The organism is Fischerella major NIES-592 (assembly GCF_001904645.1).
GTDB lineage: Bacteria > Cyanobacteriota > Cyanobacteriia > Cyanobacteriales > Nostocaceae > Fischerella > Fischerella thermalis.
Map to the genome: position 1 here is coordinate 57672 of NZ_MRCA01000002.1, position 115343 is coordinate 173014.

The following is a 115343-nucleotide window of genomic DNA, read 5'->3' on the forward strand; positions in this document are numbered from 1 at the left end:
CCTCACAGGCTTTTTCACCCTGGTTAGTGGTGAAGGTTTGAAATACCTAGAAAACGGTCGTGCCCAATTCTACGCTTTGATTGTTTTCGCTGCCGTATTGGGTTTAGTGATTTTCTTTGGTGTCACTTAATACAGTGGTCAGTTATAAGTTATCAGTTATCGGTTTCTAGTGTTGAGTTTTGATAACTGTTTACTCGTAACCGATAACAAATTCACCAACAAGTTTGTGTAACTTAGATGAAGGCAGGGCAATCAGTTCACCTGCCTTCATATTTTTTGACTTTTGTTAAATCAACCTAACAAATAACAACCAGATCACGAAAAAACTGCTAGTTAATAGCTAGTAGCAGATAGCCGAACCTTGAGAGCGACTTCAATGAATACAGCTAATTTTCCCTGGCTGACTACAATTATCCTGTTACCGATAGCAGCATCGCTGCTCATTCCCGTCTTGCCAGATAAAGACGGCAAAACGGTACGTTGGTATGCCCTCATCGTTGGGCTGATAGATTTTGCACTAATTGTTACTGCTTTTTACCTTGGGTATGACTTCTCTAATCCCAATTTGCAATTGTTTGAGAGTTATCCTTGGGTTCCACAACTGGATTTGAATTGGTCAGTAGGGGCGGATGGTTTGTCTATGCCCCTAATTATTTTGACTGGATTCATTACTACACTGGCGATTTTGGCAGCTTGGCCTGTAACACTGAAGCCGAAGTTGTTTTACTTTTTAATGTTGGCGATGTACGGCGGACAAATTGCTGTGTTCGCCGTTCAGGATATGCTGTTGTTTTTCCTGGTGTGGGAACTGGAATTGATTCCGGTTTACTTGCTGCTGGCAATTTGGGGAGGTAAAAAACGCCAATACGCAGCGACCAAATTTATTTTGTACACTGCGGGTGGTTCACTGTTTATTTTGATAGCTGCCCTAGCAATGGCATTTTACGGCGATACAGTCACCTTTGATATGCGATCGCTCGCGGCGAAAAACTTCGCTTTGAACTTACAACTATGGCTGTATGCTGCTTTCTTGATTGCTTACGCCGTCAAGTTACCCATCTTCCCACTACATACCTGGCTACCAGATGCCCATGGTGAAGCTACAGCCCCTGTGCATATGTTGCTAGCTGGTATTCTGCTGAAAATGGGTGGTTACGCTTTAATTCGTATGAATGCCCAGATGCTCCCTGATGCCCATGCTTATTTCGCGCCTGTATTGGTCATTTTGGGGGTAGTTAACATCATCTACGCTGCTTTGACATCTTTTGCCCAGCGTAACCTCAAGCGGAAAATTGCCTACTCTTCGATTTCCCACATGGGCTTTGTCACCATTGGTATTGCTTCCTTCACAGATTTGGGTTTGAATGGGGCGATGCTGCAAATGGTTTCCCACGGGTTGATTGGGGCGAGTTTATTCTTTTTAGTGGGAGCAACTTACGACCGCACACACACTCTAATGTTGGATGAGATGGGCGGTGTCGGTAAGAAAATGGGTAAGATTTTCGCTATGTGGACGACTTGTTCCTTGGCGTCTTTGGCATTACCGGGAATGAGTGGTTTTGTGGCAGAATTGATGGTCTTTGTGGGTTTTGCCACTAGCGACGCCTATAGTTCCACTTTCAAAATAATCGTGGTCTTCTTGATGGCAATTGGTGTGATTTTAACGCCGATTTATCTGCTGTCCATGCTGCGGGAAATTTTCTATGGTGAAGAAAACAAGGAATTAGTTTCTCATCAAAAACTTATCGATGCCGAACCCCGCGAAATCTTTATTATTGCTTGCTTGTTAGTACCAATTGTTGGCATTGGTTTATATCCCAAAATTTTGACTCAGGTTTACGATGCTACAACAGTACAGCTCACAGAAAGATTGCGTGATGCAGTACCTTCATTAGCACAGCAAAATACGCCGGAAGTATCGTTAAGTGCGCCGGAGATTGAATGAGGTAAAACAAATAAAGTTTATACCTTTAGTGATGATTTAGGGGCGGGTTCTATGCCTGCCCTTTTTTGTGTGCTAGTTCAGGAATAAAAACTATTTGGAAAATAATTTTAAACGCAAAGGCTCGCAAAGGTAAGCGCAGAGGAACGGAGAGTTTAAGGATGAACGTGCAGAAAACTTTCGTGCTTTATTTTCTGTTGGTGATAGTGCGATCACTACTCATATCAAATCATCTAGAATCTTTCTCTACAATCTATAGTAGAATCTTAATTCTGCAAATCTCCCATGTTAGAGTACAACCCCCTAAACTGCTTACCCTCTTCTGAGGAATTGCCCGATTCTGACGACACACCTGTGGATAACGAACTACAAGATTTAATTCCTAGCTTATTAAAAGCAATACTGGCTTTGCTGTGGTCAGATCGTTGGGATTGGTTCTTTGGGGTTGATATGGGTATTTATTATGACCCGAATCAACCTGCTATTGTCCCTGATGGGTTTCTCAGCTTGGGAGTTCAGCGCTTCATTGATGAAGATTTGCGTTTAAGTTATGTGCTGTGGGAAGAGAAAAAACTACCCATTTTAGTGTTGGAAGTTGTTTCTCACAAGTATCGGGGCGAGTACACTACTAAAAAAGAACTCTACGCAGAATTTGAGATTTTATACTACGTGGTATACAATCCCCGTCGTCGTAAGAAACCACCTCTAGAGGTGTATCGCTTAGAGAATGGTGAATATATTTTGCAGCCAGGAAACCCAGTTTGGCTAAGCGAAATTGGTTTAGGAATTGGCAGAGAACGGGGAACTTATCAAGGTATTACACGGGAGTGGTTGTACTGGTATGATGAGCAAGGCCAAAGATTGCTCACACCAGAAGAACATATTCAAGAAGCAGAACAACGCCGCCTAGAAGCAGAACAACGAGCGCAAATGCTGGCGGAACGGCTAAAAGCATTGGGTATAGATCCAGAAAGTTTAACTTAAGCTTTGCTAAGACTCTTGGTTGCAGAAGCTTTTCTGTTTATTTATATCTACCTAAATTATTTTGTTCCTTTTTGGTCTTGCGATTTTAATAATTTTATAGTAAAAGATCAAATCACAAGTTTACAGAAACACCCTCTTGTCTACATAACTTACACCTAAGGGCGATCCCCGTATCTTAAACAAACTTATGAATAGTTGATAAAAAAGCATAGAATACAGCATCATATCAAGCAAACTGAATTTAATTATAAAAAAATGTAATCAAAAATTGTGCTGGCAAGTATTTAAGTTCTAAAATTGGAACCATTTTTGTAGTTCAGCTATCTAGGAATAGGATTCATCACCAGTAGACAAACCCAAATCGAAATAATTATTTATCACCAGTAATGGTTTGCCAGCTTTCAAAACAAATCATACAAACTAATTATGAACTAAATGTTTGATGAGCGCTTATACAGTCTTTACCTGTTTTTGATCCCCATTTCGATAAAATGACTTGGCAGAACCTTATAACTGAAAACCGCTTTTGACAGCGACGCCCATGAATAAACTTAACAATGGTTTTACTCTATTTCTGAGTCTGCTAGTCGAGGCGATGCCTTTTTTGCTGTTGGGAGTATTATTCTCCAGCTTGCTGCTATTTTTTGTCGATGAGCGCAAATTGGTAGACAAAATGCCTAAAAATCCCCTACTAGGGGCTTTAGTCGGTAGTATGGTAGGGTTTTTGTTTCCTGTCTGTGAGTGTGGTAACGTGCCAGTAGCACGGCGCTTATTGATGCAGGGAGTGCCCACATCAGTAGCCATCGGCTTTTTGCTTGCAGCACCAACAATTAATCCGATTGTGATTTGGGCAACTTGGACAGCATTTCGCGATCAGCCAGAAATAGTAGTATTACGAGTAGTGTTTTCCCTATCAATTGCAACTATTATTGGCTTCGTCTTTAGTTTTCAAAAAGACCTGACTCCCATAGTTCAACCGGCGCTTGCTCGTTACTTGAAATTTAACCCACCCCCCACTGCACAAACAAAACGCCGTGCGAAACTTTCCCCAGCACAGCAGCAAGCAAGTGTACCGACTTTATTACAGTCTGGAACGTTTTTGTTAGGAGCAGGGCAAATTACACGGTTGGAAACTGCTGCGGAAGCCACATCTGCAAATTCTCCTCAGAGTAAACCCTTAGGAGCGAAACTCCGATTAGTGTTAGAAAATACCGTGCAAGAACTGCGAGAATTGGGAGCAGTACTGGTAATTGGTAGTGCGATCGCAGCTGCGATTCAAGTTCTCGCACCTCGCGAATTAATTCTTAGTTTGGGTTCCGGCCCCATTAGTTCAATTACTGCCATGTTAGTATTGGCGGCTGTAGTCTCAATTTGTTCTACTGTTGATTCTTTTTTTGCTCTGTCTTTTGCCTCTGTTTTTACAAGTGGTTCTTTATTGGCATTTTTGGTATTTGGACCAATGGTTGATCTTAAAGGTGTGGGATTGATGTTAACAATATTTCAACCCAGAGCTATTTTTTACCTGTTTGGTTTAGCAGCACTATTAACTTTTTTGTTCACTTTGATACTAAATTTACACTTTATTTAAAAAACTTGCCTAAAGATCAATTGTGAATGAATAAACTCTTGGCTCTAGAGTAATGACAAGAATCGCGAATTCCAAATCTAAACTTAAAAATTTGTTACTTTCGTGGCTTGATATCCTAGCAATTACTGCTTGGGGTATTTTGCTATTAAAATACTGGCTCACTAACAAACTGAATTTGTTAATTCATCCTAATTATTTTGGATTAGTAGTTACAGCCGCATTCGGCTTACTAATTATCAGTTTTTTCAAAATTAAAGAAACTTGGCAGCGACGTCGCTATGAAGTAACTGCTAACTTTCAACACATCAATTTATTTCCTCCTGGATGGGGTAGCACTTTGCTGTTAGTGGCAGCGGTGTTGGGATTTATCATTACACCACAAGTATTTGCCAGTGATAAAGCATTGCAACGAGATTTCAGTGAATTATTAGGTTCTACACGCGTCAAACCGCAAGCGTTCCGTGCCTCTGTTGCTCCTGAGCAGCGATCGCTCGTAGACTGGGTACGTATGCTCAACGTCTATCCAGAACCCGATAGATATCAAGGTAATAAAGTCAAGGTACAGGGATTTGTCATCCATCCACCAGATTTAGGAAAAGAATATCTCTTTTTGGCGCGATTTGTTCTGACTTGCTGCGCCGCTGATGCTTATCCTGTAGGATTACCAGTCAAACTAAAAGAAACCCGCGATCAGTATCCACCTGATACCTGGCTAGAAGTAGAGGGAGAAATGACCACAGAAAAAATCGCAGACAAACGTCAACTTACCATTGCTGCCAGTTCCCTGAAAAAAATTCCCCAACCAAAAAATCCCTATAGTTATTAGTTGTTAGTTATTAGTTGTTTGTAATCACAACCAACAACCAAAAATCAACAATCAACAAATTACAAATGACTACTAAAAAATCTTTTTTGCAACCCTTAGATCGCGTTGCGATCGCATTAATGTTACTGCTGATTTTGGTAATTGGGCTAATCATATCCCAAGGTGATGTAGTCAGAGTTCGTGTCCGCGAATTCACTTGGAAGCACTTACAAAGTGAAGAAAAAGATATATCTGTGACTAATTTCACCACCCAAAACCAAAAAATTGGCTCAGAGTACAAAGCCTTTGTCCTTACTTTTAGTCGTCCTATGGATACGAAAAGCGTAGAGGAAAATTTGAAAATAGAGCCTCCCTTAGCAGGTACATTCAGTTGGGCGGGGCGACGCATGGGTTATAGCTTCATCACACCAGCACCCTATGGGACAACTTATAAAGTGAGCTTAGAAGGGGCAAAAGACAAATTTGCTACCCAAGAAAAAACTAATAAAACCATACAACCATTTCAAACAACATTTAGCACACGCGATCGCGTGATTCTTTATATCGGGGCTAGCAATGAAGATCAAGGAAGGTTAGTTCTTTACAACTTAACCCAAGAACAAAAAAAGATACTTACCCCCAAGGATTTAATCGTTACCGACTTTAAGCCATTTCCAGATGGGCAGAAAATATTATTCTCGGCTCGCCCCGCCGATAGTCAAGATTTACTATCAGCGCAGTTGTACACAGTCACAACTGGCTTTAGTACGCCCCATCAAACCAAAACAGAACCAGCAGCTAAAGTAGACTTGCTTTTAGACAATAAAGAATATCAAAACTTGAAATTTGATGTATCGCCTGATGGGCAAACGATTGTTGTTCAGAGGGGGAAAAAAGACAATCCTGGTGACTTTGGGTTGTGGTTCATGCCAGTTACCAGTGATGGTTCTGATAAAAAACCGACTCCTCAACGCTTGCAAAGTCAACCCGGGGGAGACTTTATGATTACACCGGACAGTAAAGCTGTAGCCATCGCCCAAGGTCAGGGAACAGCTATCTTACCTCTACAAAAAGATGGCACTAAGCCCTTAGATTTTTTCCCACAATTTGGCTTGGTACAAGCCTTTTCCGGGGATGGTTCTCAAGCGGCAATGGTTAAGTTTAATACGGATTATACACGGGATTTGTTTTTAGTCACTAACCAGGGGGTTCAGAAAAAACTGTTATCCACCACAGGTTCTATAGTTAATTGTCAATTTGATGCTGCCTCCCCCACACTCTATTGTTTGCTAACACAGCTACTGCCTGGAGAGTATTATCAAGAACAACCATATTTAATTGCAATTGATATCAAAACGGGGGAACAGAAACCATTATTTGTGCTACGTCCCGACCAAAGAAACGTCCAGATGAGTTTATCTCCTGATGGCTTAGGTTTATTATTTGACCAGATTCAGACCCAAACCAACCCAACCACAACACCAAACGCACCTTTTTTGACAACTGATGATGGAGAGACAATTGCCACTAGCAACCTGTGGTTAATGCCATTATTACCAATAGCCGACGCTCAGGCCAGCGCAGACCTTAAACCAGAACAACTCCCTTTAACAGGGTTTTATCCTCGTTGGTTGCCATGATGAGGAGATGGTGAAGTAGAGGGGGTGGAGGAGTGTCAGGGGTGTGAGGAGAAAAATTTTTTCTCGTTGATGTTTGGCAATCTTCCTATTCTTGGGTAGCGAAAAGTTATAACAAAATAATCATAAATGACTTTCCTTGGGGAGGTGACAAACTTGCCTTATGGAGTAGATTTTTGATAAGACAGCATTTATATGTAATACTACCGCAGTCACCAATCAATAAGTTTAAGCTGGTGGGTGAAAAGTCATGAATGAAGCAGACACCCCAAATAACGGGGCTTTTATTGAACCCGTAGATCCTGCTAATGCGTCGCAACCGCAACAAGCAAGTTGTCCTTTTTATTCTGTTTTGCCTGTTGAAAACAGAACAATTTCGCAATTGCCGTTGTTTGCACCAGCAGAAGATAAGCAGTGTCAGGAAAATGCATCTTGTCAAGACTCAATGACCAAAACGAATCAACAAATAGAGGTAATTAGTAATTCTCAATGCGTATTAGAGTTAAATCAGCAGCAGCTAGAGGAGTTAGAGCCTGAACTAGATTGGGTTGCGGAGCCTGAAAAAGAAAAGGAACTACAGATTGATTCTGAATTTAAACAACTTTTGGCATTAAATGAAGAATTGCGTTCTGCCAACAATAATTTATATGAACAAGTAGAAGGTTTAACAACTGCTCTGTCTGAGTCAGAAGCAGCTTTGCAATGGCAGAAAAAGCGTTCTGCTGTCGCAGAGGCTATGCTTAACCAACAAACTCAAGAACTCACTGCTGCTCAAGAACAAATACAATCCCTATTTCAACAATTGGAAACTGCACTCCAAACAGTTCAAAATCAAGAAACTGCCATAGAGAACTATAAAGCACAGCTAGAAATTACCCAACAACGTCTTGCTCTGCTGGAACGAGAATGTACCTTAATTCAAACTAAATATAATGAACAATCCCACCAGCTATTACAATCAGAAAATTCTTGTCGAGAATTGCGTACTCGATTAATGCGGCAACAACGCCAGACATTACAATTCAAAGCAGCTCTAGAAAAATGTCTAGAAACACCACCAGTTCATAGTTATGATTCTATAAATAATCATGCTGATGCCAACGATGTAAGTGACAGACAAGTTAGAAATTATCGACGGACTCATTCTTTAGTTACCAACCAACAACCAATTCAACCTTGGTCAGCAGAACTAGATTCTCCTTGTGAGGATATAAGTAGTTTCTGGCTAGAATCTTCTTCATCAACCTCAAATACTTGGGATAACTCCAGTTCTGATCAATTATCGACTGCTGACACTCCATCTCCAGAAAGTATATTGACATCAGAGCAATCAACTACCAAGCCAGAAATTGATGATGCAACTGAACCAAAGGTAGTTTCATCTTCTGATTCCTTAAGTTTGGACGAGCAAGTAGAAAACTTAATTCAGCTATTTTTTGCAGCCCAAAATACATCTGCATCACTAACCTCTGTTGAAAAAAATGTAGAAGATATGGAAGATGCAAAAAGTGATGATGAACTTGTCACACCCATTTGGGAAACAGTTGCTACACCCGTTGAAGATAAAAAAGAACCAATAATTGTCATTTCACCGAGTGCTGATACAGATTCTGAAGAAAATGAGGATTTCTGGTTAGACGTGTCACCATTACGCCCGTCATTGTCACAGTCTACTGAGACTTCTAAATCGCCCTCACCACTGCTTTATCCAGAACGACCACCTAAAGGGCGAAAGTCTCTAGCATCTGTAGAATTGCCAAATTTTCGCCCTAATACTCAATGAATAAGGCTGAAGGATGAAGGATGAAAATAAGAAGAATTTAGATTTTATAGTTCATACTACCCTTCGGGAAGCCGCCCAAAGGGCGTCTACACACTTGATAACTATGGACTCTTGACAATTGACTCTTGACTATGGACTCTTGACTCTTGAGTCTGAACTTTTTTCATTTCTGGTTTTCCTTTACCTGTAGTCAAGGCATAGCTGATTGCTAATAGATGCAACCACAATGCTGGAGAGCGATTTTCCAACCACTGACTATTGCGGTGTAGAAAATGCGGTAGCCATCCACTGAGTAAAGCACTAATGAGGCTATGACGAATAAAGTCAAAATAGTTCCCTAACCAACGCAATAAATCTTTAGCACCAGCTAGTTCCCAAATCCACATTAGCAATGCTGGGTTCTTCTTGGCTGCTTTTAGTGCTAAGCGATTAAAAGTAAGCAAGTTGAATCTATCTTTGATAAAATCTTCTGCTACTTCGAGGGGTTCATCCGCCAACAAACCAAAGAAGTTATTCAGCATAGTGTTTATGCGTTCTGGTGGTAAGAATTTACCAGTAGGAACCATCATGCCTTTGGAAAACATCCAAGTCACAGCAATATTATTTTGAAAGGCACGAATTCGGTTCAAGTGTTGGCAAGAAAGTAAGTCGTGTTTGAGGGCAATATCTAAGAGAGTAGTGAGACGTTCTAGGTTCCGAACCAAGGAACCGAATCCTGTGAAAACTAAGGGTGACTGAAGGGATGCAGCATCACCAATGGCTATTAATCGATCAAATGCTACTGTGCGATCGCTACTCCCCACACTAAAGTGACCCGGTATATACCCAAAGGTCGGCTTTTTCCAGACTAGTTTGTCCATGTCGCAGCGCCGATACTCTGGCAGTATTGTGAAAAAGTCCTCATACATTTCCAGCAAGGAACCGGGATTTTGAGAATTGACTTCGTGGTAATGAAATAAATAAATTGTTAATTCTTCGTCTGCACCGGGAAATAATTCCCAAATTAATTGTCTTCCGCGCGAAATATCGCCGTGACTATTTAGCACATCCCCATATTGAGAATCCCAGACTCCTGGTTCAAATCCCCGTTCTATTACTGCTCCTACTGTTGGACAAACACTGTCAAAAGCACGACCACCATTTAACTGCCAAGCGATTGGTGATGCTGTTCCCATCGCATCTACTAGCACTCGTCCGCTTGCTTGCTTGTCTATTTGATTACTTAAATCTTTAACTGTAATAACAACTCCTGATGTGTAAATATCAGCTTTAATAAACTCTGATTCATCCCAGATTTCCCCACCTGCCAACCGCAGCTTTTGTCCACATAGTTGGAGCAATTTCTCGGAATCTAGCCCCAAATTTAGGACTGTGGGAGTGTGTAAAATGGGCGCTTTTAGTTGCTTGGGAATATAAGCATCAAAAAATTTATTAAATCCGTCTTTATACTCTCGGGCAATAATAGATTCAACTTCGCTGGGTGTGAGCAAACCTAAATTAATCAAGCTTTGAATTTCATCACGAGAAATATTCCATTCTCGGTTCATGCGCCCAAAAGGCAAGCGTTCCACTAACAGCACTTTGTAGCCTAATTTTGCCATCACAGCCGCATGAATCACACCAAGCGCACCGCCAATGTAGATTAAATCGTAGGTGGGGTGGTGGGGTGGTGGGGTGGTGGGGAGACTATTTTCTCTTATCCCCTTATTGCCCCTAATCCCCACTCCCTTAGGAAAGTGGGGGCCCCGAGTTCCCCATCTCCCCATCTCCCAATCTCCTTTATGGGAGAAAACTACCTGACGCGGTTTCTTTGGATTCCGCACTCCTTGACGCCAGCGTTGCTCCCACCAGTACACCCGCTGGAGGTCATATTCGCCGTTGGGCATTTTTTGAAAATATTTGACGGTGAGGGGATAATAGGGAGCTAATGCTTCAAAAATCGATTCCTGGGATAAATCAATTGTTGGTGGTTCTGGATATTGATGGGGAAAGCGGCTTCTAATCGCAGTTGTAAGCCTTTTAAGAATTTGTTTTTCCTGGGGAAAAGCTTGCTCTGACCAGCGAAAAACTTTCAAGTAAGTAGTCCGTTGTACCGACCAAACAAAGATAGAGAGTTCAACTGGTAAGTTTTCCGGAATATTTCTGTTATCATCTGTATTTTCAATCATTCTCAGGCGAAAACCATCCGGTGTCAGCATTTTTTTCCCATTTCCTGGTTCAAACTCAGTTTGTAACCATTTACAGACTGCTGTTGTGTCCGGAGAGGGGATTTCTATGTAAAGTATCTCTTTCATTCGTTTTTCAAATCTCCAACTAATAATATGCACTAAGACAGATTCAAAACTAGGGTTATTTACGGTAAAATCCGCCCTATCTTGTTGAATAAAAATTCAATAAAGAAATTTTAAAAGTTTGTCAAAGTTTTTGTTCATTCTCTGTTTCATTAAACTTACGTCATGAATTATCCCATTCCAGATAACCCTCAAGAAATCATTGCCCTAAGGCAAAAGCCAGTTGATGAAGAAATCGTTGCTGCTGCGATCGCAGGTGTAATTAAAGTTGTCCGCGCTCAAGGTCAATCCCTAGAAGAATTAACAGCGCAATTGCTAGCTGAAGACACTCTACTAGATAAACAGCAGCGACGTTGGCTGAGTCAAGTAGTTGCCCAAGCCTGGGAAAGTTTCTCTTAGATTTTGTTGGTAGTTTTTGGTTGGTAGTTGTTCGGAATAATCAACAAACAACAAACAATAAGCAACAAACAAAAAAAATTCATTGCCAATCATTTTGTGTGGTGTGGGAGTATAAATTATGTAGTGTGAGATTGGCAACTGGCATGTCAAAAGTGATAGGCAAATTAAAAGTAAGAAATAAACTGGTGAGTAACAAGTTACTAACTTTCAAGGTGATATCTTGATTTAAGTTTTGGCGCGGACAAATTGAGGATTACGCTTCAATAATTCCTTAAACAGTGAAATGATCCGCAATTGCAGCTAAATAGTTAGTTATAAAAAGCATCAGGTGACTAGAAGTACCAGAACTAGGTGCAACAGATCCGATGAAAAATTAACGTAGACGCGCCTTCTTCGGCTTCCGTAAGGTACACGGATGCAAACGCGCTTTGCGCGGCTTCGGTGGAGAGTACACTGATGAACACTGATGGATTATGGGTTTGCTGTTAAGTTAGTCCCTGATCGCTATTTTCAAGCCAATTACAGTAATAGGTCAATTACCTATTACCTACGACTGCCGCTTCTGCTTGGGAGTGTAACAATAAGCCATATTCTAATCCTTCTACTACTGCTTGATAGGAAGCTTCCAAAATATTTGTAGAAACTCCTACCGTTGTCCAGCGTTGATGACCACTTCCCGACTCTACCATGACGCGTGTTTTGGCTGCTGTACCTGTATGTCCGTTGAGAATTCGTACTTTGTAGTCTGTCAACTCAAAAGCTGCTATGTGGGGATAAAAATTCACTAAAGCCTTACGTAATGCTGCATCCAAAGCCGCAACAGGGCCGTTTCCTTCTGCTGCTTCCAAAATATCTTTACCATTGACGGCAACTTTGACTGTGGCTAAGGCGCTAGTATTGGCTTCTCCCTGTCCCAAGTCACAATGAACCTGGAAACCCCTGATTTCAAAAAATTGTTGGCGACTTCCTAAAGCTTGGCGCATCAACAATTCAAAACTTGCTTCTGCTGCTTCAAATTGATATCCATCACTCTCCAAATCTTTCAAGCGTTCGAGAATTTTTCGGGTTGTGGGGTCATGTTTATCTAATTCAATCCCAAATGAACGGGCTTTTGCTAGAACATTACTGACTCCTGATTGTTCGGAAATGACGATTCGACGACGGTTGCCAATTTGTTCTGGTTGAATGTGTTCGTAAGTCAGGGGATTACGTTCTACTGCTGATACATGAATCCCGCCTTTGTGAGCAAATGCTGACCTACCTACAAATGGTGCATGTTCATCTGGAGCAAGATTAACTACTTCGCTGACAAAGCGACTGGTGTCCGTCAATTGCGAGAGTTGGTTCTCTTCTATACATTTAAATCCTAGCTTGAGTTGTAAATTAGGAATTAACGAACAAAGATTGGCATTACCACAACGTTCGCCGTAACCATTGATTGTGCCTTGTACCATCCTGACGCCCGTCATGACGGCAGCGAGAGCATTGGCAACTGCTGTATCTGAATCGTTATGAGTGTGAATGCCTAATTTAGTGTCGCTGGGAATAACTTTGACTATTTCAGTAATAATTTGCGTAATTTCATGGGGTAACGTGCCGCCATTAGTATCACAAAACACTAACCATTCAGCACCAGCAGCGATCGCAGTCTCTAATGTTTGTAAAGCATAATCCCGATTGTGCTTATAGCCATCAAACCAATGTTCAGCATCGTAGATAACGCGACGCCCTTGAGTGCGTAAGTACTCAATCGTATCGCGGATCATCGCCAAATTTTCAGGCAAAGTGGTCTTGAGTCCTTCAGTCACATGCAAATCCCAAGACTTACCAAAAATAGTCACCCAACGGGTTCCAGCAGCAAGAATAGCTTGTAGTATTGGCTCAGAGGCCACATTTGTATTTGGGCGTCGAGTTGAACAAAAAGCCACAACTTCAGCTTGTTTGAGGGGTTCTTCCTGCAACTGCCAGAAAAACTGCACATCTTTGGGATTAGCTCCAGGCCAACCACCTTCAATGAAGGGAATACCCAGTTGATCCAGCCTTTTGGCAATGCGTAACTTATCTTCTATGGAAACAGATAACCCTTCGCGCTGAGTACCATCTCGAAGTGTAGTGTCATATATCCAAAGTTGAGGTGAACAGTTAACAGTCATAAGATGAGCAATGAGTCAGAACTATAGAGAATAAAAAAGATCTGTCAGGATATAAAATTGTAATGGGAGTCAAGAGTTTATACGCTTAGTTCTCCTTGGAGTTCATAACAACTACATTTCAAGGTGGTTTGTGACAACACTACACTGATGAAAATCTGCTGATAAATAGTGAATTTATACCATTTTCAAATTCTAGAAAATATAGATATTAATAGGGTCTGCATTGCCAGCATTAACACCGCTGCATTATTTTTCAAGACCATAATAATATGACAAGATTAAATGATTTATGAACTAATCCTCAAGGATGTTCTTGTGATTGTTTCATAACTTAAATCCAATTATGAAATAGTTTTTATACCAAAAATAAATTGTTACAATACAACCTAAAACTTGTGTAGTGATCTGCAATGCCCAAGGTGTTAGCTCAAGATAAAACAAGTGAGTGTATGCGTAGAGCAAATCGGCAGAAAATTTTGCTGCAAAATGGTATTGACCTCTACAATAGCGGTGCTAAGGTAATAAACTGTCGCTTAATCGGCAGCTGTTCTGTGCAATTGCAAGCAGAAGGTAAAGCTTCAAAGGCTAATTGGCGTGAAGGGCAGCTCTCACTACCTCCTCATTCTCCGAGAAAAAATCTGGGTTTCGGCTTGTCAAACTCAGCTTATGGGAGATGTAAAAGTCACCAATTTTGATGGATTTTGGGGAGAAGGTTCTCAAGTAGTCTGGACACCAAAAGGTTAAAAAGGAGAAAAAACATGGGTAGATGGACACCACTCATTTTGATGGCTGGAGGTTTGGCTATTTTACTAGGTACGTTGCTGGGGATTAGCTTTCCGATGGGCCGACAAAATACTGCTCAAGCCCCAGGAGGCAAAACATCAAAAGTTCTCCCTGCCAATATTAATGTCAATAGCACTGCGGCTGGCACAAATAACACCAGAGCCAACAGAACTAATGTTGCCCAGAATAACGCTGCTGATGACACTTTGACTGAAACCATGACTGACACAACAACAACTGCTCAGGATACAGGCACCACAGACGATACTCAATCAAGTGATACTAATCAGGATAACGAACCAATTCGAGCTTTGTGGTAGTGCTTGCCTATCAGCGGTTAACAGTTATGAGTTACTTAATTATGAGTTAGGAGTTATATAGTCGATTGTCAATTGTCAATTGTTGATAGTCATTACTCTTGACTATGAACTCTTGACTAAGGACTCTTGACTAAGGACTCTTGACTATGAATTTTGGACTCTTGACTAATGACTAACGATGTTTTAATTATCGGTGGCGGTGTCATCGGTTTGGCGATCGCTGTTGAACTGAAACTGCGTGGTGCGAAAGTTATTGTAACTAGTCGTGATTTCCACGCCGCCGCTACACATGCTGCTGCTGGGATGTTGGCTCCGGATGCGGAAAACATCTCAAATCAAGCAATGCAAGATTTGTGTTGGCGATCGCGTTCTATTTATGCTGACTGGACACACAAATTAGAACAACTCACTGGCTGCAACACTGGTTACTGGCCTTGTGGAATTTTAGCGCCAGTCTTTTCTGAAGAAGAGAGGGAAATAGGGAGAAATATTTCTCCCCACAAGCCCATCACTCCATCCTCTTCTACTACCTACTGGTTAGACAAAGAAACTATTCACCAATATCAACCAAGTTTAGGACAAGAGGTAACTGGCGGTTGGTGGTACCCTGAAGACGCCCAAGTAGACAATCGAGCTTTAGCAAAAGCGCTACTGAGTGCGGCGCAATCATTGGGCGTAGAACTAAAAGAAGGAATCGCAGTAGAAGGCATTTTGCAGCAGCAAAGGCAAGTTGTAGGTGTACAAACCAATGCTGGAATTTTACGCGCCGAACACTATGTTTTAGCCACAGGTGCTTGGACAAATCAATTGTTTCCCTTACCCGTACGTCCCGCCAAAGGACAAATGTTGAGCGTGCGTGTACCAGAAGCGATCGCAGAATTGCCCTTAACACGAGTTTTATTTGGGCAGGATGTTTACATTGTGCCAAAACGCAATCGGCGAATTATCATTGGCGCTACAATCGAAGATGTCGGCTTTACTCCGCAAAACACCCCAGCAGGCATTCAAACTTTACTACAAGCAGCCATCCGTCTATATCCTCAAATCCAAGATTATCCCATAGAAGAATTATGGTGGGGATTCCGTCCTGCTACCCCCGATGAGTTACCAATTCTGGGGAATAGTCCCTGTCAAAATCTCACCTTGGCTACTGGACACTACCGTAATGGGATTCTGCTTGCACCCGTAACAGCAGCACTAATTGCTGATTTGATTTGGGAGCAAAAATCTGACCCCCTCCTGTCGCATTTTCATTACTCGCGCTTCCAGAACAAATCATCTACCTCCTCTGTTATGCTGACTCATCCTCTCCCCGCTTTTCCAGATCAGGGGCAAGTCAATTCCCTTACCCTTAAAAGTGAAGTATTTCCGGAAAAAAGCTTTGCACCCACTCCAGACACACCACTTGTGATTGCTGGCAAAACTTTTACCTCCCGCTTGATGACGGGAACTGGTAAATATCGCAGCATCGAGGAAATGCAGCAAAGTGTGGTGGAGAGTGGTTGTCAAATTGTGACTGTGGCTGTGCGACGAGTACAAACTAAAACCCCCGGACACGAAGGTTTAGCCGAAGCGCTAGACTGGACAAAAATTTGGATGCTACCGAATACTGCTGGCTGTCAAACCGCCGAAGAAGCGATTCGGGTTGCCCGTTTGGGAAGGGAAATGGCAAAACTCTTGGGACAGGAAGATAATAATTTTGTTAAGTTAGAAGTAATTCCTGATCCGAAATATTTACTTCCAGATCCGATTGGCACTCTCCAAGCAGCAGAACAATTGGTCAAAGAAGGCTTTGCTGTTTTACCCTATATTAATGCTGATCCGATGCTAGCTAAGCGTTTGGAAGAAGTAGGCTGTGCCACAGTCATGCCTTTAGCTTCACCGATTGGCTCTGGCCAGGGTTTGAAAACAACTGCTAACATTCAAATTATCATCGAAAATGCCAATGTACCTGTAGTAGTAGATGCTGGCATTGGTTCACCATCCGAAGCAGCACAGGCGATGGAAATGGGTGCTGATGCTTTGTTGATTAACAGCGCGATCGCTTTAGCAAAAAACCCACCCCTGATGGCACGTGCCATGAATATGGCTGCTGTTGCTGGTCGCATAGCCTATCTGGCTGGTAGAATGCCCATTAAAGACTATGCCAGCGCCTCTTCACCAGTGACTGGAACAATTACAAGTTAGATGCTTGTTGGTTGTTAATGGTTGTTTGCAACAATCAACTATCAACACTATGTCATTTGTAACGAATTATCTCTAATTACAAAAGTAGTCTATTGCATTTATGTAACATGAAATCAAAAAGCAGAGTAAGGAATTAGTCCATGCCCTACACGACAGAAGAAGGCGGTCGCCTCAATAATTTTGCCCGTGAACCCAAAGTTTATCAAGCAGAACCTCCGACAGCCCAGCAAAAGCGCAATTATGTGATTTTGGGAGTTGTGGCAATAATTTTGGTCAGTGGTTTGATTTTTGTCGCCTTCTCTGTTTCTAATGTCAGTTAATCAAAATTACTTTAATAAATCAATTTTATTTTATATTTCTTCAGGTTTCTACACTTTATGGGAACCTGGTTTTTTTGTCTAATCTGAAAATAAGACAGAAGACCTCTATTGTGCAAGAAAATAAGTGCAAAATATAAGTATAATAATATACGCTTCCTCTATTCTTATTTGAAACCTTGATTTATCCTGAGCAGAGCAATCAGTACTTGAAAATCGAAGTCATAATCATAATTTACAGATTGCTTGCATATGCCCTTAAAAGGGATGTACACTGCGTTTTGGCTCCTTAGCCACCATGAGCGTGAATGATACTGCACATTCGGATAAATTTGCGTGGAATCGTCAAGTATACCACCGTCTAAAACTTGCACTTAGTCTTGGTTTGCGGCGACAAATTTTTGTAGCGGTATGTGATGATTTAAACTTGAGAAATCAGGTAGCAGCACGTTTGCATTCAACTTTGGCTTATCCAGTTGGTCAAGTGCTGTATCAACCATCAAATACACAGGAAGCTAGTACACCAGCCTATCCACGGCTAGTTACCTTGAGGTTGAATTTAAGTGACCCTAACCCCATTGCACAGATAAATCAATGGTTGGTGAATTATCCACCACCAGTTGTTGGCGTATCTAAAGATAATCCTGGACGGTCATTGCCAATACCAGCTTTTCAGATTGTAGGTGTTGAGCAGTTGACTAAACAACCAGTGGCGATACAGCGTTTATTTTTACACTATCTCCGTTTAACTGAACAGCATTTATCAAGTCCAGAATCCAGTCGTTTTCTGGAATCAAGTTTATTACTGTGGACGCCACGTCCTTGGTTATACGCCATACAGCAGTCAGCACCACAGTTTTGGCGTTGTCGTACTGGTGTGTTTGTGTTTGCTGGAGAACCGACACCGACAACTCGTACTAAAAACTCACCAGAACGCTTTTCTGGTTCTAGAAGCTTAGATTTAGGAAATATTGAACAGGTAATCTGGGAAGAAACTGTCTCTGGTGACGATTTTCCTGTAGAAGATGTTGATTTTGCGATCAATACACCTGTCAATCGTGGACACAAACCGCAAGAACCTTCACCAATCAAGTCAGAATTATTTGTTCCAGAAACATTTCAGCAAGAAACTAACGAAAAAGTCCGTATCAGCGAGACTTCATCGCCACCGCGTTTATCGCACATTAGTAAAGAGTTAACAGAATTAGTACTAGCAACCATTAACACTGCGATCGCTCACGATCAAGATGAGAGTATACAAGTACAACAACTTCTAGAAGAAATTGACTCTCTACATGCTACAAAAGCTTCACCAGAAACACTAGCAGCAGCTTATCATCGCCTGGGTAACTTATATCGCCTCCGCATTGAACAAGGACAAGCTAACTTAGAAAACTTGATGGTGGCTATTTTGGCATACCAAGAGGCTATTACCTACGATGAAACTTCGCCGCAAGTGCCAGATATTTTGAATGACTTAGGTACACTTTATTGGATGCTATACCGCACACCGCCCAATTCGGAAGAAGGACAATCTTATATAGAACAGGGAATAGAGTTTTATCAGTTAGCTTTAAAACTAATTTCACTTGAAACCCATCCAGAAACTTATGCACGGGTACAGAATAATCTGGGGACTGCTTATGGGGACTTAGCACGTTTTTCTAATCCAGCCGAAAACTGGCAAAAAGCGGTTGCAGCTTATCGAGAAGCACTCTGCTTCCGTACCGCCGAGATGGAACCATTGAAGTATGCTGCAACTCAGAATAACTTGGGTACTGCTTACTGGCATTTAGCCCAGTACAGTCAACCGATGGAGCATTTAAAGAATGCGATTGTAGCTTACAGTCTTGCCTTAGCCTACTACAACCCCGAGCAGGAACCACTGAAATATGGCATGATTCAAAACAATATTGGTACTGCTCATTGGAATCTAGCACAGTACGAAAATCCAGCAGAGAATCTGCGACTTGCTGTGGAAGCCTATGGGGAAGCTTTAAAATATCGTACACCAGCACATGTTCCGGCCGCTTGTGCTGCCACACAAAATAATCTTGGTACTGCTTATTGGCACTTAGCCAACCAATCACAAATCAACAAAGAAGAACAACAGAATTTTCTAAAAATGTGCATCAATGCTTATCAAGAATCTCTAAATCTTGCTCACTCACTGAAGAATACTAATTTAAGTTTTGATATTTTTGCCACTCACAACAACTTAGGATTAGCGCACTATCAACTAGCAACAGATCAGTATTTAAATGGCGATAAAACCACACGTTCTCAACATTTAGAATTAGCATTGGATAACCATCTGCAAGCATTAAATGGATTAAGCAATAAACCTGAAGCTTACCAAACTACATTTAATTATTTAGTAAAAACAATTCGCGCTTTTCACAATGAATTAGGAATACAAGGACAAAATTTAGCTCTATCTAAAGTGCCTGGACAATTACTACCAGAAATTCTGCCGAAGTTGTAATTAGCAGTTATAAATTGTCTTTTTAGTAATTACTCAGTTATGTTTTGTGATTCCAGAAGAAAATTTCAACATCAAAAAATATGATTCACAAAAACCTCAAGCTTTTTATTGCCATCCTCATGGAGAATTATGGATTGGTGATTCAATTCAATGGCTCAAAAATCTGGCTTCTGAATCTGTAGATTTAGTATTTGCAGATCCTCCTTATAATATAAAAAAAGCTACTTGGGACAATTTTGAATCTCAAGCAGCTTATGTGAATTGGTCTTTAACATGGATTGAAGAAGTTTCTCGGATATTAAAATCAACAGGTTCACTATATATTTGTGGTTTTTCAGAAATTATTGCTGATATAAAACTGCCTGCATTAAAATTTTTTAGTGGGTGTAGGTGGTTGATTTGGCACTATAAAAATAAAGCCAATCTCTCAAATGATTGGGGACGTTCTCATGAGAGTATATTACATTTTAGAAAGACCAACAATTTTTATTTTAATCCAGATAATATACGCATACCTTATGGGGAACACACTTTAAAATATCCACAACATCCCCAAGCAAAAACAAGTCAATATGGCAACAATGGTAAAAATGATAGGAGAATTTGGCGTCCCCATCCCCAGGGTGCAAAACCCAGAGATGTGATAGAAATACCAACTATATGTAATGGGATGGATGAAAAAACTAAACATCCAACTCAAAAGCCAGAGGAGTTGGTGAGAAAGTTTATACTTTCTTCATCTTCAAGAGGAGATATTGTGCTTGATCCATTTTTTGGTTCAGGAACAACGCTGGTTGTTGCTGAACAACTTGGTAGAAGATGGCTAGGCTGTGAGATTATTCCTGAATATGCAGTATGGGCGGTGGAACGTATCAAATCTGTAAAGCATATGTCAGATGAGGAATGGTTTTGGTGCGATCGCAAGAATGAAGAACGTAGGAAGAAATTTAGGTAATATCATATCCCCTTGAACACTTGTATGATTCGTTGAGGTCAGTAATGGCTAATCGGTAATTGGAAAAAGCCAATAACCAAGCTTTATATCGTAAGCAATTAGTCAAATTTAATATTATTTAAACGCAGAGGAACGCAAAGGAGAACGCAGAGGGACGCAGAGTTTTGTGAGAGGAGTTTCGCTATGAGTTTATTTAATTTTGTACTAAGTGGTGAGATGAATTTTGAATAGTTATCTTAATTTTCTCCTGATTTAATTACAGAAAATATAGATGAATAGTCTTCGTGAGCAAATGACATCTTCATTGCCATTTCCAAGATTTTCCTTACACCTTCAATACTGCTAACATTTAAACTTGCGGCTTTTGCTTCTTCAATAAAGAAATCAGTATCTTTCATTAAGTGTTTGGTGGGGAAGTTGGGATTAGCATAATTACTATCCAACATTCTTGGCAATTTTTTATCGAAAGTTGGGGCGTAAAGGGCGCTTTGGCGTAAAATGTACATAAACAAGTCTTCGTCAATGCCATAACGCTGGACAAAACTAAGACTCAGGGCAAAGCTTGCTGTTAGGGAAGCAATTAATTGATTTAAAGCGAGTTTAAGTGCCGCAGCTGTTCCCACTGATCCAACTAAGATAGGTTCTGGGCCAAAGTGTTTTAATAACTCTAGGTGACGTTTGTATTGTTCTTGATGCGCGCCCACCATCACAATTAAATTACCAGCTTGTGCTTCTGGGATGCTACCTAGTACGGGTGCTTCTAAATACTCTCCACCTGCGGCAACTACTGCATCTCTAATTTCTCTGCTTTCGGTAGGGGTAATAGTTCCCATTTGGATGACGCTTTTTCCTGCTACTGCTTGTGAGGATCGATCTGAAAGTAGGACACTATAGATTGCTGCTGCATTCGTCAGCATGAGAATTACACAGTCAGCTGCATTAATTGCTTGGTAAGGTTTTTCTGCTATTTCCGCACCAATTTCTTTTAACGGTTCTAACTTTTCTGGGGTGCGGTTATATGCTATTAGCTGGACTCTTGCTTCTAACAATTTTTGCGCCATTGGCAGTCCCATTAATCCAGTCCCCAGAAATGCTACTTTCATTTTTACGTTCCTCTGGTAGAGCGTTAAGTTAGTAGTTAGTAGTTAGTGGTTAGTAGTTAGTGGTTAGTAGTTAGTGGTTAGTGGTTAGTTGTTTTAATACTCCTCACACTTCTCATCTCACCTCCCCACCTCTCCTAGCAACTACCATCTACCAACCACTAACTTGTTTTTTTTAGCCACCTGCGGCAAAAGTAACCATAATCATTACTGACAGTAAAATGCCAGGAACGAGTAGTACGATTAGCATTAATAAGTCATGGGTGGTCATAATTATTACCTTTTGACTAAAGAAGAATAAAGGTTAAAAATATTTACTTTAGCCTTTATACTTCTATACTTCAGCCTTTGATCATAAATTACCTATCACCCAAGTGAGATTAATATAGTTTTAACTTTTTAAATGGACGTTGGTGCTAGTTCTGGTACAGTAAATCCTTTCAGTAGTTGAAATGTTTCTGTTTCCTTGAGTCCTTTACTTTGTGCCAAGATACTAAATCCACCTAATCCAAAGGGATCTAAAAGCTGACGTAATGCATCCCGGCGACGCAGTAAATCAGAGATGGGTTGATTTGTATAAGATAGCGCAGCAATGCGATCGCCTAATCCCAATGCCATCAAAAATAATTCTTGCTGCGTCAAACCAACTTTAGCTAATCCGCAGCGTTCACCCCATCGTTCTAAAGCAGTAAAGTCAACATGGGCTGTGATGTCTTGTCGCCCGATATTGATGTAGGGGTTATTATGGCGCTGATGACGCCAGTAACACTGTAGCGTGCCTTGCGATCGCCTGGGATTATAGTAACGACTTGCTGGATAGCCATAATCTATAGTTAACACATACCCCCGTTGCAAACGGTCTGCTACTACACTTAACCAATCCAGCGCTGCTAAATTTACCTCACTGCGATACCCTTGTGGATAAACATTTTCTGGGAACTGAATGCCAACTAAATCAAAATATTCAGCTAGTTTTGGTGTGGAAGGTTCGGCTGTGATTTCTGTAAAGGAAGTAGGGGGGATGGGGGGACGCGGGGACGTCAACAGAGGGGGAGTGGATAACTCTTGACTATTGACAATTGACTCTTGCTGTAGAGTTACATAAATTTCTCGCAGTTGTCCTTGTTCTAAAATAAATTGATGCACTGGTAGAGCATCCACCAATTCGTTTGAAAAAAAGCAGCCGACAATAGAATTACTAAGTATTTCTTCTAAACTGCTCTGGATTTGAACTGTAAATTCTTGTAGGCGTTGCTGTTGTTCTTGCCTAAGAATTGGAGACTTTTCTACAATGATATATTGTAGGGCAGCAAAAAAATTTGGATAGCGCAATTTTAAGTAATTTAAAATATCCAGTGCTAAATGCCCTTGTCCTGCACCCATTTCTACTAGGGAAAAAGGCACTGGTTGTCCTAAAATTTCCCACATCTGGACAAATTGTTCTGCTAGCAACTCACCAAAATCAGGGCCAAGATGGACAGAGGTAAAAAAGTCACCCCGCTTACCGATATTTACAGCTTGGGTAGAGTAGTAACCGTAGTCAGGGTGATACAATGCCATATCCATGTAGGTGGCAAAAGTAATTCGCTGATTAGGACTATTAGCAATGCGATCGGCTATGGCAGCACATAACGCTGAATGAGAATCCATAAAGTTGGAAATTTTAAATTAAAACCTCAGCCTTAATTGTATTACCTTGGATTGCATTATATCCTGCTGTAATTGCTATATTGGCGTTTTTACTTCTTCAAAAAATGATAATTTTTTGCTCATGAATTGGGATTTTGCTAGCTGAATTAGCTGTTATATTTTTTGTTTTTATTAATAGTAATTCTCAATTTAGTACATATAGATTTTAATATTAATATGCATGTAAATAGTTATGAAAAAAATAAAGGTTCATTGCCCCCTATGTCAGCTATATCTACTCCTAACCTTCCTCCTTTAGAAAGTGGCGATCGCCTGACTCGTTACGAATTTGAACGCCGCTATCAAGCAATGCCGCAGAATATAAAAGCAGAATTAATCGAAGGAGTTGTATATTTGGCTTCACCTGTACGTGCAAGAGGTCATGGCAGACCTCATGCTCAAATAATCGGTTGGTTGCTAGTTTACACTGCTGCAACACCCGGAGTTGATTTACAAGATAACACCACAGTCCGCCTAGATGCTGACAATGAACCTCAACCCGACGCCCTATTACGAATTGAACCAGAAGTAGGTGGCAATTCCCGTATTAGTGATGATGATTATATTGAAGGTACACCAGAATTAATCGTAGAAATTGCTGCTAGTAGTGCTGCTTATGATCTGAATGACAAGCTTAATGCCTATCGTCGCAATGGAGTACAAGAGTATATTGTCTGGCAAAGTTATGAGAATCGCCTAGATTGGTTCAACTTACAACAAGGACGATATGTTTTGCGAGAACCAGATACAGATGGAATAATTCGCAGTCAGATTTTTCCTGGATTATGGTTGGCGGTTAATGCTTTGCGAGAAGGTAATATGGCTGAGGTTTTAGCAGTTCTTCAACAGGGGTTGCAAACAGCCGAACATCAAGCATTCGTGGAGAGACTAAGGAGTTAGTGTTGTGCAGGACAAGAAGCCAAACAACGAAAAAATCAAAAAGCAAGGTAAGTCACTGCCTTCTGGTATTATCATCCGGTTAGGAAAGTTTGTCTGGACAACTATGTGGCATTTGATGATGTCGAATTTGGCTCCTCGTAACCAGTCAGGAGAATACATCCGTCCAGCTAGTCAATTCCGCAATTTTATTGGTACACAAGCAGACAATCTTTATCAACCCCAAGCTGGACGCTATCGCCTTTTTGTGGGTTTAGGATGTCCTTGGGCCCATAGAACTTTAGTTGTGCGATCGCTCAAAGGTTTAGAAGATGCCATACTAGTTTCGATTGTATCTCCCTCACCAAACGAAGGTATCTGGGTTCTTAACCAACAACAAGAAGGTTGTCGCACTCTTCCTCAACTCTACAATTTAGCTGTACCTGGTTATCAAGGACGTTGTACTGTTCCCGTACTCTGGGATACGCAAACCAAGACGATAGTTAATAATGAAAGTGCAGAGATTATCGTGATGTTAAATTCCCAGTTTAACGAGTTTGCCAAAAATCCCCAACTTGATCTTTATCCAGAAGAACTGCGTGAGCAAATTGACCGTTGGAACGAGAAAATTTATCATGCGGTAAACAACGGTGTCTATCGCTGTGGTTTTGCCCAAACTCAACAAGCCTACGACAAAGCCTGTCACGAGTTGTTCACCACTCTCGACGAAATTGACGTCGCATTGGCAAACAGTCGCTACCTGTGTGGAGATAAAGTAACGCTGGCAGATGTACGTTTGTTTACTACCTTGTTCCGTTTTGATGTAGTCTACTACGGATTATTTAAGTGCGATCGCCACAGAATTCAAGACTATGAAAATTTAGGACCTTATCTACGCGATTTATATCAGCTACCGGGAGTTTCTGACACTTGTGATTTAGATAGCGTCAAGCAAGACTACTATGGCAACCTCTTTCCACTCAATCCTGGTGGTATCATCCCCTGTGGACCCGATGTAAGTTATCTGTTAAAACCACATAATCGTCAAAGAGTTGGTTGTTGATTGTTGATTGTTATTCTATACTTCTCACACTTCTCACACCACCCCACCACCCTAAATATTTCCTTATTTGTTAATTAGGAAATACTAATCAATTTGACCTTTTTCTTGCTTGATAATCTAATAAAGCTCCTGCGCTGACCGTAGTCCTTCCGTTGCTTCTAAACATAGGAATTTCTCCTCTTTGTAGAGCCATATAAAGGTTGGCTTGGTTTACATTTAAAAATTTTGCTGCTTGTACAAGAGAGATACCTCGCTTCAGAAAACCGGGTCTTTGTCTTTTGTAATTAGATAAGCGGCTAAGCATGGCGAAATATAAAAAACTACTTAAGAAAATTAACTTTTCTTACAAAAACGTTACAAAATCACATAAAGAGAAAACTCACCTACACAGTATATCGGCTGTGTCGGAGGGATGTTGTACAACTCAGTTTGGACAGAACACTAATTAGATTTTCATCTAATTAGATTATAACAGCTTATGAAAACGGAACAATTTCAGATCGTGCTACGTTTTTTCAAAGCTTTAGCGGACGAAAGTCGGCTAAAGATTTTGAGTTTTCTAGCTAACCAAGAATGTAGTGTAGAAGAATTAGCTGTATTGTTACAACTCAAGGAACCAACGGTATCTCATCATTTGGCTAAATTAAGAGAAGTAAATTTAGTTACTATGCGCCCTGAGGGTAATACCCACCTTTATCAATTAGAGAGTGGAACTTTAGAGAGTGTCAGCAAAGAAATCTTGACACCAGGGAAGATAGCTTCTTGGGTTGAAGACGTAGATACAGAAGCATGGGAAATAAAGATAATTCAAACCTACACAGAAGGAGAACGCCTCAAAGAAATTCCTTCTAGTCGGAAAAAACGCTTAGTAATCCTCAGATGGTTAGCAAATAAATTTGAAGTGGGTGTTCAGTATTCAGAAAGTACTATTGATGAAATTTTGAAGGGCTACCATGCTGATTTTGCTAATCTTAGACGTGAGTTGATTAGTTACAATCTGATTCAAAAAAAAGATGGAGTTTATTGGCGTTATGTAGATTAGTAGAAAGAAATTGTTAACGAAAAAATACCCTTGGTTCTCAACTAAAAATTAAGATTTTTAAGCTTCTCTCCCACATAGGGAGAGGTTTTAGAGAGTTTTTAAATCTATCGAACTCAGGTTATTTTATTAAAGTGGTAAAGTCGAAAGATATATGGAATAGCTGTAATATTTATGAACGAGGTAACTTTTCATAGTACAATAGTACTAAAAATTTGTTACTTAATGATTTTTTAGGTCAAAAAATGGTCTTAGTAAATAAGCTAGTAAAACCGTTTCTGAAGTGGGCAGGAGGGAAAAGACAACTGGTTCCATTAATTGTAGAAAATTATCTTCCTAAAAATTATAATTCCCAAACCTACTATGAACCTTTTCTTGGCGGAGGAGCGCTCTTATTTACTTTGCAACCTAAAAAGGCTGTAATTAATGATATTAATACTGAATTAATCAATTGTTATCAAGTTGTTAAAGACTCAGTTGATGAACTGATTGATGATTTGAAATGTCATAAAAATAATGAGGATTACTATTATGCTATTAGAGATTGGGACAGGGAAGAAAGTTTTCAAAATAGAACACCTGTACAACGAGCATCAAGAATTATTTTTCTGAACAAGACTTGTTACAATGGCTTATTTAGAGTTAATTCTCAAGGACAGTTTAATGTGCCTTTTGGGAAATACAAAAATCCAAATATTTTAGATGCAGATGTTTTAAAAGCCGTAAGTAAGTATTTGAATCACAATCAAATTCAAATATTAAATTTAGATTTTCAAGACGCTCTTAAAGATGCAAAAAGAGGAGATTTTGTTTATCTTGATCCTCCTTACGATCCAGTTTCGGATACTGCTTCTTTTACTGGCTATGATGTAAATGGATTTAATAAAGATGAACAAATTAGGTTAAAAGAGACATTTGATAATTTAGACAGGAAAGGTTGTAAAGTTCTGTTGAGTAATGCTTATACAAACTTCATCAAAGACTTGTATAAAGATTATAAACAGATAAAAATATCAGCAATTAGAGCTATCAATTCAAATGCTGAAAAAAGAGGTAAAGTAGACGAGATTTTAGTAAAAAACTATGAGTGATCTATACTATTCAAAGACAAAAATCTAAAAACGATATTGCTTGGCAGAAGTTGTTTCAAAAATATCATATTCAGGGAAATATATCTAAAATAGGGTTTTTTGAAATAGATTCTGCAAGTATTAGCCAATAATTCTTTCACCTTCATAATTCACGTCTAATGTGAATTAACAAAGGCGCTAATAGATCATGGGAAATACTCAACAAACCAATGACCACCCAACCACCCATGAAAGATCCATCTGTGTTATCTGTGTTTATCGGTGTGTATCGGTGGTCGATTTCTAAAAAAACGTTTTTTACCAGGCGTAAGGAATATTGCGTCTCCATATTCAATTCACATCAGGCGTAATTCATAATTCATAATTCAATCATTTTCCCAAATAAGCTTCTAAAACCCTGGGGTTGCGCTGAATTTCTTCGGGAACACCGTCTGCTAAGTTTCTACCTTCAGCGAGTACCCAGACACGATCGCACAACGACATAATCACATCCATGTTGTGTTCAATAATCAAAAAAGTCATACCTTTGCGATTCCATTGGACAATGCGATCGCAAATCTCATCAATTAGTCTCGGATTCACCCCTGCTGCTGGTTCATCTAACAAAATCAACTTGGGATTAGTCATCAACGCCCGTCCCATTTCTAACAACTTGCGTTGTCCACCAGATAAACCACCAGCGTAATCATCAGCTTTATGAGCTAAACCCACCGATTCTAGTATGGCTAGCGCCTGTTGTTCCAGCTGCTTTTCTTCTTTAGCAACCACATGGGGTTGAAATTGCAACTGCCAAAAATTTTCGCCAGTTTGCTTTTGCGCCGCCAATAGCATATTTTCTAGTACCGACAACTTCGAGAGGGCGCGCGCCACCTGAAATGTCCGTACTAAACCTTGTTGGGCAATTTGATAGGATGGCAAGTGGTGAATCGCTTCGCCGTCAAAAACCACTTTTCCTTTGTCGGGGCGGATAAAGTTAGAGAGTAAGTTAAATAAAGTTGTTTTACCAGCACCATTGGGGCCAATTAAACCTGTGATACTCCCCGTTGTCACCTGAATTTCGGCATTATCAACAGCCTTAATCCCGCCAAAGCTTTTAGACAACCCACTGGCAGCTAATAAGGGAACCTGGGAAGAAGAATGATTATTTACCAAGGGTAAGTTCCTCCTTTTTACCTAAGATACCTTGAGGACGCCAAATCATCAGTACCATCAAAATCAGTCCGATGATCATGATGCGAAATGCGCCCAATTGATCAGAGGTAAGGTTAGTAAAAATTCTGGGTAGGAATTCACGAGTCAGGGTATCGTAAGCAAAGTAAATTACTGCCCCTAAAATCGTGCCGACATTATTACCAGAACCTCCTAATATCACCATAATCCAAGCGTCGAAAGTTAGCTGTGGTTGGAAATTATCAGTATAAATAGCACTGAGTTGCCAAGCAAAGAAAGCACCAGCAATCCCAGCGATCGCACCTCCCAACATCAGAGATTGTAACTTGTACCAAAAAACGTTTTTTCCTAACGCTTTCGGGACTTCTTCATCTTCACGGATAGCTTTGAGGACTCGTCCCCAAGGTGATCGCACCAAAACTTCTAACCGCCAAAAAACAAACGCTAGTGTCACCAAGGACAACAGCATTAAACCTGCTTTCGGGTTGTAATTATATAAGCCAATAACCCCAGAAATATAAATCGCTGCTGACAGCAGTCCTAGCAAACTTGCTACCACTAAACGCGATACAAATTCTTGCTTTTTAACTACCCGTTTAGCCGTATATGTCGGGCGAGTCCAGCGCCACAACCAATAAAAAGTTATACCAGCGACTAAAGTCAGTACCGCAATCATCACCAGTCTGACAAACAAATTCGGTTGCAAATTCACTAACGGAATAGGGTAACTTTGTACACCAAACGCTCCAGAAATCCAGGTGTCACCCACAGGTAAATCCTGGTTATTGAGTATCAGCCGAACTAGTTCCCCCACACCGATAGTCACGATCGCTAAGTAATCTTCCCGCAAACGCAGAGTCGAAAAACCGATTAACAAACCCAACAAAGCTGCAACAACAGCCCCAATCACCGCCGCCAGCAGCACAGGAACACCCTTAAGGCTCAATAATACAGTTGTATAGGCTCCCAGGGTCATGAATGCCACATGACCAAAGTTAATTAAACCTGTAAAACCCCACTGCAAATTTAGCCCTAAAGCGAACAAAGCAAAAATAGAAGTAGAAATTGCTAAAAAAATTAGATATTCAGCCATATTTAGTTATTTGTCATTTGTCATTTGTCAATAGTCAAGGCTCAAAGGTTAGTAGTTACTATCTATTCTCCTCACACCCCTCACACTCCACCCTTACGGGAAGCCGCGCAAAGCGCGTCTACACACTCCTCACACTCCTCACACTCCTCACACTCCATCACACTTTTCCCTCATTTTATGGGAACACTAGATGTTGGTTATTTTTGATTGATAGTACATGAACTTGCTGCGAATCAGAATCCATCATTTAATTGAACAGTTAGCCGACGAAGAACTAGAAAAAGTTTGGAACGCCGTCTACGACTTGCACTGTGATTTTTATATGCACAAAGCCATACAAGAAGTCAAGCGATCGCAGCAACCTTGGGATACCTTAACCCATGAAGAAGCTGTGCAATTGTTAACTTTTTCATAATATTTTGGTTGTTGGTTAGTAGTTAGTAGTTGTTTACTCCCCACTGCCCCTAATCCCCAGTGCGCGCCCCGAGTTCCCCACCACCCCACCTCCCCATCCCCACTATGGAAGTACGCTATGCACGGTCTTTTTTAGTAGACCTGAAAAATTTAGAACCTGCTGCCTATCAGTTGGTGTATGATTTTGTGTTTATTGAGTTTGCAGATAAAAGACAACTGCATTACTTACCAGATTTACGACAACTAGATAGAGAGGGCATTTTTTACCGCTTGACTCTGGAGAATTACTTAATTGGTATTGAATTAAGAGGTGAAATTGTGAAATTTCTGCGAGTCATACCAATGCCGGATGTGTAGAGTCTGGGTCACGTAAAGACTTAAAACTGTATAAGAGGGACAAAGCTTGGCTCTATCCTTGGCTTAAACTTGTTGAATGAAAATCACTTTACTTGAGATTTCCCTATGGACGCTACGGCACTTTGGCAACGATACCAGAAATGGCTATATTTCCATGAAGGATTAGGATTTTACCTAGACGTGAGCCGAATGCGCTTTGATGATGCCTTTGTGGAGAGGTTGCAGCCAAAGTTTGAGCAGGCTTTTGCGGATATGGCGGAACTTGAGAAGGGAGCGATCGCCAACCCGGACGAAAACCGCATGGTTGGACATTATTGGCTGCGAAATCCTGATTTGGCTCCTACTCCGGAACTGACACAAGAAATCGTCAGCACCATAGAGCAAATTGAAGTATTCGCCGAAAAAGTCCACACAGGTGCAATTCATCCCCCGAAAGCACCCCGTTTCACCGATATTATCTCGATTGGCATTGGTGGTTCTGCCCTTGGGCCACAATTTGTTGCAGCAGCATTAGCCCCAGATTTTCCACCACTGGCGATTCATTTTATCGACAACACCGACCCCGCAGGTATTGATCGGGTTTTGACTCAGGTGCGAAATCGTCTGAGCAGCACTTTGGTTTTAGTGATTTCCAAATCTGGAGGTACACCAGAACCCCGTAATGGCATGGCGGAAGTCAAAAAAGCTTACGCCGGACATAATTTAGATTTTGCCAATTATGCGATCGCTATTACTATGCCTGGTAGTAAGCTCGATGAACAAGCAAAATCTGAAGGCTGGTTGGCTAGGTTTCCCATGTTTGATTGGGTAGGCGGACGCACTTCGGAATTATCTGCTGTGGGACTAGTACCAGCAGCTTTGCAGGGTATTGATATTCGCGCCATGCTTGAAGGTGCAAAAGAAATGGATGACGCTACCCGCGTTCCCGATATCAAAAATAACCCCGCTGCTTTGTTAGCCCTGTCTTGGTATTATGCTGGCAACGGCAAAGGCGAAAAAGACATGGTTGTCCTACCATACAAAGATAGCCTACTTTTATTTAGCCGTTACCTACAACAGCTGGTGATGGAATCCTTGGGTAAAGAAAAAGATAAGACAGGCAATATAGTTCATCAGGGTATTGCCGTCTACGGTAACAAAGGCTCTACCGACCAACACGCATACGTCCAGCAGTTACGCGAAGGTGTACCAAATTTCTTTGCTACTTTTATCGAAGTTCTAGAAGATCGTCACAGCCCATCTCCAGAAATAGAACCAGGAATCACATCAGGCGATTATCTTTCCGGTTTTCTGCAAGGAACCAGACAAGCACTGTACGAAAATCACCGCGATTCAGTGACAGTTACCATCCCCCAAGTTAATTCCCGGACTGTCGGAGCATTAATTGCCTTATACGATCGCGCTGTTGGTTTATATGCTAGCTTAATCAACATCAACGCCTACCATCAACCAGGGGTAGAAGCTGGTAAAAAAGCTGCTGCTGAAATTCTGGAATTGCAAAAACAAGTAGTAGAAGTTTTGCAACAAGAAAAAACACCGCTCACTTTAGAGGAAGTTGCTCAAAAAATAGGTGCTACAGACAAAATCGAGTCAATTTATCTAATTCTGCGGCATCTTCATGCCAATGGACGCGGTGTAACATTGCAAGGTAATCTTGGTCAACCCAGCAGTTTAAAGTTTTCTATCGGCGGATAGATTTAGTAATTTCCATATCATAATTTGTGTAATATTGTTCAATTGTAACAATATTTCATAATCAAGCATCTTAAATTGAAGCTTATTACTTCAATTTTTAGGATGCTTTTTTAGGATATTTTTATGAGTGCCAGAGGAATCAAAATTCGGCAGTTGCAATCAATCAAAGGGGGAATGGCTGAGTTTTTCACCCCCCAAGCTAGTCACGAAACAATGCTCGTGCAGATTCCACCTCATACAATCGATGATTTATTTGTTCACAAATCACAAACCGACCAACTACTGGTAGTCAAGGGCGAGTTCGTCATTGTAACTTTAATTGATAAACAATATCAATACATTCCTTTAAGTGAAAATTACCCCGTAGTATTGACAATCCCACCAGGAGTCATGCACGGAGCGATAAATTTGAGTTCCGAAACCTGTGTTGTCGTCAATGCTGTATTGCGTCATCGACCAATGCAAGAGCGCGATTATGTGACTCGTGGACGACCATTTCCTTACGATTTAGAAGCAGCAAATCAGGCATTGAAGAACATGCAAAATAAAATTCAACACTCCCCCGCCACCAAACTAAAATCAATGAACAGTTATCAACCCACAGCGAGCAATAACTGATAACTTCATAGACTATCTGTATTCATCTGTGTGCATCTGTGTTCGTTATTCCTATAAATATTTAACAACTATAAAAAATACTTGCTTGTAATCTCATTTACAAGCAAGTTTGTTGTTTGGACATTGCTTGCACACTGTCAGAGGAAAATCAGCCTACGGCTAACCTTTGCCACCCATAACTTTGTTCGTGAATAAAGTTGCACCCCGAATCACTTGAATTTGATAGTTTGTAAAAACATGTCCAGTTTATTGAGAAAATATTCTAATAATCAAATAATTTTACAAAACGTAATATTCTCCTCTTTTATTTATAATAAATGAGAGAAAATTGCATTAATTTTAATTTTAGTGTAAGCTCAATTTAAAATTGTTGAATAAGATTCTCAACAAACTCTGTAGGTGAAACATGGCAACTTCTACAAGTCCGCTGTTGGTGGAGCAAGACCTCACCGACTCGCCTTGGTGGGCTGGAAACGCAAGGCTCACGAACTTATCAGGGAAATTATTAGGCGCTCACGTTGCTCATGCTGGTTTGATAGTTTTTTGGGCAGGAGTGATGACTTTATTTGAGCTAGCCCATTTCAATTCGGCACAACCAATGTACGAGCAAGGCTTGATTTTGCTACCTCACCTAGCTGCTCTTGGTTGGGGTGTGGGTGCAGAAGGTGCAGTTGTGGATACTTATCCCTATTTCGTCATTGGTGCTTTGCATTTAATTTCCTCAGCCTTTCTGGGTTTTGGAGGAATCTTTCACTCCCTGCGTGGTCCAGAAATCCTGGAAGGTAGGTTTCCTTCGTTTGGCTACGACTGGAAGGATAGCGACAAAATGACCACAATCCTTGGTATTCACTTGGTGTTACTCGGTTGTGGTGCATTTTTGTTAGTTGCTAAAGCAATGTACTTTGGTGGTTTGTACGATCCAAACATTGAGAATGTCAGGGTAATTACAAATCCGACACTGAATCCAGGTGCTATCTTTGGCTATCTATTTGGTGCGATCGCTAAATTCTGGATCGCTGGCGTTGACAATCTAGAAGACGTAGTTGGTGGTCACATTTGGGTTGGTGGAATGTTACTTTTCGGTGGAATTTTCCACATTGTGACTAAACCCTTTAGTTGGACGCATCCATTATTTGTTTGGTCTGGAGAAGCTTACCTCTGTTACAGTCTGGGTGCTTTGGCACTGATGGGCTTTATTGCCACTCTCTTCGTATCAGTGAACACGACTGTTTATCCTGAAGTTTTTTACGGCCCGGCGCTCGTCGTGAAACAGAATGTCGTGCCGTACTTTTCATCAGTTGATCCTGACGTTGTTAGCTCCCGAACCTGGTTAGCCAATGCTCACTTTTGGTTAGCTTTCTTCTTTCTCCAAGGCCATATCTGGCACGCCTTACGGGCACGTGGATTCGATTTTCGTAAAGGTAGGGTGAGTCAAGAGGCAGTGATTGCACAACCAATTAGCTGAAGCAATTTAGTGCAAAATATTTGCAAAAATTTTCCACGACTGCTTCCAAAAAATTGCAAAAAATTCTCAAGGATGATCAGAAATGACAGCAGTAATTGCAGATAGCCCATACAAGCAACAAATACCTGAAGTCGGCTGGTGGGCTGGTAACTTTCGTCTTACCAATCTATCAGGTAAATTATTGGGCGCTCATATTGCTCACGCTGCATTGATTTTGTTATGGGCTGGCGGGATGACGCTGTTTGAGTTGTCGCGCTTCAATCCGAATGTGCCAATGTATGAGCAAGGGTTAATCTTGCTGCCTCATCTAGCAACTCTGGGTTTTGGTGTTGGTGCTGGTGGGCAAGTTATTAGCACCTATCCCTACTTCGTCATCAGTGTCTTGCATCTGATACCTTCAGTGATTTTAGCAGCCGGTGGTATTTACCATTCCCTACTAGGGCCAGAGGTGTTAGAAGACAATCCTACATTAGCTGGCTTTTTTGGTTATGACTGGAAAGACAAAGATAAGATGACCACAATCTTGGGCATTCACCTAGTGATTTTAGGCGTGGGTGCTTGGCTTTTGGTTGCGAAGGCAATGTTTTGGGGTGGACTGTTTGATCCTTGGGTAGCTGGCGGTGGAAACGTCAGGGTAATCAATCATCCAACACTCAATCCACTTCGGATTTTTGGCTATCTGTTTGGAGTTTGGGGCCCAGAAGGAATGGCAGCTGTTGATAACTTGGAAGATGTTGTTGGCGGTCACATCTGGGTTGGATTGATGTTAATTGGTGGTGGTATTTTCCACATTTTGACTAAACCATTTGCCTGGGCGCGCCGAGTTTTGATTTACTCAGGAGAAGCATATCTTGCTTACAGCATTGGTGGTGTCGCATACATGGGCTTTTTGGCGGCATACTTTGCATCAGTCAATAACACTGTCTATCCGGAAGTTTTCTATGGCCCGGTGAAAGCTATAGAAACTTCTGCTGGTATAGTTTCTGCCCGTGGTTGGTTGGTCACTTTCCATTTTGTCTTGGCAGTCATATTCCTTTTAGGTCACATTTGGCACGCACTGCGCGCCCGTGCCATTGCAGCTGGATTTGATTTTAAAAATGGTGACATGGTTCAACCGCCCCAGATAAACCCCCAAACAGCTAATCAAGCCACTGCGATCGCCTCTTCCGATATGACACTGAAGTTTCTGAAATATCTGCCAATTTACCGCCCTGGCGTATCTCCTCTGGGGCGGGGGTTGGAAATTGGTATGGCTCATGGTTACTGGTTAGTCGGCCCGTTTGTCACCTTAGCTTCATTCGGTTCATTGGGTAATTCTAATCTGGGAAACTTGGTTGGTTTAATAGCCACAGGTAGTTTGATTGTCATCTTGACGATTGGTTTTTCGATTTACGGCACTACCAACTTTGAAAGACAACTAGAAACCGTACCACCAGCAATGGTTGCAACAGTTCCCAGTGTGCCACAGACTGTCAATACTACCGAAGGATGGAGCCAATTTACTGAGGGCTTTCTGATCGGTGGAATTGGTGGAGCAATCTTCGCCTATCTACTTTTGAGTAGTGCTACTGTGTTTGCTGCGTTTGTATAGCGTGTTTTACGTCCCAGCCTTCCTTTTAGGAAGGCTGAATTGTGAAAGTTCGTAGCCGCCAGCGGTCATTGGCTACAAACCTCTGAGACAAATAAGCATGAAGTGAAAAAGAGCGCAAAATATGTCAAAAATAGGTCTATTTTTCGGTTCTACAACAGGTAAAACTGAGTTGGTAACAGAGATAATTCAGAAAGAATTTGGTGGTGACGATGTAGTGACATTGCACAACATCATGGATGCGGACGAGGATGATTTCGCAGATTATCAATATCTGATTATTGGCTGTCCTACCTGGAATATTGGTGAGCTACAAAGTGACTGGGAGGGTTTTTTCCCACAGTTAGATAATATTGATTTCAAGGGAAAAAAGGTCGCCTATTTTGGTACTGGAGACCAGATTGGTTATGCCGATAACTTTCAAGATGCAATGGGCATTTTAGAAGAGAAAATTACCGAACTCGGCGGTACTACAGTGGGTTACTGGCCCACGGATGGCTATGATTTTAATGAATCTAAAGCTGTGAAAAATGGGAAATTTGTCGGTTTGGCTCTTGATGATGATAACCAATCTGACTTAACTGACGAGCGTATTAAAGCCTGGGTAGCTCAACTTAAAAAAGAGTTTGGTGTGTAGCTTAAATCATCGCTAATAGTTAATAGCTAATTGCCTTGATTGCTGTTAGCTATTAACAGTTTTAACTAGAATTTTAAAATTTTAATTCATAGTAGGATAAATTTATGTCTCCTGAGCCAGATGCTATTTGGTTGAATACAAGCCCTAGTTTGTTATGTTTTGCTCAACCACTTTTGCGTGAACTGTCACGTGATGTAACTATTGCTCGGTGGGAATATAGCCAAACTCAGGATGAAGCAAGTTCCTTAGATGTTGCGATACTGCTGCTAGATAATTATCTCCAATCCATTAATCAACCTGTACATCTGATTGGTCACAGCACAGGAGGCTTACTAGGGTTACTATATACGCGTCGATATCCAGAAAAAGTTAAATCTTTGACTCTACTAGCTGTGGGTGCTGATGCTGCGCTTGACTGGCAAGCTCATTATTATGCTCATCTGCCTTACTTGAGTAGGCAAAAGATTCTCAATGCTATGGTATACAATCTATTTGGCTATCAGAATGAAAAAACTGTCAAGCGTCTAGAGAGGATTTTGGAGCAAGATAAAAATTGTTCGCTTTCACCTCACTCCTTAATGAAACGACTAAGTGTACCTCCTGCTCCGGTTCCTGTACCCTTTATGGTTTGTGGTAGTACCGATGACATGATTGTAGAACCTGAGTCTTTGCAAGGATGGCGACCTTTTTTGATGGAGGGGGATCGCTATTGGGAATGTCAAAAAGGACGGCACTTTTTTCACTTCTTCTACCCGAATTTGGTAGCAGAACAGATTCTTGACTTTTGGCAATCTCTGCATCACTCGAAATTAGTTTTTTCTAGCCTCGTGAACTAATATCATGTTCGCTTGAACACTTATATTATAGGTTGGGTCGGTAATGGGTAATTAAGATACTAATGGTTTTGCTATGCCCGATGCCCAAGCTTAATATCATAGAAATCGAGTTATGGCGCACTAAGAAAAGCGATCGCTTTGTGTACGCAATCATAAATACAAAACTTTATTGGCACTCTTGAATTGATGACAACATAACGAGTGCCAATTTAAAAACTAATTTAACAACATTTATGCAACAGTCCAAATAAAATCAATCAACTTTTGATGTAGGGATACCTTCGCTTGATTGGGGAACACTGGGCAACTCTAGACAGTATCCAGCACCATATACTGTTTTGATATAACGGGGGTGACGAGGGTCTGGTTCTAGCTTGGTTCGTAGGTGACGAATGTGGACTCGAATGGTTTCAATATCATCATCTGGATCGTACCCCCACACTTCCCGGAGAATTTCACTAGGGGAAACGGTCTGACCGTGTCGCTGCAGTAAGCAGTGAAGTAACTCAAACTCAAGATGAGTCAGTTTGACTGTTTGATTGAACCATATTGCCTCAAACCGTTCAGGAACCAAAGTCAAAGGCCCATAGTTGAGAATTTCACTGTGTTTAGCGGCTTGGGGAATACGATCGGTACGCCGCAATAAAGCACGCACCCGCGCCAGCATTTCTTCAACTTCAAATGGTTTAGTTAGGTAGTCGTCTGCACCTGCATTAAAGCCTTCTACTTTATCTTGAGTTTGCGAGAGCGCTGTTAACATCAATACGGGAATTTCAGCTGTACGTTCATCTCGGCGCAAGCGCTGACAAACAGTGAACCCGTCTACCCTGGGCAACATCAGATCGAGCATAATTAAGTCTGGCTGAAGCTGTAGAGCCAGGGCTTGTCCCTTGATCCCATCTTCTGCTTGGCTGACGTCGTAGCCAGCCATCTCTAAGTTGACGGCAACTAACTCTGAAATTGCTGGGTCATCGTCTATGACTAGAATCCTCGGCATTATTAAAAAATTATTACTACTTATTAAGGATAAATAAGAACCTTTGGGAAATACAAAGATTGCTTCATTAGATTATAAAAAATATTTTAAATCTAACATAAAGATTAAAATTCAAAGATTGAAAAAATAAGTTCAAGGTATACTAAATCCTATATCTAATGTGTTACTGGTCATACAATCCGCCACATTTTTTGCGAAACGGTGTAGCAATGACCCTCTACACCGCAATTTGGGCCAGTCGCAATTGGGAACGAACAACGAAATGCCCAGAACCTCCCTATCAAGAACATATTTTTATCGGTGGGCAAAGTGTACCGATTTTTGGTTGGGTAGCTATTCCTGAAAACGCTTGCGGTACGATTGTAGGAACCTATGGTATTACAGGTGAGTTGGATAATCAATGGTTTCTCAAACTGCTAGGACGTAAAGCCTACGCCCAAGGGTTTGCAGTCGTATTATTTGATTGGCGTGGTCATGGTAGGACAGCCCAATTATCGCGGACATTGACCAGCGATGGCTTGTACGAAGGTGAAGATTTTATTCGTATCGCAGCGGCGGCTAAGGCTATGGGATGTCCAGGAAAATTTTGGTTTACGGGATATTCTTTAGGGGGACAGTTGGCGTTGTGGGCGGTGAGTTTAAGGTCGGGAGATTGGGAGGTGGGGAGATGGGAAGACACTATCATTCCGTCATTAGAGGTTCTGGGTTTAGAGGAGGAAGATATTGGTGGTGCGGCGGTAATTTGTCCAAGTCTGGATTCTAAGCGATCGCTTAGCTATTTAGTTAAGCAACCCTTTGGTCGCTATATGGAAAAGGCGATCACACGTAATCTCAAAAAACTGGCGTGGCGAATTTATGCAGCTCATCCTCACAGTATGGACCCAGAAGCGATCGCACGAGTAAATAGTATCTGGAGCTTTGATGAAGAATTAGTCATTAAACGCTTGGGTTTTTCTTCTGTAGAAGCTTATTACGATGCCAGCAGCGCTTTGCAGCTATTACCAAATCTGCAAAAACCGACTTTGATTATTTATGCCGAAGATGATCCTCTTTTTGATCCGGCGATCATACCAGATTTACAATTGGCTTGTGCGGCTAATCCAATGATAGATTTGTTACTTACTCGTTTTGGTGGTCATGTGGGTTACATCAGCAGCAAAGGGTGTCAACGCCAAGCACAAGACCCTGATCCTTGGTGGGCATGGAATCGAATATTAGAATGGCTGAGTGGTAATGTGGGTTAGGGTACTGTCCCTATTTTGTCACCTTCAGCAAAGAATTATCTGAAACCTCAATTTTTACATCTCTCTTTAACCAGGGGATTTAAATGACAAAGTTGGGATGCGATCGCACTTCAATTAAATGTCAACACAATCCATCATAGTTAAAGGTTTTATAGCATTCCTAAATAATTCCTGAGAGACAAGATCCCCGACTTTTTAGAAAAGTTGGGGTCTGGGCTTTGCAATTTTTACAAATCAGATAGGATTGCTGTACTAACTATTAACAATTGAACAATGACAAGTTCACAAAAATAAGTGCTATGATAATAGTACGCACGCTAAGTATTTGTTCTAATGGTTCCTACATCTAAAAATTCTGTGGCTTTGGAGTCATGGCAGCAAACTAGAGCGCCATACAATCTTGGCTATCGGATTAAATTGCTATCTCAACTCCTCTACCGCAAGTTTACAGAACGTCTGGAACCCTACGGTTTGACTCCCTTTCACTGGGTAATTTTATGTTGTTTATGGGAGGAAGACGGTTTACCTACTTCCACTATTGGGGAAAGGCTCAAACAAGTCGGAGGTACGTTGACAGGGGTACTGGATCGGATGGAAGAACGGGGTTTAGTTCGTCGAGAACGAGATTCTCGCGATCGCCGCATCTGGCGGATTTGGTTGACTGATGCTGGTAAAGAACTAGAAACGATTCTGCCCGATCTGGCTGTGGAAGTGCGTGAACAAGCTATGCAAGGTATTTCCCACGCTGAACGCGAACAGTTTGCCCGCATTATTAATCAGGCGATCGCCAATTTGTCATGAGTCGGGAATCAGGGACAAGGGTGATGGGGAAATAACCACCAACCACTAACCAATGTATAGACATGCCATGGCACGTCTCCACAATCACTAACCACTAACTACTGTACGGGCGAAGCATTTGTATGGATATCCTTGTCTAAGATGAAATATCTTCGTACAAATGCTTCGCCCCTACTAACCTTAATCTTTCTTTATGAGTAGACATATATCACCCGATTAGGTGTAGTGACATTAGTTTTTTTCAAAAAATTACGAGTACGAACTATTTAGCACCTAATCAATTCAGCAAACAAACAATAACTTCTTCCTGAAGAATCCTGTTGTCTCCATCAATGGAGAGGGGTGAGGATGAAATCTTTTCATTATCGTCAATTAGGTACAACTATTGATTAAATTGCATGAAAACACAAGCCCAAAAACAGGTGCTATTACCAGCATTAAGGTCAAGAAATTACCGTCTGTTTTTTGCTGGACAAGGTATCTCTTTGATTGGAACATGGATGACACAAACTGCCACAATTTGGTTAGTTTATAGCTTAACCCAATCGCCTCTAATGCTAGGGCTTGTAGGATTTAGCAGTCAAATTCCTAGCTTCATTCTTGCTCCTTTTGGTGGCGTATTTGTGGATCGTTTTTCCCGTCATCGTACCTTAATTGGCACCCAAATATTGTCAATAATCCAGTCATTGGCGTTAGCGATCTTGGCGCTCACTGGTGTAATTCATATTTGGCACATCATTGTTTTGAGTTTGTTCCAAGGAATTATTAGTGCTTTTGATGCACCCGCACGACAGGCGTTTGTGGTGGATTTGGTAGAACGTCAAGAAGACTTAGCCAATGCGATCGCCATTAACTCTACAATGTTTAATGGAGCGCGGTTAGTAGGACCTGCGATCGGTGGTTTGTTAGTGGCTGGTGTTGGTGCTGCTTATTGTTTTTTAATTGATGGTCTTAGTTATATTGCCGTCATCATTGCTTTATTAGCAATGAGAATTAAGCCTCAAAAAACTATAGCAAGCATGAGTAATCCCTTACAACAAATTAAAGAGGGATTTTTATACGCTTTTGGCTTTGCTCCCATTCGGGCGCTCTTGTTACTATCAGCTTTAGTTAGCTTTTTTGGATTGCAATATACTGTTCTTGTTCCAGTTTTTGCTGAAAAGATATTACAAGGAAGTGCAGAAACATTGGGATTTTTAATGGCAGCTTCTGGTGTTGGAGCCTTAGCAGGTGGAATTTATTTGGCATCACGTAAAAGTATCTTAGGGCTTGGGAGATTAATTGTTGTAGGACCGGCAATTTTAGGAATTGGGTTAATAGCTTTCTCCTTGTCGCGTTATTTACCACTTTCTTTATTCACAATGTTATTTGTTGGCTTGGGAACAATTTTCCAAGTTGCTGCTGGCAATACAGTTTTACAAACAATTGTTGAAGATGAAAAGCGTGGACGAGTAATGAGTTTATTGACAATGTCGTTTTTGGGAACTATCCCTCTTGGTAATTTATTAGGAGGAGCCTTAGCTGGTCTTATTGGTGCGACCAATACGTTAATTATTGATGGAGTAGTTTGTATTTTAGGTTCTATATATTTTATGAAAAAATTGCCTGGTTTAAGGCAATTGATACGTCCAATTTATGTAGAAAGAGGAATTATATCTAGTAAGGTACATTAAAATTTTGGAATGTAATAATTTTTTGAGACAGTTTTTGTAGATACTGAAATAACCTAATTCAAGTTAAATCTCTATTCAAGAGATAACTTAATATTTTTCTACTCTATCTTCATTCGATTATTTAATATTTTCTCACTCCTACAATTTTCTCATCGGAGTACTACTGTGGCTAAACAAATTTTCTGGATTGAATTAACTCGTAGACAGCCATTTATTAATTTGCAGCTATTGAGAGGACTTAACTTTGGTTTAGCCAGTATTGTTAATGCCGACATTAAAGACAACAGTTACTCAAAACGCCTAACTTCAAACCTGTTCAATCCCTCCGGTTTTTCATATTCCACTACAACATCTTTTACCGTCGCTGCTGGTGGTCCTTGATGACACCAGCGAATCATTTCTTCTACAACTTCCTGCACACCTTCAAAAACAGCTTCCACGCGACCATCGGGGAGATTTCGCACCCAACCACTTAATCCAAGCTGACTAGCTGTATCGACGGTGGCAAAACGATAACCTACGCCTTGAACTCTGCCAGAAATAAATAAATGGGCACGGATTGACTGCGACATCTGTGTAGGATTCTGCATTGACCGGCATAATTCTTTACGATTTCCAGTCTACATGCTTTGTGGATAAACAATGCAGCTTTTAACAATTATCAGTTATCTATGAGCAGTTATCAGTTTATCTTTATTGATAACTGCTCACAGATTTAATCGCGATCGTCATCGTCATCGTCGTCGCGATCGCGGTATTCTCGCTCATCATCACGACGTCTTTGCTTGCCGCCCATTATATTACCGAACAAATCACCGAGTGCCATAATCGTTCTCCTAGCTTAAACTTAGTTGAGACTGAGTTTCAAAAATGGTTTTGTTAGATAAATCTTCCGGTAGGGATAAATAGAGATAAAATCATCCCTATCTCTGGGTATTGATCTAACTAACCTAGACAGTGGACTGCTTGTAAAAGTCCAAATCCTTTTATTTTGCTTGAATTTTGAATTGCTTATGTCTAATTTGCCACCACTGAACACAGATACCATTTGGGCAATTCTCAATGAAGAAATTGATGACGCTACAGTTAATCAATTGGTATGGCATTGCTTGGGTTATCGCTATGATCCAGTAACAGCAAAGTGGGATAATCAGGAAGTATCTGCCGAGTGGCGAGATGAATATCCACAACCGCCCGATTTTATAGAGAGTCGTCCCGCAACAGTCAAATTGACTCGTTCTATAGCAACAGAATACAAACAAATACTTAAAGAAAAGCTGGGTTTTAAAGGTTATAAAATTGGGGAATTTGGCCCTCGACAAACTCGCAGAGCAACAGCAGCTAATTGGTTATTGAGTTACATGGAACAAAAAAGCTAGTACAACAAGGCGATCGCAACTTATCGGCGCCGATTAATGCCTTCCCTGCAACACTTAAACCTGAAGCAAAATAGGCGTTGGGATGGCAAAACTAACAAGCGATCGCCCTCATCCTAACGGGTGTGCGACAATCTTGAAAGTGACAGCACGACACTGTTGTTTTCGATCACTTCAAGCCATTCACCCAATTTAACCAGCTTAGAAACTACTGATTGCCGAAGTGCTTAATTTAACGGAGAGAGAGGGATTCGAACCCTCGTTGAAGTTGCCCCCAAACAGCATTTCCAGTGCTGCGCCTTCAACCACTCGGCCATCTCTCCAGGCATCACGATCTACAATTATACAATATACTTCTATAAACTGCAATTAAATTACTCAAAAAATCTTAAATCAAAAATCAACATGTCCCAGACATATACAATCACAGTTCATGATCGCGCCAAAGGCATAAAACACACTTTAGAAGTACCTGATGACCGCTACATCCTGCACAGTTGTGAAAAACAAGGGAAAGAACTGCCCTTTTCTTGTCGCAATGGAGCTTGTACCACCTGTGCTGTACGAGTACTCAAAGGAGAAATTTACCAACCGGAAGCAGTAGGGCTATCTCTAGAATTACGTCAGCAAGGCTATGCACTATTGTGCGTCAGTTATGCCCGTTCCGACTTGGAAGTAGAGACACAAGACGAAGATGAAGTCTATGAACTCCAATTCGGGCGCTATTTTGGTAAGGGGAGGGTACAGGCAGGTTTGCCGTTAGATGAGGAGTAGGGATTGGGGTTGCCTGGTGGGGATTAGGGAATTAGGGGTAATAGGGAGTGTGAGGGGTAGAGGAATTACCACTAACTACTAATGTACAGAAACGAAGAACATCGTATCTCTACCCACCAACCACTAAATCAAACAAATGAAAAAAATTGTAATTTTATTTTGCATATTACTCTTAGTAGCTGCTTGTCAACCCCGAAGCAAATCTTCCGAAAATGCACAGGTACAGGTCAAGGTTGCACAGGTTGTTAGTGGGCAAACCATAGAAGTGTTTGGGATGGGCGATCAACCTAACTTAATTTCCCAAGTGCGTCTGCTGGGTATTGACGCACCGGATTTGCAACAACGTCCTTGGGGAAATGCAGCAAAAGAACACTTGCAAGCACTAATTCAAGGAGATTCCGTGACACTGGAGTTTGATGTGGAAAGACAAGATAAATTTGGACGGACTTTGGCTTATGTGTGGAAAGATAAAGTTTTGTTGAATGAACAATTGGTAAAAGAAGGTCAGGCTTTGTTTGTGGGGCGATCGCCTAACCACAAATATGATCAACGTTTAGAACGCGCCCAACAGTGGGCGAGAATCATGGGACTGGGCATTTGGAACCCAGAAAAACCCATGCGTTTCACACCTGCTGAATTTCGCCGTCAGAATCGATGAGTAGGAATCCCACAATAGCACACAAAACACTATGAAATTCTTTGTGTCTTAGTGTCTTAGTGGTGAAAAAGATAATCTTTGAACCACTAAGACACCAAGACACCAAGAAAAATTCATTTTAAGACTAATACTTTAACAGGGGTAGCGTATACATTTATGCATGGGGTGAGACCGAATTCTTTTGACGAGGTTCAAGCACTAGTACCGCTAATTGATAGTCGCAAAATTGACAATCCTAGAATGATCAAAAACAGTACCAGCCCGATTGTACAGGCATAGCTAATTTCTAAATTATTAAATGCTTGTTCATAGAGGTAATAGACTATTGTTTTGGAGCTATTACGTGGCCCGCCTTGAGTCATAATGTATACTTCTTCAAATACTTTGGTAGCGGATATTGCTGAAATTACGCCGACTAAAGCTAGGTAAGGTTTCATCAAGGGTAAAGTAATATCCCAGTGTTTGTAGATGCCATCAGAGCCATCAATTGCTGCTGCTTCGTATACATCATTCGGTATCGATTGTAACCCAGCTAGATAAATCACCATGTAGTAGCCTAATCCTTTCCAGACAGTCACAGCCATAACACTCAAAAGGGCAAAGCGGGGACTGGTTAGCCAAGGAATTCCCTCTGGGAAAATGCCTTTGAGTAATTGGTTGAGTAAGCCGTTTTCCGCATACAACCATCGCCAAGCAATTCCTGCCACTACCATCGAAATTACCACGGGGGTATAGTAAGCAGCTCGAAACCAATGCATTCCTTGCAGTTTTTGATTGACTAAAATTGCCAGTGCTAAGGGGGCGATTACTAAAATCGGTACAACAACTACTAGATACAGCATAGTGTTGACTAGGGTTTGCCAAAAAACAGGATCAACCCATAGGCGACGGAAATTAGCAAAACCAATCCATGTGGGTGTTTGGGTTAAATCGTATTCGTAACGGGTAAAGCTGAGGTAAAACGCTTGTAGTGCGGGCCAAAAGACGGTGAGTATCAGAATTACTAAAGCAGGTAGCAAGAATAGGTAAGGTGTCAGTTGCTGATTGATAAAAATCCAATTTTTCGATGTCAACTTTAGAGTGGACTTTTGTGAAGTCATAGGTTTTTACGCTTGACTTGTACTATTTCACGTTAATCACGATACATTTAAATCTTGTACCAGACATGCCATGGCACTTCTGGTACAACACAAATATGTTTGACATTAAAGGGAGTTAGTATCAGTTGTTGGGTTCAGCCAAAATATTTTTGATCGGGAACCGATATTTTATTTTTTAGATATCCCTAAGTGCCATATTATGTCTAACAAATCGTCTCAAAAGCCTAATACAAGCAATATACATCACTCAGATAAATGGCAGATGAGGGTTGCACAAGTAGCATATCGCTTTAACCGACAATATGAAAATCAATCCTTTGAAGTACCAGCAGAAGTACAGGCAATGCCAATATATCGGGAGTGGATGAGTGGGATATTGTCAGCAAAAATAGTTTCTAGTTTTTGGGAAATAGCCCAACCACAAAAGAACCAGCACTGTTTGGATATAGGCTGCGGTGTCAGCTTTTTGATTTATCCTTGGCGAGATTGGCAAGCGTATTTTTACGGCCAAGAAATCAGTACTGTAGCACGAAATACTCTCAATTCCCGTGGTTCGCAGTTGAACTCGAAGCTGTTCAAAGGTGTCGAGTTAGGTGGCGCTCATCAGTTAAACTACTCTAGTAATCAGTTTGACTTGGTAATAGCCACAGGATTTAGTTGCTATTTTCCACTTGAGTATTGGAATGCTGTGTTAGTGGAAGTCAAACGGGTGTTGAAACCAGGTGGACAATTCGTCTTTGACATTCTCAATCCAGAAAAACCGTTAGCTGTAGATTGGGCAGTTATGGAAACTTATTTGGGTGCTGAGGTGTTTTTAGAGCCGATAGCAGAGTGGGAAAAAATTATCAAAGCTGCTGGTGGTAAAGTGATTGCACGGCAATCCGGAGAACTATTCGATTTGTACAAAGTGCGTTAGACAAAATTATTAATTACACATCTTAGATGTTTCATAGCGATCGCTCTCATTCATATTTTTGTTAGCCATCGGTCACATCAAACTAGAATGATTGAGAAGGAATGATTGTGCTTCGATGAAACGGAGAGTGGCGAAGCTGTTGGAGTTACCTCACAATTTCCTCAACATTGTCACTTAAACTGACTGGTTGCAGGAGATTGCTTGGGGTTAAGTCACAATGAAAACGCAAAAAAGACTTGGCATTCTTACCAGTGGTGGCGACTGTCCCGGATTGAACGCTGTCATTCGAGCAGTTGTTAGTCACGCAAGACTTACTTACAACTGGCAAGTATTAGGCATTCCCTATGCAACGAAGGGACTACTAGAGAGAAAAACGGTTCCTCTATCGTTGCATAGTTTAGACTTGCGCGGTATTGATCCATTACTGAATATGGGTGGAACGATTCTTGGCAGTATTAACAAAGGGGATACTTTAGCCCATATTGATGAAATTGTGGCAAGCTATCATGCGTTGGAGTTAGACGCTCTCATTGGTATTGGTGGAGATGGCAGTCTCTCAATTCTCAATCAATTGCAAGCAAGAGGCAACTGGCAATTTATCGGTATTCCTAAGACAATTGATAATGATGTCGCGCAAACAGAACGTGTTGTTGGATTTGATACTGCTGTGAATACAATTGTGGATGCCTTGAATCGGCTAACTTTCACAGCAGCTAGTCACGATCGCGTGATGATTGTGGAGGTGATGGGACGCACAGCCGGACATTTGGCATTGCAAGCGGGAATTGCAGGGGGAGCGGATGTGATTTTAATTCCGGAAATTCCCTATTCAATACAAGGTATTTGCTCGCACCTGAAAGAATTACGAGATGTGTGGGGACGTCAGTTTGCTATTGTCGTGGTTGCTGAAGGCGCACAAGTCGCCAACGATTCTTGCTGCGACACATCATCTCCAACACCCTCATGGGGAATGGGACAATACATAGCCAATGAAATTCGCAGTTGCAGCCACGATCAACTTGATATTCGAGTTTCTGTGTTGGGACACATCCAACGCGGTGGAATTCCTACAGCATTAGACCGATTGGTCGCAACTGCATTCGGTAAAGCAGCAGTAGATTTGCTAGCAGCCGGAGAAACAGCAAAGATGGTTACATGGCGAAACGGACAAGTCGAAGCAGTAGCGTTGGAAGTAGTTGTTGCTCAAAGTCCTTTATGTGTAGCTCCCAATCATTACTTAGTACAAACAGCGCGTGCATTAGGTATTTATGTTGGGGAGGAAATTGGCGATCGCAATTGTATTTACCCCAATACGGTTCATATAAGACCATAATCCCTTGTAGAGAAGCGCTGTTTGAAGCGTCTCTACAGGTTAATTTTTGTACTAAAAATCCTGAACTGAACCGTATTGTGATTTACAGCACACAATTTAATTCGCCGGCTTTTTGAGTAAAGCGAATGTTTTCCCGATAGTCTACAGGGCAATCTATCACTGCTGGGACATCTTGAGCAAGGGCTTCTTTAAGAATGGGAACTAATTCGGTAGCGTCTTCTACGCGATAACCTTTTAATCCCATACTTTCTGCTAATTTGACAAAATCGGGGTTGCCAAAATGCACAAAGGATGACCTACCTTTACCAAATTGATTTTCTTGTTTCCACTCAATTAAGCCGTAGCCACCATCATTAAAAATTAAGGTGACAAATGCTGTACCAACACGCAAAGCAGTTTCTAATTCTTGGCAATTCATCATAAAACCACCATCGCCTGTTGCAGCCACAACTTTACGATTAGGATGAACAAGTTTAGCTGCAACTGCACCGGGGATGGCAATCCCCATTGCTGCAAATCCATTAGAAATAATGCAAGTATTGGGACTATAACAATGGTAATGACGAGCAATCCACATTTTATGTGCGCCGACATCAGAAATGACAATATCTTCTGGCCCCATAACCTGACGCAAGTCATAAATGATTTTTTGGGGCTTAATTGGAAACCCGTCATCCTTGGCATATAGTTCATAATCAGCACGAATGTTGGATCGTAAACTGATGGCGTAAGGATTGGGTTTACCCTGGCGGTCTGCTACTTTTAAAATTTCATAGAGAGAATCGGAAATATCACCAACAACTTCCACGCTGGGAATATAACTACTATCTATTTCTGCTGGAGTTGCTGCAATATGAACTATGGGAATTTGACCATCGGGATTCCATTTTTTCGGGGAAAATTCGATTAAATCATAGCCAATTGCTATGACCAAATCTGTATTATCAAAGCCACAGGTAATAAAATCTCGTTGTTGCAATCCTACAGCCCACAAAGCCAAAGGATGGGTGTAGGGAATTACTCCTTTACCCATAAATGTGTTGGCAACAGGGATATTTAATTGGGTGGCAAATTGAGTAACAGCGTCACTGGCTTGGTCCCGAATTGCACCGTTTCCAACTAAGATGATGGGATTAACTGCCTGAGAAATTATGGCTGCGGCTGACCGAATACTAGCAAAAGAAGCAAAAGTTTTTTCAATATTATCCTTATGTAAGGGTTTGCCTTCTACTGGCATAGCAGCAATATTTTCTGGTAGATCAATATGAACTGCACCTGGTTTTTCACTTTGCGCTAGTTTGAATGCTTTGCGCACTACTTCTGGTGTAATACTAGGTCGCACAATCTGTTTATTCCATTTTGTTACTGGAGCAAACATCGCCACCAAATCTAAATATTGATGGGATTCGATGTGCATTCTATCTGTTCCGACTTGTCCGGTAATTGCCACTAGTGGCGCACCATCGAGGTTGGCATCTGCAACCCCTGTCATTAAGTTTGTTGCCCCTGGTCCTAAAGTTGAAAGACACACTCCTGCTTTTCCTGTCAGACGTCCGTAGACATCCGCCATGAATGCTGCACCTTGTTCATGACGAGTGGTAATAAATTGAATGGAGGAGTGTTTGATCGCTTCCAAAACGTGCAGGTTTTCTTCGCCAGGGAGTCCGAAAACATATTGCACCCCTTCATTTTCTAAGCACCTTACTAATAACTCTGCTGTATTCATTGAACTTCCTCACTAGCGAAAAGATTTAGGAGTAGATAGTGGTTAGTGGTTAGTGGATAGTTAGTAAAGAAAAAACTACTAACTACTAACTACTAACCACTAACAATTCCCAATTATTTAACCCACACAGTTTTAATGTTGACGAACTCATGTATACCTTGGATACCTAATTCCCTACCATACCCAGAACGTTTAATACCGCCAAATGGTATACGGGGATCAGATTTCACCATGCCATTGATAAATACTGCGCCTGCTTCGATTTCATCAATAAAACGCTGTTGTTCTTGGGAGTTGGTTGTCCAAGCACTTGCACCCAATCCAAAGGGTGTAGCGTTTGCTAGTTTAATTGCTTCATCAATATCGGGTACGCGGAACAATAAAGCTACTGGCCCAAAAAATTCTTCTTTGGCGATCGCACTATCCGGTGAAAGATCGGTGATCATCGTTGGTGGAAAGAAGTTACCAGGACGATCAGCCAAAGGCTGTCCCCCAATCAGAACTTTTGCCCCTGCTTTGACACAAGTTTGCACTTGTAGCTCCAGGTCTTGGAGAATATCAGGTGTGGCTAGTGGCCCGATATCGGTGTCTGGTTGCATAGGATCGCCTACTTTCAGCGCTTGGTATTTTTCTAGCAGTAGCTTTTCAAATTGATCTGCGATCGCTTCTTGGAGAATAAAACGTTTTGCAGCAATACAAGATTGCCCGTTATTGAGCATTCTCGCTGTAGTCGCAACTGCAACTGCTGCTTGCAAATCAGCACTTTCTAACACAATAAATGGATCGCTGCCACCCAATTCTAGAACTGTTTTTTTAATTTGTTTAGCAGATGCAACAGCAAGTGATATGCCAGCTGGTTCACTGCCTGTTAAGGTAGCAGCTTTGATGCGGTCATCACTCATTAAATCGCCTACTTTTGCACCAGGGATTAACAAAGTTTGAAATACACCTGTGGGAAAGCCAGCTTTCTGAATAATTTCCTCAATTGCTAAAGCACATTGCGGCACATTGGAAGCATGTTTGAGTAAGCCAACATTTCCTGCCATCAGTGCAGGTGCTGCAAACCGGAATACTTGCCAAAAGGGAAAATTCCACGGCATGACTGCCAGGATAATACCTAATGGCTGGTATTTGACAAAACTTTTCGTAGCATCGGTTTCCACGTAGGTATCAGCGAGAAATTGGGCGGCGTGTTCGGCGTAGTAGCGACAAACCCAAGCACATTTTTCGACTTCAGCGATCGCACTTTTGTAGGTTTTGCCCATTTCTAGGGTCATCAACTTTGCCAAGTCTGCTTTTTTTTGCTCAAGGATGTCAGCAGCTTTGTCAAGCCAACGCGATCTTTCCGAGAAGCTTGTCTGACGGTAATGCTCAAAAGCTTGTTGAGCCAAATCCAGTTTGGCGGCGATTTCAGCATCACTATGGGGTTCAAAGTTTTTGAGTAATTCCCCTGTGGCAGGGTTAATGGTGGCGATAGGCATAGCCAACCTCCCGTAAAAAATAATTTAAGAAAGTGCAAAAGTCACTTTTGCAAAGGGTCTATTCTAAATGCTTACCCGTGTTCATACTGTTAGCTTCCATAAAGATTTTAGACTTTTCGGCAAGACTTGGTTGGCAAATGTTAATCTTTCGCAATCTAAATGCATAAAAAAATACAAGTACTTAAGTAATTATATGTATTGGTGATTGGTTAGTGGTTAGTAGTTACTTACGCCTGATGTGAATTAGAAACGCCTCTTATCCCATAAGGATTTTTAAATTCGCCCAAAATCATTGTTTTAGGATTACCGACGAAATTACAAGGATTTTCAAACTTCATTCAGATTAAACGTAAGTTATTAACCACTAACCACTAACTACTAACCACTAACTATTAACTATTAATGCAATTTCGTCTGATACACCTTAACTAAGCGATTAATGCCTTTAAACCGATAATCTCCCATTTCATGGAAGTATGCAGGTTGGGAAAGCATTTTGTAAGTGGCTTCACTGACGACACACTCACTAGGGGGACAAATTGCCTCCATACGCGCCGCTAAATTTATCGTCGCACCCAGAGCAGTGTAATCTACTCTTTGAGAACTGCCGACATCGCCAACCACAGCCTTACCACTGTTAATGGCAATGCGTAATTGCAGTGGTTCTTGCCAAAAGTTACTAGTGTTGAGATGTTCCAGACGCGTGAGCATTTTCAAGGCTGCGGACACAGCGCGATCGGCGTGATCTGATTGTGGTTCAGGAGCGCCAAAAAATGCCATGATGCAATCGCCAATATATTTATCTAAAGTGCCGCCGTAGGCAAAGACTTCTTTTAACATCTCCTCAAATAATTTATTGAGCAATTCTGCAATTTCTCTAGCAGTGAACCGTTCGGAGATGGCAGTAAAACCTACAATGTCCGCAAACAAAATACTAATTTCACTTTCTCGGGGGGCTAAGCGTCCATCTGGTAATGCTCCCACTGCGATCAACTGCTGTACAACTGCCGGGGAGTGATAGCGTTCAAGTCTATGACGAATGACTTCTTCACTTTTGAGTTTATCTGCTAATAACCAACGCTGGACACTGGAAGCAACAAGGTTCGCCAAAGCGGAAAAAAAGCTGAGTTCTTCTTCACCTTCTTTTGCCCAATGGTAGGAAGAAAGATGAGCATCGGCATAAAGCACACCCACCACCTTATTTTCATCCCACAAAGGCACAGCCATAGCGCTGCGAATGTCTTTAACCAAAATACTGTGTTCGCCTGCAAAACGTTCGTCAAGTTGAGCATCAGCAGTTTGAATCGCAACTTTTTGTTCAAAGACTTTTTGACAGATACTACGACTAATCCAACTGCCATCGTTAGGTAGATGTTCGTGTTGACAGGTGCTTCTAGTCGCAGAACTTAATATTTCTAATTTGCCACCACCACTGACATCAATTAATAATGCCAAACGATCAATACTACCTAAGTAACGAAAAACAACTTCTTGAACTTGAGAGAAAATTTCTTCTATAGAAGCCGCAGCCGAGAGATTTTTGGCTATATCAACTAAATCTTTCAGGCGAGCAATACTTTTATCTTTATTACTGATATCACCATTGTCACTATCAGCTTGTATCCATTGCTCTTGTAATTGTTTAACGTTGTGAAAAATAGTTCTGTGTTCGGCTGTGTCAACCTGCTTAGGTATAACTGTTTCCACAGGTGGCGTCAACAGTACCAACATACTCACATCTCCTAGCCAAATAATGTCACCATGACGCACCTGTTGGGGAGAACTGACAAGGCGATCGTTCAATTGTGTGCCATTTTTGCTGCCCATGTCCTCAATTGTCCACACGCCAGCAGCTGTTTTGAGCAAACGAGCGTGCCAACGGGAAACCCCCCCAAAGGGCAAGTACAAATCACACTCCGGTAATCGCCCAATGGTGAACACATCTTGATTGACTGTTACTGTTCTTTCTGTATTTCCCTGTTGTAAACGCAGTTTGAGTTCAGTCATAGTTGTGATTGAAGAAGAAAGGCAGACAGAGGAGCCACTGCGCCCTTGGAGGTTCCCGAAAGCGGTCGCCATGCAAGTTCCGGCGAACATTTGCCCGTTTGGCAGAAGGAACCAATTACAAATGGATTCAGATCCCCAGTAATTGTAGACCACCAACTTGAAAACATGCGCAGGAGATATGCCAGAGTTAAACCCTTATTCTTTATGGCACTCTCTAAGCCATTCCGACAACTAAGGATTGGGGATTAAAGTAAGGTGTAATTTATTTTAGATATTCACCTCACCCCCCGTCTACGGCAGGCTCTCGGCGGTTTCGCAGAGGGGGGATTAATTGGACTTTTGCAACAAGTCTATTCTTTGGTTGATAGGAATTACGCAAAACTTAACAATGCGTAGCGGTAATTCATGAATTACACTACGCAAGAACAAGATTTTCGGTCACATCTTGCGTAAGTCTTGATTGAGTTATCTTTAGAGGAGTTGTGCTACCAGCCTTTGGATTTTCATCAAAAACGATGGACAATGTTATCATTAACACTTACCCAGCCATCCTATTGATTGGCTACGGCAACGAACTGCGTAGTGATGATGGTATAGGACAACGGGTAAGTAATTTGATAGCAAGTTGGAAACTTGCGAATTTGTATACATTGTGTGTTCATCAACTCACTCCGGAACTGGCTGAAATTCTGGTCAATTTTGATGTTGCTATCTTTGTGGATGCGTATCCTGCCACAGTGGAACAGGATGTGCAAGTATCTCCTATAGAACTTGTCGATACCAGTGTAACGATGGGACACAGCAGTAACCCTTGTTATCTACTTGCACTTACACAAGCTCTTTATGGTCGCTCACCGCAAGCATGGTGGGTAACAGTGCCAGGAGTAAACTTTGAATTGGGCGAAACTCTATCACCTGTTGCGGAACAGAAAATAGAAGTAGCACTGCAACAAATCAATCATTTGCTTAAAACTGTAGATAGCAGGTAATTGGTTTTTCCCATTGCACGGTGATTACTGATTGCGAACTTCCGTTAATCATCATAGCGACGGGGAGTATAAACCCAAATATCACCATCTCGCTTTTGGATCATCCGGGTTTTGCTCGAACCAACAAGAATAACTGTCCGCATATCAGCATGTTCTGGTACTAAATTTTCCAGAGTACACACCACAACAGATTCAGCCTCTCTACCGAGGTTGCGTGCTAGTACAACTGGGGTTTCCGGGGAACGGTGACGCCGCAGTATCTTTTGTGCCTCTGCTAATTGCCAGGTGCGTTGCTTGGACACTGGGTTATAAAAAGCAATGACAAAATCTGCTTGGGCGGCAGCAGTAATGCGTTGTTCGATAATTGACCAAGGCTTTAAAATATCTGAGAGGGAAATTGCACAGAAATCATGACCAAGAGGCGCACCTATCTTCGCTGCAGCTGCCTGCATGGCGGAAATACCTGGTGCTACTTGAATTTGGATACCTTGCCATTCTGGCTTTGCTTGTTTATCTAGTACTTCAAATACTGCTGCTGCCATTGCATAGATTCCAGGATCTCCAGAGGATACCACTGCGACAAACCGTCCCTCTGCTGCTAAATCCAGGGCTGCCTTTGCCCGGGCAATTTCTTCCCGATTGTCTGATTCATGCAGGCGTTTGCCTTTGGTGAAGGCACTAACTAAATCCAGGTAAGTAGAATAACCAACAAAATCAGTGGCATTACGTAAAATTTCTTTGACTTCTGGTGACATCCAATCACTTCTGCCTGGACCTGTACCAACAATTACCAGCCGTCCCCGTGGTGTACCTGTGGTGTTGATGTCGATGGGTAAAGGTGCGATCGCAATGGCACAGGAAAAATTTGCTGTTTGCTGCTGTCCAATCAATTCACCACCAGAAGCTGCTAAAGCCGCTGCTACAGCTACATCTGCGGTAGTATTTTGAGACATAACTTGAGCGATCGCATCGGCAGTAAAAAAACGAATTGGCACATTAAGAGAATTAGCGATCGCTTGCAAACCAGGTTCAGCAGCATCTGAGATACTGGCAAAAACTCCCGCAACAGAGGCTGGAGCTAACTCTGCATCTGCTAGCATTTGCTGTACTAAGGCGACTAACTCTGAACCTTCCCCTCTTTGTAACGGGGGATTGAGGGGAGTAATTCCAATTGCCACCGTTGCAGGATGATAGACCAGGTGGGTTGCTGTGGAAAATCCTGCCTTTTCAGTAACTTCTATAATTCTTTCTGCATTCTGAGCAATAGGTAAAGAACTGTTCCTCAGCCAAGCTGCTTTACCTTTTAACTGCACCGCATGTCCTGCCAAGAGGTCAGACATAAAGACCTTCGCATATTCTGGGTTAGACAAACGATAACCTACTGGCGGGTCTTCCAATGTGACGCCAAAGCGAATATCACCAGTCGTTGTGATGGCAGGTTTAACACCTAATACACTGGCGATTTGTCGCGCCAAATTATTAACACCATTGAGTCCTCCCAAGAGGGGTACTACTGCACTACCATCCTCTGCAACTGCTAAAACTGGAGGTTCCTGTCGCTTGTTGGCAAGCAGTGGTGCTAAGGTTCTGATCAAAATACCTGTAGCACAAAAGCCAATAATGGGTATACCGTTTGCAAACAACTCCCGCAGTGTGACTCCAAACTCTCTAAAACTCACATCTACCTCGGAAGTGCGTCCGGCTAGTCCATATAACTGTGCTTCTGGTAAGATACTGATGATTTTACGGGCGACGGGGATGCTTTTGTTACCCAGCACAATAATGGCAGGTGCAATTTTAGTCATATGAATTAGCTGAAATTGAAAGAAATTGGTGTCTTTGTGTTTTGGTGGGTTAAAAAATCTTGAACCACCAAGACACAAAGACACGAAGACCAAAACATTTATATTGGTTGAATTCTGATTCAGAAGCCCAGAAATACTATAGCAAGCCTATTATGATTGGTCAGAATCGCAAAGCCCTGCTCCCCGACTTTTGCTGAGAAGTCGGGGAGCTTGTCTCTCACTAATGATTTAGTCATGCTATACAGACATTGTTGAGAGTGTAACACAAGATTTGTTGCGAGAAGCATGCTGTATCATAACCGACTTTGACTGGGAACCAAAATCATTGAAAAATAAGGTACTTGATCAGGATATACTTCATCCAAAGAAATTATCTTTTGATTGACCATCGTTCCTCGTTCAATGTAACGTGCCCTTGATGCTAATCCTAAGTGATGCAACACATCCCGGACTTTCGCAAAATGTCGCCGCAGTTTAATAATTGCTGCTGCATCAGCGTTTAACAATTGTGCTTTCAGAGTTTCGGCTGGTAGGGTGGCTGGTAAAACGCTAAAAACATCGTCACGATAACTCAGGGGAACTGACAATGCAGAAGCACAGCCCATCGGTGAGGAAACTCCTGGTACAACTTCTGTTTCAAACTGGTCGGATAATCGTGTAAACACATACATAAAGGAACCGTAAAATAACGGATCGCCTTCACACAAGACTACTACGTCCCGTCCGGCTGCGAGATGTTCAGCAATAGGTGTAACAACTTGGTCGTAAATTGGTTGTGCTGCGTAAGGATCGAGGGCACGGGGGAGATGATACTTAACTTCGATTTGGTTGCCAGGGAGATATTCAGCTACGATACCCCTGGCGACACTTTCTTTGTCTTCTGCTGATTGATAGGCAACTACCGGACAAGTCCTTAACAAGCGTAATGCCTTGAGAGTCAATAGTTCTGGGTCTCCAGGCCCAACACCAACACCATAAAGACGACCTTTCATTCTTCCTTCTCCGTTGCTAGGGCGTTAACTGCGGCAGCTGCGATCGCACTTCCTCCTCGCCGTCCCTTTAATGTCATAAATGGCACACCACGACTATCTGCTGCTAGTGCTGCTTTTGACTCTGCGGCTCCTACAAACCCAACCGGAAAACCAAGAATCAATGCAGGTTTAGGTGCGCCTTCATCCAGCATTTCCAAGAGTCGAAATAGAGCAGTAGGTGCGTTACCAATGGCTACGACAGATCCTTTTAGGTGGGATCTCCACAATTCTAAAGCCGCAGCCGAACGAGTATTTTGCAGTTTTTGAGCGAGTTCCGGCACTTCAGGGTGATTGAGAGTACAAATCACCGCATTGTCTGCTGGTAGGCGCTTACGGGTAATTCCTTCTGCCACCATGCGACAATCACACAAAATTGGTGCGCCTACTGCGATCGCAGCACGTCCAGATACGACAGCAGTAGGTGAGGCGACTAAATCATCAACAATATCAGTCATACCACAGGCATGAATCAAACGCACTGCCACTTTCGCCACATCCGGAGCAAGGACAGATAAATTTGCCTCAGCCCGAATCATGGCAAAGGATTGACGATATATTTCATTTCCATCTCGAATGTAGTCAATGGTCATTATCTAAGAGTTGGTTGTTGGTTGTTGGTTAGTGGTTAGTGGGTAGAGACGCGATGTTCCTCGCGTCTGTACAATAGTGGTTAGTGGTTAATTGTTTACTACCCCTCACACCCCTCACACCCCACCCTTACGGGAAGCCGCTACGCGTCTACACACTCCTCACACCCCTCACACCTCCCCACCTCTCTCAACGATCTGTTGCAACTGTGCAATACCATGTCGGTTGGCAAATTCTCCTAGTGATTCGTGGCGAGTTCGGCGTTTTGCAATATAAAGTTGGAGAATTTTTTCTATCAATGGAGGCAATTCTGCAAAAGGTACAGCCTGGTAAAGTACTCGCCCAAATTTGCTTTCATCATCACTGTCTCCAACGTAGATCTGATACTTGTCTTCACTGACGCCCAAGAGAGTAATATCACTATTGTTGTGTTGGGCGCAGGATTTTGGACACCCTGTAAAGTGAATATTCACAGGTTGATTGAGAGTAACGCGTTGATCCAGATACTCAGCTAACATGAGGGCGTGATTTTTTGTATCCGTAGCTGAGGATGCACATCCTGTACTACCAGCACAAGCAATTAAGGCGCTATATAGATTGGTTGCAGACCAATGCAAATTCAAGTTCTCAATTTTACTTTGAACTTCGTGAATATACTGTTTGGGAATATCTGTCAACAGTAGATTCTGCCAGGGTGTGAGCCTGAGTGTACCACTACCATAACCCTGGGCAATATCCGCTAATCCTTGTATTTGCCATGTTTCCAATTTACCTAGTGGTAGCACAACACCAATGTAGGAAAGTTCTTGTTGTCTTTGGGGGTGGACACCAAGGTGGAGATAGCGAGTTAGGCGTGGATGAGGAGGTAAGATGGTGGGGAGATGGGAAAGTCGCCGCAAAGGGTAAGAAAGGTGATTTTCTACTTCTTGGAGAAATCTTTCTATACTCAAGTTATGCAGAACTTCAAATAAACGAACTTTGGGTGATTTGCGATAAGGCGTGAAATTCTCTTTCTCGAGTGCAGAATACTGCAAATAAACTTTGGCGATCGCACTCACTACGTCTACACATTCTTGGGGTTGCAATAATATGCCTGTATTTGTAGATGATTCACCTAAATTCAGCTTGAGGTGAAAGTATATCTGTGTACTGAGTTCCACAGCAGTCAAAATGATATCGTTAGGGCGATCGCACACCTTTAGCGCGCCTCCACCATCAACTGCAATGCTGAATTTAGGTGACAGGGGCGTAAGTTCAACATGGCTGCTGATATAGTTATCCAGTTTGCGAATGAGCGATCGCGTATCAATCAATTCTTCGGAATCAATACCTGCTGTCGGACTACCCATGATGTTACGCAGATGATCAACACCCGGATTTGGTGAGGCTAAACCAATGTCTTGGAGTAGGCGCAGAACTTCAGAAGTTATTTGTGTATGAACTTCACGAATTTGTAAATTGGCACGATTAGTAATGTTAACGTAGCCTGCACCGAATTTCTCAGCTAAATCAGCTACAATCCGAAACTGCCCAGTAGTGACGATTCCTCCAGGAATCCGGATACGAAATAGTGTTCCGTCTCGCGCGGACGTACTGTAAAAAAGACCAGGACAAGGGACAGAACTTGACGACAAATACACCTCTAAAGCTCCTTCCCTGTGCAGCGCAGGGAGCAGAGAAACTATGTGTCTTGGCAACACCCCTAGAAGTTGGCATTCTGACTCACCGAATTGGTTAGTTGTTGGTTGTTGGTTGTTGGTTGTTGATTTTTCCACCAACTACTAACCACTAACTACTAACCAATTTTTTATCGGATTACAGCTGCGGCACAGTACCGGGATCTCACCGGACTTTCCCAACTCTAGGTTTGAGTAGTTTAGCATGAGTTTGTGTCTCAAAAGATAAAATCAAAGCTTGGATTAATCTTTGTCCAAAAAACTCATTGCTTTGTCACATTGAGTCATTTAATGTTTGAAACGCAAAGGGACGCTGAGGAAGGTGCGGAGGTTTGCAGAGTATTTTGCTATGCTTCTAGTCTTTTTCAGTTAAAATCATAAGCTGGCTCCTGCTAACTCTTGACTACGATGCAAAAATGGTTATCTGTGATCGGTATTGGTGAGGATGGGCTATCAGGACTGAGTGCGATCGCTCGTTCTATACTGCAACATGCACAAGTGATAGTTGGGGGAAGCCGCCACCTCGCCATGTTATCACCTGATGATCAGCGCGAAAAAATCACTTGGTCTTCACCGATCAACGCATCTGTAGAGGAAATTCTCCGCCGTCGGGGTCAGCCTGTGTGTGTTTTGGCGAGTGGTGATCCCATGTGCTTTGGTATCGGTGTTACTCTCAGACGCAGCATACCGATTGCGGAGATGACTATTATTCCTGCGCCTTCGTCTTTTAGTCTCGCCTGTGCCAGACTGGGATGGTCGCTGACGGAAGTGGAGACGTTAAGCCTCAATGCTCGTCCCCTGGCTTTGCTCCATACTGTTATTTATCCTGGGGCGCGATTGTTGATTTTGAGCGAAGGGAAGGAAACCCCGGCGATTGTAGCTGATCTCTTGACAAAACGGGGATTTAGTGGTAGCAGAATTACTGTCCTAGAACGCATGGGTGGTTCTCAAGAACGGATGATTGATGGTATAGCCGCCTCCTGGACAACTACAGAAGTAGCTGATTTAAATACTGTGGCTGTAGAGTGTATTGCTGATCCTGGAGTGGTGGGGTTATCTCGTTTAGCAGGATTACCAGACGACGCCTATCATCATGACGGACAACTCACTAAGCGCGAAGTACGGGCGATTACCCTTGCTGCTTTGGCTCCTATACCAGGACAATTATTGTGGGATGTCGGTGCAGGCTGTGGTTCGATTGGTATTGAATGGATGCGGAGTCATTCTCGATGTCGAGCGATCGCCATTGAACAAAACCCTACTCGACTACAATACATCGCTGACAATGCTAATGCCCTCGGTACGCCTCATTTACAAATCATTCATGGCAAAGCGCCGATTGCACTGAAAGATTTACCCCAACCCGATGCTATTTTTATCGGTGGTGGTGCGACAGCAGCAGGTTTGTTTGAAGTATGTTGGCAAGCTTTGCGTCCGGGTGGGCGTTTGGTTGCTAATGCTGTGACTATTGAAAGTGAACAAAAATTACTGCAATGGCACAATCAAGTAGGTGGAGAATTGATGCGTGTTGCTGTACAGAGGGTTGCTCCCATTGGTAGTTTTTTGGGATGGAAGCCGATGGCACCTGTGACCCAGTGGGTGGTGGTGAAGTGGTGAACTACCCCGCAATTTGAGTTAGTTGAAATTACGTGAGTGTACTCAAGCAGTCCTCTTTGCTAGTGCTTTTTTACTCAAATTGCACACATAATAGAACCAGATATGAGCAAAAATGAAGAACTCATATATATATAAGGAGCTTGAATGACTCGACGTATTACCAATGCTGTAAATTCACTGGTGACAAAATTCTCGCGACGAAATGCACTTTTGTGGCTTGGGGGTAGCGGGCTAGGTACTGCCTTTGTGGTGGGAACACAAAAGCAAGTCAGCGCTAAACAGAACAAAGATGTAACATTGGTGAACCCACCAACTTTATATGATGCAACCCGAAATGGCTATAGTCATATAGCTGTTACACCACCAAGGACAAAAACCGTTTATATTTCTGGTCAATTTGGTTCAGATTTACAAGGTAATCTTGTCTCCAATGACTTTGAACAACAGTTAGTGAAGGCTTTCGAGAATCTCCGCTTTGCCTTAGAAGCGGTTGGTGCGAAACCAAAAGATGTAGCAAAAACTACTATTCTTATTGTGGATTACAACCAAGATAAATTGATCCCGTTAGGACGGGAAATTAGCAATTTGTGGGGGGATAAACCACCAGCAAACACCCTCATTCCTGTTCCTAGACTTGCACTTGACGGTATGTTGTTTGAAATTGATGCTTATGCGGTGATTCCAGAAAAAGGTGATGGCAAACTAGTTTCTGATTAATTTACATTTTACCACCTGCAATAGCCAGGAGGCTCAGCCTCCAAACGCTTGTTACAAGGTTCAACCTGTTCCCCTACTGTGCTGCCAAGCATGGTAGTGTTAGATTTATTACAAAAAACTCGCCTTCCTTAGTAGATTCGCTACTGCTGCTGATAGGGTTTGCACAGGGTACGAATGAACCCAAGTCAGAGGATGCGCCAAACAATATTTTTGTACCAGTTGCAGGCTACGATCGCGTGGAGGGAGATTTTAATAAACTAGCAATACCCTCTTTCCTAGATTGGTTTGATATGAATCCACCACTGAAGTGGGGAGCAGTAGCATTGGCTGTCTTAGGTGTGGTAGCGTTTCTAGGTGGATAGCATCCAGGAAATGATATTTAATTTTGGCGTTGCTGAATTTGGTCATGAATTGTGTTTGTCTACATTTTGTAGAGATGTAGCAATGCTACGTCTTTTAATTCAGCAACGCCTTAATTTTTAACGATTACTGGTAATGGGTAATGGGGAAAATCAGTAATTACCAATTACCAATTACCAATTCATCTATATAAATTTATTGCTTCTATCTTTTGGCAGAATTTTTGAAAAAGTGTATTTAGATTCTGAAAATAAAGTGGTGCGATCGCCATTCAAAGTACGGATAACCCTGCTTCCCTACCAGAAATATATTGTTACATTAGAAAAGCATTCACTAGAAAAACTTTAATCCTTAGAACCTGACAATCAAATAGCTTGAAAGCCTAAACAAGTATCAAATCCTTGTCAAGCAATGATTCATAATTTCTAACTTTTATGAACCAGTATTAGCCTTCTTGATCAAAACAGAAGAGGATTTTTGCTTAAAAAGCGGTCTGGTTCTCATTTAAAGCGAATAGAAGCGTGAAAAAACAGATTTTAGTAGTGCTTGCTTTCTTATCCTTCATTATGGTTGCACTGAAAACTTCAATCACAAATTCCCATACTAGCATCAATGAACTTTATGTCTTTGGTGACAGTCTTTCCGATATTGGTAATGCATTTAATGCGACTGAAGGATTCCATCCTTCTAGTCCTCCCTACTTTCAAGGGCGTTTTTCTAATGGTTTAGTTTGGGTGGAATATCTTGCTTCTGGGCTAGCATTAACCCCCAAACAAAATACTAACTTTGCCTATGGCGGTGCAACTACAGGCAGTGGCAATCTGAATGGAATTCCAGATTTATTGACACAAGTTGATAGCTTTATCAAAGTTTATCAGCAGGTTGATAAAAATGCACTCTATATTCTATGGGCTGGTGCTAATGATTATCTTCACGGCATGAGCAATCCTTCACTATCAATCAATAATATATCCCAGGCAATCCAATCTCTTGCAAAAGCTGGAGCAAAAAAAATCTTGGTTGCTAATTTACCAGATTTAGGGAATATTCCAGCCACACGCAATAGCCCTTATTCTGGTATTCTTAGTTCTGCAACAATCGCGCATAATTTGGGCTTAGCTAACTCCCTTGATCTTCTCAAACAGAAGTTAGGACATGATACCCAGATGATTATGTTTGATGTTCATTCACTATATAAGGAAGCGATCACTAACCCAACTAAGTTTGGCTTTACAGATGTAAATACAGCTTGTCTAAATAATCTTGCTAGCTGTGATAATCCAGACAAGTTTTTATTCTGGGATGGCATTCATCCAACCACTGTTGCTCATAGAATTTTGGCAAAAGCAGCTCTAAAAGAGTTGAAAATAACATTTTAATTTCTACCTCTTCCAGAGCTTTACTTGATATAAGTCTAAAATGATACCTACACTACCAACAAAAGACACAACCTGATTTTGTTAAATTTGAGGCATTCTTTACTGATAACTGATAAAAATACCCCTAGAGGAGCGATTTTTCCCTCAAGGGGTAAAGTGAGGTATGACTTAAATGTTTCTCTTCTTCCAGGAAAAATATTAACTTGATTACGAAACCCTTTTATCTATCTAAAGATCAGTATATTAATAGGTTAGTATAAATTTATCTTGTTATAATAAATACAAAACTGTAGGTTTTGATGCATATAACTTGACAAATTTGCAGATACTCCTTATCTATCATTTCTTCAATCAGTGCCGAGTTTGTATCAGCCTTATCTTGGAAACTAGTATATTTTCATTCATGACGGTGAATTTTTTGATTGGGACTGCCTTCTGGTCAATTCGACTTGCCATCACTGCCAAAATACTCCCGGTAGCTGCAAATTTTGTTACCACGCACATCAAAGGAAACCGCTACCCGATTTTTATATGGTTCTCCAAATAACATTCCTTCATCTCGGAATTCAAACACAACCGTTGTTTCATTGCTGGTAACATGGTCTAGTGAATTCAGTTTTAGTCCAGGACTAAAAGCCTGTGTAACGTATTGAAAAAACTCTTGGGCTCGTTGTTTACCCACATTCAATCCGTGGAATTTCCCCATCGGAAACCAAAAAGTAAAGTCTTCTGTGAGCATATCCAAAAACTGTTTCCAATCACCAGTTTCTAAACCATATTGAAAGTATGCAAATGCTTCACGACCAACTGTTAAAGTATTTTCTGACTCTTGGGTCATAATGATTATCAATCAAATTTAATTAATTATTTGCGATCATCAAGCAAAACCTGAAAGTGTTTGACATTAGGCTCTAGTTCCAGAAGATACTCTTTATCTCTGGGAAGATGCCTAGTCTTTTCAATATCATTACCTGCAAACTTCCGAATAGCGTCTAGCGACTCCCAATAAGATATCACAGTAAACTCCGTAATATTGCCATGAGTACGGCGAAAAACTTGCGCTCCTAAATTCCCAGGAATCGACTCAATTTTTTTGATACCAGCTTCCAGAAGATAAGCATAGTAATCATCTGCCTTAGAAGTCAGCGTTCTACCGTGCCAGAACCGCGCGATCGCTGTTTTAGTTCGGGAAGGAGTATTATTTGTTTGGGCAATCACGGGTAAATGCCTAACTTGTGCTAGAAAGGTGAAGGATAAACCACCTAGCAATACCCCCAGTGCAAAAAATATACCAAGATATTTATCCTGTTTCATAGCCGTAAGAAAGTGCTTGTGAAACCAGAATATCTTGGTATCCTGCAAATACTGACTTAAAATTTCAAAAATTTAAAATATTAATCATAAAAAACTCTGCTTCCCTTGATTCGGCTTTCTCAAAGTAAAAAAATGCGCCTCTTTTAGTTGATTGAGATTTTATGAGTTTTCCAGGCTTGTCAAATGCATTGCTGGCTCAATTTTGAGGGATCTGGATATTCATAATTGGGCAATATATGATGTATCTGGTACTATGGCTTCTGCTAATATGAGTGATGTTGATCGGACTACACAGAGGTATCAGGGAACGACTACAACTACTACTGACCAGGGGGTAGTGGAAGTTGTTGATAAGCGCAATGATCAACCCCTCTAGTATCATTAGGCGATCGCATTCCAAATAAATTATCCTGCTGATATTTGGTGCGATCGCATGTCTATTGTGGACAATCTATCGCCTCAAGCAGTTTTAGGAAGCTATCCGATTTTTCGCCGATATTTGCCCCTTATTTCCACAACCAATTGTTAGACTCCACAGAATATTACTCCTTAACACCGTACCATTATTTCTCCAAACCGATAATTATTTGGATTGGAGAATTTTAATTTTGATATCATACCAAATTGGGATAGTTAGTATTGTTTGAAATTACAAAAACAGCTTTGCAATCAAGACTTTCAATCCAAAATCCAAAATCTAAAATCCAAAATTGGTATAATGCTCTAAAGCTTTAATCACCCTGTAATACCGTTCCTGTACATCCTTACGGTCTAGTTCTTCTGATAACCCCTCTTGGCTACCCCGCAAAATCATCTCAGCATGACGCCTCAGAACTGTCTTATGCTTTGGATTAGTGGTGTAAGTTGCAATTGTGGTGATCGCTTCCAATAACCGAATAGTCACTGCTGCATCAGACTGTGCATACTGCCGAATCTGGTTAAAAGCCCCGTCAACCAATTGTTCAAACGTAAATTGCTCCGCAATTACACGTAGTTTATGGTTATCATCATAGCGGTAAGCTGAGGGAAAATCCCTTTGCACCAAACCCGAAAGTCCCGCACTCAGTCGGTCAATACATCGAATCGCGGTAAATGGATCGTTCACAGCAGGAGAGATGGCGCGTAGAGCAATTTCTACCAACTGATTGATCGGAAATTCCACATCCTGTTGTTCAGTACGTTCTTTACCCAGAATAAAGGCATCGTTGATTTGTTTGCTAAGTTTTTGATTTACCCGTTCTCCAGGAAAAACCATAACCAAATCACTGCCCTTAATCACAAACTTTCCTGGCCGAAACTTGACACGCAACAGTAGATTGTGCTTACGGGCAATCTTCATTAATTCTTCATTATCAATTGCTTGCAAATAACCTGTAGCATTAGCTCGAATCGGGTAAGCTTCCTCCTCAAAAGAAATGGGAATTTCAGTAACTCGCCGCTCCTGTTCTGGTTCACTATGTCCAATTTTTTCTGGAAACAGCAGTTCAATGGCTTTGTCTAAGTCTTCAGTGACGTTCTGGATGACCTGCGATGCTTGAATGATTGTTGAGGCATGATGTATAAAATAAATCAATACACCAACGCTAAAAATTGCTAGCAGGATACCAACAGTAACAGAGAGTTGCGGCACAAATTGCTCGTATTCATCTGCTTCTCCATGAACTGTCCGAAGTACGAGCAAGCAGTAGATGAACGTACCAATAAATGTACCAAGCACAAATTGATTACCTGAATCCTGCATAAAATTACGCAGGATTCGAGGTCCGAAGTTAGAAGCAGCCAGCTGAAGCGCCACGATTGTAATTGAAAAGGCTGTAGCGGTAACGCTAACCATCGAGCCTGCAACAGCTTCTAGCAGCGATCGCGCGCCATCAGGACCACCAGTGTAGATCCACCACAATTTCTCAATTGCTAACATACTTGCCCGGTCAAGTGCTAGCATCGCGAAGGCCAAAGCAACTGCAGCAATTACCATGATTGTTGGCAAAAACCAATAGCTAGAATGGAGTGTGTCCCAAAGCTTACCTAATTTGACATTATTCATCTTTAACTTTTGGATGCAATAGGTGCGTATTGGCAAGTAGTTTACTTTTCGTCGTTAGCTGTTGGAAAATCTGCCTTACCGTTGTGAGCGTCTGCGGTTTGCATTTGGGCAAGTAGTCGGAGTGAATCACTGATGCGGCGAGGTTTTGGTAGTTTACCATTTCCTGCTGGCCAACCTTCACGCTGATGTGAGCGATCGCCATCTGTTTCCTCTGTTTGGTCATGGAACAAAATTTGCTGTGTTGGAAAGGGTAAATCTATGCCGTTTTCGACCAGCTTTTTCTTAATTGCAGACAGCACCTGATCCCGTGAGGTGAGATCATCTGCACGTCGTGGCGGTTTAATCCACCACCTAGCCCGAATATTAACGGTACTTTCGGCAAGTTCCATCACTAGTACATCGGGTGCAGGATCTTTGAGTACTTCTGGCACACTATACATTGCTTCGAGCATCAGCTGCTTTGCTTGGTCAATGTCGTCACCGTAGCCAATACCAACATCATATTCCAATCGACGATTTTCAAAGGCAGTGTTCACTGTTACCGAATTTGTAAATAACTCGGAGTTGGGAATTACAATCCGGCGACCATCGTAAGTTCTGATTGTAGTTGCCCGTGTCTCAATATTTTCTACCGTTCCTTCAAAGTTTTTAAAGACAATTTGGTCATCGATTTGAAATGGTTCTGTCAATAGGATGAGGATGCCAGCTAAGAAATTTTGTAGGATATCGCGAAAGGCAAAGCCGATAGCCACACCACTAATTCCTAGTAACTGCACTAAATCACCTGCTCGAAATGTCGGAATCACAATCGACAGAGCAACAAATAGACCTACCAGGAGTGTTGTGCCCTGTGCCAAGCGTCCCAGTACCAGTCCAAGATTTCGAGCTTGACGGCGGTTACGAGTTAAGCGCTTGACTAGTCGCTTAATTCCCCTGGCAACGAAGAAAAAGATGGCAAAGACAATCAATGCCAGTACGATATTGGGCAGTAGGACAATGAATCCGTTGATCATTGCCTGGATTTTGTCCCAAACTGCGGATATGTCTGCATTCATGATACTGATTAAATTATCAATATTGCTGATATTAGTGAAAGGTTCTGATATTTCACTCCACCTGTAGTTAGTTTTAGCAGTGTATAAATGGTAGGAAAAAATTAGAAATAACGGCACACGGGAAACAATCGCGCTGTCTAATCCTCAATAGAATTGCAACCACAGAGACACAGAGGACGCAGAGAAAGAGAAAGTAGAGAATTTTGCTGTTGTTTGATTTTTAATTTGAACCTGCACCTGAACCTATGACTCCAATAAGTTGTAAAAGATAGATCACTGCAAATACTGCGAAAAATATTCCTGCGATCGCAGTACCAGCAAAAATTGTCTTTGATGGTCGTAGTTCTTTTGGCAACATCCGGTGGCTGAGGAAGAGGGTAAGCCCAGTGACAATGGGAATATGGGCAGCTTCAATTGCACCTGCAGTTTGCAGCAAGCCGACAGGTTGACCGAAGAACAGATAAACGGCGATTGGTAAAATTGCCAGTAGCACAACAATATAAACACTCTGCAAGAACTTCTCGTTCGTCCAGCGTCCTCGCACACCAAAGCCTTGCACAATAATCTGCGTACCATCAGCAAACATCCGTCCAAAACCATCTTCGACTGACAGTACGGTACTACAAAAGGTAATAAAAACTATCGCCACCATAAACCAAAAGCCAAACGGTCCCCAAAGGTCGCCCAGCAAGGTTCCTAGAGTTTCTGCTACCTGATTTTCTTGTGGTACAAGTCCCCGCGGACGCAGCAACTCGCCACCGAGAATTAAGAAAGACAATGCTGCCAATAGCGCACCAACCACAGCTAAGGTATTGGATATAGTCATCAAATTTATCCAATTACGCAGTTTCTTTTTTTCCTGTTGGTTGAGTTGCTTGGGATCTATTCTCTCTTTCCCCTTAGTTAGAAACTGCTTGTAAATAAGCATGAAGCAAGAATACTGTGAGACAACGAGGAATGATATCCAAAAGGAATCCCTAATTGTGAAGCTCTGACCATGACTGAACCGCTCTATGACAGCGACTTAACCGATGACTATGAACGATTACCAGAAAATTACGAAGGCATGATTTATGTGGTGATGATTCGATTAATGCTGCGAAGACTCACCCACAACAGACGAACTTGGAACCTTGAAAATGCTTAACTATCCTTTACAAACAGTTTCTTAGCATTCACTACTCGATGCCAAGGAATATTAGATGAGACGGTATCTACACGGTAAAGTGCATATCCTGCTAAACGTGCTTTACCATACAACTGAGCCAAATCAGCAACTTGACCATAAGTAGCTACCCGACCTTGGGGTATTTGACAGACAATTTTATAGATTTCATCGTAGGTAGACATTTGCTCTTATGCTTCTACTTTTGCTGAGATAAATCCATCAAATTTGCCAACTTATAAACAATTCGCGCCCCAACGTTACCATCCCATTCAGCATCACCAACTTCGCACACATCAAAACCAATTATTTTTCTACCACTTTTTACTAATTCACGGAACAAACAAAAAGTTTCTTCTAATTCCATTCCACCAGGAACAGGAGTACCTGTACTTGGACAAAGTTTTGGATCAAGACCATCGACATCAAAGCTAATATAAACGTATTTCGGTAAATGATTGATAATTTGTCGGCATAACTCAATCCAAGTCTTGCCAGAGTAAAGCATTTGTTTCATTACTGGGTCGTAATAAGCAATAATTCGACCATTGGATTGGTTAATTATTTCTACTTCATCATGACAAATATCACGCAAACCTACCTGCACTAACTTGGAAATTTGCGGTAGTTTCATAGCATTAAACATGATGGAAGCGTGAGAAAATTTAAATCCTTCATAGGCATCCCGTAAATCTGCGTGTGCATCAAGATGCAAGATACCAAACTCAGAATATTTAGTTGCTAATGCTTGCAGATAACCTAAAGGTGAACTGTGATCTCCACCAATCACAGCAACTTTTTTCCCATGATTAATTGCTTGCTGGCAGTTTTCAAATAACCATTGATTGACTTGTTGACAAGCCTGATTAATTTCTGCCAAAACAGGAGTTAAATCTGGTGTGTCTGTTAACTGTTGACCTTGCTCTAAGCGTTCAATAATTTGTGCAGCTAAAGCACGATAATATTTGTTTTTATCTAAAATATCCTGGGGAATTTCTACCATAAAAATTCCCTGTTTCCATCCATCGGGATGATCAAAATCGAATAAATCTAATTGCGGTGAAGCATCCAAAATTCTTTGTGGGCCATTGGCAGTACCCGCACCATAGGAAACAGTTACTTCCCACGGTACACCAAAGACAATTAAATTTGCAGACTCATAATCAAAGGGCAAACCGAAGAGATTGCCATTAATTTGTCCTATGCCGCTAGGATTATAGTTGTGGAGATTATTCATTGATTATTCGCAAGATGTGTGTGAGTAGACAACTGCATTATGGTAGCGCAGCTTTTTCCCAGGTAATAGCAACTTGCCTCACTACCTCTAAAAACCTTTGCACAGTTGCGGATGTATTGTCACGTCGCCAAATCATCGCTAGCGCCACCTTAGGCGTCGGTTCCTGCATAGGTTTATAAACTACCCCTGTTCTCTGTAAATTTTGTAGAGACTCCGGTACGATCGCCACACCCATTTCTGCTGCGACTAAACTCACAATAGTTTGCATCTGAATTGCTTCTTGGGCAACGGTAGGACTAAAGTTGGCTTGCTGACAGAAACTGATGATCGAGTCGTATACTCCAGGGGCTAAAGGACGAGGAAACAAAATGAAGGGTTCTGCTTGGAGTGAAAACAACGATACACTGGATTGATGAGCCAATGCATGGGTTTCAGGTAACGCCACCACTAATGATTCATAAAAAATGATCTCCCAGCAAAATGTGTCGTCTTCCACTGGTGGACGCAGAAATCCAACATCAATTCGGTTATCCCGTAACCATTGTAATTGCTGGTCTGTAGTTAGTTCGTGTAATTCCAAATTTACGTCTGGTATGCAATTACGAAATCTCCGCAGGATTGTTGGCAATATATTATACGCCGCAGAACTAACAAAGCCTACTACAACCTGTCCTCCTAAACCGCGACTAGTTTGTCTTCCTAGTTGCACTGCTTGTTCTAGGTGCTTCAGAATTTTTTGAACTTCACCTAAAAATACTTGACCAGCTGCTGTTAACTCCACATTCCTTTTCGTGCGGTGAAACAATTGAAAGCCCAACTCTACTTCTAGTTGACGAATTTGTTGACTCAGAGGAGGTTGGGCAATGTGTAAGCGTTCCGCCGCCCGTCCGAAATGTAATTCCTCAGCTAATGTCACGAAGTATCGTAGGTGTCGCAGTTCCATTGGGGGGAGGTGGGGGGACTGGGAGGAATTAGAGTTTGGTTAAGGCTGCATCAACTTGTTTTAAGAGTGCTTCTAAGGTGGAGGAATTATCTAAGACTACATCAGCACGGGCTGCTTTGTCTGCTATGGGCATTTGGCTGTGAATCCTAGCTTGTGCTTGCTCGAAAGTGAGATGATTTCGCTGCATTAATCTTGCTAATTGCTGCCGCTGTGAACACCACACTACCCAAATTTCTGTGACTAAATCAGTCATTCCTGCTTCAAATAATAAAGGTACAACTAATACTAGTGTTTCTACGGTAGATGCTTTAATTTCAGCCTGAAAGCGATCGCGTACGTAAGGATGAATCAAATTCTCTATCCAAGTACGGTCTTGGGGATTTTTAAAGATGATTTCGCCTAATTTTTGGCGATCGAGGTTCCCATTTGGTAGTAAAATTTGTTTACCGTAACGAGTAGCGATCGCGTCAAGAATAGGTGAACCGACACAAACTGCTTCTCGGGCATAGATATCTGCGTCCAAAATTGGCAAGTTATAAGCATCTGCCAAGTAATTGGCAACAGTTGTCTTGCCTGTGGCGATACCACCTGTTAAGCCGATGATTTTTTTGGTCATTGGTCAATGGACAATGGACAATTGACTCTGAACAATTGACTACGAATCTGTCGCCCATTTTATTAGTGCTGCGGTTAAACCCTCCAACGTGTATTCTTGGGCTTCCACATCTACGCGTCCTAACAGAGAACGACAAGTGTGAGAAGTTTGTGGGCCAATAGAAGCAATACAAACTCCTTCTAAAGAATTTGCCACTACGGATAATTGATTTTCTGATGAGTTACCAGAGAAGATTTTTTCTGCCAGTTGACAGAAAAATTGGACTGTTTTGGAACTGGCAAAGGTGATCACATCAACTGTTCCACTCTGTAAAGCGAGTGCTGCTGAAGGAGGAACACTATCCGGACAGCAAGATTGATATGCTGGTACTTCTATAACTTCTGCACCTTTGGCGGTTAGTTCCCTCACCAAAATTTCCCGTCCGCCGCTTTCGACTCTGGGAAATAAAATCTTCTTACCTGTGAGTTCCTCAGGAAAGTGTTCGACTAGGGAGTCAGCAACAAAGTCTGGGGGAATGAAATCTGGTTGTAAACAATGGTGTCTGAGGGTTTGGGCAGTTTTTTCACCGACTGCGGCAATTTTGACTTGCGCCAAGGCGCGAATGTCTTTACCCTGTGCCATCAGTCGTTCACAGAAGTAGCTTACACCGTTGGTTGAGGTCAGAATTAACCAGTCAAACTCAGATAATAGCGCGATCGCACCATCCAAAGCTTCCCAACTAGAAGGCGGGCCAATTTCTAAGGCAGGCATTTCCACAACATGGGCGCCTGCTGCTACTAAGAGTTCAGCAAATTGACTCGACTGTCCAACCGAACGTGTCACCAGAATAGTTTTACCGTTGAGGGGTAAGTGGGAAGCGGTAGGAACAGCAATAGAGTGAGAGGAGGAGAGGTTGCTTGCCATAGCTTTTGGGAATCGTCTAAAACTATATTCTCAGGTTGTTAGTTTCTGCGTAACCCCACTACTTCCCCAATTACAATTACCACTGGCGAGAGTAAAACTCCCGATGTTTGCTCCACAATGGTTTCAAGTGTTCCTGTCCAAATTTGTTGTTCTTTAGTTCCTGCCCAGAGAATAATAGCAATCGGCGTCGATGGCGATCGCCCCTGTTGTTGCAACCGCTTAATAACCTCACCCAAGTTCTGTCCCCCCATCAAAATTACCAATGTCTCTAACCGAGACAGCGCCTCCCAATCTAAAGCATCGGGATCATGGGCAGTAAACACAGCAAAGCAACGGCTCAAAACCGGATCTGTTAGGGGAATACCTGCCAACAGAGGTGCTGCTAAAGCAGAAGATATTCCCGGTACGACTTCAAATTCACAACCATTCGCTGTCAAAGCTGCCATTTCCGAATTACAGCGACCAAAAATAAACGGATCACCGCTTTTGAGTCGGACAACTTGTTTACCCTGCTGACAGTATTTGACTAGTAAATGATTAATTTCTGCTTGCGGTGTGCTGGGTTTGCCGCCGCGCTTACCTACATCTAGCTTTAAGCAATCGGCTGGTACTAACTGCAATAACTCCCCATCAACAAGGGCATCGTAAATTAAAACTTGAGCGATCGCTAACAGGTTGTAAGCCTTTAGCGTTAGGTATGCCACATTTCCCAATCCTGCACCTACCAGGTAAACTTTACCCTTTTGATTTGTCATTGTTATACGGCATTCCCAACCTGCTGTGTACGGTTTATGATACTTTTATTTTCATGTCAAGATGTTGCAAAAAATATTTACATTAAGTTATACTTGTTTACAGCAAAGTAATCGAGAGGGAAACATCATGGTGAAAGGCTTTACAATCAACGAACGCGGTCAACTCAACAACTACGCCCTTGAACCAAAGGTATATGTTGAGGAAACTCCCCGCACAGGTTTTACCGAATACGCCGAAAAGCTGAATGGGCGGTTAGCAATGATTGGTTTCGTCTCATTGATCGCCCTAGAGGTTTTCACAGGACACGGAATTATTGGATGGTTGACAAACCTGTAATCATTTTTTGGAATTCGCAAATATAATTGGAGGAACTATGAAAACTGACTTTAACTACCCCAACAAAGACTTACTTGGCCCTGTTGTATTTAGACCGGATTTCAACAACTTTGAGAAAGTAAATCTCAATCAAGCTTGGTCATTATTTTTCACCGCAGGTCAAGAGGATAAACTTTTAGGTCAAGAAATTGAACTAGGTAGATTTTTCACTAACTTGTTGATTGCGATCGGATTTACCGGTAGTCTTTGGGCGATCTACTTCAATCACATCATGTAAATGAAATAATGTGTCAAATTTCAGGGAAATTTAGAAGTTTTGGTCTTCAAAACCGAGACTTCTTTTTGCATTTTCTGCTAGTATTAGTAATTGGCGTATTACCTAAATAATTGCGATAGCCAAAGAAAGCTTCTTCGGAGTATCGCACTTAAGAATATAAAGTTGGTGTTCTTAATTATTGTTCTCTGCGACTTTGCGACAATGTTAAAAAAATCGAACACAGATACACACCGATACACACCGATAAAAGCAGAGAATTTTGCCAACTTTATAAAAGTTATTAAATTGCTTCCAATTAGTTTTGATTTCAAGAGTCAAGCATCACGTGACGCTGAAGAAATCTGTTGTAGTAACTGCTGAATTTTTTCAGCTTGATCAACTCGACGCTGCTTTTGTAATAAATCTTGGGCTTTTTGCAAAACCGTAACTGCTTCTTGTGATTTTTGTTGTTGCATCAAAGCTTGAGCTAGGCGTAAATAGGCATCAACTTTTTTGGGCGCGCGCTTAATTACATCTTGAAATTCAACAATTGCTGCATCAACTTTACCTTGTTGGATAAGGGCATCACCTAACAGTAAATGCACAACATCATTTGTGGAGTTAATCGCGATTACCTGACGGAAAGCTGCTTCTGCTCCCGGAAAATCTTTTTGTTGGTAGAGGTTAATTCCTGTTTGGAAATATTTGTCGGTGATGATAGTTCTTCTAGCCAAATAAATCAGAATCGATAAACTAATTAACACTATAAATGCAGCTATGAAGTTACTGGTTTGAGATAATTCCATTTTGATTGCTCCACCAATCCTAGTTTGGGTATATATTCCTCGCAAACTAGTTTATCCTGTGGCGTTCATGATTGGAATTTTGATGATAAACTCTGTTCCTTTACCTAGTTGAGAATTAACTAACAATTCACCATTGTGTTTTTCTACAACTATTTGATGAGCAATCGATAAGCCAAGTCCTGTGCCTTTGCCAACAGGTTTTGTGGTAAACAAAGGTTCAAATAGCCTTTGTTGGATAGATTCGGGAATACCCATGCCATTGTCAGCAATGCTAATGACAACCCATTGCTCAGTATCTACCTCTGTTGTAATTTGAATCTGAGGAATAGAATCGCTAATTTTTTCTTGGGCGATCGCTTCATCAAGGGCGTCAATTGCGTTTGCCAAAATGTTCATAAATACTTGATTCATCTGCCCGATATAGCAGTTTATCTCTGGCAATTCGCCATAATTTCTGATAACTTCAATGGACGGGCGATCGCTATTACCCTTGAGGCGGTGTTGCAAAATCATCAACGTACTATCAAGTCCTTCGTGTAAATCCGCAGGCATTTTGAGATCAGAATCCGAACGGCTGAAATTGCGTAGTGATGTAGAAATTTTCTCAATGCGTTCAGATCCTATCTTGAGTGATTCTAAGATTTTGAACATATCTTCGAGAACAAAATCCAAATCCAATTTTTCAATAGCAGTGGTGATTCTGCTTGTCGGGTTTGGATATTCTTGTTGATATAGTTGGAGAATTTCGCTAACTCCGGCGATGTATTCTTCTAAAGGCGGGAGATTGTTAGCGATAAAACTGATGGGATTATTGATTTCGTGGGCAACACCAGCAATTAACTCTCCCAAAGTTGATAGTTTTTCTTGTTGTACCAATTGTACTTGAGCTTTTTTTAAGGTAGCAGTGCGATCGCTGACTTGTTGTTCTAAAGATTCAGTTAGTTGTTTTAATCGCAAATGCACACGTACCCTAGCAATCACTTCTTCTTGAGCAAAGGGTTTAGGGATGTAGTCTACCGCCCCAAGGGCAAATCCCTTAGTTTTGCTTTCGATATCATTTAAGGCAGTGGTGAAAATAATGGGAATGTCTTGGCTAACAGGATTGGCTTTGAGGCGACGACAGGTTTCAAATCCGTCAATTCCCGGCATTTGTACATCTAGTAAAATTAGCTCTGGTTGATTTCGTTCAACTTGAGCGATCGCACTTTCTCCATCAACGGCAACACGAAAACGAAACCCCTCACTATTGAGGGCTTCGCATAAAACAGATAAATTAGTCGGATTATCATCCACAATTAAAATAAATCCGGTATTTGAGGTGTTTGTCATGATGGATTTAAAAGTGAAATGTACCTCGAATTAATTAATATATTGTTTAATAAAAGTTTCTAAACGTTTGAGTTGGAAATTGCTAGCCAGTTGCATAAGTTGCTGAGCAAAACTTGTCAATTTCTCATCAGATGCACAAAGTTGCTGAGCTATCTCTAAAATTCTTTGAATATCGCCGTCTTGTGATAATTCCAGTAACTGTTGTAAAACATCTTTCCCAGGAAGAATCATCTCAGCTGGATCATCCAGACTAGCAGCATTGTTTTTTTTTATTTTGTCTATCTTGTTGTCATAAATCCATTCCAAATGTAAAAATTGTCGCAGCAGTTCCAACAATACTCCAACTTCTACAGGCTTTGGTAGAAAGGCATCTGCACCTGCTTCGATACTTTTATACTGATCAGTAGCAAACACACTGGCGGAAGAAGCAATCACAGCAATCTCTTTGTAGGAGGAAGACTGACGCAAACGTTTGATCAATTCAAATCCATCCATCACTGGCATAATTAAATCAGTGATGATTAAGTCTGGTTTGTGAGTAATTACTTTTTCCCATCCTTCTTTTCCGTCACTAGCTTCTACAACAGTAAACCCAACTGGTTCTAGTAAATTTACAATTACTGATCGGTTTTCCCGTTTGTCATCCACAATTAAAATCGTACGCCTTTGCCCTTCATAACCAACAATTGTTCCCTGTTCTAGCAGTCGAGAAACCTTTGCCCAGTCTTGGACTTCTGGCAATTCCACCTCAAACCAAAAAGTGCTACCTTTGCCAAATTCACTTTTTACCTGAATTTGACTGCCCATCAAACTGACAATTTTTTGGCTGATTGCTAATCCCAAGCCAGTACCTTCAGTTTGCCGTTTCTGATTTCCTACTTGTTCAAAGGGTAGAAAAATTTTCTCGGTTTGCTCAGAGGCGATACCCACACCGGTGTCTGTGACTTGAAAGCGAATTTTGTAATTGGTAATTGGTAATTCCTTTGATTTTTCTACTTTTTCTATCACCTGTACTGTAAAAGTGACACTACCTTGCTCAGTAAATTTAATCGCATTACCAAGCAAATTGAGCAATACCTGACGTAAGCGTTTTTCGTCAGCACGAATTCCTGTAGGCAAATTAGGATCAAGTTGAACATCAAACCCAATGACTTTTTGTTCTGAACGAATCCGGCAAATTTCAACCACACTTTCTAGAAACGCAGGAAAGTAAAAATCAATAGGATTCAATTCTAATTTGCGGGCTTCTATTTTGGAGAGATCCAGAACATCATTAATGAGGGTTAACAAATGAGAACCACATTGGTAGATTATCTCTACTCCTTTGCGTCCTTTCTCGGTTAATGGTTCCGTGCGTTGGAGGATTTGCGCATAGCCCAGAATACCATTTAGGGGTGTACGTAACTCATGACTCATATTGGCAAGAAATTCGCTCTTGGCTTGGCTGGAATTTTTCGCAGCTTCTTCTGCTTGGCGTAGTTCTTGCTCAATCCGCTTACGCTGCACAATTTCACTGCTGAGTACTCGGTTAATGGCTTCTAACTGGGCGGGGCTAGGTAATGTCAGGGCTTGAGGCATAAGATAAACTAATGCAAATGCCGTATATATGGAAATAATGGCAGTTACAGCTTTCAGAACACCTGCAATCCAGTAATTAGGATGCCAAAGCGTCCAGATATCCATTAAATGTCCAGTACCACAAGCAATAATAAAAGCACCAAATAGGAAAAAAACTCCGTGGAAAGGAACGTCTTTGCGCTTGTGAATAAAGTAGATAAGTAAAAAGGGAATAGAATAATAGGCGAGGGCGATGGTTCCATCAGAAATAATGTGCAGCCAAACTAGTCCAGTTTTCCAGAGATAGCAATGTCCATGAGGGATAAAACCATTAGATTGGAAAGGATGATCGAAAAATTTCAACATAATATTAAAGGTTGCTGGATTTCAAAAACATGCCTACAACCCTAGTCTTTCCAGATCATCAAATAGGGAACGCGATCGCATTCTTTCTTTGTATGAGGTTGCCTAGAAAAGGATCATATATTTTCTGCGATCAAACAAAACTAACCTAAGCCAAAACACAAGCAAGAGGGAAAATTAGATACTCAATAAAAAATAGCTTCCAAATAAATTGGTAGAAACGGGTAATAGCACTTTTTTCCTGCAAATCTACTCCCCGGCTACGCCACCACATTACACCTAGCGCTACTAAATGAGTAATTACCAAAAACGGAGAATTAACTTCAGCCAAGCGTAGTAAGGCAACTAAAATCATGCCCATATAACATATACTCAATACCCAAAGAGCAAGATTAAATACTGCTTGCTTACCAAGTTGAATTGTCAAAGTAGTAATATTGTACTGTAGGTCGCCTTCCATATCTGGGATATCTTTAAAAATAGCGATCGCAAAGGTAAATACCAAAATAAAAATTGTTAATACCCACACTACTGCCGGAATAACTGGAATCAAATTATTTTGTCTCAACACCCAACTAAAATGTAAAAACAAACCTAAATTAACAATCGCTCCCCGCACAGAAAAAATGCACAATGCCGCCCAAAAAGGAAATCTTTTTAAACGAATTGGTGGCAAGGAATAAGCTGTACCAATTGCTAAACTGATTGCTACCATCCCCAATAAAAATGGCCCACCTAACCAAGCAATTAACAGCGCCAAAACACCAGTAATTGCCACAATTACTTTGCCTGTTTGTCGAGAAAACTCTCCCGAAGCAATGGGTAAATGTGGTTTATTGATTTTATCAATTGCCACATCTTCTAGTTGATTCAATCCCACAATGTAAACATTGCCGCATAAACAAGCAAGCCACGCTAATAAAATTGGCGATAGCGAAAAACTACCATTACTAATAGCAAAAGCAATTAAATATAACCCCAAAACACTTAAACTTGTGCCAATAATTGTGTGTGGGCGAGAGAATTTCCAAAAAGCATAAAGCCAATTACTCGGAGAATTCGATTGTGAAACTTGATTCATAAGATTTGTTAGTGGTTGATGGTTGGTTGTTGGTTGTTAGTGGTCATTGGTCATTGGTCATTGGTCACTCCTCACACTCCCAGACGCGATGAATCGCGTCTCTACATTACTCCCCATCACCCCATTGCCCCATCACCCCACCTCCCTTTTCCCCACACAACAACCCAAATCGAATTAACCCGCGATCATAACCGCGCTGCATTAAACCCAAAGATAAAGCGCCAACAATGGTACTCCAACCTGATCGCAGTAAGCCAAAGATCGCTCTAGGAGTAAATGCCGAATCAATCACCACATTCCAAAAAGGTGCTACCGCTTCTGACCAATCAGCAGTGCGGATATTTTGTAAACCTAAGTGTGAAGCGATCGCTTCATACTCTGGTAAAGAAATCACATAGGGCAAGCAATATACCTGATAAATTTTTGCTAAATGCTGCTGTTCATCTGTTGTCAGTGGTGACTCATCTGTTGGTCGATGACACCAAGTCACGATAATCAACTTTCCACCTGGTTTCAACACCCGATAGCACTCTTGCATAAACTTGGTTTTATCAGGCATGTGTTCGCCACTTTCTAGCGACCATACCAAGTCAAAAGAATTGTCAGCAAAGGGCATTTCTAGAGCGTTGGCCACTAGAAAATTAGTTTGGGTACTCAAATTAAACTCACTAGCCCTTTCCTTGGCTCTAGCAGCTTGCACAGGACTCAAAGTAATCCCAGTTGCCTTAGCATGGAACTTTGCTGCTAAATATAGGGAACTACCACCAATTCCACAACCCACATCCAAAATGTTCTCAGTTTCCTGGACATCTGCCCAATTGAGGATCTCTTCAATTAAATCAATTTGTGCCTGGCGACGGTTTTTTTTCTCTGTACCATCTGCACCATAGTAACCGTGGTGCATATGTTCGCCCCAGATTTCTTCCCATAAACCGGAAGAAGCATCGTAAAATTCCTGAATTTGTTTGTAAAGAGTTGCGCTCATGGATAAAGCAGAGTTTAACAGTGATCAGTTATCAGTGATCAGTTTTATTACTGGGTATAAGTTCCCCAGTAATTAGACTAAAATACCTTGGTAGCGCAGATTCTGACCTCCACCACGTCCCTGATCACTGGTCACCGAATTTAAATACACATACTCGTAGGCTACCATGTGTGTTTTTAATTAAATAAGGGTGTTCTTGTTTTTAGGCAGTTATCATCCTGCAAGCAACCCTATTCTTGTTTGTTTTTTACCTAAATATGACTGTTTCTCGGACAATTTGTTTGGGATTTCTGGCAGTAATCGCAGTAGGAACTATCCTGCTAATGATGCCTTTTTCTACCAGTAGTGGTGAATGGAATGACCCGGTAGTAGCTCTATTTACCTCAACTTCGGCAGTTTGTGTCACTGGATTAGGAGTAGTTGATACTGGTACTTATTTTTCCTTTTGGGGTCAGCTATTTATCGTACTATTGGTTCAGATTGGTGGGTTGGGTTACATGACAACTACCACCTTTCTGATTCTGCTGATTGGACGTAAATTTGACCTCCGCCAAAAAATTGCCATTCAACAAGCTTTAGATCGTCCCGGAATGAGCGGTAGCACCCAAATTATTCGCTCAATTATTGCTATGACATTGATTTTTGAAATCACGGGGATATTTTTACTCTTGCCAGCTTTTGTGCCTGATTATGGATGGCAACAAGGACTGTGGTTAGCAATTTTTCATAGTGTTAATTCTTGGAATAATGCGGGTTTTAGCTTGTTTAAAGATAACTTGATTGGTTATCAATCTTCTGTTTTACTTGTGTTGACAGTTACAGGCTTAATTATCTTTGGTGGTATTGGTTATCAAGTCATTTTAGAGACTTACCTGTGGATACGCGATCGCATCCGCAATCAACAAGTAAAACTAGTATTTTCCCTGGATTTCAAAGTTGCAGTTAGTACAACAATTGTGCTTTTAATCATGGGAACAATTGCTTTTTTATTTGTGGAGTTGAGAAATCCACAAACATTTGCAAATCTCAATTTTTTTGACAAACTTTTAGTCGCTTGGTTTCAATCTGTTACTCCAAGAACTGCTGGATTCAATACAATTGACATAAGCAAAATGACAACAGCAGGTTTATTTATTACAATTGCATTCATGTTTATTGGTGCAAGTCCAGGAGGCACAGGAGGCGGGATTAAAACCACTACTTTAAGAGTTCTCACTAGTTGCACACAAGCAATTCTACAAGGCAAAGAAGAAGTTATACTCTATGAAAGAAAGATAGTATTATCTTTAGTTTTAAAAGCTGTTGGCGTGTTAATTGGTTCTGTTGGTACAGTTATTATCTCAACAATCTTAATAAGCCTAACAGATCCAAAGCTTGATTTTATTCAAATCTTATTTGAAGTAGTATCTGCCTTCGCCACTGTGGGACTCTCGACTGGGATTACAGGTACTGTTTCCACAGCAGCTAAGCTGATACTAATTGCCACAATGTATGTGGGTAGAGTCGGTGTTTTACTACTAATGTCAGCGATACTAGGAGATCCGCGTCCTAGTAGAGTTCACTATCCAGAAGAGAGTTTACTTGTAGGTTGATAGTTGGTTGTTGTTTGTTGTTTAGAAGCCAATTACCAATTACCAATTACCATTTATAAAGGAAACAACTGTGAATCTGTCATCATTAGGTTTTTTTCGTAGTCTGCGTAAAGATAATCATCAATTTGCTGTAATTGGTTTAGGTAGATTCGGACGTGCTGTCTGTTCAACTCTGCATAAATTAGGATATCAAGTGTTAGGAACAGATATTGATGAAAAGCGAGTATTTGATGCTTTAACTGACCAAATAGTAGGTCATGCTTTACAGCTAGATTCAACAGAACCAGCCGCTTTAAAAGAAGCAGGCGTTTTTGAATTTGATACGGTGATCGTCGCAATTGGAAATTACATTCAAGAAAGTATCATCACTACCCTCAATATGAAAGAAGGGGGTGTACCTCATGTAGTAGCAAAAGCTTCTAGTGAAGTTCACAGGAAACTACTTTTACGAGTGGGGGCTGATCATGTGGTATTTCCTGAGTACGAAGCCGGATGTTCACTGGCGCGATCGCTGACTAAACCATCGATATTAGAACGATTTGACCTCGACCCAGATCACAGTATTGTAGAGTTAATTGTTCCTGATGAATTTCATGGCAAAACTATCTCTGAATTACAGTTGCGTAACCGTTATGGACTGAATTTGTTAGCGGTAAGTCATGATGGCAAATTTCAAATTAATCCTTATCCAAACCAGCGTCTGGAACGTGGTTCAGCAATAGTAGTTATTGGTTGCAACAAAGATATTGATCGTTTACCGATATAGGTGTTTGTTGGTGGTTGGTAGTTAGTTGTTGTTAGAAATTACCAACCAACAAACAACTATCAACTAACAACAAAATTACTGCTTAAAGGCGGGTGATGGTTTTAAGGAAAAAGGTACTTCTTCGGGGTTAATTTCCCCTGGAGTGGGAGTTTCACTTGGGTTAGCTTCTGTATCCACAGAAGTGTCTAAATTTGGTAAGTCATCAGTCCAAGCTTGACTAACTTGCGGTTGCTTTGGTTCTTGCATCTGTGCAACTTGCTGCATTAATTGTTCAACCTTGTTAGCTTGCTCTATATTACCCTGTTTCCGGTATTGGTTACGCGCACGCTTAAAAGCGCTGCTGGCTTTTTTAAACTCACCTTGATTATATAAAGCTACTCCCAAGTTGTAGTAAGCCTCAGCATTATTAGGAATGCGTTTAATAGCTGTTTGATAAGTAGCAACAGCTTCAGATGTTTGACCTTGGATAGTCAAAAGACTACCCATATTATTGTAAGCGACAGCATTATCAGGATTGAGCTTGAGGGTTTGGCGATAAGCTGCGATCGCTTCTTCTAATTTTCCTTGTTCTTGCAGTGCGATCGCTAAGTTAAAGTAAGCATTAGCATTGTTACTATTTAAATTAATTGCTTGTTGGTAGGCTGCGATCGCTTCATTCGCCTGTCCTTTTTCATACAGAGCTAAGCCCAAATTATACTGAGCATTTGCCATCGTCGGATTAATAATTAAAGCTTGACGGTAAGCAGTAATAGCAGCGTCAGCTTGTCCTCGTTTATGCAATGCCAAGCCCAAATTATAATAGGCTTCGCCCAAGTTGGGATTTAGTTTAATCGCCTCTGCATATTCTTGTACGGCTGCATCGAAACGACTTTGCTGTAACATAATGTTACCTAAGTAATTATGTGCAGCAGCAATATTAGAGTCTATCTGCAAAGCTTGACGAAACGCAGATTCTGCACCAGACAAATCTTGATGATGATAGCGCATCACCCCCTGCTGAAAATAACTAGCTGCTTCCAAATTCTGAGAAACAACATTCTGTGCTAGCAGCTTGCTTCCTGATAACTCAGTCATTGTTGGTGCTACTAACACCAAAAAAGCAGAAGATAGTCCGATAAACCACAGGCGAAGTTGATATTTTTGAGACATGATCGGCAGACCTGTACTGATTGCTAAATGCTCATAAAGTCAGAATACCCAGCATATAGATAAAAATTAAGTTGTTACAAATTTAATTGGATGCCAGTCAAAAGGTAATGGGGATCAACTTCACAGCAAACCCATGATCCATCCGTGTGCATCAGTGTGCATCGGTGGTCGATTTTTCATTCCTCGTTATCGGCTATTAACCCCAAATTTATTTCAAGGCAAGATTTAAATAATTAAATTATTATGCAAATTTCTTGACTTTGGCTCAAAAATGTTACAATAAATACAGAAATAAAATCGTTCATCTCTTAAAGACTGTGAGACCACATTGGATTTGTAGTAGCACCTAAGCACTACTACAAACCAATGACAAAATAACGCTTTTGATGACAGCGAGGAAGGAAATCAGCTTAAGAGACGGAAGTAGGGAAAAATCCCGAAGGAACGCGCCTCTATTTAATTCCAACCTACAAAAAAAATTAAAAGCGAGGCGAAGCAAATGAAACTAACCTATCGCGGTGTAGATTATGAATCAAATCCTCTGGCTGTAGAAATGACTCCAGGGGAAATGGGTGGTAAGTATCGTGGTCAGCAATGGAGACGTCATTATCCCAGACACATCCCTGTACCTCAACCAGTAGCAGAGTTGAAGTATCGTGGAGTACCTTATTGCGTTGGCGATTCCCTAGACGTAGAAGCAATGAAGCTACGCAAACAGCCTGAAGCGATCGCTACTGAAAAAACAGGACAAAAAACTGGCCAAGAGTTAACAAATACTCACCTTGATCATATCCGCCGTAATTTAGAACATCGCCTGCAAGTGGCGAGAGAAAAAGGAGATCAAAATCTCATTCGTTTATTAGAAGATGAGGCAAGGCAAATAATAGTTGGTAGTTAGTAGATAGTAGTTGGTAGTTGGTAGTTAGTAGTGAATGATAAATATTTAACCACTAACCATTAACCACTAACCAACAAAAGTAGAGGTGCACCTCTACTTTTCACGATTTATCCAAATACCTCTTAATCCGGCTGCTTTTGCCGCTTGATAATCTTCTGCAATACTGTCCCCAATATGCCATGCGGCTGTTGGTGGACAGTTATGCTTTTCTAAAGCAATAGTAAAAATTTTGGGATCGGGTTTGGCTGCGCCTGCTTGAGTAGAAATGGTAATGGAATTAAAAAAATCTCTTAATTCCAAAGCCTGTAGTACAGAATAGATGCGGGAATCAAAGTTTGATATTATCCCCAGTTCAATCCCCATTTTTTGCCAGTTTGTCAAAGATGGTAAAACATCACTATAGACAAACCAAGGCTCGGCTGTGCCAAAATGGATGTAAACTTCGCTAAAAAAAGCCGAAAAATCAGAAAATTTCTCCAGAACACCTGCTTTTTGAAAAGTATCGGAGGCAATGCGAAGCCACCACTCGAACTCCCACTGAGGGATATCTTGTTCTTGGGCATTTGCAAACACAGGTGGTGGTGCAGCTTTAAAGCTTTGGATGAATGTTTTATTCAAAGTTTCGGCAGAAACCTCGACACCAAACTCCTGTGCGATTTGACTATAAACCTCGCCCACACTACCTTTGACGCCGAAGAGAGTGCCAACTGCATCTAAAAAAATAACTTTCGGTCGTTCCATCAACCTATGACTTTTTTGGAGTTTAGATTTGAAGAAATAATATATTCGGTGTAAAGCGTCTTGTCGTTAGACATGACGATAAGCGTGTTTTCAAGCTAATCATCTCACAGATCCAAACCTGAGTTACACATGCAAAGCCCAAATCATGATTTTTAGTTTGTCTAGCCGAAGTAGCACGCTTTTGGGAATTTTACCCGTTGTCATGACTACTGTTTACCTTTAATACCAAACAGAGGTAAGTATTATTATTTAAGATTGCTGGAATAGTCTTTTAGCAAAGACTTTCAATCCAAAATCCAAAATCAAAAATTGGCATAAAGGGTGTTAGGCTGTTTGAAAATAGACGCTCAATACACCATCTACTATTGTGATAATGTCTCTATAATAGGACGAGCTAGCCAGTTAAAACCAACTTTGAGTTTATGATCTAAAGTTGGCATTCGATACAGGTAAGCTAAACGACGAGCTACATAAGCCAAAGAACCCTCTAATTTGATACCTAAACCAGTCAGAGTCGCGTTGTCTGTCCCTAATGCCATCATTTCACCTAAATATTGGTAGCGGAATGGAATTTGAGGACGATGAGTCAGATTTGCCCAAATATTCCAAGCTGCGTAATCGGCTTGTTGAAAAGCTGCTTGAGCTGTAGCGGGGACTAGTTGTCCTTCCGCATCACGACATTCCGCTAAATCTCCCAATGCAAAAATTTCTGGATGATCTAGGACTTGGAGAGTTGGTGTAGTCGTAATTTGACCGCGTTGATTTTGCTTGAGAGGAAGATTGCGGACTACAGGCGAGACTCGTATTCCCACTGTCCAAATTACTAAATCCACAGGAATATTATCTACCTGACCCTTATATTCCAAGGAAATCGTATCTTGAGCGATCGCTTCTACCCTAGTTTCTAGGTCAATAAATATACCCCGTTCTTCTAAAGCTTTTCTGGCTGCTTCTCGATTAAATTCTGGCGAAGTTCGCAAAATTTGATCAGTAAGTTCTATTAACCGAAAGCGTCCTCTTGACCCCAGTCTGTCTGCTAGTTTACACGCTAACTCTACACCACTGTAACCACCACCAACAATTGCCACGCGAATTTTATCAGTATCAGACTCTTCCAAAACTCGCAAGCGCTCTTCCAAGCGGTAGACGTCAGTAACTGTACGGAAAGGATAAGCATAGCAAGTAGCACCAGGCACTATATCCAAAGGCGTTTCGCCACCCAGCGCCAAAACTAGGTGATCATAGCCAATTTCAGGTCCATCTTGTAAATATACTCGTCGCTGTTGTGTATCAATTCCCGACACAGCAGCTTGATAAAAACGTACCCCCGTGTCTGTTAATAGTTCTTCAAAAGGAGGGGCAATTTCCCAGGTTTGTAGCTCACCAGTTAGCAACTCGTAAAGCAGGGGAGAGAAAACAAAGCGATCGCTTTGATCTACCAAAACTATTTCCGGCTTGGGTAAAGACTCCCAAGGTAACTGACTCAGCCTCAAAGCTGTGTAGAGGCCACCAAAGCCTCCACCCAGTATACAGATTCTTGTTTTATGTTCGCTCATGTGTCTAATGGGCTGTGTATCCCAGTAGGGCAACTTCTATCAGTTTAATAATTTATTTCAGGATTTTTCTTAACAAAGAGTATGAAATTCGATAGGCGGTTTGTGGGAGTCACAAACCGCCTTCTATTTCTTCGTGTTTTGGTGGTGAAGAATAAATTTTATTAAACCACCAAGGCACTAAGACACTAAGTCTAATTTTTAGGGTGCGTTATGGCAGTTAATTACCGCCGGAGGTGACGGCTTTATGATGTTGGGCAGTAACTTCGCCTTTAGCGTGCCATTTTCTGTCAGAACCTTCCTCATATTGATTTTTCACGCTGTTCCAAGCAATTTGACGAGCGCCTTCTTCACTCATACCATCACTTTGGGCAGCTTTGAAAGCAGCAGCGAAAATTTGTTGAGCTTCTTGAGGCAATTCTCCTTTGATTTCTTAAAACCCCAGCATTGTTATTTTTGATTGATTCTGGCGATTCTTCTCTGATGAATAAAATAGGGCCAAGCACGCAAGTTTTGCATTCTGCCATCAGCAAACATTAAACAGCCGTAAATCATCGGCCAGACACCCATTAGCCAAAATATTGTTGGGATAATGGCATTAAGTTGTCCGTATTGAAATGTCAATCGATATGAGGTTGGAGAACTAATGCGATCGCTCCTACAATTACAAATGCCAATGTTATCCAAAATAGTGTTAAGTTGAGTTTCATAACGTTTTATCTCCAAGGTGTTTATAAATTTTGAGGAGCGAAAATTTACAATATTCTGATGCTATGAATGTAAATGAGTGTTTTTCTTCTTTCTGAAGAAGGGTTTATTTATAAAGATAACTTTTCAAAAATATTTAGATATATCATACTTTTGGTAGAAGCTAAAGTATTTTTATACGTTTAATGGCAATTAAAGCTGTGACCAAGATTATGTTTGAAAAAGCGAACACCGATGAACACCGATGCACACAGATGGATTGGACGTTGGCGTTCTAGTGGTATGGTATTTATCGGTGTTCATTTGTGTTTATCTGTGTTCGTTTTTTCTCCACTAAATTTGCTCACAAACCGCGATATTTTTGATGCATCGTAGACGCGCAAGCGGTGAGACAGCGCGGTCTTGGGGGTTTCCCCCATGAGCGACTGCGTTCGCGTAGCGTCCCGGAGGGAACTACCCGAAGGGCTTCCCGTAGGGTACACCGTGCAAGGCGATGCACACCGATGGACACTGATGATTTTTCGTTTGTATTTATGTCATGAGATGGTGTGATTGAAAGTCATGGTTATTAATAGTAGTTAGGAATTATTAATTATGAGTTATTTCTGACAGTCTTTGGTTTGTGCTTTGATTTTTTGCTGAATTTTTTGTGGAATACCTAATCTGGAATTGGCGTAAAGTCTATCGAATTCTCGCAGGTAATGAGCGGCAATTATGGGATTTTCTATTACTAAAAGTGTCTCATCATTGCTGTTATTGCCTGCTTTTGTCCAGTTGTGGGAACCAGCAATTACTGTTTTATGATCTATAACGGCAAATTTGTGATGCAATAAGTCACCTTTGGCTAAAATCGGTACGCCTACGGTAGTAATAGGGTTTTTCCAAGGACGATTATCGGCTTGATTTTTACATTTTGTATTGAGAGTTACCCCCATCATATCTAATGCTTCACTGTAGGGACGATAGGCAAAACTTGCCTCGATTAAGGCGCGGATTTTCACGTTGTTTTTGTGGCGCATTTCGAGTATGTTTGCTAAACGCTGATCGGAAAATACAAATAAAGCTATATCTATAGATTTATTGGCTGAATTTAAGGTGTTACCTATTAAACCATTACTGCTATTACTCCAAGGTTGTGTAGGAGAGTTAGGTGAAAATTTAACTGTGATTTGATTATCGCCTAATACAAATTGGTGAGATTTTTGTAAAGGTTTTTGCAAACCAAATTTACTGTCGAATTTACCCCCTACTCCGTCACCCCACATCAGGTTAAATTCTTTGGTAAATAAATCTGCGATTTCGGGACTGTCGATTTTTAACAAATTATTCGCGTTACCCAAGCTGTCAGTATTAGTAAAATCTCCGTGGATGTCACTCATGGTAAAGTTGGCGGAGGTGATGATCACAAAACGATTGTCTACAATTACAAATTTATGATGCATCAAACTACTACCCTGAGAACCATCGCTAGTGTCATCAATTAAAGGTATTTTGGCTTGCTTTAAAATAACTAAAGCATCTGTCTGAATAATTTCTTCTTGAGTTAGCTTTCCATCTTTATTACTATCTGCAAATAAACTATATTCTTGATAATGTTCTTGTTCTCTTTTATTTAATTTCTTGACCTCATTAGCCGTAAAACTACTCCAAGGACGACTATAGTTATTTTCTAAAATTACTCTGACTTTTATGCCTGCTTTTTGCTTGTATGCAAGTGCCTGTGCTATCTTAGGTAAACGTAATTCTTGCACTGCCACATCAATTGTTGATTTTGCTTGCAAAATTGTCTCAACAATTAATTTTTCTAAATCATCTCCCTGATGAGCTTGGTGACGATATGGTTCTACGTATTCAGAAGACTGAGAATGGTTGAAGTAAACTTCTACAAATGGATCTTGCGGCAGTGGTTCTAAACGCTTATTGTCATACTTGGCTCGTTGACAAGCGCTTAAAGTTAGTATTACTAAAAATATAGAATAAAAACGCCGTTGGGTAGAGAAAAAAGACACAGGTGTTTGATAAAAGTTACTTTATTGGACACATTTATCATTCCCATGGTGTGAGGTTATCAAACGTACAGGACAGCAAATATAATTCCCCTGACTGTCAAAAATAGAAAAATTTACTGTATTAGCTGAAAATAGAAACAGCCCGTTGCCTAGTGTATTGACTAGAGAATCTATGCAAATTTATTTAGATTACAGTGCTACTACTCCTACTCGCCCAGAAGCGATCGCAGCAATGCAAACAGTCCTAACTCAACAGTGGGGTAATCCCTCTAGCTTGCATGAGTGGGGACAACGGGCAGCAACTGTATTAGAACAAGCTAGAATGCAGGTAGCCGGACTCATCAATGCACCTGCGGAATCAATTATTTTTACTTCTGGTGGTACAGAAGCAGATAATTTAGCAATTATGGGTGTTGCCCGTTTGTATAGCAAACCCCAACATCTGATTATTTCTAGTGTTGAACATTCTGCGATTTCTGAACCTGCGCGGTTATTAGAACAGTGGGGTTGGGAAGTGACTCGCCTCCCTGTTGATAGCCAAGGTAGAGTTAACCCCTTAGATTTAAAAGCAGCATTGCAAGACAACACTATATTAGTGTCAGTAATTTACGGGCAAAGTGAAGTAGGTACAGTCCAGCCAATTGCCGAATTGGGAAATATCGCCCACAGTGCTGGTGTGTTGTTTCATACAGATGCAGTCCAAGTTGCAGGACGCTTACCTATTGATGTGGGAAGTTTATCTGTGGACTTACTGAGTATTTCTAGTCACAAAATTTACGGTCCCCAAGGTGCAGGGGCGCTGTATGTGCGTCCAGGCTTAGAATTGGTTCCCTTGCTGGGTGGTGGTGGACAGGAAAAGCGATTACGCTCCGGAACACAAGCAGTACCCGTGATCGCCGGGTTTGGTGTCGCCGCCGAATTAGCAGCTCAAGAAATGCCGATCAAAACACCCAGGTTAATGCAGTTGCGCGATCGCCTGTTTTCGCAGTTAATAGATATCCCCGGGTTAATTCCTACAGGTGATTTAGTTCATCGTTTACCTCACCATGTCAGCTTTTGTTTAGAACACGCCGATGGTGAAAAAGTCAGTGGCAGAACTTTAGTGCGAGAATTAAACCGTGCTGGGATTGCAGTTAGTGCTGGGGCTGCTTGTAATAGTGGTAAACTCAGCCCCAGCCCGATTTTATTAGCAATGGGTTATTCAGAAAAAGCAGCTTTCGCCAGTGTGCGGATGACACTAGGGCGAGATACTACTGTAGAAGATGTAGATTGGGTGGCGATGGTGTTCAAGCAGGTTTTGCAGCGACTATCACCTGTAGAATTGGTTGTGATTAGTTAGTGGTTGGTGGTTGGTGGTTAGATAAACTACTAACCACTATCTACTAACTACTAACAATTTCATTCCAAAATCTTTTAATATGGCTGAACTACCAAACTCTTTAGAAGATGCGATCGCCCAAGCACGTACAGCTACCCAAGCCGCGATCGCAGATGGCTATACTCGGTTACAGGTTGAGTTGTTGTTTCCAGAATTGAAATTGATGGAAGTAGCCCAGCAATTTCTGCCCATGTTTGAACAATACAACGACAAACTCAAAGTTTTCTTTGCAGATGCGGGTGGTGCTGGTCTTGCCCGCCGCGACTGGACAGATGTACGATTTAAAATCACCGATATCGGTACTGGTAGAGCTGCCTCTATTGAGTCCAAAGTTCAACCAGAAGATGAAATTTTCTTGTTTATCGCCCCCGGTTCACCAGAAGTCCCGCAATTAGAAAAAATTTGTGCGGTAATAGGCGATCGCCCCTTAGTAATGCTAAATCCTTTCCTGGAAGATGCTGGCAAAATAGGTATCGGTTACGCTGCTAGGCAAACCCGCATCCGTTTTCTCAGCACGATAGAATCTTGTTACTACTTGCGTTCTGTATACCCAGATGTAGCCTTATTTCGTTGTTATCCCGGATTATGGGAAATTTTGGTAGAAAATAACGGAGAGTATCAAAAAATCGCTGAATTACCACAAAAACCCTCCGGTGACGACTTAGACATAATTCTTGCTAAGGGACAAGCTGCAACTGCAATAGCAGAAGGAGAAACTACCGCAGCAGTACCAGGGAAAAAGCCAAGTGTATTTAGGGGTTTGCAGAGGTTCATCAAAGCACTGAGAAATTAGAACTCCCCAAATTTTCTAGATCCCTGATTTGTTAACAAGTCGGGAATTCGTGTTTTGAAAAGGGAACCGGGAATAGGGATAAGGGATTGGGAAAAGACACGATGAAGCGCAGAACTTATCAAAAATATTCTCCCTTATCCTCCTTGTCCCCCTTGCCTTGCCATACCGTCAGATGTATCAGACTTATAGTGAAACGATCTCACGCGCAATTGCTGAATGTGTAATTTTGCCAATCTCTTCCTCTTTTTTGTGTTTTTTAAATACCTAATAGGGGTTTGTTAGAGAAAATTCCAATGGTTTAATTAGCTGACTGTTCCCTACTCCCTTCCTCAACTACTTACTGACGCACCACTACCAACGTCCCTACTTCAGCCCAATTAAAAAGTTTACGAGCTTCTTTCACTGGTAGATTTACGCAACCATGACTGACGGGTGTACCAAATCTATCGTGCCAAAAAGCGCCATGAATTGCATATCCCTCGTAAAAATACATAGTATATGGGACACCAGAAATATCATAACCAGGTCCTCGCATTCTAGTAGAGCGAAGCTTAGAGCCAATCAAAAACTTACCCTTTTTTGTAGGCGTCGAAGGCTTTCCTGTGGAAACTCGTATCGAATACACAAGTTGGCTACCTTCCCAAGCGTATAGAAGTTGTTGTGACAAATCAATTTCGATTTTGCGAGGAGGGCGTAATTCTTTCCAGATATCAGCTTCGTTGATAGAGTTGCGATCAAATATATGATAAGAAAAATGTGAAAGAGGTGTCTTTGAATTGGAAGAACTAAAAGCAGCCCCCACCAAAATTCCCACAGATGCTAAGAAAGTAGTTAACCAAGCGATCCAACTACTGCCAATCCAGTTTCCCATTATCTTAACTTGTTAATTCGCAGAGAATACCCAAAATGTGTTTGTTGATGGTTGTTTGGCAAAACTAGCAACTATTAACAACTAACAACTGACTAGTGATACCAAGTTCGGCTAATTACTGACGATATTATGCTTCGTTGTTTGGCATTGGGCATGGGAAAATCATCAGTATCTTTATACCTAATTACCCATTACCAGCCTACGCGATAGTATAAGTATGCAACCCAACATATTATGAAACTATCTTTGAACAACTACCGGCGTACCTATCGACGCCCATCTGTATAGCCATCTGGCATGTTTAGGTGGTAAATTCACGCAACCGTGGCTAACTGGTGTCCCAAATCTTCGATGCCAGTAGGCTCCATGAATAGCATAGCCTCCTTTGTAATACATCGTATATGGGACATTAGGAACGTTGTAGCCTCTACCACGCATCCGAGTTTTTCTCAGCTTGGTTTGAATCTGAAAAACACCAGTACGAGTGGGAGTAGATTTTTTTCCTGTAGAGACAACCACTTTGTACACAGGTTTTCTACCTTCCCAAGCAATCAATCGTTGTTCGGAAAGATCAATTTGTATCCAGCGTCGTTGAGATTGTTTGAGGTTACTGACTGCTTGCCTGATTGTATTTCTTTTTGGGTGTTTTAAAACTCCTTGTGAAGGGGTACTAAAAACGCTCAAAGCGAATGCTGCACCAACAAAGAGTACCTTTAGAGAACGCACCCAACTCGAAGAAGATGGCTTTTCCATGATTATTACACCATAATGCCATTATTTAAGGGAAATTTTCTTTTTCTCTGATGACTTTTAGCTTTTTGCTGCAACAGGCTTAGGTTTTCCTGATTTCATCCTATAGCAAATGTCCTCATTCGTAACTATCAAAGGACAAACAGATGAGGAATTGTTAAAAAATCTAATTTATGTAACTTTATTCACAGGAGAAAATCCGCCAATAATTAACATTATTGGCTCATGCAGTCATCTTAATTGTTATTAATAAATCCTTAATTCAACAAGTATGGACTAAAGTAAACCTTAAGCAATATCGAGACGCGCCATGGCACGTCTTTACACTTCATCAAATTTCACCAGAAGTTATTCACTGAACGGTTCCTTGACTAAACAACTATTGACTAAGGTTTTTGCTTGTTGAGATATTGCTTGCCAATTTCCATTTTCTACAAACTGTTTCGGAAACAACTCGCTACTTAAACCTACTGCGATCGCTCCTGCTTGCAAAAATTCTTGGGCATTTTTTAAAGTAACTCCGCCTGTAGGAATCAAAGGAATGTGACCGAGTGGACCTTGTAAACTTTTGATATAGCTTGCTCCACCTACCGCCTGCACAGGAAATACTTTCACACAAGTAGCACCGTAATTCCAAGCCATAACAATTTCTGTGGGAGAAAGCGCACCAGGAATAATAGGTATATTTTCAGCTACTGCTGCTTGGATCATGGTTGGGTCAACATGGGGTGTAAATAGAAATTGTGCTCCTGCGGAAATTGCGTTGTCAAGTTGTTCTAAATTTAACAAAGTGCCTGTGCCAATGGTACACTCGGGTAATTCTGAGCGGAGTTTATTAATTAATTCTGAAGCGTTAGCGCTATTCCAGGTAATTTCAATTAATTCTATACCTCCAGATGCCATAGCCAAAGCCATCTGGCGTCCAAGTTCTAATTGAGAAGCGCGAATAACTGCGATCGCTCTGTGTTTTTTTACCAGTGTTAACCAAGGGTGATCAGACATGGGAGCAGTAAATTAACAATTAGCTTAAAAATAATATTGTCTAAGATAAGTAGGAGTAACACTGACTTTGGACTTTTCTTCAATCTAACCAAAGATAGATATGATTATTAATAATAAACCAGCTAAAACTCAACCATGATTATTCTTTGGCTCTTAACTAACTCTTTTTGAAAAATTAATAATTAAAAGAATTCAGTCGCAAGCAAGAGGAAAAAAAATAACTTTCTTCTTATGTTAAGAGTATAGATGCTTTCATAGGTAATTTTATTATGCCTCTTTACAAGCTTGAAGATTTTGATCCCACTTACCGAGATACATTCGGTGGTGATGATATTAAAGGTTTGCCTCTCTATACTCAAGGAGGAAATAAAATCGGTACAGTTGCAGATGCACTAGTAGACCCAGAAGGGCATTTTCGCTATTTAGTTATAGAAACTGAGTCAGATTTTGATAATAAAAGAATCTTGCTCCCCATAGGTCTTTCTCGCATAGATTATAATCAACAGCGTGTATATGTTGATGGGTTAAGCAGAGAACAAGTACAAAATTTACCTGTTTACAAAGATGACATGACTGTTGATTATGATTATGAAGAACAGGTACGCAGGAATTATCGCCCCCAACAAAATCTAAGTTACGATCGCAATAGCTACACCTACGAAAATGATGCACCTTTATATAATTTGAATGAGCAGAACCATCAAAACTTCAAATTGTATGAGGAACGGTTAATTGCTAACAAAAATCGCATCAAAACCGGGGAAGTAACTGTTGGTAAGCATATTGAAACAGAAACCGCAACAGTTTCAGTACCAATCGAGAAAGAAAGAGTTGTAATTGAGCGAGTTCCATCTACCACAGAAGGTGTTGCAGTTAGCCCCGACGAAGTACAATTTCAATCAGGTGAAGTAGCACGCATTGAAATCTACGAAGAAACACCCGAAATTCGTAAAGAAGCTTTTGTACGCGAGGAAGTCCGGGTTAAGAAAATCATAGACAAAGATGTTGTTGAAGCCCAAGAAACAATTCGTCGTGAAGAATTAGATATTCAAACTGAAGGTAATTTACCTTTAGATGAAACGAATACACCGCCAATGGATCGTCTTTAGATCTATGTTGACAATAGGGTAACCTTTTGGTAGCTGGTTTTATCTCACAATAAACCTGATTTAATCATCGAACACAGATGCACACAGATGAACACCGATAAATTATGTGTGTTTGTTTGTGTTCTTTTTTACAAGACACTGGAATGTGATGACAATACCTAAATTTTATTGTCTCAAACTAAGACGTTTAACTATAAATTGTTACTTCATTTATCTCGAAGATTGTTGATTAAGCAACAATGATCAGAGACTCAACACGAATATATTATGACTGCTACAGCACAATCCTTCAATCTACCCGCACTGACAGAATTAAGATCAGGGTTGCCCAATATCTGCGGTTGGGAAGCGGCAATTCAGTCAATAGTTAAACAAGAAGAACCAGTATATTTAAATACTACTAATCTCAAGTTGGAAAATATCACGGCTGGGTTTGCCTGCGCTCTACACATGCATCAGCCAAGCATACCCGCAGGTATTAACGGCGAAATCATCAGTAATATCCAGTATATGTTTGAACATCCTTATGATGGAGATAACCATAATGCTGGGGCTTTTGCTTGGTGTTACAGCCGTATGGGCGAATTTATCCCGCAGCTAATTTCCCAAGGCTGCAACCCTCGTATCATGCTTGATTATTCAGGCAACTTACTGTGGGGTTTGCGGCAAATGGGACGCGACGATATCTTTAATAATCTCAAGCGTATCACCTCTGACCCCCAATATCAGCCTTATGTAGAATGGTTGGGAACGATGTGGAGTCATGCTGTAGTTCCTTCCACACCTATTCCCGATATCAAACTGCACATCCAAGCTTGGCAACATCAATTTGCAGCTATTTTCGGTTACGATGCCCTCAAGCGAGTCAAAGGTTTCTCTGCTCCAGAAATGCATTTGCCCAATCATCCAGATACTCTGTTTGAATACATCAAAGCTTTAAAAGAATGCGGGTATCGCTGGTTAATGGTGCAAGAACATTCTCTAGAACGTCTTGATGGTTCTGGGTTAAAGCACGAGGATAAATATATTCCCAATCGTTTGCTTGCCCGTAATTCTCATGGCGAAACTATTAGTATTACAGCGTTAATTAAAACACAAGGTTCGGATACGAAATTAGTTGCCCAAATGCAACCTTATTTTGAAGCCAAAGGTAAGAATAAGCAGCAAATTGGCAATGTGACAGTCCCCTCTTTAGTTACCCAAATTGCCGATGGAGAAAATGGCGGTGTCATGATGAATGAATATCCCCGCGATTTTTTTAGGGTTTATCATGAAATCCGCGATGCAGGCAATAATTATGCAGGTGTGGTTGCTCTCAATGGTACAGAATATCTGGAACTAATTGCAGCAGCAGGTGTTAATTGTGGAGATTATCCAACTTGTCAAGCCGTCCATCAGCATAAAATTTGGCAACGAGTCGATCCAGACAATGCAACACCGGAAGCCGTAGAAAAGGTAATAGCAGAATTAAAAGCAACTGACCATCAATTTCACATGGATGGTGCATCTTGGACTAATAATTTAAGTTGGGTGGAAGGCTATGAGAATGTCTTAGACCCGATGAAAAAACTCAGTGTCATGTTTCATGAAAAATATGACTCGTTGGTGCAGCAAGATCCTTTAGTAACACAGCGTCCAGATTATCAAGAAGCTTTATTATATAATTTGTTGTTGCAAACCAGTTGTTTCCGTTACTGGGGACAAGGGACTTGGACTGATTATGCACGTGAGATTTATCGTCGGGGCGAAGCAATGTTGAAGTGAATTATTAAACAAAAATTTGATATTTCTGGATTGGGCGATCGCATCAATTAGGTAACACAAGCTAGCAGGTGCTTCAATAAGTCTAAGCGATCGCACTCCCTGAATTAACTATTGGCTGATAGTACAATACGGTTCAGTTAAAAATTGACTTAAGCCTCGAATTCGTGATCGCGTTTTGGGGGATCTAGGCTTTGGGATTCTCACACATCAGATAGGATTTTCCTCAATTACCACCTAACTTAAAAAATCAGGGCAATCTTAGGAAATCCAAGAATTGCCCTGATATATAAGAGTTATGGGTTAACAATTAAGAGTTAATTATTTTTCTCTTGACTCCCCAAAAATTACGCAAAAGCTGCTGTTTTCACATCGTTGTTTGCCAAAAGTTCTTGTAACTCTTCGGCATCTACAGTTTCCTTCTCAACTAACATTTGTGCAAGTTGATCGAGAACGTGGCGGTTATCTGTCAAAACTTTTTTCGCACGCGCATAAGCTGCATCCACTAATTGACGAACTTCTTCATCAATAGCAGCAGCAGTTTCTTCAGAGAAATCACGTTCTGACATGATATCGCGACCGAGGAACATATTGCCTTGCTGGCGACCAAGAGCAACTGGGCCAAGTTTATCGCTCATACCGAAGCGAGTTACCATTTGGCGAGCAACGCGTGCTACTTGTTGCAGGTCGTTAGAAGCACCAGTTGTAACTTCTTCTTCACCAAAAATTAATTCTTCAGCGATACGACCACCTAATGCTACTGCCATCTGATTTTCTAGATAGGAACGGCTATACAAACCGCTATCCATACGGTCTTCGCTGGGAGTAAACCAAGTTAAACCGCCTGCACGACCACGGGGAATGATGCTAATTTTTTGCACAGGGTCATAGTCTGGCATCAGCGCCCCAACTAAAGCGTGACCAGCTTCGTGGTATGCTACCAATTCTTTGCGCTTTTCGCTCATTACCCGGTCTTTCTTTTCTGGTCCTGCCAAAACGCGATCGATCGCATCGTTAATTTCATCCATCGAAATTTCGGTCAGGTTGCGACGTGCTGCTAGAATCGCGGCTTCGTTAAGCAGGTTAGATAGATCCGCACCTGTAAACCCAGGAGTCCGACGGGCGATTTTATCTAAGTCCACATCTTTTGCTAGAGTCTTGCCACGGGCGTGAACTTTGAGAATTTCCACACGTCCAGAGTAGTCTGGGCGGTCTACAACTACTTGACGGTCGAAGCGACCAGGACGCAATAAGGCTGCATCCAAAACGTCGGGACGGTTAGTAGCAGCAATAATAATGATGCCGGTGTTACCTTCAAAACCATCCATTTCTGTAAGTAACTGGTTGAGGGTTTGTTCCCGTTCATCATTACCGCCGCCTAAACCGGCACCACGCTGACGACCAACAGCATCAATTTCATCGATGAAGACAATGCAAGGTGCATTGGCTTTAGCTTGCTCGAATAAGTCACGGACGCGGGACGCACCCACACCCACAAACATTTCTACAAACTCAGAACCAGAGATGGAGAAGAAAGGGACACCTGCTTCACCTGCAACAGCACGAGCCAACAAGGTTTTACCAGTTCCTGGAGGGCCTACTAGCAACACACCTTTAGGAATTTTGGCTCCAACAGCAGTAAAGCGATCAGCGTTTTTCAAAAAGTCTACGACTTCGTTTAATTCCAGCTTGGCTTGGTCAATACCAGCAACATCCCCAAAGGTAACTTGGGTTTGTGGCTCCATTTGCACTCTGGCTTTGGATTTACCAAAGTTCATAGCTTGGCTACCAGGGCCATTTTGGGCACGGCGCAACAAGAAGAACAAGCCAACCAGAAGTAATACAGGGAAGAATAAACTGCTGAGAGCCTTAAACCAGAATCCTTCGTCGGTTTGAGGTAAAACAATAATATCAACGTTTTGTTCGTTAAGTTCGTTAATGAGGTTAGGGTCATTAACCAAAGTCACCAATTTCTTCTTGGAATCGAATTTGGGAGTGACTACAGCTGTAGACCGATCCGCACTAATACTGACTTTTTCTACCTTGCCAGCTCGGACTTCTTGAATAAATTGACTGTATCGCCATGTCTCTCTGCTTTGGGGTTGCTTGTCAAAAAATGCTGTCCCAAGAGCAATGACAACAATAAAAAGCAGTGCGTACAGCCCCGCATTTCTCCACCGTTTATTATTCACTGAGGTCAATCCTCCTAAATTTTTCGTGCGAGGGCATTTCTAAGAATTATGTTAACTTATCTTAAGGTATACCAAATTCTACACCTACAATGCTAGTACATTGAGGCAGAGGTCAGGGGCAGTCCCGATGATTTCACCACCAAGTATAAAAAACCTCACCCCCAACCCCTCTCCTTAGTAAGGAGAGGGGTGGCGTAGCTGGGGTGAGGTTACTTTCAAGTCGGGAGATAGAAAGTTTAATCTGTTTCTCTCAGCCATTGTGTATCTTGAAGAATTTCCGTATTTGTTGAAAACAAGGATGGTAGGGATTATATTGTAGCGATCCTGAAGGCTGAATGACGGTGTGGACCGGAACAATTTCAACCACACTGTTGCAATAGGCGATCGCTTCCAATTTTTTAACTAGTTCTGGTGTCCAGGGTTCCTCACGCACTATCTGCTGCTGTTGTTGCAACCAGTTGATCAGTTGCGATCGCATTATTCCCGGTAAAATTCCTACCAATAGGGGAGGTGTCCACCAGCAACCATCCCACCACCCGAAAAGATTACCTGTAGTCGTTTCAAGCCAATTGCCCAGAGTATCAACTAATATCGCTTCTTCAGCATTTAATTTCTGGGCATCATTTCTGGCTAACCAAGCACTGAGATAATTTCCAGTTTTATGATTGGGTAAACTGCGATTGTATTTCAGTGGGGCTAAGACAGCTGAAATGCCATGATTTTGTTTTTCTGCTAAATCTTTTGGTAATTCCCTACCAGTAATCCATTCCCGCCCATCAGGAAATACAGATATTCTCAGGACGGGGAAATGGGCCATCATTAATTCTGCGCCTTGACGTAATTGTCCAAAATGTGGTGTGCACCAATCAAAAACCTGCAAGCTAAATTTCAAGCGATCGCAGTGAGCTTGCCAGTTGGTTAATTTCTGATCTAACGAGTGATCATAGATGCGCAAAGTTGTAAAAACCGTCGCTCCATAAATCAAGCCTGGATCATCAATCGGTAACTCTATAGTTTGGGAATGAATTAATTGGCCGTCGTACCAGTAGAAGGACATGGGGGAGGTGGGGAGTATCAGGAGTATGAGGAGTATGAGGAGTATGAGGAGTATGAGGAGTATGAGGAATGGGCATTGGAAATAACCAATCACTAACCACTAACTACTAACTAGTAACTACCAACAAATGACAAATGACAATTGACTCAATCTTGCTGAGGTAATTTAATCCTAGTAGAACCGTCAGGATTTTTAATGACTTTTCCTCCTAAAGCTTTTATGGCATTAATTGCTCTTTGGCGAGTTTTTTCGTCAACCTGATTATTTAATACCATCATCCAAGTCGCAATTTGAGCATATTTACTATCAGGATTACGTCTTAAAAATTCAGCTGTTTTTTGGGAAATTTCCGCTACCTGTTTACTTTCTTCATCTGTATGTTTATTAGCCCAGTTTGCGGCTTCTTGAAAAGATTGTTTAGCATTATGAGAATCTCCCAAAAATAATAATTCATCAATGCCCTTATAACGCCACACATAGTAAGATTTATAGGGAACCCAAGGGGAAATAGATTTTAAGCCATTTTTCATTAATGCTATAGAACGCTCTGGCATAGCAGCATACATAGAAGTGCTGGTAGAAAGACTCAAGTAAGCTTCTAAAAATCGTGGATCTCGTCGCAAGATTACTTCAAAATATTCTGGGCTAAGACCGTAACCTGTTTTCGCGCGAACTTCATCATCACCAAAGTATTGTAAAAAATCTAGATATACCCAGTTAGCTACTAAGTTAGTGTAGCCAAAACTTGGCATTTGTTTGAGCAAATTCAGTCGAAATTTTTCTTTTTTTACTTGTCTTTCTAAAGTTTCTAATGGAGTGGTTTTATGATTTGAAATTAGTTGCTGCATATGTGGAAATTGCAACAAACTAACACCAAAAATACACAGACAAGCTGTCAAAAATGCACCTATAGTTTGACGAGAGAAGACTAACATTACTACTTAATTAGCAAATAAGCATCAGACCATAGATATATAGTTCCCCTATTTTCTGAGAAAGTAACAGTGCTCATTGTCTGGAAAATGGGTGTGGGGGTGTAAAGGTGTAGGGGTGTAGGAAGATCAGACATAAACTTATCACGCCGCCGGACATCGGGTTATTTTAGTTGATACCGAAAAATTCTGGTTAAGTGGTAATCAATTTTCTAACGCTGTTGCTGGGTTCTACACCGTCCCCGATCCGCACAAAGACTAGAAGGCTATACTCAAGCCCTACGTGCGATCGCCAAAAAAGAAAACATAGACTAACACAGATACACACCGATGAATTATCTGTGTGCATCTGTGTTTATCGGTGTTCGTAAAACAACACATTTTCTGTCATATTTTGCATATTCTGTAAAATGTAAAGGCCCAGTTTCTAACTTCTAAAAAACCGGGTTTATTCATACATTGATTAACCTAAACCAATGATTGAAGTCGATCATTTAAGTAAAATATACGGTTCAACCCAAGCAATTACTGATGTGACTTTTAGCGTCGAAGCAGGAGAAATTCTCGGCTTTTTGGGGCCAAATGGTGCTGGCAAAACTACGACGATGCGGATTTTAGCCGGTTATTTACCCGCAACGAGTGGTACGGCGAGAATTGCTGGCTTTGATGTTCATGAACAGTCTTTGCAGGTACGGCAAAAGATTGGTTATTTACCAGAGACACCGCCGTTATATCCAGAAATGACGGTGGAAGGATTTTTGTATTTTGTGGCGCGGATTAAGGGAGTACCAGCAGGCGATCGCACTACCAAAGTGAAAGCCGCAATTGAACGCTGCAACTTGCAAGACAAACGTCACGTCATTATTCGCAAACTTTCTAAAGGATATAGACAGCGTGTTGGCATTGCCCAAGCAATTGTTCACGATCCACCAGCTATTATTTTGGATGAACCTACCGTCGGACTCGACCCTCGACAAATTATTGAGGTGCGAAATTTAATTAAAAGTTTGGCTGGCACTCATACTATTATTCTTTCTACCCACATTTTGCCGGAAGTGAGTATGACCTGTAGCCGCGTTGCCATCATCAATCGCGGGAAAATTGTAGCAACTAACACACCAGAACAATTGCTAACCCAGTTGACAGGTGGTTCTGGCTATGAATTAGAAATAGGGGGCGAAGCAAATTTAGCTAAACAAGTATTGCTCAATTTGCCGGGTGTGAGTCAGGTAGAATCAATTCCTTTAGCAGCGATGCATGGTTACTCCCCTAAAGACAATCGTGCTTACCTGCGAGTGATATCCCAACCAGGTGTAGAACCAGGCAAAGATATTGCCGCAGCCTTATTGCATACAGGATTTGATTTGTATGAAATGCGCCGTGTCAGCGCCACCCTGGAAGATGTATTCTTGCAACTGACCACAGAAGAAAAGAACATGCAAACTGAGGCAGACTCAGCAGTCAATGAGGAGGAAGCGGCCTAGATGGGTGTAGTACTGAGTAATATTATTGCCATTTATCGCCGAGAATTACAGAGTTATTTTGTTTCGCCTTTAGCTTATGCGATCGCTGGCGTTTTTTGGTTTTTAGCTGGGTTATTTTTTATCTTGATTTTGATGGGCCCAGATGGCATTCTGGCAGCAGTCACGGCATTAGATTTACAAGGACAACAATTTGGCGTGCCAGTACCACCGATAGATGTACCTTATGAATTTGTGCGGGCATTTTTAGACCGGATGGGATGGCTGTTATTGTTTGTACTGCCGATACTTTCGATGGGACTTTATGCGGAGGAACGCAAACGTGGTACTTTAGAACTCTTAGCAACATCGCCAGTTACTAACTGGGCTGTAGCTGTTGGTAAATTATTAGGCGTGCTGACATTTTTTATCACAATGGTACTGCCAATGCTGGCATTGGAAGCGATCGCGTTGAGTGCGTCAACTCCACCCATGTCTCCCGCAATTCCGCTGCTGGGACATTTGGCATTAATCTTATTGGCAGCAGCAATTTTATCTTTAGGAATGTTTATTTCTTCCTTGACAGACAGCACTATTCTAGCTGCTGTCCTCACTTTTGCTGTCATTTTATTACTGCTATTTGTAGATTTAATTGCTAAAAATATCAGCGGCCCCATCGGGCAAGCTTTGGGTTATTTGTCACTGCTAAAACATTACAACAATCTCATTCAAGGGATTTTTGATACTAGTAGCATTATCTTGTTTGGCAGTTACATTCTATTAGGTATCTTTCTGACTGCACAATCTATTGATGCACTCCGCTTTCAACGACAGTAATTATTTTAGTTATTGGTTAGTAGTTAGTGGTTAGTAGTGACAACTAACAACTAACAACTAACAACTAACAACTAACAATTAACTAATCATGAAAAGTATCCCGAGAAAAAAACTTTGGAAATATTTGATTTGGCCAGGTTTATTCCTGGTTGCGGCTGGCTTAACAATTGGTCTAGTTTCAGATTCTTGGGGAACAGTACCCTTAGCATTTATTATTGTTGGAGCAATAGTTATTGGCGTATGGTTAATCTGGCAAAGCCAAGAGAGTAAATGGTGGGGACGTCGTTCGACTCAAGCTAGTACTAATGCCCTAGCTGCAACTTTAGCAGTATTAGTAATTTTGGGGTTAATTAATTTCTTAGCTAATCGCTACGAAGTGCGAGTAGACTTAACAGAAACTCAGTTATTTACCCTTGCTCCCGAATCTAAACAACTGGTACAAAATTTAAAACAGCCAGTTAAAGTTTGGGTATTTGATGTAGCTCAAAATTCCCAAGATCGAGAATTGCTGGAAAATTATCAAAAGCAAAATTCCAATTTTAAATTTGAGTACGTTGACCCGCAAGCTAGACCAGGATTGACAGAAAAATTTGGCGTTAAAGATTACGGAGAAGTATATCTCGAATCTGGAAAGAAACGACAATTAGTGCAAGTCGTCAACGTGAATGATCGCCTTTCAGAAATTAGACTAACTAATAGCCTGCAACAAATTACTAGTACTAGCACAGCTAAAGTTTACTTTCTCCAAGGTCATGGTGAGCGATCGCTTTCAGCTGGTGAAGGTGCGATATCCCAAGCTGTCCAAGCTTTAGGTAACAAAAGCTACACTACTGCACCACTCAATCTAGTGGAGAAATCAACTGTTCCTAGCGATGCTAACGTCGTGGTGGTAGCCGGACCAAAGCGAGAACTATTTGCAACAGAAGTCAAAGCCTTGCAAAACTATCTGAATCAAGGTGGCAATTTAGTACTGATGATCGATCAAGGTACAGACCCAAAACTTGATAATTTGCTGAAAGAATGGGGCGTCAAGCTAGATAATCGTTTAGCAGTTGATGTCTCTGGTAACGTCGCCCTTGGACCTGCTGTTCCCATTGTCACTAATTACGGTGAACATCCGATTACTAAAGACTTCGCTAACGGCATTTCATTTTATCGTTTAGCACGACCAGTTGATACTACTCCAGTCCCTGGTATTGAATCCACAAAATTATTACTCACCAAACCCTATCCCAACACCTGGGCAGAAAGCGACCTCAACAGCGAAAACTTGGAATTTAACGAAGGAAAAGACCTCAAAGGGCCTCTAACCCTGGGTGTGGCCTTAAAACGCAAACTACCAGCTGCAACTCAAGCTACCCCTAGTCCGACACCAACAACATCACCTACTCCCTCCCCCACTCCTAGCAACCCAACCGCTAACGAATCACGCATGGTAGTGCTAGGGGATTCAGACTTTGCCACAGATGGTTCATTTACACAACAGTTAAATGGAGACGTATTTCTCAACTCCGTCAACTGGAGTAGCCAGCAGGACAGCCAACCCCTTTCCATTCGCCCCAAAGAACCAAAAAATCGCCGCATCAACCTCACAGCCTCACAAGCCGGCATTTTGGCTTTATCTTCTCTGTTAGTTTTACCCCTAATTGGATTTGCAGTCGCAGTGATTTTGTGGTGGTTACGTAGATAAATAAATAGTTAGTGGTTAGTGGTTAGTAGTTAGTGGTTATTAACCAATGTAGAGACGTGCTATGGCACGTCTGTACAACTACCAATGACAAATAACAAATGACAAATGACTAAAAAATGAAATTACAGCGAACAACTTTAATTTTGATACTGCTAATGCTGGGTTTAGGTGGTTTTGTTTACTTTCATGAATTTTATTGGAAAACTCAGCAAGAGGAAGTCAAAAACAAAAAGCAGCAAATTTTCTCTTTTGAGGAGGAGGATGTACAGTCTTTAGCAGTAAAGACTAAAAATGCCACTATTATTTTAGAACGCAACAATAATTCTGAACGCCCAAAGTGGCGGATGACATCTCCCCAACAAGTGCCAGCAAATGACGCTATAGTTTCTTATTTAATGGATTTATTGGTTAAAGGTGAAAGCGATCGCACTATATCAACATCTGTTAATCAATTACGAGAATTTGGCTTAACTGCACCTCAAGCAACTATCGATATTAAACTCAAAAATCAACAAAACCACCAGTTGGTTTTGGGTAAATCTGATTTTAATCGTCGTTTTTTATATGCTCAAGCCGATCCAAATTCTCAATCAAATGGTAATGTAGACGTGCTACTAGTATCTACAGATTTTGGAAATGCAGTGAATCGAGAATTATCAGAATGGAAAGAAATTCCAAATAAGAGTGAAAGTACACTGTTGCCAAGTTTGAATTTACCCACTCCGTCAAAGAAAAAAAAATTTAAAATTTGAGAGATATTTTACCTAAACCCCGTATTTTGAGGTAAACGAACACAGATACACACCGATACACACCGATAATTTATCCGTGTGCCTTACGGAAGCCGCTACGCGTCTACATCTGTGTTCATCGGTGTTCGATTTTTCAAAACTAGAGTCAACCGAGGAATAACAATTTGAGAGATATTTTACCTAAACCCCGTATTTTGAGGTAAACGAACACAGATACACACCGATACACACCGATAATTTATCCGTGTACCTTACGGAAGCCGCTACGCGTCTACATCTGTGTTCATCGGTGTTCGATTTTTCAAAACTTTATTTTCGCCGTAGTTAAAATTACTATGTCAAGTCCGACAGCAACGTTATTAATTTCCTGTCCCGATCAACAGGGGCTTGTAGCTAAATTCGCCAATTTTATCTACGCTAATGGTGGTAATATTATCCATGCAGATCAACATACAGACTTTGCAGCCGGGTTATTTCTTACACGCCTAGAGTGGCAATTAGCAGGATTTAACTTACCGCGGGAGTTTATTGCACCAGCATTTAATGCGATCGCTCAACCATTGAATGCTAAATGGGAACTGCACTTTTCTGATACTGTTCCCCGCATTGCTATTTGGGTTAGTAAGCAAGACCATTGTCTGTTTGACTTAATTTGGCGACATCGTGCGAAAGAATTTACTGCGGAAATTCCCTTGATTATTAGCAATCATCTTCAACTTCAGGAAGTCGCGGAGCAATTTTGTATTGACTATCATCATATTCCTGTAAATAAAGATAATAAATTAGAACAAGAAGTTAAACAACTAGAATTACTGCGTCAGTACAAAATTGATTTAGTTGTATTGGCAAAATATATGCAAATTCTCAGCGCTGATTTTATTGCTAAATTTCCACAAATTATTAATATTCACCACTCTTTTTTACCAGCTTTTGTAGGTGCAAATCCTTACCAAAAAGCTTTTGAACGAGGTGTAAAAATTATTGGTGCGACAGCTCATTATGTGACTTCTGATTTAGATGCAGGACCAATTATTGAACAAGATGTCGTGCGGGTTAGTCACCGCGATGAAGTCGAAGATTTGATTAGAAAAGGCAAGGATTTAGAAAGAATTGTCCTAGCAAGAGCAGTGCGATCGCATTTACAAAATCGTGTGTTGGTCTACGGCAACCGCACAGTAGTATTTGAATGAAAGGGAACAGAGATCAGGTAAAGTAGGGTTCCCTCTGGAGAAAAGGGGAAGTTGTAAAATTTTCTCATAAATAGCTGAGTTGAAAATACTTGGTGTCTTAGTGCCTTGGTGGTAAACATTTTAACCACTAAGACTCCAAGACACAAAGATTTTTGACGCCTACTTCAGATAAAACAATAATCCAACTCCCGCGATCGCTATGATCACACCTGCGATCGCTCTCCAAGTAACTTTCTCACCTAGCCACATTCCAATAGGAATAATAAACACCGGACTAGTTTGCAGCAAGGTAGAAGCAACTCCCGCAACAGTAAATTTTAAAGCTATCTGCTGTAACCAAATTCCTAAGTAAGTTCCGCAAAAAGCTGCAAAAATAATTGCTGCTAAGACTCGTGATTGCCTAGCCTCGGCTATACTAAATAAGTTTTCTGATGGAGACTCTAAAACTTGCCTCCGTAGGCTTTGCCTGTATAGCAGTGATTTTAATATAGATTTGGAAAAGGTAAAAATTAGCAAAATCAGCACACCAGCACTCAATCGCAACAAAGCTGCCCACAAAGGATTCATAACAGATTGTGCAAATGCTGCACGCGAAAACAAAGCCCCCACAGCATTAGCAATTGCTGCCAATACTCCAAACCCTATTCCCCGCCATAAATTTGTTGTAGCACGAGAAGACAGTCCCCCCTGTCCTCCCTGTCTCCCCTCTCCCCGCGTCCCCCTACCTTCAGGAGTTCGTTCTGTCACTACCCAAGCAACTCCTAAAATCGTCAGTAAAATCCCACACCAAGCACTTAGATTTAGCTGTTCTTGGAGAAAAATCATTGCACCAATAGCTGTCATGGGTGGGGCTAAGGTTCCCATCAGTAAAGCGCGTCGCGCTCCTAAACTATTGATTGAAGCAAAGAAGACTGTATCACCAAAACCAATACCCACTACACCACTGAGGAGAATTAGAGAAAGGGGAATCGGGGCGATACTAGGAAATAATTCGCTACTCAGTACGATGGTGAGTAAAAGCAGAGCGATCGCAACTATGCCTTTCATTAAGTTGAGTTGCAGAGGCGGGATACGTTCACCCAAACGACCATACACCACAGATGCGATCGCCCACAAACAAGCAGCAGACAAAGCTGCTATTTCACCTTGAAAACTCATGAAGAAGGCAAAAGGCAAAAGGCACAAGTGATAAGGAAATCCCATAAATTAGATAATGCTGACTTGAAAATTTCACCCCGAGCTTTATCATCGGTCTTGACGAGAGTGCGTTTCAAAGTACTTGAGCTGTTACCCGCAATTTATTGTAGGGCGGGATAATACCGCAAAGCCAAAGGTTTTACATCGAGGGTCTAAACTCTATAGGAATTGACCAAAGGTATCATAAATTTAGCGGCTTGTATCTAACAGTAGTGCGCAGAAGTTTTTCTAAAATCTTCTGACTTGAAAGTAACCTCACCCTGTCAACAGAGGACACCCCTCTCCACGGATTCACCAAAGGGGAAGGGGTGAGGTTTTTCATTCATCGCTGTGAAATTTTTTAATATCTGCCTTCCACCGAAGCCAGTTAATGACAAATTTAAAAAAATATTAAAAATAATATTTACCCCTTTGCAAACACTCAAGATTTTTCATATTTTAAGAAAAATACTCTTATAAACTTTAGCACTCAATGCACGTTACTGCTAATTTTTTGCTGGTTCAAATTTAGCACTCAAGATATAAAAGTGCTAACTCATTGAGTGTTTTACTACCTATGACATAAGGTGTGATAACACTTTTTTCAGATGCATTTTCAATCCAGTTGCAGATATATTTAGTTTAAAAAGATTGATATTGGGGTAACAGCAATGAAATATACTTTTGATATTGTTGGAGTATCTCAAGTTTTACAATTTTTTAATCACCAACAACAAAATTTGCACAAACCACAACACCAAGGTGTGGAATATATCGCAACACACACATGTACATTAGACGCGCTGCTAGAATCCGTGGAGCCAGTACCGCAAAAATGGAATTGGGACAAAGATGAAGTTGTAGGTACAGTGATTAATTTTTGGATGCAGAATTCCGATAGTATTCGTTATTGGAAAGCACGTTTAATAGATGCTGGCAGGGATAACTTACTAGTAGCAAGAATTGCAGATATTAAAGCGTTAAAGAAAGAATTGGAATATCTATTAGGTGTAAATTTATAGCTAGATGTAAAGCTTCGTTATTGGGTATTGGGCATCGGTCATTGGGGAGGAGATTTTCCCATTACCAATTACCAGCCTACGCGACAGCATAAGTATATGAGTGAGCATGATATATAAATTCTCAACTTCTACGAGAAGTCCGAGATCCGGGTAGCGGCGACCCCAGATAAAATAGTTAACAAATGATGCTCGCTAGCTGACCCATGACGCCTTTACAAGACGCAAACACTGTAACTGCTCACACTACTCCCAGTGTTGACTTTGAAACCGATGAGCAAAAAGAAACCGATCCTTTGGATGAATTGCCAGGAGAGGTCGAAATGACCCTTTTTGAGCATCTAGAGGAGTTGCGACTGCGGATTTTTTATGCGCTGATTGCAGTAGCAGTAAGTGTGGTTGGCTGTTTTTTTGCTGTCAAGCCTATAGTTCAGTTGTTGGAAGTGCCAGCCAAAGGAGTCAAATTTCTCCAGCTTGCACCCGGAGAATACTTTTTTGTATCTCTGAAAGTCGCAGGCTATAGTGGTTTGCTCCTCGCTAGTCCCTTCATACTGTACCAAATCGTCCAGTTTGTACTGCCAGGCTTAACTCGCCGTGAACGCCGCTTATTAGCTCCTATAGTTCTAGGATCAACAGTGCTGTTTGCAGTAGGTTTAGTATTTGCTTATTCCCTACTGATTCCAGCTGCTTTAAAATTCTTTATTAGCTACGGTGCAGATGTCGTAGAACAACTATGGTCAATTGACAAATATTTTGAATTTGTCCTGTTGTTATTATTCAGTACGGGGTTAGCATTCCAAGTACCGATTATCCAACTTTTACTCGGTAGTTTGGGAATTGTCTCGTCAAAACAAATGCTGTCTGGCTGGCGTTATGTAATTTTAGGTGCAGTAGTTCTAGGAGCCGTCATAACGCCTTCTACAGACCCCCTTACCCAAACTCTCCTAGCGGGAGCCGTACTAGGGCTGTATTTTAGCGGAATTGGGCTGGTTAAGCTCATAGGTAAATAGAAGACACACGGAGAACAAGGGAGACAAGGGAGACACGGATAAATATCTCTCCCCCACTCCCCACACTCCCCACACTCCCCACACTCCCCACACTCCCCGCACTCCCCCACTCCCCCTACCTTGTTGCAGATAGACATTTTTAACCAATTTGATGTTTTAGTAGTCGGCGCTGGTGCTGCTGGACTGTATACGGCGCTTTGTTTACCACAGTCCTTACGAGTTGGTCTGATTACCAAAGAAACTTTAACCTTGTCTGCTAGTGATTGGGCGCAGGGTGGTATTGCTGCTGCGATCGCTCCTGATGATTCACCACGGTTGCACATTGAGGATACAATCAAAGCAGGTGCAGGTTTGTGCGATCGCCCCGCAGTCGAATTCCTTGCCGAACATGCCCCAGACTGCATTAAATCTCTGGTAGAGCTTGGGGTTGCTTTTGATCGTCACGACAATCATTTAGCTTTAACTTTAGAAGCCGCCCACTCTAAACACCGGGTTCTTCACGCTGCTGATACTACAGGTAGAGAAGTAATCACCACTCTGACTGCACAGGTACTGCAACGGAAAAATATTCAAGTCATTCAGCAAGCTTTGGCATTGAGTTTGTGGATAGATCCTCAAACCCAAACCTGTCAGGGGATTAGCTTGTTTTATCAAGGTGAAATTATATGGGTAAAAGCTGGTGCAGTGGTGCTAGCAACAGGTGGTGGTGGTCAGGTATTTGCTCAAACCACTAACCCAGCTGTGAGTACCGGAGATGGAGTAGCGATCGCAGCTCGTGCTGGAGCAATTCTCAGAGATTTAGAATTTGTACAATTCCACCCTACTGCTTTGACAAAACCAGGGGCGGAACGCTTTTTAATTAGTGAAGCTGTACGTGGTGAGGGAGCGCATCTAATAGATGATCAAGGGCGGCGTTTTGCTTTTGATTATCATCCGGCTGGTGAACTCGCCCCCAGAGATATCGTGAGTCGGGCAATTTTTAGTCACTTACAAAAAACCACTGCTGACCCCGCCACCGCCCACGTGTGGTTAGATATGCGCCCTATTCCTGCTGACAAAATTCGTCACCGCTTCCCTAACATCATTCATGTTTGTCAACGCTGGGGTATCGATGTTTTTTCCGAACCAATTCCCGTCGCTCCTGCTGCTCATTACTGGATGGGTGGTATTCTCACAGATATGATGAATCGCACCAACATTCCCGGTTTATACGCTGTCGGAGAAACTGCAAGTACTGGAGTACATGGTGCTAATCGCCTTGCTAGTAATTCTTTATTAGAATGTATTGTTTTTGGCGCGCAGATGGCCCATCTGGAGCTAAAGAGTGAATCAGTAAGTGAAGAACCGCTTCCAACAGTGTGGGAATTTGTTACAGATTTAGATAATTGGCACAAACAACGAGCATATTTAGAAGATTTGCGCCAAAAAATTCCCCGTTTAGTGTGGCAATATGCTGGTATCTGTCGAGAACAGTCAGGCTTAGAAATCGCGATCGCCACCGTCAAATCTTGGCAGCAAGATTTTGCTGATTTGCAACTAAGCCAATTTTTGCTTTGTTTACCCCCCAAACAAAGCGTTAGTTTCAAATTGCCAGATGCAGAACGACAATTGAGACTGTGGGCAGAAACTCACAATTTATTGGATGTAGCTTATTTAATCCTCACCAGTGCTGCTTTTAGAAAAGAAAGCAGGGGGGGACACTATCGCCTAGATTATCCCCAATCAGATCCTAATTGGCAAGTTCATACACTGGTACAGTATTACAATTGGTGGAAAGCACCTGTATTGACATAGGTTTTGGTTATTTACTGTTAGTGGTTAGTGGTTGTTTATTGTTGTTAACCATGCACAATGCTCACGCCTTACACTGTCCCTAATCCCCACGGCTGCAAGAATAAGGATTAGGGTCAATCGGGAGTCAATAATAAATAAATTACTAACTATATAACTATTAATCGCTAACAATTAACTATTAATTTTTGACTAATGATTAATTACATGATGGTCTAATAAAAAATAATTGTATTTGTCAATACTAGTCAACTACTAATAGATAGATGTTATAGTTTGCTTTTTCAATAAAAAATTAAAAAATTCTCACAAAGAATGTTTGAGATCAATTGCCTGTAAAATTAAAATTTAAATTCAAACGTAAAACACTATAAAGTTATTGGCATGTGGAATTGTCCAGGGCAATCTACATCAAAAGCATCTAGAGTGTTTTCTGCGATTTAACTTCAATTTAAATACCGAAAAACCATGAATACAACTTGGCAAAATATAACCCAAGTAATGGCAGTCGATTTGTGGATTAGGGTAGAAAAATTTTTAGCACAATCGCCCACATTACCACCGCAAGAGACTGGATTCAACACCTATGTGCAAAACTCTTTCCAACAGATAGGTGCATTTCTGCCTCGATTGCTGGGAGCAGTATTAATTTTGTTAGCTGGCTGGTTGATTGCTGCTAGTGTTGCTGCTGTCACACGAGGAATTCTCAATCGCACCCAAATAGATAACCGCATCGCCGCAGGTGTAGTTGGACGTGAAGACAACCAACTTCCCAAAGTCGAAACATTGATTTCCAATTTGGTGTTTTGGGGCATTCTACTACTGACCTTAGTTGCCGTTCTAGACACACTGGAATTAAGGGTTGCTTCACAACCACTGAATACTTTTCTCAATCAAATTGGCGACTTTTTACCTAGATTGGTGGGTGCGCTGATTTTTGCAGGAGTTGCTTGGTTAGTAGCCACTGTTGTCAAGCTAATCACAATCAGAGGATTGCAGGCGTTAAGAATAGACGAACGTTTAAGTCCACCAGAAGATGGCGGTACTACTCAAAATCAATTGCCTCTGAGTAATACCATTGGTAATGCTCTGTATTGGTTCATCTTTTTACTATTTTTGATACCAATACTAGATACTCTGGGGTTACAACGGGCACTACAACCAGTAGAAACACTGGTAACAGAGATTTTGGCAATTCTACCGAACGTCCTTGGAGCAATCATTATTGGTGTTGTCGGTTGGTTCATAGCAACTATTGTTCAACGGATTGTCACTAATTTACTAGCAGCAACAGGAATTGACAATTTGGGAACTCGATTAGGATTATCACGCACTGAGGGAACTCAACCTCTTTCCAGAATCATTGGCACAATTGTTTATGTTCTAATTTTGATTCCTGTAGCGATCGCAGCTTTGAATACTCTACAAATAGCAGCGATTTCAGTGCCGGCAATCGCGATGTTGCAACAAGTTCTCAATGTGCTTCCCGCCATCTTCACAGCGATCGCCATTTTAATTCTTGCCTATTTCTTGGGGCGGTTTGTGGCAGATTTAGTCACTAACATTTTGACCAGTATAGGTTTTAACAATATTTTGTCCGTGTTGGGTATATCACCACCCCCAAGACGGATTGTGATTCCCGCAGAAGAACCAACAGTACCCACCCCCCCCAGCCGCACCCCCTCGGAAATTGCGGGCATTATTGTATTAGTTGGGATTATGTTGTTTGCGACTGTGGCAGCAGTCAATATCCTTAATATCCCTGCCCTAACAATGCTAGTAACTGGTGTTGTTGTCGTACTCGGACGCATCTTGGCTGGAGTGATTATATTTGCGATCGGTTTATATCTAGCCAATCTAGCTTTCAACATTATTACTAGTTCTGGTAATCCCCAAGCTAGAATTTTAGGTCAGGTGACACGGATAGCAATCATTACCCTAGTCGCCGCCATGGCGTTACAACAAATCGGTGTTGCACCCGATATTGTCAATCTTGCCTTTGGCTTGCTATTGGGTGCGATCGCAGTGGCGATCGCTCTTGCTTTTGGTTTAGGATCTCGCGATATCGCCAGAGAACAAGTCCAACAATGGTTGGAATCTTTCAAAAATAGAGGTTAATGGAGCTTACAAGCACGTCACCAAAAAATCCAAAACACTAATTTAGTATTACAGCTTGAAGTTATAAACCGGGTTTTTGTTACCACAAAAACTCGGTTTATTCTGTTGGTGAATTAATCTCAATTTGAGTACGGGCATTCAATAATGCTATTTTCACTTGCTCAAAACCTGTACCACCGTAGCTATTACGAGCAGCAACTACTTGCTGAGGAGATATTGCTTCGTAAATGTCGGCTGCAAATGCTGGATGAAGTTGTTTCCACTCTTCCAAGGTTAAATCTTTCAGGAGTTTGCCAGCAGCAATGCTAGTTTTTACTACTTTACCCACAAGGTTGTATGCTTCTCGAAATGGTACACCTCGTGCTGCTAGATAATCGGCTACATCGGTAGCATTGGAAAAGTCTTCACATACTGCTTGTGCTAGGCGCTGGGTACGAAATTCCAGACCCTCCCGTAGCAAAATTGTCATTGCTTCTAGACATGCTTTGACGGTTTTAACACTATCAAATAAAGCTTCTTTGTCTTCTTGTAGATCTTTGTTATATGCCAAGGGCAGTCCCTTCATAATTACTAACAAAGCTTGGAGATGACCGAAGACACGCCCAGTTTTTCCCCGCACTAATTCTGGGACATCAGGGTTTTTCTTTTGAGGCATGATGCTGGAACCAGTTGCACAGCTATCTTT

Annotated in this window: 102 protein-coding genes, 1 tRNA gene, 4 pseudogenes and 2 riboswitches (2 of these 109 cut by a window edge); of the genes and pseudogenes, 60 read left to right on the forward strand and 47 right to left on the reverse strand. The window is 41.3% G+C overall.

Annotated features, from left to right (window positions below; translation table 11 throughout):
* From NIES592_RS04145 to NIES592_RS04175, 7 genes are all read left to right on the forward strand, one after another.
* Nucleotides 1–130 carry the 3' end of an NAD(P)H-quinone oxidoreductase subunit 5 gene (locus NIES592_RS04145; RefSeq protein WP_073555011.1) on the forward strand. Its footprint begins 1967 nt before the window's first position, so the window shows 130 of its 2097 coding nt (coding positions 1968–2097); its start codon lies beyond the left edge, outside the window; the stop codon is at nt 128–130.
* Between the two features lie 246 nt (nt 131–376).
* Nucleotides 377–1945 carry a photosynthetic/respiratory NAD(P)H-quinone oxidoreductase subunit D1 gene (gene ndhD1, locus NIES592_RS04150; protein WP_073555012.1) on the forward strand — a complete coding sequence of 523 codons (1569 nt, stop codon included), beginning with the start codon at nt 377–379 and terminating at the stop codon, nt 1943–1945.
* Nucleotides 1946–2227: 282 nt separating this feature from the next.
* Nucleotides 2228–2926 carry a Uma2 family endonuclease gene (locus tag NIES592_RS04155; protein ID WP_073555013.1) on the forward strand — a complete coding sequence of 233 codons (699 nt, stop codon included), beginning with the start codon at nt 2228–2230 and terminating at the stop codon, nt 2924–2926.
* Nucleotides 2927–3467: 541 nt separating this feature from the next.
* Nucleotides 3468–4514 (forward strand): permease, encoded by a 1047-nt coding sequence (locus NIES592_RS04160; RefSeq protein WP_062242666.1) that lies wholly within the window; start codon nt 3468–3470, stop codon nt 4512–4514.
* Nucleotides 4515–4566: 52 nt separating this feature from the next.
* The gene (locus NIES592_RS04165; protein WP_073555014.1) at nt 4567–5340 is read left to right on the forward strand and encodes a TIGR03943 family putative permease subunit; all 774 of its coding nucleotides are present in this window, start codon (nt 4567–4569) and stop codon (nt 5338–5340) included.
* 65 nt (nt 5341–5405) lie between these two features.
* The gene (locus NIES592_RS04170) at nt 5406–6959 is read left to right on the forward strand and encodes a TolB family protein (RefSeq protein WP_073555309.1); all 1554 of its coding nucleotides are present in this window, start codon (nt 5406–5408) and stop codon (nt 6957–6959) included.
* 247 nt (nt 6960–7206) lie between these two features.
* Nucleotides 7207–8739, forward strand: a complete 1533-nt coding sequence (locus NIES592_RS04175; RefSeq protein ID WP_073555015.1) for a hypothetical protein — start codon at nt 7207–7209, stop codon at nt 8737–8739.
* 101 nt (nt 8740–8840) lie between these two features.
* On the opposite strand, the gene NIES592_RS04180 is transcribed toward NIES592_RS04175, so the two are convergent.
* Nucleotides 8841–11033, reverse strand: a complete 2193-nt coding sequence (locus tag NIES592_RS04180; RefSeq protein WP_073555016.1) for an NAD(P)/FAD-dependent oxidoreductase — start codon at nt 11031–11033, stop codon at nt 8841–8843.
* Between the two features lie 162 nt (nt 11034–11195).
* Here NIES592_RS04180 and NIES592_RS04185 point away from each other — a divergent pair, with 162 nt between their 5' ends.
* Nucleotides 11196–11429, forward strand: coding sequence for a hypothetical protein (locus NIES592_RS04185; RefSeq protein WP_009455806.1), 234 nt, complete (start codon nt 11196–11198; stop codon nt 11427–11429).
* 536 nt (nt 11430–11965) lie between these two features.
* On the opposite strand, the gene cimA is transcribed toward NIES592_RS04185, so the two are convergent.
* Entirely contained in the window at nt 11966–13582 is a 1617-nt protein-coding gene (gene cimA, locus NIES592_RS04190) for a citramalate synthase (RefSeq protein ID WP_062242678.1), read from the reverse strand.
* Nucleotides 13583–13992: 410 nt separating this feature from the next.
* Here cimA and NIES592_RS04195 point away from each other — a divergent pair.
* From NIES592_RS04195 to NIES592_RS04220, 6 genes and pseudogenes are all read left to right on the forward strand, one after another.
* Nucleotides 13993–14326: pseudogene (locus NIES592_RS04195) on the forward strand (hypothetical protein).
* 14 nt (nt 14327–14340) lie between these two features.
* On the forward strand, nt 14341–14685 hold the full coding sequence (locus NIES592_RS04200) for a hypothetical protein (protein WP_062242680.1): 345 nt from the start codon (nt 14341–14343) through the stop codon (nt 14683–14685).
* A gap of 168 nt (nt 14686–14853) precedes the next feature.
* Nucleotides 14854–16872: a glycine oxidase ThiO gene (thiO, locus tag NIES592_RS04205; protein WP_073555017.1), complete on the forward strand. Its 2019-nt coding sequence runs from the start codon at nt 14854–14856 to the stop codon at nt 16870–16872.
* A gap of 140 nt (nt 16873–17012) precedes the next feature.
* Nucleotides 17013–17192: a photosystem II assembly protein Psb34 gene (psb34, locus tag NIES592_RS04210; protein WP_009455811.1), complete on the forward strand. Its 180-nt coding sequence runs from the start codon at nt 17013–17015 to the stop codon at nt 17190–17192.
* Between the two features lie 295 nt (nt 17193–17487).
* On the forward strand, nt 17488–19674 hold the full coding sequence (locus NIES592_RS04215; protein ID WP_073555018.1) for a tetratricopeptide repeat protein: 2187 nt from the start codon (nt 17488–17490) through the stop codon (nt 19672–19674).
* Between the two features lie 46 nt (nt 19675–19720).
* The gene (locus NIES592_RS04220) at nt 19721–20629 is read left to right on the forward strand and encodes a DNA-methyltransferase (protein ID WP_062242687.1); all 909 of its coding nucleotides are present in this window, start codon (nt 19721–19723) and stop codon (nt 20627–20629) included.
* A gap of 236 nt (nt 20630–20865) precedes the next feature.
* On the opposite strand, the gene NIES592_RS04225 is transcribed toward NIES592_RS04220, so the two are convergent.
* On the reverse strand, nt 20866–21732 hold the full coding sequence (locus NIES592_RS04225; RefSeq protein WP_062242690.1) for an NAD(P)-dependent oxidoreductase: 867 nt from the start codon (nt 21730–21732) through the stop codon (nt 20866–20868).
* A gap of 396 nt (nt 21733–22128) precedes the next feature.
* On the reverse strand, nt 22129–23379 hold the full coding sequence (locus NIES592_RS04230) for a class I SAM-dependent methyltransferase (protein ID WP_073555019.1): 1251 nt from the start codon (nt 23377–23379) through the stop codon (nt 22129–22131).
* A 261-nt stretch (nt 23380–23640) separates the two neighbouring features.
* Between NIES592_RS04230 and NIES592_RS04235 the strand changes: the two genes are divergently transcribed.
* From NIES592_RS04235 to NIES592_RS26180, 5 genes are all read left to right on the forward strand, one after another.
* Nucleotides 23641–24318: a Uma2 family endonuclease gene (locus tag NIES592_RS04235; RefSeq protein WP_073555310.1), complete on the forward strand. Its 678-nt coding sequence runs from the start codon at nt 23641–23643 to the stop codon at nt 24316–24318.
* Between the two features lie 4 nt (nt 24319–24322).
* Complete coding sequence (locus tag NIES592_RS04240; RefSeq protein WP_073555020.1) at nt 24323–25357, forward strand: glutathione S-transferase family protein; 1035 nt, start codon at nt 24323–24325, stop codon at nt 25355–25357.
* 478 nt (nt 25358–25835) lie between these two features.
* The gene (locus tag NIES592_RS04250) at nt 25836–26399 is read left to right on the forward strand and encodes a DUF2087 domain-containing protein (RefSeq protein ID WP_062242702.1); all 564 of its coding nucleotides are present in this window, start codon (nt 25836–25838) and stop codon (nt 26397–26399) included.
* Nucleotides 26400–26641: 242 nt separating this feature from the next.
* Nucleotides 26642–27487, forward strand: coding sequence for a DNA adenine methylase (locus NIES592_RS04255; RefSeq protein WP_062250374.1), 846 nt, complete (start codon nt 26642–26644; stop codon nt 27485–27487).
* Complete coding sequence (locus NIES592_RS26180) at nt 27484–27618, forward strand: type II restriction enzyme (protein WP_370745856.1); 135 nt, start codon at nt 27484–27486, stop codon at nt 27616–27618. The genes NIES592_RS04255 and NIES592_RS26180 overlap by 4 nt, the downstream gene beginning before the upstream one ends.
* 11 nt (nt 27619–27629) lie before the next feature.
* On the opposite strand, the gene NIES592_RS04260 is transcribed toward NIES592_RS26180, so the two are convergent.
* From NIES592_RS04260 to NIES592_RS04270, 3 genes are read right to left on the reverse strand one after another with little or no spacing between them, the layout of a single operon-like run.
* Nucleotides 27630–27815 (reverse strand): hypothetical protein, encoded by a 186-nt coding sequence (locus tag NIES592_RS04260; RefSeq protein ID WP_073555021.1) that lies wholly within the window; start codon nt 27813–27815, stop codon nt 27630–27632.
* Between the two features lie 41 nt (nt 27816–27856).
* Entirely contained in the window at nt 27857–28639 is a 783-nt protein-coding gene (locus tag NIES592_RS04265) for an ABC transporter ATP-binding protein (protein ID WP_073555022.1), read from the reverse strand.
* A complete protein-coding gene (locus NIES592_RS04270) occupies nt 28629–29750 on the reverse strand; it encodes a branched-chain amino acid ABC transporter permease (protein ID WP_073555023.1) in 1122 nt (373 codons plus the stop codon). The genes NIES592_RS04265 and NIES592_RS04270 overlap by 11 nt, the downstream gene beginning before the upstream one ends.
* Before the next feature lie 217 nt (nt 29751–29967).
* On the opposite strand from NIES592_RS04270, the gene NIES592_RS04275 reads away from it, so the two are divergent.
* From NIES592_RS04275 to NIES592_RS04310, 8 genes are all read left to right on the forward strand, one after another.
* Nucleotides 29968–30165, forward strand: coding sequence for a hypothetical protein (locus tag NIES592_RS04275; RefSeq protein WP_009455825.1), 198 nt, complete (start codon nt 29968–29970; stop codon nt 30163–30165).
* Nucleotides 30166–30269: 104 nt separating this feature from the next.
* Nucleotides 30270–30521, forward strand: a complete 252-nt coding sequence (locus tag NIES592_RS04280; protein ID WP_009455826.1) for a hypothetical protein — start codon at nt 30270–30272, stop codon at nt 30519–30521.
* Between the two features lie 105 nt (nt 30522–30626).
* Entirely contained in the window at nt 30627–32216 is a 1590-nt protein-coding gene (locus tag NIES592_RS04285; RefSeq protein ID WP_071846705.1) for a glucose-6-phosphate isomerase, read from the forward strand.
* Nucleotides 32217–32339: 123 nt separating this feature from the next.
* Nucleotides 32340–32834, forward strand: a complete 495-nt coding sequence (locus tag NIES592_RS04290) for a dTDP-4-dehydrorhamnose 3,5-epimerase (RefSeq protein ID WP_073555024.1) — start codon at nt 32340–32342, stop codon at nt 32832–32834.
* Between the two features lie 406 nt (nt 32835–33240).
* Nucleotides 33241–34299 (forward strand): chlorophyll a/b binding light-harvesting protein, encoded by a 1059-nt coding sequence (locus NIES592_RS04295; protein ID WP_073555025.1) that lies wholly within the window; start codon nt 33241–33243, stop codon nt 34297–34299.
* 82 nt (nt 34300–34381) lie between these two features.
* On the forward strand, nt 34382–35890 hold the full coding sequence (locus NIES592_RS04300; RefSeq protein ID WP_073555026.1) for a chlorophyll a/b binding light-harvesting protein: 1509 nt from the start codon (nt 34382–34384) through the stop codon (nt 35888–35890).
* Between the two features lie 121 nt (nt 35891–36011).
* Nucleotides 36012–36524 (forward strand): flavodoxin FldA, encoded by a 513-nt coding sequence (fldA, locus tag NIES592_RS04305; protein WP_073555027.1) that lies wholly within the window; start codon nt 36012–36014, stop codon nt 36522–36524.
* Nucleotides 36525–36628: 104 nt separating this feature from the next.
* Nucleotides 36629–37360, forward strand: a complete 732-nt coding sequence (locus tag NIES592_RS04310; protein WP_062242730.1) for an alpha/beta fold hydrolase — start codon at nt 36629–36631, stop codon at nt 37358–37360.
* 253 nt (nt 37361–37613) lie between these two features.
* On the opposite strand, the gene NIES592_RS04315 is transcribed toward NIES592_RS04310, so the two are convergent.
* Nucleotides 37614–38357, reverse strand: a complete 744-nt coding sequence (locus tag NIES592_RS04315) for a response regulator transcription factor (protein ID WP_009455833.1) — start codon at nt 38355–38357, stop codon at nt 37614–37616.
* 158 nt (nt 38358–38515) lie between these two features.
* Between NIES592_RS04315 and NIES592_RS04320 the strand changes: the two genes are divergently transcribed.
* From NIES592_RS04320 to NIES592_RS04330, 3 genes are all read left to right on the forward strand, one after another.
* Nucleotides 38516–39601: a YheT family hydrolase gene (locus tag NIES592_RS04320; protein ID WP_073555028.1), complete on the forward strand. Its 1086-nt coding sequence runs from the start codon at nt 38516–38518 to the stop codon at nt 39599–39601.
* Between the two features lie 333 nt (nt 39602–39934).
* Complete coding sequence (locus tag NIES592_RS04325) at nt 39935–40402, forward strand: MarR family winged helix-turn-helix transcriptional regulator (protein ID WP_009455840.1); 468 nt, start codon at nt 39935–39937, stop codon at nt 40400–40402.
* A 398-nt stretch (nt 40403–40800) separates the two neighbouring features.
* Complete coding sequence (locus tag NIES592_RS04330; RefSeq protein WP_073555029.1) at nt 40801–42075, forward strand: MFS transporter; 1275 nt, start codon at nt 40801–40803, stop codon at nt 42073–42075.
* Nucleotides 42076–42362: 287 nt separating this feature from the next.
* Here the strand turns inward: NIES592_RS04330 and NIES592_RS04340 are convergent, their stop codons facing one another.
* Complete coding sequence (locus tag NIES592_RS04340; RefSeq protein ID WP_062242741.1) at nt 42363–42647, reverse strand: acylphosphatase; 285 nt, start codon at nt 42645–42647, stop codon at nt 42363–42365.
* A gap of 441 nt (nt 42648–43088) precedes the next feature.
* Here NIES592_RS04340 and NIES592_RS04345 point away from each other — a divergent pair, with 441 nt between their 5' ends.
* Nucleotides 43089–43454: a DUF1823 family protein gene (locus NIES592_RS04345; protein ID WP_062242744.1), complete on the forward strand. Its 366-nt coding sequence runs from the start codon at nt 43089–43091 to the stop codon at nt 43452–43454.
* A 233-nt stretch (nt 43455–43687) separates the two neighbouring features.
* Here NIES592_RS04345 and NIES592_RS04350 read toward each other — a convergent pair.
* Nucleotides 43688–43774, reverse strand: a tRNA-Ser gene (locus NIES592_RS04350).
* Between the two features lie 82 nt (nt 43775–43856).
* Between NIES592_RS04350 and NIES592_RS04355 the strand changes: the two genes are divergently transcribed.
* Both NIES592_RS04355 and NIES592_RS04360 read left to right on the forward strand, forming a co-directional pair.
* Nucleotides 43857–44225 carry a 2Fe-2S iron-sulfur cluster-binding protein gene (locus NIES592_RS04355; RefSeq protein WP_009455847.1) on the forward strand — a complete coding sequence of 123 codons (369 nt, stop codon included), beginning with the start codon at nt 43857–43859 and terminating at the stop codon, nt 44223–44225.
* 136 nt (nt 44226–44361) lie between these two features.
* The gene (locus NIES592_RS04360) at nt 44362–44883 is read left to right on the forward strand and encodes a thermonuclease family protein (protein ID WP_009455849.1); all 522 of its coding nucleotides are present in this window, start codon (nt 44362–44364) and stop codon (nt 44881–44883) included.
* Between the two features lie 191 nt (nt 44884–45074).
* Here NIES592_RS04360 and NIES592_RS04365 read toward each other — a convergent pair whose 3' ends face one another.
* A complete protein-coding gene (locus NIES592_RS04365) occupies nt 45075–45983 on the reverse strand; it encodes a carbohydrate ABC transporter permease (RefSeq protein ID WP_062242747.1) in 909 nt (302 codons plus the stop codon).
* 199 nt (nt 45984–46182) lie between these two features.
* Between NIES592_RS04365 and NIES592_RS04370 the strand changes: the two genes are divergently transcribed.
* Together NIES592_RS04370 and NIES592_RS04375 are read left to right on the forward strand one after the other, a co-directional pair.
* Nucleotides 46183–46899, forward strand: a complete 717-nt coding sequence (locus NIES592_RS04370) for a class I SAM-dependent methyltransferase (protein ID WP_062242750.1) — start codon at nt 46183–46185, stop codon at nt 46897–46899.
* Nucleotides 46900–47116: 217 nt separating this feature from the next.
* On the forward strand, nt 47117–48232 hold the full coding sequence (locus NIES592_RS04375; RefSeq protein ID WP_073555030.1) for an ATP-dependent 6-phosphofructokinase: 1116 nt from the start codon (nt 47117–47119) through the stop codon (nt 48230–48232).
* 82 nt (nt 48233–48314) lie between these two features.
* On the opposite strand, the gene NIES592_RS04380 is transcribed toward NIES592_RS04375, so the two are convergent.
* The 3 genes from NIES592_RS04380 to NIES592_RS04390 all read right to left on the reverse strand — a co-directional run bounded on the left by NIES592_RS04380 (nt 48315) and on the right by NIES592_RS04390 (nt 53446).
* Nucleotides 48315–49958 (reverse strand): acetolactate synthase large subunit, encoded by a 1644-nt coding sequence (locus NIES592_RS04380; RefSeq protein ID WP_073555031.1) that lies wholly within the window; start codon nt 49956–49958, stop codon nt 48315–48317.
* Nucleotides 49959–50071: 113 nt separating this feature from the next.
* Nucleotides 50072–51439: an NAD-dependent succinate-semialdehyde dehydrogenase gene (locus NIES592_RS04385; RefSeq protein WP_062242759.1), complete on the reverse strand. Its 1368-nt coding sequence runs from the start codon at nt 51437–51439 to the stop codon at nt 50072–50074.
* A gap of 399 nt (nt 51440–51838) precedes the next feature.
* The gene (locus NIES592_RS04390) at nt 51839–53446 is read right to left on the reverse strand and encodes an adenylate/guanylate cyclase domain-containing protein (protein WP_062242760.1); all 1608 of its coding nucleotides are present in this window, start codon (nt 53444–53446) and stop codon (nt 51839–51841) included.
* Between the two features lie 515 nt (nt 53447–53961).
* On the opposite strand from NIES592_RS04390, the gene NIES592_RS04395 reads away from it, so the two are divergent.
* Entirely contained in the window at nt 53962–54435 is a 474-nt protein-coding gene (locus tag NIES592_RS04395) for a hydrogenase maturation protease (RefSeq protein ID WP_062242763.1), read from the forward strand.
* 44 nt (nt 54436–54479) lie between these two features.
* Here the strand turns inward: NIES592_RS04395 and cobJ are convergent, their stop codons facing one another.
* From cobJ to cobG, 4 genes are all read right to left on the reverse strand, one after another.
* The gene (cobJ, locus tag NIES592_RS04400; protein WP_073555032.1) at nt 54480–56240 is read right to left on the reverse strand and encodes a precorrin-3B C(17)-methyltransferase; all 1761 of its coding nucleotides are present in this window, start codon (nt 56238–56240) and stop codon (nt 54480–54482) included.
* Between the two features lie 293 nt (nt 56241–56533).
* On the reverse strand, nt 56534–57232 hold the full coding sequence (locus tag NIES592_RS04405; RefSeq protein WP_062242768.1) for a precorrin-2 C(20)-methyltransferase: 699 nt from the start codon (nt 57230–57232) through the stop codon (nt 56534–56536).
* On the reverse strand, nt 57229–57861 hold the full coding sequence (locus NIES592_RS04410; RefSeq protein ID WP_073555033.1) for a precorrin-8X methylmutase: 633 nt from the start codon (nt 57859–57861) through the stop codon (nt 57229–57231). The genes NIES592_RS04405 and NIES592_RS04410 overlap by 4 nt, the downstream gene beginning before the upstream one ends.
* 168 nt (nt 57862–58029) lie before the next feature.
* On the reverse strand, nt 58030–59499 hold the full coding sequence (gene cobG / locus NIES592_RS04415) for a precorrin-3B synthase (protein WP_073555034.1): 1470 nt from the start codon (nt 59497–59499) through the stop codon (nt 58030–58032).
* A gap of 49 nt (nt 59500–59548) precedes the next feature.
* A riboswitch (cobalamin riboswitch) is annotated at nt 59549–59738 on the reverse strand.
* Between the two features lie 205 nt (nt 59739–59943).
* On the opposite strand from cobG, the gene cbiE reads away from it, so the two are divergent.
* The 3 genes from cbiE to NIES592_RS04435 all read left to right on the forward strand — a co-directional run bounded on the left by cbiE (nt 59944) and on the right by NIES592_RS04435 (nt 63608).
* Nucleotides 59944–61152 carry a precorrin-6y C5,15-methyltransferase (decarboxylating) subunit CbiE gene (cbiE, locus tag NIES592_RS04420; RefSeq protein WP_073555035.1) on the forward strand — a complete coding sequence of 403 codons (1209 nt, stop codon included), beginning with the start codon at nt 59944–59946 and terminating at the stop codon, nt 61150–61152.
* 144 nt (nt 61153–61296) lie between these two features.
* A complete protein-coding gene (locus NIES592_RS04425; RefSeq protein ID WP_062242779.1) occupies nt 61297–61869 on the forward strand; it encodes a Rid family hydrolase in 573 nt (190 codons plus the stop codon).
* Between the two features lie 881 nt (nt 61870–62750).
* Nucleotides 62751–63608, forward strand: coding sequence for an SGNH/GDSL hydrolase family protein (locus NIES592_RS04435; RefSeq protein WP_178379472.1), 858 nt, complete (start codon nt 62751–62753; stop codon nt 63606–63608).
* Between the two features lie 439 nt (nt 63609–64047).
* Here NIES592_RS04435 and NIES592_RS04440 read toward each other — a convergent pair whose 3' ends face one another.
* The 5 genes from NIES592_RS04440 to NIES592_RS04465 all read right to left on the reverse strand — a co-directional run bounded on the left by NIES592_RS04440 (nt 64048) and on the right by NIES592_RS04465 (nt 68847).
* Entirely contained in the window at nt 64048–64446 is a 399-nt protein-coding gene (locus NIES592_RS04440) for a nuclear transport factor 2 family protein (RefSeq protein WP_062242787.1), read from the reverse strand.
* A gap of 26 nt (nt 64447–64472) precedes the next feature.
* Nucleotides 64473–64922 (reverse strand): antibiotic biosynthesis monooxygenase family protein, encoded by a 450-nt coding sequence (locus tag NIES592_RS04445; RefSeq protein ID WP_062242790.1) that lies wholly within the window; start codon nt 64920–64922, stop codon nt 64473–64475.
* 697 nt (nt 64923–65619) lie between these two features.
* On the reverse strand, nt 65620–66966 hold the full coding sequence (locus tag NIES592_RS04455; protein WP_073555038.1) for a DUF2254 domain-containing protein: 1347 nt from the start codon (nt 66964–66966) through the stop codon (nt 65620–65622).
* A gap of 41 nt (nt 66967–67007) precedes the next feature.
* The gene (locus tag NIES592_RS04460) at nt 67008–68021 is read right to left on the reverse strand and encodes a mechanosensitive ion channel family protein (protein ID WP_073555039.1); all 1014 of its coding nucleotides are present in this window, start codon (nt 68019–68021) and stop codon (nt 67008–67010) included.
* Between the two features lie 220 nt (nt 68022–68241).
* On the reverse strand, nt 68242–68847 hold the full coding sequence (locus NIES592_RS04465) for a hypothetical protein (RefSeq protein WP_256678062.1): 606 nt from the start codon (nt 68845–68847) through the stop codon (nt 68242–68244).
* Between the two features lie 171 nt (nt 68848–69018).
* Between NIES592_RS04465 and NIES592_RS24905 the strand changes: the two genes are divergently transcribed.
* The gene (locus tag NIES592_RS24905; protein WP_178379473.1) at nt 69019–69168 is read left to right on the forward strand and encodes a hypothetical protein; all 150 of its coding nucleotides are present in this window, start codon (nt 69019–69021) and stop codon (nt 69166–69168) included.
* On the opposite strand, the gene NIES592_RS04470 is transcribed toward NIES592_RS24905, so the two are convergent.
* From NIES592_RS04470 to cobA, 5 genes and pseudogenes are all read right to left on the reverse strand, one after another.
* Nucleotides 69165–69371, reverse strand: a complete 207-nt coding sequence (locus NIES592_RS04470; RefSeq protein ID WP_084552219.1) for an MGMT family protein — start codon at nt 69369–69371, stop codon at nt 69165–69167. The genes NIES592_RS24905 and NIES592_RS04470 overlap by 4 nt on opposite strands.
* Nucleotides 69372–69385: 14 nt before the next feature.
* Nucleotides 69386–70423 (reverse strand): agmatinase SpeB, encoded by a 1038-nt coding sequence (speB, locus tag NIES592_RS04475; protein ID WP_073555040.1) that lies wholly within the window; start codon nt 70421–70423, stop codon nt 69386–69388.
* A gap of 37 nt (nt 70424–70460) precedes the next feature.
* On the reverse strand, nt 70461–71366 hold the full coding sequence (locus tag NIES592_RS04480) for a LysR family transcriptional regulator (RefSeq protein WP_073555041.1): 906 nt from the start codon (nt 71364–71366) through the stop codon (nt 70461–70463).
* A gap of 28 nt (nt 71367–71394) precedes the next feature.
* On the reverse strand, nt 71395–71982 hold the full coding sequence (gene coaE, locus NIES592_RS04485; protein ID WP_073555042.1) for a dephospho-CoA kinase: 588 nt from the start codon (nt 71980–71982) through the stop codon (nt 71395–71397).
* A gap of 39 nt (nt 71983–72021) precedes the next feature.
* Nucleotides 72022–73640 (reverse strand): annotated as a pseudogene (cobA, locus tag NIES592_RS26185) (uroporphyrinogen-III C-methyltransferase).
* A gap of 124 nt (nt 73641–73764) precedes the next feature.
* On the opposite strand from cobA, the gene NIES592_RS04500 reads away from it, so the two are divergent.
* A complete protein-coding gene (locus NIES592_RS04500) occupies nt 73765–73977 on the forward strand; it encodes a high light inducible protein (protein WP_085948455.1) in 213 nt (70 codons plus the stop codon).
* 37 nt (nt 73978–74014) lie between these two features.
* Complete coding sequence (locus NIES592_RS04505; protein WP_062242814.1) at nt 74015–74254, forward strand: hypothetical protein; 240 nt, start codon at nt 74015–74017, stop codon at nt 74252–74254.
* Nucleotides 74255–74568: 314 nt separating this feature from the next.
* Here the strand turns inward: NIES592_RS04505 and NIES592_RS04510 are convergent, their stop codons facing one another.
* The 5 genes from NIES592_RS04510 to NIES592_RS04530 form a co-directional block, all read right to left on the reverse strand.
* Nucleotides 74569–75039 (reverse strand): tetratricopeptide repeat protein, encoded by a 471-nt coding sequence (locus tag NIES592_RS04510; RefSeq protein WP_073555045.1) that lies wholly within the window; start codon nt 75037–75039, stop codon nt 74569–74571.
* 51 nt (nt 75040–75090) lie between these two features.
* Nucleotides 75091–76368, reverse strand: coding sequence for a sensor histidine kinase (locus NIES592_RS04515; RefSeq protein ID WP_073555046.1), 1278 nt, complete (start codon nt 76366–76368; stop codon nt 75091–75093).
* A 30-nt stretch (nt 76369–76398) separates the two neighbouring features.
* The gene (locus tag NIES592_RS04520; protein WP_073555047.1) at nt 76399–78291 is read right to left on the reverse strand and encodes an ATP-binding protein; all 1893 of its coding nucleotides are present in this window, start codon (nt 78289–78291) and stop codon (nt 76399–76401) included.
* Nucleotides 78292–78436: 145 nt separating this feature from the next.
* Nucleotides 78437–79369, reverse strand: a complete 933-nt coding sequence (locus tag NIES592_RS04525) for a homogentisate phytyltransferase (protein WP_073555048.1) — start codon at nt 79367–79369, stop codon at nt 78437–78439.
* A 106-nt stretch (nt 79370–79475) separates the two neighbouring features.
* Nucleotides 79476–80354: a methyltransferase domain-containing protein gene (locus tag NIES592_RS04530; protein ID WP_073555049.1), complete on the reverse strand. Its 879-nt coding sequence runs from the start codon at nt 80352–80354 to the stop codon at nt 79476–79478.
* A gap of 257 nt (nt 80355–80611) precedes the next feature.
* Here NIES592_RS04530 and NIES592_RS04535 point away from each other — a divergent pair, with 257 nt between their 5' ends.
* On the forward strand, nt 80612–81946 hold the full coding sequence (locus tag NIES592_RS04535; RefSeq protein ID WP_073555050.1) for a TrkH family potassium uptake protein: 1335 nt from the start codon (nt 80612–80614) through the stop codon (nt 81944–81946).
* A 70-nt stretch (nt 81947–82016) separates the two neighbouring features.
* Nucleotides 82017–82712, forward strand: coding sequence for a potassium channel family protein (locus NIES592_RS04540; RefSeq protein ID WP_009455907.1), 696 nt, complete (start codon nt 82017–82019; stop codon nt 82710–82712).
* Nucleotides 82713–82787: 75 nt separating this feature from the next.
* Here NIES592_RS04540 and NIES592_RS04545 read toward each other — a convergent pair whose 3' ends face one another.
* The gene (locus NIES592_RS04545) at nt 82788–83861 is read right to left on the reverse strand and encodes a tetratricopeptide repeat protein (RefSeq protein ID WP_073555051.1); all 1074 of its coding nucleotides are present in this window, start codon (nt 83859–83861) and stop codon (nt 82788–82790) included.
* Nucleotides 83862–84157: 296 nt separating this feature from the next.
* A riboswitch (Glutamine riboswitch) is annotated at nt 84158–84312 on the forward strand.
* A gap of 48 nt (nt 84313–84360) precedes the next feature.
* Between NIES592_RS04545 and pirA the strand changes: the two genes are divergently transcribed.
* Entirely contained in the window at nt 84361–84759 is a 399-nt protein-coding gene (pirA, locus tag NIES592_RS04550) for an arginine synthesis PII-interacting regulator PirA (RefSeq protein ID WP_073555052.1), read from the forward strand.
* A 93-nt stretch (nt 84760–84852) separates the two neighbouring features.
* Here pirA and NIES592_RS04555 read toward each other — a convergent pair whose 3' ends face one another.
* From NIES592_RS04555 to NIES592_RS25560, 4 genes and pseudogenes are all read right to left on the reverse strand, one after another.
* On the reverse strand, nt 84853–85500 hold the full coding sequence (locus NIES592_RS04555) for an HAD-IA family hydrolase (RefSeq protein WP_062242843.1): 648 nt from the start codon (nt 85498–85500) through the stop codon (nt 84853–84855).
* 362 nt (nt 85501–85862) lie between these two features.
* Entirely contained in the window at nt 85863–87056 is a 1194-nt protein-coding gene (locus NIES592_RS04560; RefSeq protein WP_073555053.1) for an NAD(P)/FAD-dependent oxidoreductase, read from the reverse strand.
* A gap of 217 nt (nt 87057–87273) precedes the next feature.
* Nucleotides 87274–87580, reverse strand: a pseudogene (locus NIES592_RS04565) (ChaB family protein).
* Nucleotides 87504–87779, reverse strand: a complete 276-nt coding sequence (locus tag NIES592_RS25560; RefSeq protein WP_197672415.1) for a hypothetical protein — start codon at nt 87777–87779, stop codon at nt 87504–87506. Before NIES592_RS25560 ends, NIES592_RS04565 begins: the two are co-directional and overlap by 77 nt.
* Before the next feature lie 216 nt (nt 87780–87995).
* Between NIES592_RS25560 and NIES592_RS24910 the strand changes: the two genes are divergently transcribed.
* Complete coding sequence (locus NIES592_RS24910) at nt 87996–88136, forward strand: hypothetical protein (RefSeq protein ID WP_178379474.1); 141 nt, start codon at nt 87996–87998, stop codon at nt 88134–88136.
* A 224-nt stretch (nt 88137–88360) separates the two neighbouring features.
* On the opposite strand, the gene NIES592_RS04575 is transcribed toward NIES592_RS24910, so the two are convergent.
* On the reverse strand, nt 88361–89770 hold the full coding sequence (locus tag NIES592_RS04575) for a phospholipase D-like domain-containing protein (protein WP_073555055.1): 1410 nt from the start codon (nt 89768–89770) through the stop codon (nt 88361–88363).
* A gap of 172 nt (nt 89771–89942) precedes the next feature.
* On the opposite strand from NIES592_RS04575, the gene NIES592_RS04580 reads away from it, so the two are divergent.
* Together NIES592_RS04580 and NIES592_RS04585 are read left to right on the forward strand one after the other, a co-directional pair.
* On the forward strand, nt 89943–91109 hold the full coding sequence (locus NIES592_RS04580; protein ID WP_073555056.1) for a cysteine desulfurase family protein: 1167 nt from the start codon (nt 89943–89945) through the stop codon (nt 91107–91109).
* Nucleotides 91110–91188: 79 nt separating this feature from the next.
* Entirely contained in the window at nt 91189–91941 is a 753-nt protein-coding gene (locus NIES592_RS04585) for a DUF1995 family protein (protein WP_016871315.1), read from the forward strand.
* 337 nt (nt 91942–92278) lie between these two features.
* Here NIES592_RS04585 and NIES592_RS04590 read toward each other — a convergent pair whose 3' ends face one another.
* The 3 genes from NIES592_RS04590 to NIES592_RS04600 form a co-directional block, all read right to left on the reverse strand.
* Nucleotides 92279–92812 (reverse strand): L,D-transpeptidase, encoded by a 534-nt coding sequence (locus NIES592_RS04590; RefSeq protein ID WP_073555057.1) that lies wholly within the window; start codon nt 92810–92812, stop codon nt 92279–92281.
* Between the two features lie 240 nt (nt 92813–93052).
* Nucleotides 93053–93565, reverse strand: coding sequence for a L,D-transpeptidase (locus NIES592_RS04595; protein WP_062242864.1), 513 nt, complete (start codon nt 93563–93565; stop codon nt 93053–93055).
* Between the two features lie 345 nt (nt 93566–93910).
* Complete coding sequence (locus NIES592_RS04600; protein ID WP_073555058.1) at nt 93911–94564, reverse strand: bifunctional 4-hydroxy-2-oxoglutarate aldolase/2-dehydro-3-deoxy-phosphogluconate aldolase; 654 nt, start codon at nt 94562–94564, stop codon at nt 93911–93913.
* A 269-nt stretch (nt 94565–94833) separates the two neighbouring features.
* Here NIES592_RS04600 and NIES592_RS04605 point away from each other — a divergent pair, with 269 nt between their 5' ends.
* Complete coding sequence (locus NIES592_RS04605; RefSeq protein WP_073555059.1) at nt 94834–95673, forward strand: DUF2382 domain-containing protein; 840 nt, start codon at nt 94834–94836, stop codon at nt 95671–95673.
* Nucleotides 95674–95940: 267 nt separating this feature from the next.
* Complete coding sequence (locus NIES592_RS04610; RefSeq protein ID WP_073555060.1) at nt 95941–97437, forward strand: glycosyl hydrolase family 57; 1497 nt, start codon at nt 95941–95943, stop codon at nt 97435–97437.
* Between the two features lie 344 nt (nt 97438–97781).
* Here the strand turns inward: NIES592_RS04610 and ftsH3 are convergent, their stop codons facing one another.
* From ftsH3 to NIES592_RS04625, 3 genes are all read right to left on the reverse strand, one after another.
* Nucleotides 97782–99626, reverse strand: coding sequence for an ATP-dependent zinc metalloprotease FtsH3 (ftsH3, locus tag NIES592_RS04615; protein WP_062242879.1), 1845 nt, complete (start codon nt 99624–99626; stop codon nt 97782–97784).
* A 250-nt stretch (nt 99627–99876) separates the two neighbouring features.
* A complete protein-coding gene (locus tag NIES592_RS04620; protein WP_073555061.1) occupies nt 99877–100683 on the reverse strand; it encodes an aminotransferase class IV in 807 nt (268 codons plus the stop codon).
* Between the two features lie 146 nt (nt 100684–100829).
* A complete protein-coding gene (locus tag NIES592_RS04625; RefSeq protein ID WP_073555062.1) occupies nt 100830–101618 on the reverse strand; it encodes a hypothetical protein in 789 nt (262 codons plus the stop codon).
* Between the two features lie 136 nt (nt 101619–101754).
* Here NIES592_RS04625 and NIES592_RS25715 point away from each other — a divergent pair.
* The 6 genes and pseudogenes from NIES592_RS25715 to purU form a co-directional block, all read left to right on the forward strand.
* A pseudogene (locus NIES592_RS25715) lies at nt 101755–101927 on the forward strand (ATP-grasp enzyme); the annotation flags it as partial.
* A 164-nt stretch (nt 101928–102091) separates the two neighbouring features.
* The gene (locus NIES592_RS04630; protein ID WP_073555063.1) at nt 102092–103099 is read left to right on the forward strand and encodes an ABC transporter ATP-binding protein; all 1008 of its coding nucleotides are present in this window, start codon (nt 102092–102094) and stop codon (nt 103097–103099) included.
* Nucleotides 103100–103912 (forward strand): ABC transporter permease, encoded by an 813-nt coding sequence (locus NIES592_RS04635; RefSeq protein ID WP_073555064.1) that lies wholly within the window; start codon nt 103100–103102, stop codon nt 103910–103912.
* An 88-nt stretch (nt 103913–104000) separates the two neighbouring features.
* Complete coding sequence (locus tag NIES592_RS04640) at nt 104001–105602, forward strand: GldG family protein (protein ID WP_073555065.1); 1602 nt, start codon at nt 104001–104003, stop codon at nt 105600–105602.
* A gap of 116 nt (nt 105603–105718) precedes the next feature.
* The gene (locus tag NIES592_RS04645) at nt 105719–106354 is read left to right on the forward strand and encodes a DUF4340 domain-containing protein (protein ID WP_073555066.1); all 636 of its coding nucleotides are present in this window, start codon (nt 105719–105721) and stop codon (nt 106352–106354) included.
* Between the two features lie 335 nt (nt 106355–106689).
* Nucleotides 106690–107544, forward strand: coding sequence for a formyltetrahydrofolate deformylase (purU, locus tag NIES592_RS04650; protein WP_062242899.1), 855 nt, complete (start codon nt 106690–106692; stop codon nt 107542–107544).
* 159 nt (nt 107545–107703) lie between these two features.
* Here the strand turns inward: purU and NIES592_RS04655 are convergent, their stop codons facing one another.
* Nucleotides 107704–108747, reverse strand: coding sequence for a DMT family transporter (locus tag NIES592_RS04655; protein ID WP_073555067.1), 1044 nt, complete (start codon nt 108745–108747; stop codon nt 107704–107706).
* 644 nt (nt 108748–109391) lie between these two features.
* On the opposite strand from NIES592_RS04655, the gene NIES592_RS04660 reads away from it, so the two are divergent.
* The 4 genes from NIES592_RS04660 to NIES592_RS04675 all read left to right on the forward strand — a co-directional run bounded on the left by NIES592_RS04660 (nt 109392) and on the right by NIES592_RS04675 (nt 114658).
* Nucleotides 109392–109742 (forward strand): hypothetical protein, encoded by a 351-nt coding sequence (locus NIES592_RS04660; RefSeq protein ID WP_062242904.1) that lies wholly within the window; start codon nt 109392–109394, stop codon nt 109740–109742.
* 203 nt (nt 109743–109945) lie between these two features.
* Nucleotides 109946–110749: a twin-arginine translocase subunit TatC gene (gene tatC / locus NIES592_RS04665; RefSeq protein WP_009455974.1), complete on the forward strand. Its 804-nt coding sequence runs from the start codon at nt 109946–109948 to the stop codon at nt 110747–110749.
* Nucleotides 110750–110869: 120 nt separating this feature from the next.
* The gene (gene nadB, locus NIES592_RS04670) at nt 110870–112543 is read left to right on the forward strand and encodes an L-aspartate oxidase (protein WP_073555068.1); all 1674 of its coding nucleotides are present in this window, start codon (nt 110870–110872) and stop codon (nt 112541–112543) included.
* A 465-nt stretch (nt 112544–113008) separates the two neighbouring features.
* The gene (locus NIES592_RS04675; RefSeq protein ID WP_073555069.1) at nt 113009–114658 is read left to right on the forward strand and encodes a mechanosensitive ion channel; all 1650 of its coding nucleotides are present in this window, start codon (nt 113009–113011) and stop codon (nt 114656–114658) included.
* 97 nt (nt 114659–114755) lie between these two features.
* On the opposite strand, the gene argH is transcribed toward NIES592_RS04675, so the two are convergent.
* On the reverse strand, nt 114756–115343 hold the final stretch of the coding sequence (gene argH, locus NIES592_RS04680; protein ID WP_073555070.1) for an argininosuccinate lyase. 813 nt of this gene lie beyond the right edge of the window; the window shows 588 of its 1401 coding nt (coding positions 814–1401); its start codon lies off the right edge, out of view; its stop codon occupies nt 114756–114758.

Excerpts from the sequence above, each read along its gene's own strand:
- NIES592_RS04480 (WP_073555041.1), bottom strand. The coding sequence starts at position 71,366 with ATGGAACTGCGACACCTACGATACTTCGTGACATTAGCTGAGGAATTA.
- NIES592_RS04380 (WP_073555031.1), bottom strand. The coding sequence starts at position 49,958 with ATGAATACAGCAGAGTTATTAGTAAGGTGCTTAGAAAATGAAGGGGTG.
- NIES592_RS04165 (WP_073555014.1), top strand. The coding sequence starts at position 4,567 with ATGACAAGAATCGCGAATTCCAAATCTAAACTTAAAAATTTGTTACTT.
- NIES592_RS04375 (WP_073555030.1), top strand. The coding sequence starts at position 47,117 with ATGAAAACGCAAAAAAGACTTGGCATTCTTACCAGTGGTGGCGACTGT.
- NIES592_RS04330 (WP_073555029.1), top strand. The coding sequence starts at position 40,801 with ATGAAAACACAAGCCCAAAAACAGGTGCTATTACCAGCATTAAGGTCA.
- speB (WP_073555040.1), bottom strand. The coding sequence starts at position 70,423 with ATGAATAATCTCCACAACTATAATCCTAGCGGCATAGGACAAATTAAT.
- cobJ (WP_073555032.1), bottom strand. The coding sequence starts at position 56,240 with ATGACTAAAATTGCACCTGCCATTATTGTGCTGGGTAACAAAAGCATC.
- NIES592_RS04200 (WP_062242680.1), top strand. The coding sequence starts at position 14,341 with ATGGGTAGATGGACACCACTCATTTTGATGGCTGGAGGTTTGGCTATT.
- NIES592_RS04365 (WP_062242747.1), bottom strand. The coding sequence starts at position 45,983 with ATGACTTCACAAAAGTCCACTCTAAAGTTGACATCGAAAAATTGGATT.
- NIES592_RS04560 (WP_073555053.1), bottom strand. The coding sequence starts at position 87,056 with ATGAGCGAACATAAAACAAGAATCTGTATACTGGGTGGAGGCTTTGGT.
- NIES592_RS04545 (WP_073555051.1), bottom strand. The coding sequence starts at position 83,861 with ATGTCTCAAAAATATCAACTTCGCCTGTGGTTTATCGGACTATCTTCT.
- NIES592_RS04315 (WP_009455833.1), bottom strand. The coding sequence starts at position 38,357 with ATGCCGAGGATTCTAGTCATAGACGATGACCCAGCAATTTCAGAGTTA.
- NIES592_RS04300 (WP_073555026.1), top strand. The coding sequence starts at position 34,382 with ATGACAGCAGTAATTGCAGATAGCCCATACAAGCAACAAATACCTGAA.
- NIES592_RS04215 (WP_073555018.1), top strand. The coding sequence starts at position 17,488 with ATGAGCGTGAATGATACTGCACATTCGGATAAATTTGCGTGGAATCGT.
- NIES592_RS04175 (WP_073555015.1), top strand. The coding sequence starts at position 7,207 with ATGAATGAAGCAGACACCCCAAATAACGGGGCTTTTATTGAACCCGTA.
- NIES592_RS04525 (WP_073555048.1), bottom strand. The coding sequence starts at position 79,369 with ATGAATCAAGTTTCACAATCGAATTCTCCGAGTAATTGGCTTTATGCT.
- tatC (WP_009455974.1), top strand. The coding sequence starts at position 109,946 with ATGACGCCTTTACAAGACGCAAACACTGTAACTGCTCACACTACTCCC.
- NIES592_RS04635 (WP_073555064.1), top strand. The coding sequence starts at position 103,100 with ATGGGTGTAGTACTGAGTAATATTATTGCCATTTATCGCCGAGAATTA.
- NIES592_RS04185 (WP_009455806.1), top strand. The coding sequence starts at position 11,196 with ATGAATTATCCCATTCCAGATAACCCTCAAGAAATCATTGCCCTAAGG.
- NIES592_RS04590 (WP_073555057.1), bottom strand. The coding sequence starts at position 92,812 with ATGGGAAACTGGATTGGCAGTAGTTGGATCGCTTGGTTAACTACTTTC.
- NIES592_RS04360 (WP_009455849.1), top strand. The coding sequence starts at position 44,362 with ATGAAAAAAATTGTAATTTTATTTTGCATATTACTCTTAGTAGCTGCT.
- purU (WP_062242899.1), top strand. The coding sequence starts at position 106,690 with ATGTCAAGTCCGACAGCAACGTTATTAATTTCCTGTCCCGATCAACAG.
- NIES592_RS24910 (WP_178379474.1), top strand. The coding sequence starts at position 87,996 with ATGAACACCGATGCACACAGATGGATTGGACGTTGGCGTTCTAGTGGT.
- NIES592_RS04455 (WP_073555038.1), bottom strand. The coding sequence starts at position 66,966 with ATGAATAATGTCAAATTAGGTAAGCTTTGGGACACACTCCATTCTAGC.
- NIES592_RS04160 (WP_062242666.1), top strand. The coding sequence starts at position 3,468 with ATGAATAAACTTAACAATGGTTTTACTCTATTTCTGAGTCTGCTAGTC.
- NIES592_RS04640 (WP_073555065.1), top strand. The coding sequence starts at position 104,001 with ATGAAAAGTATCCCGAGAAAAAAACTTTGGAAATATTTGATTTGGCCA.
- NIES592_RS04270 (WP_073555023.1), bottom strand. The coding sequence starts at position 29,750 with ATGGCTGAATATCTAATTTTTTTAGCAATTTCTACTTCTATTTTTGCT.
- NIES592_RS04395 (WP_062242763.1), top strand. The coding sequence starts at position 53,962 with ATGGACAATGTTATCATTAACACTTACCCAGCCATCCTATTGATTGGC.
- fldA (WP_073555027.1), top strand. The coding sequence starts at position 36,012 with ATGTCAAAAATAGGTCTATTTTTCGGTTCTACAACAGGTAAAACTGAG.
- NIES592_RS24905 (WP_178379473.1), top strand. The coding sequence starts at position 69,019 with ATGACTGAACCGCTCTATGACAGCGACTTAACCGATGACTATGAACGA.
- NIES592_RS04625 (WP_073555062.1), bottom strand. The coding sequence starts at position 101,618 with ATGTTAGTCTTCTCTCGTCAAACTATAGGTGCATTTTTGACAGCTTGT.
- coaE (WP_073555042.1), bottom strand. The coding sequence starts at position 71,982 with ATGACCAAAAAAATCATCGGCTTAACAGGTGGTATCGCCACAGGCAAG.
- cbiE (WP_073555035.1), top strand. The coding sequence starts at position 59,944 with ATGCAAAAATGGTTATCTGTGATCGGTATTGGTGAGGATGGGCTATCA.
- NIES592_RS04275 (WP_009455825.1), top strand. The coding sequence starts at position 29,968 with ATGAACTTGCTGCGAATCAGAATCCATCATTTAATTGAACAGTTAGCC.
- thiO (WP_073555017.1), top strand. The coding sequence starts at position 14,854 with ATGACTAACGATGTTTTAATTATCGGTGGCGGTGTCATCGGTTTGGCG.
- NIES592_RS04290 (WP_073555024.1), top strand. The coding sequence starts at position 32,340 with ATGAGTGCCAGAGGAATCAAAATTCGGCAGTTGCAATCAATCAAAGGG.
- NIES592_RS04610 (WP_073555060.1), top strand. The coding sequence starts at position 95,941 with ATGACTGCTACAGCACAATCCTTCAATCTACCCGCACTGACAGAATTA.
- NIES592_RS04260 (WP_073555021.1), bottom strand. The coding sequence starts at position 27,815 with ATGGAGACGCAATATTCCTTACGCCTGGTAAAAAACGTTTTTTTAGAA.
- NIES592_RS04675 (WP_073555069.1), top strand. The coding sequence starts at position 113,009 with ATGAATACAACTTGGCAAAATATAACCCAAGTAATGGCAGTCGATTTG.
- NIES592_RS04630 (WP_073555063.1), top strand. The coding sequence starts at position 102,092 with ATGATTGAAGTCGATCATTTAAGTAAAATATACGGTTCAACCCAAGCA.
- NIES592_RS04585 (WP_016871315.1), top strand. The coding sequence starts at position 91,189 with ATGGCTGAACTACCAAACTCTTTAGAAGATGCGATCGCCCAAGCACGT.
- NIES592_RS04280 (WP_009455826.1), top strand. The coding sequence starts at position 30,270 with ATGGAAGTACGCTATGCACGGTCTTTTTTAGTAGACCTGAAAAATTTA.
- NIES592_RS04370 (WP_062242750.1), top strand. The coding sequence starts at position 46,183 with ATGTCTAACAAATCGTCTCAAAAGCCTAATACAAGCAATATACATCAC.
- NIES592_RS04230 (WP_073555019.1), bottom strand. The coding sequence starts at position 23,379 with ATGGATTCTCATTCAGCGTTATGTGCTGCCATAGCCGATCGCATTGCT.
- NIES592_RS04465 (WP_256678062.1), bottom strand. The coding sequence starts at position 68,847 with ATGACTATATCCAATACCTTAGCTGTGGTTGGTGCGCTATTGGCAGCA.
- psb34 (WP_009455811.1), top strand. The coding sequence starts at position 17,013 with ATGCCCTACACGACAGAAGAAGGCGGTCGCCTCAATAATTTTGCCCGT.
- NIES592_RS04515 (WP_073555046.1), bottom strand. The coding sequence starts at position 76,368 with ATGACAAACACCTCAAATACCGGATTTATTTTAATTGTGGATGATAAT.
- NIES592_RS04580 (WP_073555056.1), top strand. The coding sequence starts at position 89,943 with ATGCAAATTTATTTAGATTACAGTGCTACTACTCCTACTCGCCCAGAA.
- NIES592_RS04470 (WP_084552219.1), bottom strand. The coding sequence starts at position 69,371 with ATGTCTACCTACGATGAAATCTATAAAATTGTCTGTCAAATACCCCAA.
- NIES592_RS04440 (WP_062242787.1), bottom strand. The coding sequence starts at position 64,446 with ATGACCCAAGAGTCAGAAAATACTTTAACAGTTGGTCGTGAAGCATTT.
- NIES592_RS04390 (WP_062242760.1), bottom strand. The coding sequence starts at position 53,446 with ATGACTGAACTCAAACTGCGTTTACAACAGGGAAATACAGAAAGAACA.
- NIES592_RS04510 (WP_073555045.1), bottom strand. The coding sequence starts at position 75,039 with ATGGAATTATCTCAAACCAGTAACTTCATAGCTGCATTTATAGTGTTA.
- NIES592_RS04655 (WP_073555067.1), bottom strand. The coding sequence starts at position 108,747 with ATGGGATTTCCTTATCACTTGTGCCTTTTGCCTTTTGCCTTCTTCATG.
- NIES592_RS04355 (WP_009455847.1), top strand. The coding sequence starts at position 43,857 with ATGTCCCAGACATATACAATCACAGTTCATGATCGCGCCAAAGGCATA.
- NIES592_RS04410 (WP_073555033.1), bottom strand. The coding sequence starts at position 57,861 with ATGACCATTGACTACATTCGAGATGGAAATGAAATATATCGTCAATCC.
- ndhD1 (WP_073555012.1), top strand. The coding sequence starts at position 377 with ATGAATACAGCTAATTTTCCCTGGCTGACTACAATTATCCTGTTACCG.
- NIES592_RS04645 (WP_073555066.1), top strand. The coding sequence starts at position 105,719 with ATGAAATTACAGCGAACAACTTTAATTTTGATACTGCTAATGCTGGGT.
- NIES592_RS04345 (WP_062242744.1), top strand. The coding sequence starts at position 43,089 with ATGTCTAATTTGCCACCACTGAACACAGATACCATTTGGGCAATTCTC.
- NIES592_RS04535 (WP_073555050.1), top strand. The coding sequence starts at position 80,612 with ATGACTGTTTCTCGGACAATTTGTTTGGGATTTCTGGCAGTAATCGCA.
- NIES592_RS04295 (WP_073555025.1), top strand. The coding sequence starts at position 33,241 with ATGGCAACTTCTACAAGTCCGCTGTTGGTGGAGCAAGACCTCACCGAC.
- NIES592_RS04250 (WP_062242702.1), top strand. The coding sequence starts at position 25,836 with ATGAAAACGGAACAATTTCAGATCGTGCTACGTTTTTTCAAAGCTTTA.
- pirA (WP_073555052.1), top strand. The coding sequence starts at position 84,361 with ATGAAACTAACCTATCGCGGTGTAGATTATGAATCAAATCCTCTGGCT.
- NIES592_RS04620 (WP_073555061.1), bottom strand. The coding sequence starts at position 100,683 with ATGTCCTTCTACTGGTACGACGGCCAATTAATTCATTCCCAAACTATA.
- NIES592_RS04660 (WP_062242904.1), top strand. The coding sequence starts at position 109,392 with ATGAAATATACTTTTGATATTGTTGGAGTATCTCAAGTTTTACAATTT.
- NIES592_RS04385 (WP_062242759.1), bottom strand. The coding sequence starts at position 51,439 with ATGCCTATCGCCACCATTAACCCTGCCACAGGGGAATTACTCAAAAAC.
- NIES592_RS04445 (WP_062242790.1), bottom strand. The coding sequence starts at position 64,922 with ATGAAACAGGATAAATATCTTGGTATATTTTTTGCACTGGGGGTATTG.
- NIES592_RS04235 (WP_073555310.1), top strand. The coding sequence starts at position 23,641 with ATGTCAGCTATATCTACTCCTAACCTTCCTCCTTTAGAAAGTGGCGAT.
- NIES592_RS04505 (WP_062242814.1), top strand. The coding sequence starts at position 74,015 with ATGAAAACTGACTTTAACTACCCCAACAAAGACTTACTTGGCCCTGTT.
- NIES592_RS04320 (WP_073555028.1), top strand. The coding sequence starts at position 38,516 with ATGTGTTACTGGTCATACAATCCGCCACATTTTTTGCGAAACGGTGTA.
- NIES592_RS04555 (WP_062242843.1), bottom strand. The coding sequence starts at position 85,500 with ATGGAACGACCGAAAGTTATTTTTTTAGATGCAGTTGGCACTCTCTTC.
- NIES592_RS04310 (WP_062242730.1), top strand. The coding sequence starts at position 36,629 with ATGTCTCCTGAGCCAGATGCTATTTGGTTGAATACAAGCCCTAGTTTG.
- NIES592_RS04425 (WP_062242779.1), top strand. The coding sequence starts at position 61,297 with ATGACTCGACGTATTACCAATGCTGTAAATTCACTGGTGACAAAATTC.
- NIES592_RS04180 (WP_073555016.1), bottom strand. The coding sequence starts at position 11,033 with ATGAAAGAGATACTTTACATAGAAATCCCCTCTCCGGACACAACAGCA.
- NIES592_RS04595 (WP_062242864.1), bottom strand. The coding sequence starts at position 93,565 with ATGGAAAAGCCATCTTCTTCGAGTTGGGTGCGTTCTCTAAAGGTACTC.
- NIES592_RS04405 (WP_062242768.1), bottom strand. The coding sequence starts at position 57,232 with ATGAAAGGTCGTCTTTATGGTGTTGGTGTTGGGCCTGGAGACCCAGAA.
- NIES592_RS04325 (WP_009455840.1), top strand. The coding sequence starts at position 39,935 with ATGGTTCCTACATCTAAAAATTCTGTGGCTTTGGAGTCATGGCAGCAA.
- NIES592_RS04520 (WP_073555047.1), bottom strand. The coding sequence starts at position 78,291 with ATGTTGAAATTTTTCGATCATCCTTTCCAATCTAATGGTTTTATCCCT.
- NIES592_RS04255 (WP_062250374.1), top strand. The coding sequence starts at position 26,642 with ATGGTCTTAGTAAATAAGCTAGTAAAACCGTTTCTGAAGTGGGCAGGA.
- NIES592_RS04285 (WP_071846705.1), top strand. The coding sequence starts at position 30,627 with ATGGACGCTACGGCACTTTGGCAACGATACCAGAAATGGCTATATTTC.
- NIES592_RS04600 (WP_073555058.1), bottom strand. The coding sequence starts at position 94,564 with ATGTCTGATCACCCTTGGTTAACACTGGTAAAAAAACACAGAGCGATC.
- NIES592_RS04460 (WP_073555039.1), bottom strand. The coding sequence starts at position 68,021 with ATGAATGCAGACATATCCGCAGTTTGGGACAAAATCCAGGCAATGATC.
- NIES592_RS04530 (WP_073555049.1), bottom strand. The coding sequence starts at position 80,354 with ATGAGCGCAACTCTTTACAAACAAATTCAGGAATTTTACGATGCTTCT.
- NIES592_RS04225 (WP_062242690.1), bottom strand. The coding sequence starts at position 21,732 with ATGAAAGTAGCATTTCTGGGGACTGGATTAATGGGACTGCCAATGGCG.
- cimA (WP_062242678.1), bottom strand. The coding sequence starts at position 13,582 with ATGACTGTTAACTGTTCACCTCAACTTTGGATATATGACACTACACTT.
- NIES592_RS04605 (WP_073555059.1), top strand. The coding sequence starts at position 94,834 with ATGCCTCTTTACAAGCTTGAAGATTTTGATCCCACTTACCGAGATACA.
- NIES592_RS04155 (WP_073555013.1), top strand. The coding sequence starts at position 2,228 with ATGTTAGAGTACAACCCCCTAAACTGCTTACCCTCTTCTGAGGAATTG.
- NIES592_RS04170 (WP_073555309.1), top strand. The coding sequence starts at position 5,406 with ATGACTACTAAAAAATCTTTTTTGCAACCCTTAGATCGCGTTGCGATC.
- NIES592_RS04340 (WP_062242741.1), bottom strand. The coding sequence starts at position 42,647 with ATGTCGCAGTCAATCCGTGCCCATTTATTTATTTCTGGCAGAGTTCAA.